This is a genomic window from Rhodococcus sp. NS-SX18, assembly GCF_057367935.1.
On the sequence record NZ_CM170633.1, the window covers coordinates 1,703,054 to 1,817,663 of the forward strand.

General features: G+C 69.6%; 98 protein-coding genes and 5 pseudogenes (2 of these 103 cut by a window edge). 59 read left to right on the top strand and 44 right to left on the bottom strand.

The genetic code is table 11. The features are described from left to right. A protein-coding gene (locus tag AC2IPW_RS08005; RefSeq protein ID WP_289380609.1) for a DEAD/DEAH box helicase crosses the window boundary here: on the top strand, positions 1-1,888 show its 3' portion. It extends 26 nt beyond the left edge of the window; 1,888 of the gene's 1,914 nt are visible here — the last part of the coding sequence; its start codon lies beyond the left edge, outside the window; it ends in the stop codon at positions 1,886-1,888. A gap of 46 nt (positions 1,889-1,934) precedes the next feature. On the opposite strand, the gene AC2IPW_RS08010 is transcribed toward AC2IPW_RS08005, so the two are convergent. The 3 genes from AC2IPW_RS08010 to AC2IPW_RS08020 form a co-directional block, all read right to left on the bottom strand. Then, a complete protein-coding gene (locus tag AC2IPW_RS08010) occupies positions 1,935-2,738 on the bottom strand; it encodes a DUF1206 domain-containing protein (protein WP_003936165.1) in 804 nt (267 codons plus the stop codon). Between the two features lie 109 nt (positions 2,739-2,847). Next, the gene (locus tag AC2IPW_RS08015; RefSeq protein ID WP_486376629.1) at positions 2,848-3,363 is read right to left on the bottom strand and encodes a mycothiol transferase; all 516 of its coding nucleotides are present in this window, start codon (positions 3,361-3,363) and stop codon (positions 2,848-2,850) included. Further along, positions 3,360-5,261: an ABC transporter ATP-binding protein gene (locus tag AC2IPW_RS08020; protein ID WP_289380612.1), complete on the bottom strand. Its 1,902-nt coding sequence runs from the start codon at positions 5,259-5,261 to the stop codon at positions 3,360-3,362. Before AC2IPW_RS08020 ends, AC2IPW_RS08015 begins: the two co-directional genes overlap by 4 nt. A gap of 200 nt (positions 5,262-5,461) precedes the next feature. On the opposite strand from AC2IPW_RS08020, the gene AC2IPW_RS08025 reads away from it, so the two are divergent. After that, complete coding sequence (locus AC2IPW_RS08025; RefSeq protein ID WP_486376630.1) at positions 5,462-5,923, top strand: PPOX class F420-dependent oxidoreductase; 462 nt, start codon at positions 5,462-5,464, stop codon at positions 5,921-5,923. Positions 5,924-5,930: 7 nt separating this feature from the next. Here AC2IPW_RS08025 and AC2IPW_RS08030 read toward each other — a convergent pair whose 3' ends face one another. Together AC2IPW_RS08030 and AC2IPW_RS08035 are read right to left on the bottom strand one after the other, a co-directional pair. Then, positions 5,931-6,539 (bottom strand): AMIN-like domain-containing (lipo)protein, encoded by a 609-nt coding sequence (locus AC2IPW_RS08030; RefSeq protein ID WP_003936169.1) that lies wholly within the window; start codon positions 6,537-6,539, stop codon positions 5,931-5,933. Between the two features lie 47 nt (positions 6,540-6,586). After that, positions 6,587-7,357, bottom strand: coding sequence for a deoxyribonuclease IV (locus tag AC2IPW_RS08035; protein ID WP_450119810.1), 771 nt, complete (start codon positions 7,355-7,357; stop codon positions 6,587-6,589). A gap of 127 nt (positions 7,358-7,484) precedes the next feature. Here AC2IPW_RS08035 and AC2IPW_RS08040 point away from each other — a divergent pair, with 127 nt between their 5' ends. From AC2IPW_RS08040 to AC2IPW_RS08060, 5 genes are all read left to right on the top strand, one after another. Next, positions 7,485-8,243 (top strand): ABC transporter ATP-binding protein, encoded by a 759-nt coding sequence (locus AC2IPW_RS08040; protein ID WP_003936171.1) that lies wholly within the window; start codon positions 7,485-7,487, stop codon positions 8,241-8,243. 12 nt (positions 8,244-8,255) lie between these two features. Continuing rightward, positions 8,256-10,778, top strand: coding sequence for an ABC transporter permease (locus AC2IPW_RS08045; protein ID WP_486376631.1), 2,523 nt, complete (start codon positions 8,256-8,258; stop codon positions 10,776-10,778). 182 nt (positions 10,779-10,960) lie between these two features. After that, complete coding sequence (locus AC2IPW_RS08050; RefSeq protein WP_486376632.1) at positions 10,961-12,544, top strand: alpha/beta hydrolase; 1,584 nt, start codon at positions 10,961-10,963, stop codon at positions 12,542-12,544. Then, positions 12,541-13,020: a hypothetical protein gene (locus AC2IPW_RS08055; protein ID WP_486376633.1), complete on the top strand. Its 480-nt coding sequence runs from the start codon at positions 12,541-12,543 to the stop codon at positions 13,018-13,020. Before AC2IPW_RS08050 ends, AC2IPW_RS08055 begins: the two co-directional genes overlap by 4 nt. A gap of 122 nt (positions 13,021-13,142) precedes the next feature. Beyond that, positions 13,143-14,129, top strand: a complete 987-nt coding sequence (locus tag AC2IPW_RS08060; protein WP_486376634.1) for a hypothetical protein — start codon at positions 13,143-13,145, stop codon at positions 14,127-14,129. Between the two features lie 24 nt (positions 14,130-14,153). Here the strand turns inward: AC2IPW_RS08060 and AC2IPW_RS08065 are convergent, their stop codons facing one another. Genes AC2IPW_RS08065 through AC2IPW_RS08075 form a run of 3 tightly spaced genes read right to left on the bottom strand, consistent with a single transcriptional unit; the run spans position 14,154 to position 17,289 of the window. Then, the gene (locus AC2IPW_RS08065; protein ID WP_416063127.1) at positions 14,154-15,131 is read right to left on the bottom strand and encodes a glycerate kinase; all 978 of its coding nucleotides are present in this window, start codon (positions 15,129-15,131) and stop codon (positions 14,154-14,156) included. Next, on the bottom strand, positions 15,113-16,066 hold the full coding sequence (locus tag AC2IPW_RS08070) for a beta/alpha barrel domain-containing protein (protein ID WP_371383845.1): 954 nt from the start codon (positions 16,064-16,066) through the stop codon (positions 15,113-15,115). The genes AC2IPW_RS08065 and AC2IPW_RS08070 overlap by 19 nt, the downstream gene beginning before the upstream one ends. Beyond that, entirely contained in the window at positions 16,063-17,289 is a 1,227-nt protein-coding gene (locus tag AC2IPW_RS08075) for a CaiB/BaiF CoA transferase family protein (RefSeq protein WP_003936178.1), read from the bottom strand. The genes AC2IPW_RS08070 and AC2IPW_RS08075 overlap by 4 nt, the downstream gene beginning before the upstream one ends. A 241-nt stretch (positions 17,290-17,530) precedes the next feature. On the opposite strand from AC2IPW_RS08075, the gene AC2IPW_RS08080 reads away from it, so the two are divergent. The 17 genes from AC2IPW_RS08080 (at position 17,531) to AC2IPW_RS08160 (ending at position 38,637) form a co-directional block, all read left to right on the top strand. Then, positions 17,531-17,722: a hypothetical protein gene (locus AC2IPW_RS08080; protein ID WP_003936179.1), complete on the top strand. Its 192-nt coding sequence runs from the start codon at positions 17,531-17,533 to the stop codon at positions 17,720-17,722. 161 nt (positions 17,723-17,883) lie between these two features. Further along, entirely contained in the window at positions 17,884-18,126 is a 243-nt protein-coding gene (locus tag AC2IPW_RS08085; protein WP_416063129.1) for a helix-turn-helix transcriptional regulator, read from the top strand. A 5-nt stretch (positions 18,127-18,131) separates the two neighbouring features. Next, positions 18,132-19,367: a type II toxin-antitoxin system HipA family toxin gene (locus tag AC2IPW_RS08090; RefSeq protein WP_371383847.1), complete on the top strand. Its 1,236-nt coding sequence runs from the start codon at positions 18,132-18,134 to the stop codon at positions 19,365-19,367. A 105-nt stretch (positions 19,368-19,472) separates the two neighbouring features. Beyond that, the gene (locus tag AC2IPW_RS08095; RefSeq protein WP_450121530.1) at positions 19,473-21,557 is read left to right on the top strand and encodes a hypothetical protein; all 2,085 of its coding nucleotides are present in this window, start codon (positions 19,473-19,475) and stop codon (positions 21,555-21,557) included. 4 nt (positions 21,558-21,561) lie between these two features. Further along, positions 21,562-23,217: an NERD domain-containing protein gene (locus AC2IPW_RS08100; protein WP_486376635.1), complete on the top strand. Its 1,656-nt coding sequence runs from the start codon at positions 21,562-21,564 to the stop codon at positions 23,215-23,217. Beyond that, the gene (locus tag AC2IPW_RS08105) at positions 23,214-23,837 is read left to right on the top strand and encodes a hypothetical protein (RefSeq protein WP_416063133.1); all 624 of its coding nucleotides are present in this window, start codon (positions 23,214-23,216) and stop codon (positions 23,835-23,837) included. Before AC2IPW_RS08100 ends, AC2IPW_RS08105 begins: the two co-directional genes overlap by 4 nt. Before the next feature lie 12 nt (positions 23,838-23,849). Further along, a complete protein-coding gene (locus AC2IPW_RS08110) occupies positions 23,850-24,845 on the top strand; it encodes a hypothetical protein (protein WP_416063134.1) in 996 nt (331 codons plus the stop codon). A 34-nt stretch (positions 24,846-24,879) separates the two neighbouring features. Further along, a complete protein-coding gene (locus AC2IPW_RS08115) occupies positions 24,880-25,803 on the top strand; it encodes a LysR substrate-binding domain-containing protein (protein ID WP_450121534.1) in 924 nt (307 codons plus the stop codon). A 321-nt stretch (positions 25,804-26,124) separates the two neighbouring features. Next, positions 26,125-27,312: an acyl-CoA dehydrogenase family protein gene (locus AC2IPW_RS08120; RefSeq protein ID WP_371383852.1), complete on the top strand. Its 1,188-nt coding sequence runs from the start codon at positions 26,125-26,127 to the stop codon at positions 27,310-27,312. Then, positions 27,309-28,562, top strand: a complete 1,254-nt coding sequence (locus AC2IPW_RS08125; protein WP_054374941.1) for a CaiB/BaiF CoA transferase family protein — start codon at positions 27,309-27,311, stop codon at positions 28,560-28,562. The genes AC2IPW_RS08120 and AC2IPW_RS08125 overlap by 4 nt, the downstream gene beginning before the upstream one ends. After that, positions 28,559-29,740: a mandelate racemase/muconate lactonizing enzyme family protein gene (locus AC2IPW_RS08130; RefSeq protein ID WP_003936189.1), complete on the top strand. Its 1,182-nt coding sequence runs from the start codon at positions 28,559-28,561 to the stop codon at positions 29,738-29,740. The genes AC2IPW_RS08125 and AC2IPW_RS08130 overlap by 4 nt, the downstream gene beginning before the upstream one ends. Before the next feature lie 71 nt (positions 29,741-29,811). Then, entirely contained in the window at positions 29,812-30,951 is a 1,140-nt protein-coding gene (locus AC2IPW_RS08135; protein ID WP_486376636.1) for a CaiB/BaiF CoA transferase family protein, read from the top strand. Positions 30,952-31,244: 293 nt separating this feature from the next. Next, positions 31,245-32,705: a benzaldehyde dehydrogenase gene (locus AC2IPW_RS08140; RefSeq protein ID WP_486376637.1), complete on the top strand. Its 1,461-nt coding sequence runs from the start codon at positions 31,245-31,247 to the stop codon at positions 32,703-32,705. A gap of 51 nt (positions 32,706-32,756) precedes the next feature. Beyond that, positions 32,757-34,082 (top strand): MFS transporter, encoded by a 1,326-nt coding sequence (locus tag AC2IPW_RS08145; protein WP_486376638.1) that lies wholly within the window; start codon positions 32,757-32,759, stop codon positions 34,080-34,082. Between the two features lie 224 nt (positions 34,083-34,306). Continuing rightward, positions 34,307-35,242 (top strand): LysR family transcriptional regulator, encoded by a 936-nt coding sequence (locus AC2IPW_RS08150; RefSeq protein ID WP_003936193.1) that lies wholly within the window; start codon positions 34,307-34,309, stop codon positions 35,240-35,242. 134 nt (positions 35,243-35,376) lie between these two features. After that, complete coding sequence (locus tag AC2IPW_RS08155) at positions 35,377-36,717, top strand: MFS transporter (protein WP_289380463.1); 1,341 nt, start codon at positions 35,377-35,379, stop codon at positions 36,715-36,717. Positions 36,718-36,720: 3 nt separating this feature from the next. Then, positions 36,721-38,637, top strand: coding sequence for an FAD-dependent monooxygenase (locus AC2IPW_RS08160; protein WP_486376639.1), 1,917 nt, complete (start codon positions 36,721-36,723; stop codon positions 38,635-38,637). A gap of 85 nt (positions 38,638-38,722) precedes the next feature. Here AC2IPW_RS08160 and AC2IPW_RS08165 read toward each other — a convergent pair whose 3' ends face one another. From AC2IPW_RS08165 to AC2IPW_RS08185, 5 genes are all read right to left on the bottom strand, one after another. Next, on the bottom strand, positions 38,723-39,742 hold the full coding sequence (locus AC2IPW_RS08165) for an alpha/beta hydrolase (RefSeq protein WP_486376640.1): 1,020 nt from the start codon (positions 39,740-39,742) through the stop codon (positions 38,723-38,725). Positions 39,743-40,179: 437 nt separating this feature from the next. Continuing rightward, complete coding sequence (locus AC2IPW_RS08170; protein WP_416063143.1) at positions 40,180-40,710, bottom strand: flavodoxin domain-containing protein; 531 nt, start codon at positions 40,708-40,710, stop codon at positions 40,180-40,182. Positions 40,711-40,767: 57 nt separating this feature from the next. Then, positions 40,768-41,616 (bottom strand): alpha/beta fold hydrolase, encoded by an 849-nt coding sequence (locus AC2IPW_RS08175; protein ID WP_416063144.1) that lies wholly within the window; start codon positions 41,614-41,616, stop codon positions 40,768-40,770. Then, the gene (locus AC2IPW_RS08180) at positions 41,613-42,134 is read right to left on the bottom strand and encodes a flavodoxin domain-containing protein (RefSeq protein ID WP_416063145.1); all 522 of its coding nucleotides are present in this window, start codon (positions 42,132-42,134) and stop codon (positions 41,613-41,615) included. The genes AC2IPW_RS08175 and AC2IPW_RS08180 overlap by 4 nt, the downstream gene beginning before the upstream one ends. Before the next feature lie 78 nt (positions 42,135-42,212). Beyond that, positions 42,213-42,866, bottom strand: a complete 654-nt coding sequence (locus AC2IPW_RS08185; RefSeq protein WP_416063146.1) for an NAD(P)H-binding protein — start codon at positions 42,864-42,866, stop codon at positions 42,213-42,215. Positions 42,867-43,026: 160 nt separating this feature from the next. Here AC2IPW_RS08185 and AC2IPW_RS08190 point away from each other — a divergent pair, with 160 nt between their 5' ends. Next, the gene (locus tag AC2IPW_RS08190; protein ID WP_416063147.1) at positions 43,027-43,734 is read left to right on the top strand and encodes a type 1 glutamine amidotransferase; all 708 of its coding nucleotides are present in this window, start codon (positions 43,027-43,029) and stop codon (positions 43,732-43,734) included. Between the two features lie 88 nt (positions 43,735-43,822). Further along, positions 43,823-44,470, top strand: coding sequence for a dihydrofolate reductase family protein (locus AC2IPW_RS08195; protein ID WP_486376641.1), 648 nt, complete (start codon positions 43,823-43,825; stop codon positions 44,468-44,470). Positions 44,471-44,480: 10 nt separating this feature from the next. Here the strand turns inward: AC2IPW_RS08195 and lhgO are convergent, their stop codons facing one another. The 3 genes from lhgO to AC2IPW_RS08210 form a co-directional block, all read right to left on the bottom strand. Further along, a complete protein-coding gene (lhgO, locus tag AC2IPW_RS08200; protein ID WP_416063149.1) occupies positions 44,481-45,686 on the bottom strand; it encodes an L-2-hydroxyglutarate oxidase in 1,206 nt (401 codons plus the stop codon). Between the two features lie 108 nt (positions 45,687-45,794). Continuing rightward, on the bottom strand, positions 45,795-46,991 hold the full coding sequence (locus tag AC2IPW_RS08205) for an FAD-dependent monooxygenase (protein WP_416063150.1): 1,197 nt from the start codon (positions 46,989-46,991) through the stop codon (positions 45,795-45,797). A gap of 37 nt (positions 46,992-47,028) precedes the next feature. Beyond that, positions 47,029-48,279 (bottom strand): MFS transporter, encoded by a 1,251-nt coding sequence (locus tag AC2IPW_RS08210; protein ID WP_289380482.1) that lies wholly within the window; start codon positions 48,277-48,279, stop codon positions 47,029-47,031. 48 nt (positions 48,280-48,327) lie between these two features. Between AC2IPW_RS08210 and AC2IPW_RS08215 the strand changes: the two genes are divergently transcribed. From AC2IPW_RS08215 to AC2IPW_RS08230, 4 genes are all read left to right on the top strand, one after another. Then, positions 48,328-49,170, top strand: a complete 843-nt coding sequence (locus AC2IPW_RS08215; protein ID WP_003936206.1) for an IclR family transcriptional regulator — start codon at positions 48,328-48,330, stop codon at positions 49,168-49,170. Positions 49,171-49,294: 124 nt separating this feature from the next. Then, positions 49,295-50,365 (top strand): cupin domain-containing protein, encoded by a 1,071-nt coding sequence (locus tag AC2IPW_RS08220; protein ID WP_010592345.1) that lies wholly within the window; start codon positions 49,295-49,297, stop codon positions 50,363-50,365. 6 nt (positions 50,366-50,371) lie between these two features. Then, positions 50,372-51,193, top strand: coding sequence for a fumarylacetoacetate hydrolase family protein (locus AC2IPW_RS08225; protein ID WP_486376642.1), 822 nt, complete (start codon positions 50,372-50,374; stop codon positions 51,191-51,193). A 10-nt stretch (positions 51,194-51,203) separates the two neighbouring features. After that, on the top strand, positions 51,204-51,920 hold the full coding sequence (locus AC2IPW_RS08230) for a maleylpyruvate isomerase family mycothiol-dependent enzyme (RefSeq protein ID WP_486376643.1): 717 nt from the start codon (positions 51,204-51,206) through the stop codon (positions 51,918-51,920). A 56-nt stretch (positions 51,921-51,976) separates the two neighbouring features. Here the strand turns inward: AC2IPW_RS08230 and AC2IPW_RS08235 are convergent, their stop codons facing one another. Further along, positions 51,977-52,729 (bottom strand): ABC transporter permease, encoded by a 753-nt coding sequence (locus tag AC2IPW_RS08235; protein WP_054375231.1) that lies wholly within the window; start codon positions 52,727-52,729, stop codon positions 51,977-51,979. Beyond that, complete coding sequence (locus AC2IPW_RS08240) at positions 52,726-53,655, bottom strand: ABC transporter ATP-binding protein (protein WP_450119934.1); 930 nt, start codon at positions 53,653-53,655, stop codon at positions 52,726-52,728. The genes AC2IPW_RS08235 and AC2IPW_RS08240 overlap by 4 nt, the downstream gene beginning before the upstream one ends. A gap of 132 nt (positions 53,656-53,787) precedes the next feature. Between AC2IPW_RS08240 and AC2IPW_RS08245 the strand changes: the two genes are divergently transcribed. Next, on the top strand, positions 53,788-54,165 hold the full coding sequence (locus AC2IPW_RS08245) for a hypothetical protein (protein ID WP_486376644.1): 378 nt from the start codon (positions 53,788-53,790) through the stop codon (positions 54,163-54,165). Between the two features lie 168 nt (positions 54,166-54,333). Beyond that, positions 54,334-55,110: an alpha/beta fold hydrolase gene (locus tag AC2IPW_RS08250; protein ID WP_486376645.1), complete on the top strand. Its 777-nt coding sequence runs from the start codon at positions 54,334-54,336 to the stop codon at positions 55,108-55,110. 85 nt (positions 55,111-55,195) lie between these two features. Here the strand turns inward: AC2IPW_RS08250 and AC2IPW_RS08255 are convergent, their stop codons facing one another. The 3 genes from AC2IPW_RS08255 to AC2IPW_RS08265 all read right to left on the bottom strand — a co-directional run bounded on the left by AC2IPW_RS08255 (position 55,196) and on the right by AC2IPW_RS08265 (position 64,315). Continuing rightward, positions 55,196-57,061, bottom strand: a complete 1,866-nt coding sequence (locus AC2IPW_RS08255; RefSeq protein ID WP_119699576.1) for a 3-oxoacyl-ACP synthase III family protein — start codon at positions 57,059-57,061, stop codon at positions 55,196-55,198. A gap of 50 nt (positions 57,062-57,111) precedes the next feature. Then, complete coding sequence (locus AC2IPW_RS08260; RefSeq protein ID WP_054375000.1) at positions 57,112-57,945, bottom strand: 3-oxoacyl-ACP reductase family protein; 834 nt, start codon at positions 57,943-57,945, stop codon at positions 57,112-57,114. 886 nt (positions 57,946-58,831) lie between these two features. Then, positions 58,832-64,315, bottom strand: a complete 5,484-nt coding sequence (locus tag AC2IPW_RS08265) for an ATP-binding protein (protein WP_003936218.1) — start codon at positions 64,313-64,315, stop codon at positions 58,832-58,834. An 802-nt stretch (positions 64,316-65,117) separates the two neighbouring features. Between AC2IPW_RS08265 and AC2IPW_RS08270 the strand changes: the two genes are divergently transcribed. The 6 genes from AC2IPW_RS08270 to AC2IPW_RS08295 all read left to right on the top strand — a co-directional run bounded on the left by AC2IPW_RS08270 (position 65,118) and on the right by AC2IPW_RS08295 (position 71,131). Beyond that, complete coding sequence (locus AC2IPW_RS08270) at positions 65,118-65,570, top strand: GyrI-like domain-containing protein (RefSeq protein ID WP_486376646.1); 453 nt, start codon at positions 65,118-65,120, stop codon at positions 65,568-65,570. A gap of 53 nt (positions 65,571-65,623) precedes the next feature. Next, entirely contained in the window at positions 65,624-67,471 is a 1,848-nt protein-coding gene (locus AC2IPW_RS08275; RefSeq protein ID WP_486376647.1) for an acyl-CoA thioester hydrolase/BAAT C-terminal domain-containing protein, read from the top strand. A gap of 70 nt (positions 67,472-67,541) precedes the next feature. Continuing rightward, positions 67,542-68,720 carry a hypothetical protein gene (locus AC2IPW_RS08280; RefSeq protein WP_486376648.1) on the top strand — a complete coding sequence of 393 codons (1,179 nt, stop codon included), beginning with the start codon at positions 67,542-67,544 and terminating at the stop codon, positions 68,718-68,720. Between the two features lie 156 nt (positions 68,721-68,876). Next, entirely contained in the window at positions 68,877-69,326 is a 450-nt protein-coding gene (locus AC2IPW_RS08285) for a hypothetical protein (protein ID WP_486376649.1), read from the top strand. Between the two features lie 120 nt (positions 69,327-69,446). Beyond that, a complete protein-coding gene (locus AC2IPW_RS08290; protein ID WP_486376650.1) occupies positions 69,447-70,499 on the top strand; it encodes a zinc-dependent alcohol dehydrogenase family protein in 1,053 nt (350 codons plus the stop codon). After that, positions 70,499-71,131 carry a hypothetical protein gene (locus AC2IPW_RS08295; protein ID WP_486376651.1) on the top strand — a complete coding sequence of 211 codons (633 nt, stop codon included), beginning with the start codon at positions 70,499-70,501 and terminating at the stop codon, positions 71,129-71,131. The genes AC2IPW_RS08290 and AC2IPW_RS08295 overlap by 1 nt, the downstream gene beginning before the upstream one ends. Positions 71,132-71,140: 9 nt before the next feature. On the opposite strand, the gene AC2IPW_RS08300 is transcribed toward AC2IPW_RS08295, so the two are convergent. After that, positions 71,141-72,280: a patatin-like phospholipase family protein gene (locus AC2IPW_RS08300; protein WP_486376983.1), complete on the bottom strand. Its 1,140-nt coding sequence runs from the start codon at positions 72,278-72,280 to the stop codon at positions 71,141-71,143. Positions 72,281-72,448: 168 nt separating this feature from the next. Here AC2IPW_RS08300 and AC2IPW_RS08305 point away from each other — a divergent pair, with 168 nt between their 5' ends. After that, a complete protein-coding gene (locus AC2IPW_RS08305) occupies positions 72,449-73,117 on the top strand; it encodes an HAD family hydrolase (protein WP_486376652.1) in 669 nt (222 codons plus the stop codon). Between the two features lie 26 nt (positions 73,118-73,143). Here AC2IPW_RS08305 and AC2IPW_RS08310 read toward each other — a convergent pair whose 3' ends face one another. Both AC2IPW_RS08310 and AC2IPW_RS08315 read right to left on the bottom strand, forming a co-directional pair. Then, positions 73,144-74,124, bottom strand: a complete 981-nt coding sequence (locus tag AC2IPW_RS08310) for a hypothetical protein (RefSeq protein WP_486376653.1) — start codon at positions 74,122-74,124, stop codon at positions 73,144-73,146. Positions 74,125-74,192: 68 nt separating this feature from the next. After that, complete coding sequence (locus AC2IPW_RS08315; protein ID WP_486376654.1) at positions 74,193-75,728, bottom strand: hypothetical protein; 1,536 nt, start codon at positions 75,726-75,728, stop codon at positions 74,193-74,195. Between the two features lie 114 nt (positions 75,729-75,842). Here AC2IPW_RS08315 and AC2IPW_RS08320 point away from each other — a divergent pair, with 114 nt between their 5' ends. Beyond that, positions 75,843-76,700: a ParA family protein gene (locus AC2IPW_RS08320; protein WP_003936231.1), complete on the top strand. Its 858-nt coding sequence runs from the start codon at positions 75,843-75,845 to the stop codon at positions 76,698-76,700. Beyond that, on the top strand, positions 76,697-77,182 hold the full coding sequence (locus AC2IPW_RS08325; protein ID WP_486376655.1) for a hypothetical protein: 486 nt from the start codon (positions 76,697-76,699) through the stop codon (positions 77,180-77,182). Before AC2IPW_RS08320 ends, AC2IPW_RS08325 begins: the two co-directional genes overlap by 4 nt. 27 nt (positions 77,183-77,209) lie before the next feature. On the opposite strand, the gene AC2IPW_RS08330 is transcribed toward AC2IPW_RS08325, so the two are convergent. After that, positions 77,210-77,368 carry a hypothetical protein gene (locus AC2IPW_RS08330; RefSeq protein ID WP_003936233.1) on the bottom strand — a complete coding sequence of 53 codons (159 nt, stop codon included), beginning with the start codon at positions 77,366-77,368 and terminating at the stop codon, positions 77,210-77,212. Positions 77,369-77,512: 144 nt separating this feature from the next. On the opposite strand from AC2IPW_RS08330, the gene AC2IPW_RS08335 reads away from it, so the two are divergent. Continuing rightward, positions 77,513-78,313: a DUF429 domain-containing protein gene (locus AC2IPW_RS08335; protein ID WP_486376656.1), complete on the top strand. Its 801-nt coding sequence runs from the start codon at positions 77,513-77,515 to the stop codon at positions 78,311-78,313. Between the two features lie 55 nt (positions 78,314-78,368). Next, on the top strand, positions 78,369-79,286 hold the full coding sequence (locus AC2IPW_RS08340; RefSeq protein ID WP_486376657.1) for a pseudouridine-5'-phosphate glycosidase: 918 nt from the start codon (positions 78,369-78,371) through the stop codon (positions 79,284-79,286). 72 nt (positions 79,287-79,358) lie between these two features. Here the strand turns inward: AC2IPW_RS08340 and AC2IPW_RS08345 are convergent, their stop codons facing one another. Next, positions 79,359-79,775 (bottom strand): CoA-binding protein, encoded by a 417-nt coding sequence (locus AC2IPW_RS08345; protein ID WP_486376658.1) that lies wholly within the window; start codon positions 79,773-79,775, stop codon positions 79,359-79,361. 201 nt (positions 79,776-79,976) lie between these two features. Between AC2IPW_RS08345 and AC2IPW_RS08350 the strand changes: the two genes are divergently transcribed. From AC2IPW_RS08350 to AC2IPW_RS08360, 3 genes are all read left to right on the top strand, one after another. Continuing rightward, positions 79,977-80,768 (top strand): hypothetical protein, encoded by a 792-nt coding sequence (locus AC2IPW_RS08350; RefSeq protein WP_486376659.1) that lies wholly within the window; start codon positions 79,977-79,979, stop codon positions 80,766-80,768. A 132-nt stretch (positions 80,769-80,900) separates the two neighbouring features. Then, positions 80,901-81,821 carry a phosphodiesterase gene (locus tag AC2IPW_RS08355; protein ID WP_416063172.1) on the top strand — a complete coding sequence of 307 codons (921 nt, stop codon included), beginning with the start codon at positions 80,901-80,903 and terminating at the stop codon, positions 81,819-81,821. Positions 81,822-81,873: 52 nt separating this feature from the next. Next, positions 81,874-82,815 carry a DUF1254 domain-containing protein gene (locus tag AC2IPW_RS08360; protein WP_486376660.1) on the top strand — a complete coding sequence of 314 codons (942 nt, stop codon included), beginning with the start codon at positions 81,874-81,876 and terminating at the stop codon, positions 82,813-82,815. A 75-nt stretch (positions 82,816-82,890) separates the two neighbouring features. Here AC2IPW_RS08360 and AC2IPW_RS08365 read toward each other — a convergent pair whose 3' ends face one another. From AC2IPW_RS08365 to AC2IPW_RS08390, 6 genes are all read right to left on the bottom strand, one after another. Then, on the bottom strand, positions 82,891-84,381 hold the full coding sequence (locus AC2IPW_RS08365) for a stealth family protein (protein ID WP_486376661.1): 1,491 nt from the start codon (positions 84,379-84,381) through the stop codon (positions 82,891-82,893). A gap of 383 nt (positions 84,382-84,764) precedes the next feature. Then, positions 84,765-84,965 carry a hypothetical protein gene (locus AC2IPW_RS08370; protein ID WP_486376662.1) on the bottom strand — a complete coding sequence of 67 codons (201 nt, stop codon included), beginning with the start codon at positions 84,963-84,965 and terminating at the stop codon, positions 84,765-84,767. A gap of 98 nt (positions 84,966-85,063) precedes the next feature. Then, a complete protein-coding gene (locus AC2IPW_RS08375; RefSeq protein WP_054372714.1) occupies positions 85,064-85,693 on the bottom strand; it encodes a DUF3558 domain-containing protein in 630 nt (209 codons plus the stop codon). After that, positions 85,690-86,022 (bottom strand): hypothetical protein, encoded by a 333-nt coding sequence (locus AC2IPW_RS08380; protein ID WP_486376663.1) that lies wholly within the window; start codon positions 86,020-86,022, stop codon positions 85,690-85,692. The genes AC2IPW_RS08375 and AC2IPW_RS08380 overlap by 4 nt, the downstream gene beginning before the upstream one ends. A 193-nt stretch (positions 86,023-86,215) precedes the next feature. Continuing rightward, the gene (locus tag AC2IPW_RS08385) at positions 86,216-87,007 is read right to left on the bottom strand and encodes an HpcH/HpaI aldolase/citrate lyase family protein (RefSeq protein ID WP_003936247.1); all 792 of its coding nucleotides are present in this window, start codon (positions 87,005-87,007) and stop codon (positions 86,216-86,218) included. Beyond that, positions 87,007-88,272, bottom strand: a complete 1,266-nt coding sequence (locus tag AC2IPW_RS08390; RefSeq protein WP_486376664.1) for a CaiB/BaiF CoA transferase family protein — start codon at positions 88,270-88,272, stop codon at positions 87,007-87,009. The genes AC2IPW_RS08385 and AC2IPW_RS08390 overlap by 1 nt, the downstream gene beginning before the upstream one ends. Positions 88,273-88,492: 220 nt before the next feature. Between AC2IPW_RS08390 and AC2IPW_RS08395 the strand changes: the two genes are divergently transcribed. Continuing rightward, a complete protein-coding gene (locus tag AC2IPW_RS08395) occupies positions 88,493-89,413 on the top strand; it encodes a LysR family transcriptional regulator (RefSeq protein ID WP_040781998.1) in 921 nt (306 codons plus the stop codon). 29 nt (positions 89,414-89,442) lie between these two features. On the opposite strand, the gene AC2IPW_RS08400 is transcribed toward AC2IPW_RS08395, so the two are convergent. The 3 genes from AC2IPW_RS08400 to AC2IPW_RS08410 all read right to left on the bottom strand — a co-directional run bounded on the left by AC2IPW_RS08400 (position 89,443) and on the right by AC2IPW_RS08410 (position 93,012). Continuing rightward, the gene (locus tag AC2IPW_RS08400; protein ID WP_486376665.1) at positions 89,443-90,288 is read right to left on the bottom strand and encodes an HpcH/HpaI aldolase/citrate lyase family protein; all 846 of its coding nucleotides are present in this window, start codon (positions 90,286-90,288) and stop codon (positions 89,443-89,445) included. An 8-nt stretch (positions 90,289-90,296) separates the two neighbouring features. Then, complete coding sequence (locus AC2IPW_RS08405; RefSeq protein ID WP_289379802.1) at positions 90,297-91,409, bottom strand: PrpF domain-containing protein; 1,113 nt, start codon at positions 91,407-91,409, stop codon at positions 90,297-90,299. Between the two features lie 208 nt (positions 91,410-91,617). Further along, positions 91,618-93,012, bottom strand: a complete 1,395-nt coding sequence (locus tag AC2IPW_RS08410; RefSeq protein WP_486376666.1) for an SLC13 family permease — start codon at positions 93,010-93,012, stop codon at positions 91,618-91,620. 1,159 nt (positions 93,013-94,171) lie between these two features. Here AC2IPW_RS08410 and AC2IPW_RS08415 point away from each other — a divergent pair. From AC2IPW_RS08415 to AC2IPW_RS08425, 3 genes are all read left to right on the top strand, one after another. Then, positions 94,172-95,047: a universal stress protein gene (locus AC2IPW_RS08415; RefSeq protein ID WP_486376667.1), complete on the top strand. Its 876-nt coding sequence runs from the start codon at positions 94,172-94,174 to the stop codon at positions 95,045-95,047. 239 nt (positions 95,048-95,286) lie between these two features. Next, entirely contained in the window at positions 95,287-95,586 is a 300-nt protein-coding gene (locus AC2IPW_RS08420) for a helix-turn-helix transcriptional regulator (RefSeq protein WP_003936254.1), read from the top strand. Between the two features lie 136 nt (positions 95,587-95,722). Further along, positions 95,723-96,334, top strand: a complete 612-nt coding sequence (locus AC2IPW_RS08425; protein WP_486376668.1) for a CBS domain-containing protein — start codon at positions 95,723-95,725, stop codon at positions 96,332-96,334. Positions 96,335-96,737: 403 nt separating this feature from the next. Here AC2IPW_RS08425 and AC2IPW_RS08430 read toward each other — a convergent pair whose 3' ends face one another. The 3 genes from AC2IPW_RS08430 to AC2IPW_RS08440 form a co-directional block, all read right to left on the bottom strand. Continuing rightward, complete coding sequence (locus tag AC2IPW_RS08430; protein WP_486376669.1) at positions 96,738-98,456, bottom strand: plasmid pRiA4b ORF-3 family protein; 1,719 nt, start codon at positions 98,454-98,456, stop codon at positions 96,738-96,740. 129 nt (positions 98,457-98,585) lie between these two features. Beyond that, entirely contained in the window at positions 98,586-99,416 is an 831-nt protein-coding gene (locus AC2IPW_RS08435; RefSeq protein WP_486376670.1) for a replication protein, read from the bottom strand. A gap of 194 nt (positions 99,417-99,610) precedes the next feature. Next, on the bottom strand, positions 99,611-100,522 hold the full coding sequence (locus AC2IPW_RS08440; protein ID WP_486376671.1) for an SDR family oxidoreductase: 912 nt from the start codon (positions 100,520-100,522) through the stop codon (positions 99,611-99,613). 274 nt (positions 100,523-100,796) lie between these two features. Here AC2IPW_RS08440 and AC2IPW_RS08445 point away from each other — a divergent pair. Next, positions 100,797-101,530, top strand: a pseudogene (locus AC2IPW_RS08445) (IS1634 family transposase); the annotation flags it as partial. Positions 101,531-102,152: 622 nt separating this feature from the next. On the opposite strand, the gene AC2IPW_RS08450 reads toward AC2IPW_RS08445, so the two are convergent. Then, positions 102,153-102,908 (bottom strand): GTPase domain-containing protein, encoded by a 756-nt coding sequence (locus AC2IPW_RS08450; RefSeq protein WP_486376672.1) that lies wholly within the window; start codon positions 102,906-102,908, stop codon positions 102,153-102,155. A gap of 383 nt (positions 102,909-103,291) precedes the next feature. Between AC2IPW_RS08450 and AC2IPW_RS08455 the strand changes: the two genes are divergently transcribed. From AC2IPW_RS08455 to AC2IPW_RS08465, 3 genes and pseudogenes are all read left to right on the top strand, one after another. After that, the gene (locus tag AC2IPW_RS08455) at positions 103,292-103,519 is read left to right on the top strand and encodes a phospholipase D-like domain-containing protein (protein WP_486376673.1); all 228 of its coding nucleotides are present in this window, start codon (positions 103,292-103,294) and stop codon (positions 103,517-103,519) included. Between the two features lie 773 nt (positions 103,520-104,292). Then, entirely contained in the window at positions 104,293-104,901 is a 609-nt protein-coding gene (locus tag AC2IPW_RS08460; RefSeq protein ID WP_486376674.1) for an IS30 family transposase, read from the top strand. A gap of 74 nt (positions 104,902-104,975) precedes the next feature. Beyond that, a pseudogene (locus tag AC2IPW_RS08465) lies at positions 104,976-105,116 on the top strand (IS3-like element ISRhosp5 family transposase); the annotation flags it as partial. 116 nt (positions 105,117-105,232) lie between these two features. On the opposite strand, the gene AC2IPW_RS08470 reads toward AC2IPW_RS08465, so the two are convergent. Further along, positions 105,233-105,460: a hypothetical protein gene (locus AC2IPW_RS08470; protein ID WP_486376675.1), complete on the bottom strand. Its 228-nt coding sequence runs from the start codon at positions 105,458-105,460 to the stop codon at positions 105,233-105,235. 166 nt (positions 105,461-105,626) lie between these two features. Here AC2IPW_RS08470 and AC2IPW_RS08475 point away from each other — a divergent pair, with 166 nt between their 5' ends. Further along, positions 105,627-106,454 (top strand): DNA adenine methylase, encoded by an 828-nt coding sequence (locus tag AC2IPW_RS08475; RefSeq protein WP_486376676.1) that lies wholly within the window; start codon positions 105,627-105,629, stop codon positions 106,452-106,454. Here AC2IPW_RS08475 and AC2IPW_RS08480 read toward each other — a convergent pair. Both AC2IPW_RS08480 and AC2IPW_RS08485 read right to left on the bottom strand, forming a co-directional pair. After that, positions 106,444-107,256: a hypothetical protein gene (locus AC2IPW_RS08480; protein WP_486376677.1), complete on the bottom strand. Its 813-nt coding sequence runs from the start codon at positions 107,254-107,256 to the stop codon at positions 106,444-106,446. The genes AC2IPW_RS08475 and AC2IPW_RS08480 overlap by 11 nt on opposite strands. A gap of 243 nt (positions 107,257-107,499) precedes the next feature. Beyond that, positions 107,500-108,871: pseudogene (locus AC2IPW_RS08485) on the bottom strand (ISL3 family transposase). A gap of 59 nt (positions 108,872-108,930) precedes the next feature. Between AC2IPW_RS08485 and AC2IPW_RS08490 the strand changes: the two are divergent. From AC2IPW_RS08490 to AC2IPW_RS08505, 4 genes and pseudogenes are all read left to right on the top strand, one after another. Further along, a pseudogene (locus AC2IPW_RS08490) lies at positions 108,931-109,773 on the top strand (IS3 family transposase); the annotation flags it as partial. A 146-nt stretch (positions 109,774-109,919) separates the two neighbouring features. Continuing rightward, positions 109,920-111,272, top strand: a complete 1,353-nt coding sequence (locus AC2IPW_RS08495) for a Mu transposase domain-containing protein (RefSeq protein WP_486376678.1) — start codon at positions 109,920-109,922, stop codon at positions 111,270-111,272. Continuing rightward, positions 111,269-112,093 (top strand): IS21-like element helper ATPase IstB, encoded by an 825-nt coding sequence (gene istB / locus AC2IPW_RS08500; protein ID WP_486376679.1) that lies wholly within the window; start codon positions 111,269-111,271, stop codon positions 112,091-112,093. Before AC2IPW_RS08495 ends, istB begins: the two co-directional genes overlap by 4 nt. A 60-nt stretch (positions 112,094-112,153) precedes the next feature. After that, positions 112,154-112,288: pseudogene (locus AC2IPW_RS08505) on the top strand (IS3-like element ISRhosp1 family transposase); the annotation flags it as partial. 76 nt (positions 112,289-112,364) lie between these two features. Here AC2IPW_RS08505 and AC2IPW_RS08510 read toward each other — a convergent pair. Then, positions 112,365-113,666 carry a hypothetical protein gene (locus AC2IPW_RS08510; protein WP_486376680.1) on the bottom strand — a complete coding sequence of 434 codons (1,302 nt, stop codon included), beginning with the start codon at positions 113,664-113,666 and terminating at the stop codon, positions 112,365-112,367. A gap of 80 nt (positions 113,667-113,746) precedes the next feature. After that, on the bottom strand, positions 113,747-114,610 hold the 3' portion of the coding sequence (locus tag AC2IPW_RS08515) for a helicase HerA domain-containing protein (RefSeq protein WP_486376681.1). Its footprint extends 1,155 nt past the window's final position; only the last 864 of its 2,019 coding nucleotides appear in the window; the start codon falls outside the window, past its right edge — the gene reads right to left on this strand; it ends in the stop codon at positions 113,747-113,749.

Below are 114,610 nucleotides of genomic sequence, written 5' to 3' on the forward strand. Positions count from 1 at the left end.
AGCCGACACCGCCACCCCCACGTTCGCCGATCTCGACATCGACGCCCGTGTGCTGCAGGCGCTTTCGGATGTGGGCTACGAGACCCCGTCGCCGATCCAGGCGGCCACCATCCCGCCGCTGCTGGAGGGACGCGACGTCGTCGGTCTCGCGCAGACCGGTACCGGCAAGACCGCCGCGTTCGCGGTGCCGATCCTGTCGCGGATCGACACCACGGTGAAGCGGCCCCAGGCGCTGATCCTGGCCCCCACCCGCGAGCTCGCCCTGCAGGTCGCGGAGGCTTTCGGCAAGTATTCGGCGCACATCCCGGGGCTGCACGTGCTGCCCATCTACGGCGGCCAGAGCTACGGCGTGCAGCTGTCCGGGCTGCGCCGGGGCGCGCAGGTCATCGTGGGCACGCCCGGACGTGTGATCGATCACCTCGCCAAGGGCACCCTCGACATCTCCGAACTCGAGTTCCTCGTGCTCGACGAGGCCGACGAGATGCTCACCATGGGCTTCCAGGAGGACGTCGAGCGGATCCTCGCCGACACCCCCGAGAGCAAGCAGGTCGCGCTGTTCTCGGCGACCATGCCGGGCGCGATCCGCCGGTTGTCCAAGCAGTATCTGCACGACCCGGTCGAGATCACGGTCAAGTCGAAGACGACGACCTCGGCGAACATCACCCAGCGCTGGGTGCTCGTGTCGCACCAGCGCAAGCTCGACGCCCTGACCCGGATTCTCGAGGTCGAGCAGTTCGAGGCGATGATCATCTTCGTCCGGACGAAGCAGGCCACGGAGGACCTCGCGGAGCGGCTGCGGGCCCGGGGCTTCTCGGCGTCTGCGATCAACGGCGACATCGTCCAGGCCCAGCGCGAACGCACCATCGGACAGCTCAAGAGCGGTGCGCTGGACATCCTCGTCGCGACGGACGTGGCGGCCCGCGGCCTGGACGTCGACCGCATCAGCCACGTCGTGAACTACGACATCCCGCACGACACCGAGTCCTACGTGCACCGCATCGGCCGCACCGGCCGGGCCGGGCGCAGCGGTGACGCGCTCCTGTTCGTCGCCCCCCGCGAACGGCACCTGCTCAAGGCGATCGAGCGGGCGACCCGGCAGCCGCTCACCGAGATCCAGCTGCCGTCGGTGGAGGACGTCAACGCCCAGCGCGTCGAGAAGTTCAACGACTCGATCACCGAGGCGCTGGCCTCCGACCACCTGGCGTTGTTCCGCCGATTCGTCGAGGACTACGAGCGCGAGCACGACGTGCCCCTCGCCGACATCGCTGCGGCGCTCGCGGTGCTCTCCCGCGACGGGGAGTCGTTCCTCATGGAGGCCGAACCCGAGCCCGTGGCACCGCCGCGGCGCGACCGCGAGCCGCGGGAGCGGCCGCCGCGCCGATTCGACGACGACGGTGCGTCCCGCGTCGGGCGCGACGGGCAGGAACTGGTCACCTACCGCATCGCCGTGGGCAAGCGCCACCGCGTGGTGCCCGGCGCGATCGTCGGCGCCATCGCCAACGAGGGCGGCCTGCGCCGCAGCGATTTCGGGCACATCAGCATCCGCCCGGATCACAGCCTCGTCGAGCTGCCGAAGGACCTGTCGCCGGAGACGCTCGAGGCGTTGCGGGGCACCCGCATCTCGGGTGTGCTGATCCAGCTGCAGCCCGACAGTGGGGCACCCTCGGGCCGCCCGTCGTCCTATCGACCGCGCGACGACCGGGGGGAGCGCCGCCACGGTGAGCGCCGGGAGTACGGCGGCAAGAAGGACTGGGGCGATCGGGGCGGCCGCGGCAAGGACTTCGGTGGGCGTGGCGACAAGCCGCACCGCGGCTTCCGGGAACGGTCCGGCGAGCGCGGGCAGTCCGGCGGACACGGCTCCGGCGGCGGGTATCGCGGGCGCGACTGAGCACGCCGGTGGCGATCGCGGGCGCGCCTGAGCGCGCCCGCGACACTCACATCTTCCCGTACCGCGCGAGGACGAAGCAGTACACGCCGTACGCGGCGATGCCGAGGCCGGCCGCGACGAGCAGGAACTGACCGAACGGGGCGGTGCCCAGCGTCTTGAGGGCACCGTCCAGTCCCGTCGCCTTGGACGGGTCGGCGGTGAACGTCGCGACGAGGACCAGCACGCCGGCGCCGGCGATCGCCAGGCCTTTCGCGACGTACCCGACGACACCGAGCGGCTCGGCGTAGCGGGGCAGTCGCCCACGGTGCAGGTCGTCGAGGAACTTCTTCGCCGCGCCCTTGTAGACGTGGTAGGCGCCGATGCCGATGATCACCAGACCGGCCGCGACGAGCAGGAACTTGCCGCCGCCGGACTGCATCAACCGGGCACTCAGTCCGGCGTTCTGCTCACTGCTCGACTTGCCGCTGCCCCGCGCGAACTGGAACGCGGTCAGAGCCAGCGCCAGGTAGGCCACGGCGACACCGAGGGTCTTGACCCGGTCCAGCGCCGAGGGCTGCTCGACCTCCGAGCGTTTGCCTACCGCGGCCTCCACCAGTCGCCACAGCGCCAGGGCGGTGAGCGTCACGGCCAGGACCCATAGGACGATCCTGCCGCCGGGCTGGGCGGCGAGTTCGCGGAGCGCGCCGGACTGGTCGGCACTGGCCGGATCACCGAACGCGACCTGGATCACCACATACGCGATCAGCAGGTGCACGACGCCGCTCGCCGCCTGCCCGACCCGCGCCACCTTCTCGAACATCGGGTGCTGCGCGGCGCCCGCAGGTCCCGTGCTGGTCTGTTGTCCGGTCACGCGACGGCCTCCAGGATCTCGCGGCGACGGCGCCGGGGGCGCCCGGGCAGTGGTGCCTACGGGCAGCCTATCGCGGCTGCGGGGTGCCGTCCGGGTTCGCCGATCACGGTTACCAGGCCCTGCCCGCCAGGACGTCGGCGGTGGCGCCGTCGACGGATTCGCGGATGATGTCGGCGTGGCCGGCGTGCCGGGCCCATTCCTCGATCTGGTGCAGGACCAGGAAGCGGACGCTGAGCGGCACGCCCTGGTCCAGCCATCGGGCGATGCTCTCGGGCAGGTCCACCACCCGGTCGAGATCCGGCTCCGCCCGCAGCACGTCGGCGAAGCGGGCCGCGACGGTGTCGAGCCGGGCGAGCTGGTCCGCGACGGTCTCGTCGTCGCGCACCGCCCACCCGGCCGTCCACGCCGCGACGGGGTCGGGGTCGCGGGACTCGGTTCCCGAGATCCGGTCGGCGGCCGCGACCTCGCCGTCGATCACATGGTTCAGCAGGGAGGCCAGGCTCATCGCCGAGGCGCTGGGCGTACTGCGGGCCTGGTCCTCGGTCAGGCCGGACAGCGCATTGCGGAACGCGGTGCGCTGAGTGTCGAGCAGCAGGAGCAGCAGGTCGGTCTCGTTCGTCGTCATGAGCCCAGTGTGGGCGCCATTGCGGACACCTTCGGTCCTGAATCGGCGAACTGGGTGCGGTACAGCTCGCCGTAGCGGCCGTCGGCGGCAAGCAGTTCGGTATGGGTGCCGCGCTCGACGATGCGGCCGTTCTCGACCACGAGGATGAGGTCCGCCGCGCGGACGGTGGACAACCGGTGCGCGATCACCACCGCGGTCCGGCCGGCCAGCGCCTCGGTGAGCGCCTCCTGCACGGCGGCCTCCGAGGTCGAGTCCAGGTGCGCGGTGGCCTCGTCGAGGATCACCACCCGCGGATGGGCGAGCAGCAGCCGCGCGATGGTCAGCCGCTGGCGCTCACCCCCGGAGAGCCGGTAGCCGCGCTCGCCGACGACGGTGTCCAGGCCGTCGGGAAGGGAGCGGATCAGCTCGGTGAGCCGGGCCCGGCGCAGTACATCCCACAACTCGTCCTCGGTCGCCTCCGGGCGGGCCAGGAGCAGGTTGGCCCGCACGGTGTCGTGGAACAGGTGCCCGTCCTGGGTCACCATGCCGACGGCGCCGCGGATCGAGGCGGTCGTCAGCCGGCGCACGTCGACGTCGCCGAGCAGTACGGAGCCGGCGTCGGTGTCGTAGAGCCGCGGCACCAGCTGCGCGATCGTGGACTTGCCGGCGCCGGAGGAGCCCACCAGAGCCACCATCTGCCCGGGCTCGGCCCGGAAGCTCACGTCGTGCAGGACCGGTGCGCCGCCACGGGTGTCGAGCGTGGCCACCTCCTCGAGCGACGCCAGCGAGACCTTGTCGGCGGAGGGGTACGCGAAGTCCACGTGCCGGAACTCGACGGCGACCGGACCGTCGGGGACGGGGCGGGCGTCGGGCGCCTCCTCGATCAGCGGCCGCAGGTCGAGCACCTCGAAGACCCGCTCGAAGCTCACCATCGCGCTCATCACGTCGACGCGGGCGCTCGCGAGTGCCGTCAGCGGCGAGTACAGCCGCGTGAGCAGCATCGCCATCGCCACGACGGCGCCCGGCTCGAGTTGCCCGCGCAGTGCGTAGAAGCCGCCGAGTCCGTAGACCAGGGCCAGAGCCAGGGCGGACACGAGGGTCAGGGCGGTGACGAACACCGACTGCAGCATCGCCGTCTTCACCCCGATGTCGCGCACCCGGCGGGCCCGGACGGCGAACTCCGACGACTCCTGCGACGGGCGCCCGAACAGCTTCACCAGCGTTGCGCCGGGCGCGGAGAACCGCTCCGTCATCTGGGTGCTCATCACCGAATTATGGTTGGCCGCTTCACGATTCAGGCGGGCCAGTCGCACGCCCATGTGCCGGGCGGGGACCACGAAGATCGGCAGCAGCAGCAGCGCGAGCAGGGTGATCTGCCACGAGATGCCGACCATCACCACCAGCGTGATCGCAAGGGTGACGAGGTTGCCGACCACCCCGGACAGGGTGTCGCTGAACGCCCGCTGGGCCCCGATCACGTCGCTGTTGAGCCGGCTGACCAGAGCGCCGGTGCGGGTGCGGGTGAAAAAGGCGACCGGCATGCGCTGCACGTGGTCGAACACGGTGGTGCGCAGGTCGAGGATCAGGTCCTCGCCGATGCTCGCGGACAGCCAGCGGTTCAGGATGCCCAGGCCGGCCTCGACGAGCGCGATCGCGGCGATCAGCACCGCCAGCCAGGTGATCACCGAGAGGTCGGCGCGGTCGACGATCGCATCGATCACGCGGCCGGCCAGCACCGGGGTGGCCACCCCGAGCGCGGCGATCACGACGCTCAGCAGCAGATACATGCCGATGTTGCGGCGGTGGGGACGGGCGAATTCGGCGATCCGGCGCAGACTCGCGCGCGAGAACGGGCGCCGGTCGCTCTGCGCGTGCATCGCGTTGTACATCGCGTTCCACGCGGTCACTTCCATGCTCATTCGGGAGCCTCCTGAAGTCGGTCGCCCGACCGTAGAACCTCGAGTGGACTCGAGGTCAAGGGTAGGTCGCGCAGCGTCACGCGGCCGTGTCGTCACCACCGGATCCGTCGGCGCGGTCGCGTCCCGCCCGGCGAATTCTGCCCGGCCACTCCGACAGGAATGTTCGTCGCCGTCACGGCCGTGCACGTAGGGTCGGGAACATGGCACCGAAGATCGCAACCGCAGACCGCGTGGACCGCGACCGGTTGCTCGAATTCGTCCGCCCCCGCCACCGCGGCACCCTGGTGACCGTGCGGTCCGACGGGCGGCTGCAGATGTCTCCGGTCACGTGCGGGCTCGACGACGCCGGCCGCATCGTCGTCGCGACCTACCCGGAACGCGCCAAGGTCGTGAACATCCGCCGCCACCCGGCCGTGTCGATCCTGATCCACTCCGACGACTGGAACGGCCCATACGTCCAGATCGACGGCACCGCCGAGGTGATCGACCTGCCGGATTCGGTCGAGCCCCTGGTCGAGTACTTCCGCGCGGTCGCCGGGGAACACTCCGACTGGGACGAGTACCGGGAGGCGATGCGCAGGCAGGGCAAGTCGCTGATCCGCATCACCGTCGACGACTGGGGTCCCGTGGCGACGGGCGGTTTCCCGCCCGGCCGGGTCTGAGCCGCGGTCAGCGAGCGACGTCGACGACCAGTCGCGTCGGGTTCGTCAGTGCGTACACGTCGAACGGTGTGTTCGGCTCCGCGACGCCGACGAACGACTGGGTCACGCCCTCGAAGACACCGGAGCCGGTGACCTCGACGACCGATCCGCCCGGCTGCGCGAGCACCGGGTCGGGCCCGGAGTAGGGCTCGACACCGCTGTCGAACGGGTACGCCGATCCGTCGATGAGCACCTGCAGGATCGCGCCGCCCGCGACGGTCACGTCGTTGCCGCTGCCGTCCTGCACCGCCCGGTCGACGTAGCCGACGCGCCACCCCGGGGTGCCGGTCCCACCCATCTCGTACACGACCCGGTCGAAGTTCTCGTGCCGGCCGGTGCGGATGTCGGTGACGGTCAGCTTCGCGTCCGCCGAGGCAGGTGACGTCTTGTCCGACGCGTCGGTGGGGGCGGGCTCGTCGCCCGGCGAGTCCGACGAACCCGACGACCCCGACGAGGACCCGGACGGGACGGACGAGGTGGCGGTGCTCGCCGACGCGGACGGAGCAGGACTGTCGGAGTCCGAGCAGCCCGCGAGGACCAAGGCGAGGGCGACGACGGCGATCCGGGCGTGCTTCATGGGCAAGATGTTACGGCTGTGACGGAGCGGTGTGCGGGAGGCGTGCGTCAACCGAGCAGTTCGCGCAGGTAGGCGATGTCGTCGGCTATTCCCTCCGCGGGGGTTTCGAGGACGACCGGCGCGTCCGCCGCCCGGCACACCGCCACCAGCAGGTCGGGGTCGATCGTGCCGGAGGTGATGCCGGCGTGGCGGTCCCGGCCGGAACCGAAGCCGTCGCGGGAATTGTTCAGGTGGACCAGGTCGATCCTGCCGGTCGCGGCCCGTACCCGTTCGACCACGTCGACGAGGTCCTCGCCGCCCGCCCACGCGTGGCAGGTGTCCAGGCAGAAACCCACGTCGTAGTCGCCGACGGCGTCCCACAACCGCGCGATCGCGGCCACGTGCCGCGCCATCGCGAAGTCGCCACCCGCGGTGTTCTCGATCAGGACGGGTACCGCGAACCCGCCCCTGTCCTCCTGCCGCTCGAACAGCTTGCGCCAGTTCTCCACGCCCGCCGCGACCTCCTCCCCGGACCGGACGTGACCGCCGTGCACGACCAGACCGAAGGCGCCGAGTCGGGCGGCCGCCTCCGCGTGCTCGGCCACGGCCTTGCGCGACGGCATCCGCAGCCGGTTGTTCGTGCTGGCGACGTTGATCACGTAGGGGGCGTGCACCACCACCGCGACGTCGGACGCACGGATCTGCTCCTGCCGGGGGTGCGCGCCCGGTCTCGTCCAACCCTGGGGATCGCCGAGGAACAGTTGCACCAGGTCTGCGCCGTATCGTTCGCCGCAGCCGATCGGATCGTCGTCCTGCCGGACGTGTGCTCCTATCCGCATGATCTCGACGGTAGCGCCCGGCGGTGCCTCGCCGGCGCCTCGCCGCGCGTCACCCTGAGATCCGGCCGCGAGGAATCCGGGACGTCCCCGATGGTGCCCCGTCGGAAAAGTCAGGAAGATGGTGGACATGCCAGCCCACACCGCCACCGCCGCGCGCGCTATCGACCTGATCAAGATCTACGGAACCGGTGAGACCGCTGTCCACGCCCTCGACGGCGTGAACGCGGAGTTCGCGGCGGGGGAGTTCACCGCCATCATGGGCCCCTCGGGTTCGGGGAAGTCGACACTCATGCACTGCCTCGCCGGCCTCGACACCGCCACGTCCGGTGCAGTGGTCCTCGGTGACACCGATCTGACCGACCTGTCCGACAAGCAGATGACCCAGTTGCGCCGCGACCGGATCGGCTTCGTCTTCCAGGCGTTCAACCTGGTGCCCACGCTCACCGCCCTCGAGAACATCACGCTGCCCGTCGACATCGCCGGACGCAAGGTCGACCGGGAATGGCTGGACACCGTCGTGACCCGTCTCGGGCTCGGCGACCGGCTCGATCACCGGCCGGGGGAGCTGTCCGGCGGTCAGCAGCAGCGGGTGGCCTGCGCTCGCGCACTCGCCGGCCGGCCCGACATCATCTTCGGTGACGAGCCCACCGGAAACCTCGACTCCCGCTCCTCGGGGGAGGTGATGTCGATCCTTCGGGCCGCGGTCGACGAGTTCGGGCAGACCGTCGTGATCGTCACCCACGACCCCCGGGCGGCCAGCTACGCGGACCGCGTGGTGTTCCTCGCGGACGGGCGCATCGTCGACGAGATGCGCGATCCGACCGCAGAGTCGGTCCTCGACCGGATGAAGCAGTTCGACGCCGTCGCCGTTCCCACGGCGAAGTAGGGCGAGCCGACTATGAGCGCGAATCCCGTCCGCAGGGTTGCCCTGCGCAACCTCGCCGCCCACAAGGTGCGGCTGCTGCTGACCGTTCTGTCCGTCGTGCTCGGCACGGCGTTCGTCACCGGCTCCTTCGTCTTCACCGACACGCTGCAGCGCACGTTCGACGGCCTCTTCGCCGACGCCGCCCAGGGCGTCGACGTCCGCGTCAGCAGCGAACAGCAGGGCTCGAGCGGCGTCCCCGACTCCGACGTCGCGGTCGTCTCCGCGGTCCCCGGTGTGCGGACCGTGGTGCCGGCGTTCGGGGGGCCGGTCATCGTCCTCGACTCCGAGGGGGCGGCCATCCAGACCGGCGGTGCCCCCAGCGAGGGGACCGCCTACCTGCCGCCCGACCAGCAGCTCGGTGATCCGACCGAGTTCGTTGCCGGGCAGCCGCCCACCGCCGACGGCCAGATCGCGCTCAACTTGAGCGCCGCCGAACGTGCCGGTCTATCCGTCGGTGACTCGACGAAGGTCCTCGCCGCGTCGGCCGGGATCCTTCCGGTCACGGTCAGCGGCATCTACGACGTCGAGACCGACACCGGCGGCTACGTCGGGGCGATGTTCACCGAGAACCAGGCCCGTGCCCTGTTCACCGACGGTACCCACGTGCAGTACATCGACGTCGCCGGGGACGGGGTCCCCGCCGACGAGCTGCGGGACCGGATCGCCGCCGCCGTGCCCGACCAGAAGGTCCAGACCGGCGCCGAGGTGAGCGAGGAGATCAAGTCCGAGATCGAGGAGGCGCTGAGCTTCCTGAACTACTTCCTGCTCGCGTTCGGCGCGATCGCGCTGCTGGTGGGCACCTTCATCATCTACAACACCTTCTCGATGATCGTCGCGCAGCGCCTGCGGGAGCTCGCGCTGCTCCGGGCGATCGGCGCGAGCCGCGGCCAGGTGGGCCGGTCGGTGACCCTCGAGGCGCTGGTCGTCGGGGTCGTGGGCAGTGCCCTCGGCATCGTCGGCGGCGTGGCCCTCGCTTACGGGCTGCGCGCCGCGCTCAACGCGTTCGACGTCGGCCTGCCCTCGGGGCCCCTGCAGCTCGCGCCGCGCACCGTGCTCGTGGCCCTGCTCATCGGCATCGTCGTCACCGTCGTCAGCGCCTACGCCCCGGCCCGTCGGGCGAGCAAGGTCCCGCCGGTCGCGGCCATGCGGGAGGAATCGACCGCGACCGTCGAGTCGCTGCGGCTGCGCACCGTCGTCGGGGCCGTCGCCGCCGTCGTCGGTGCCGCCGTCGTCGTCGTCGGCGCCCAGGGCACCGGCGGGGGCGCGGCCTCCACCGTCGGCATCGGGGCGTTCGCCCTGATCATCGCGGTCCTGCTCGCGGCGCCCGCGCTGTCGCGGCCCTTCGTCGCGGGGCTCGGCGCGGTCGTCGCCCGCCCGTTCGGAGCCGTGGGCCGGCTCGCGCGCACCAATGCGGTGCGCAATCCCCGCCGCACCGCCGCGACCGCGTTCGCCCTGACCCTGGGCCTGATGCTGGTGTCCGTGATCGGGGTGTTCGGCGCGTCCGCCAAGGCGAGCGTCAATTCACTCGTCGACACCGGCGTCAAGTCCGACTTCATGCTCACCGGACCGCAGATGATCGGCGTGCCCGTGGGGGCGGCTGCGGCGGCCGCCCGCGCCGAGGCCGTGGAGGAGACCGTCGCGATGCACGGTGTCCCGGCGCGCATCGGCGACGAGGACACGTTCGGCGTCGCGCTGTCCGGGCCCGTCGCCGACGTGCTCGAGGTCGACGTCGTCGAGGGACGCGAGGACGTCGCCGGTACCGACCTGCTCGTGTCGCAGACCACGGCCACGGAGAAGGGCTGGCGGGTCGGCGATGCGGTCACCCTCACCAGCCGCGACGGTGAGGACGTCGCCACGACGGTGAGCGGCATCTTCGCCGACAACCAGTTGCTCGGCTCGTGGGTCGTCTCCGAGGAGGTCTACCAGCAGTTCACCGCACCGGCATCCCGCGCGGACTTCGTGGTGTTCGTCAACACCGCGGCCGGCAGCGACCCGGAGACGATCCGCACGGCCCTCGAGGACGCCACCAAGCAGTTCGTCGTGGTCCAGGTGCTCGACCGGGAACAGTTCAAGGGTCAGCAGGCCGCCCAGATCGACACCCTGCTCGCCGTGCTCTACGGGCTCCTCGCGCTGGCGGTGGTCATCGCGGTCCTGGGCATCGTCAACACTCTCGCGCTGTCCGTCGTGGAACGCCGCCGGGAGATCGGCATGCTCCGCGCGGTGGGCATGCAGCGGGTCCAGGTCCGCCGCACCATCTACCTCGAGTCGATGCTCATCGCGGTGTTCGGGGCGGTCGTCGGCCTGGTGCTGGGTCTGGCGTTCGGCTGGGGCTTCGTCCGGACCCTGGCCGATCAGGGCCTCGATCAGATCGCCGTCCCGTGGGGGCAGGTGCTCGGCATGCTCGTCGGCTCCGCCGTGGTCGGGGTGCTCGCCGCCCTGTGGCCGGGCGTGCGCGCCGCACGCACCCCGCCGCTCGAGGCGATCTCGGACATCTGACGCGGCAGTCCGCGACATCCGCCCCCGGTGCCACGCGCCGGGGGCGGACCGCGTCCAGCCCCTCGTCCCGGGCACGAGTTGTCCACAACCGGCCCGTTTCTCCACAGTTCGGCACCCGCAGCGTCGCATCGTGCCGCGGCGGGTGCCCAGCCGGTTACGCTGCCGCGCCAGGGGGTGGGTCGATGGATCTTCGGCAGTTGCAGCGGTGGGACCCGGATGCGCTGGACGGTCTCGGCACGGTGCTGGACCGGCACGCGGAGGAACTCGAGCGGATCGGCGCGCAGATCATCGGGCGGTTCGGCGGTCGGTGGTCGGGCATCGCGCATGCCGCCGCCGAGCGGCGGATCGGTGACGTCGCCGAGCAGATCGCGCGACGGTCCGACGCGTATCGGGAGGTGAGCCGCTGCGCGACATGGTGCGCGCCGCGGCTGCGGGCGCTGCGCGCGGAACTCGACGACGCGACCCGCTGGGCCCGGGAGCGGGCGCTGACCGTGCGGGACGACGGAACCGTCACCGCCGGCCCGGCCCCGGGCGCCGACCTGCACCGCTCCGAAGCCCAGGCCCGCATTCGTGCGGTCCTCGACCGGGCCGAGGCGCTGGATCGGTGGGCCGCGGCCGATCTCGGTCGGACGGTGTACGACCCGGCTGCGCGTCCGCTCGGTTTCGGGGGTGTGCGCGCTGCGCCCGCACCCACGGCGGCGGTGCCGCCGGCCGGGATGGCTGCGGCGGAGGTGGCGGCATGGTGGGCCGGGCTCGACGACGGCGAGCGCACGTGGATCGTCACCTCGGCGCCCGAGCTGATCGGCAACCTCGACGGGGTGCCCGCCGCGGTGCGGGACCGGGCCAACCGCGCGCAGCTGGCGGCCGAACGGCGCCGGCTCGAGGCGGTCGCCGCCCGCCTGCAGGCCCAGCTCGACGCCGCTCCACTCGGCGGACTGGCGAGCAACGCCGACGCCGGGCTCGCCCAGACCCGCAACAAGATCGCCGCGCTCGACGCCCTCGAAGTGACGCTGGTCCGCCCGGCACGACAGCTGCTGAATCTCGATCTCTCGGGCCGCGAAGCGATGGCCGCCGTGGCGGTCGGGGATGTCGACACCGCCGACCACGTCACCGTCTTCACTCCGGGCGCCGGGTCCACGGTGCAGGGCAATCTCGCCGGATACGACAGCCGGATGGCGGCGCTGAAGGACGAGGCCGAGCGCCAGCTGCAGGCAGCGGGCCGGGGCGCCGAATCGGTCGCCGCCGTGACCTGGCTGAACTATCAGGTGCCGCAATGGGGCTGGGGCCTCGCCCGCACCGAGTCGAGTCCGGTCTCCGACCTCGCCGCGGTCCGTGCCGCCCCGCGGCTCGCCGGTTTTCTCGACGGCCTGCACGCCGAGCGGGATCCGCACGTGACCGCCGTCGGTCACTCCTACGGCGCGCTCGCCACCGGACTGGCGCTGCAGCAGGGCGGCGGCGTGGACGCCGCGGTGTTCCTCGGCGCCCCGGGAATCGGCACCGACGACGTCGCCGAACTCGGGGTACCGCCGGGCGCGGCCTACCTCGTCGAGGCCGATCGTGATCCGGTCGGGGACCTCGGCACGTTCGACGGCGATCCGAGTTTCCTCGACGGGGTGACCCAGCTGTCGAGCGACGCCGGGCCGGACGCGGCCGGCCGGCCGCGTCTCGGCTCGACCGGGCACAGCGAGTACCTGAACGACGGCACGATGAGCCTGTACAACGTCGCCGCGGTCGCCGGCGGGCTCACGGATCGAGTGGTGCGATGAAGCGGCTCGGCGTGCCGATGCTGACGCTGGCGGTCGCCGGGTGCGCGGGCGCACCGTTCCCCGTCGCCGTGCCCGAGCCGGTGGCAGCGGACCGCGCCGGTGCCGTCGAGTACTACACCCGGATCCGGCACGACGCGACCGCCGCCCTCTCCCGCGAGTTCCCGGAGATGCAGTTCCGGCAGTCGAGTCGGGGGACGACGGATTACTGCGAACTGCCCGACGGCTCGGCGGGCACCACGGTGTTCCTCCCCACCGAGCTCTCCGATCGGCCCGTGCCGGCCGGGCAACTGGAGCGGGCGGCACGGGTGTTCGAGGAATCGCTGGCGGGCAGCGGTTTCTACGGCTCCCGGTCCATACCGGTCGGCACCGGGCTCGAGATCCGGATGTTCGCGGCGGACGGTTCCGTCATCTCGTTCGGCAGTTATGTCGCCGCGACCGTGGGGCTGACGGTGGGCTGCTACCCCGAGCCGCCGTAGTCCGGGGTCCGCCGGCGCCGAGTGCACGAGTGCTCGACCGCGGCGTGTCTGTTCCCGCTCGCCGTGTCCTCGCCTCGCCGTGCGTTACGCTCGGGCCTCGTCCCGTCGGCGAAAGGGCAGTGATGCGTGCGGTGCTCGGCGTCGCGGTCGATGCCGGTGAGGTCTGTGCGGTGCTCGTGGATGCCGACGTCCCGGCCCTCGGCCCGTTCGACACGCAACGCTGGCCCGTGGGGGACCGCACCGAGGCGGAGGCGGTGGGCCACGCGTTCACGGCGATGACCGAGCGCGCCGCGCGGGCGGAGGTGCGCTTCACCCGGGCCGGACTGGTGGCGGCCGGGACTACCGTGCCGGACTCCGTGCTGGACTCCGGGGCGACCGAGGTGCGGATTGTGGGGACCGACGAGGCCCGGCTGGCCTTCCTCGCCGCGGCCCCGGAGCTCGACGGTGTGCGGACGGTGGTCCTGATCGGCCGCGACGATGCCACCGGCCGTGTGTCGGTCGCCGACATCCGCTCGGGTGCGGTGCTCGCGTCGGTTGCCGTGGCGGAGGACGACTTCGGTCAGATCGCGCCCGCCCTCCCGGGGGCCGCCGACGAGGCCGTGGCGCTCGCCGGTGTCGGTCCGGAGGCTCTGGTGTTCCCGGACCTGCGCCCCGGCGACGTCGCCGTCGCCCGTGCACTGGCGGCGGCGCTCGACGTGCCGTTCGTGACCCCGCACGGCGGGCCGTGGCACCGGGCCACCGGAGCCGCGCTCGTGGCCGCACGCACCGAACCGTTACCGGCGGCGCCGTCGCCGTCGTCGTCCCGGCGGGTCGCGCTGCTGGTGGCGGTCGTCGTCGCGCTGGCCGTCCTGCTCGGCGGCGGGCTGGCCGTCGCCATCGGTGGGGCCGGCCCGTCCGAGCCGCCGCGCCCGGCCGACGCCGCCCGGTCCGTGCCCGTCCCCTCGGCCGGCCCCACGCCGGACACCGGCGCGCCGGCCGCGGTTCCGTGCCCGGAGCGCGACACTCCGCAGGTCCGGCCCGCGGGCTGGTCGATGCGGGCGTCCGACCCCGATCCCGGCCCCCACCCCGACCCGACGCCGCCGTCCGTCACCGCACCGCCGTGCGAATGACGGTCCTTCCCGGCCGCGACCGGGTCAGCCGAGGCGTGCGAGCCGGGCGCCGGCCGCGCGCAGGGCGTCGCGATCGGTGGCGACCATGATCTCCGCGAACCGGTCCCGGTAGTCGCCGAGATCGTCGCCCACCGATCCCACCACCGCCACGACCGGCGCCGCGTGGACCCGGGCGAGGATCGCCGAGACGATCTTTCCCGAGCGGGACTGCCCGTCGAGGCGTCCTTCGCCGACGACGACGAGGTCGGCTCCGGCGAGTGCGGCGTCGAACCCGAGCGCGTCGAGCACGAAGTCGGCCCCCGAGCGCAGGTCCGCGCCGAACTGCGCCCACATGCCGCCGGCGAAGCCCCCGGCCGCGCCGGTCCCGTCGACTTCCCGGGGATCACGCGGCAATGTCACGGCCGCGTCCTCGAGGCGGCGGGTGAGCCGTTCCACGGTCGTCTCGTCCGCGCCCTTCTGCGGGCCGAACACCCGAGCGGCGTCGGTGTAGCGGGTGGTCACGTCCGTCAGCACCGTGACGGTGGCGGTGCCCAGGCCGCCGGCGTCCACGACGGCGGCGATCGCCCCGAGTCCGCCGTCGGTCGTGGCCGATCCTCCCGCCGCGACGACGACGTGCGTGGCGCCGCGCCGCACGGCCTCGGCCATCGCCAGGCCGGTGCCGTAGGTGTCCGCCGTCATCGGATCGCGGAAACCCTTGTGCGGGGTGGTGATTCCGCTGAAGGTGGCGAGCTCGACGACCGCGGTGCCGTCCTCGCCGAGCCCGAACGAACCCGAACACGGGGCGCGCCAGGGATTGACGGAGTCGATCTCGATCAGCTCGAGACCGAGCGGACCGGTGAGCACCTCGAGGGTGCCGTCGCCGCCGTCGGCGACCGGCATCCGGATCGTCTCGAGCCCAGCCGATTCCGCGCCGTCCGCCACGGCGTCGGCCACCTCGGCGGCGCGGTACGTGCCCTTGAAACTGTCCGGGGCGATCAGCACCCTCACCGCTGCACCACCCATTCGAACGCGGCGGCCTCGGATCGGGCGCCCTGCGCGGCGCGGGAGCGGTTCGGCTCGCCCAGCTCGGCGACGACGGACTCGCCCAACCGGACCAGGTCGGCGAACACCGGCGGCGTCAGCCACGCGGGCCGGGTGGCGAAGAGCAGGTCCTCGCTCGCGGTGTTGCCACTCGCGCCGGGCGCGAAGGGGCAGCCACCGAGTCCGCCGAGCGACCCGTCCACCACTGCGGCGCCCGCGCCGATCGCAGCGAGGCTGTTGGCGACGCCCAGCCCCCACGTGTCGTGGCCGTGGAAGACGATGCGGCGGGCGGGGGACTGCTCGCGTACCCGGGCGACCAGCGCCGCGACCTGCGCTGGCACGGCCTGGCCGAGGGTATCGGCGAGAACGATGTCGGCGGCGCCGTCGGCGCGCGGGTCGCACGCGATCTCGAGCACCCGGTCGGGGTCGACGGGCCCGTCGAACGGGCAGGTGAACGCGGTGGCGAGGCAGAGCTGGATGGTGCCGCCCGCGGTGCGGGCATGTTCCACCGCGGCGGGCATCGCGGCGAGGCTTGCGTCGGTGTCCCGGCCGATGTTGGCGCGGTTGTGGGCATCCGACACCGACAGGCAGTACTGGAAGTGCTGGGCGCCGGCGGCGGCCGCCTTCTCCACGTGCCGCGGCGTGGCCACCCAGATGTAGCAGCGGTCGAGCTCTTCGGGGGTGAGCATCCCGATCAGCTCGACCGTGCCGGCCATCGGTGGGACCAGGTCGGGCCGGGCCATCGAGCCGATCTCGAGTTGCGGCACGCCCGCGGCCAGCAGCGCACGGACGATCTGCGCCTTCCGCTCCGTGGGCAGCACCTTGCCGGTCAGTTGCAGCCCGTCGCGCAGGGTCACGTCGCGCAGCTGCGGTGCCGCGGCACCTACGACGTCACCGCTTGCCACACCACCGCTCACGACACGACCTCCAGTAGTTCGTCGATCTCGGCTTCGGTCCGGCCGAGCAGGCCCCCGAGCACCTCGCGGGTGTGTTCACCCAGATCCGGTCCGACGTTGCGGATGGGCAGTGACCGCCCGCCGAGCACGGGCACGATGCCGGGGAACCCGACCTGCTTCGGCTCGTCCTCGCCGACGTCGACGGCGAAGTGCTGGATCATGTTCCGGGCCCGGTACTGCTCGTCGTCGACGATGTCGGCCGCCGTGTAGATCGGCCCGCACGGCACGCCCGCGGCGTCGAGGATCTCGAGCACCTCCCCGCGCGGCCGTCGCCGGGTCCAGTCGGCGATCGCGGCGTCGAGTTCCTCCCGGCGGGCCCAGCGGCCGGCGTTGGTGGCGAGATCGGGATCGTCGGCGAGATCGGGTCGCTCGATGGTGCGCATGTAGCGCTGGAAGATGGCGTCCGCGTTCCCGGCGATGATCACGGAGGTGCCGTCCGAGCAGGGATAGGCGTTGGAGGGGGCGATGCCCTCCATGCGGCCGCCCACCCGTTCCCGCCGGACGCCGTAGGCGAGGTAGTCGGGAATCAGCGACTCCATCATCGAGAGCATCGACTCGTTCAGTGCGACGTCGACGACCCGGTTCGCCGGCGGCAGCGACCCGATCAGCTGGCGCTGCAGCAGCGCCGTGACCGAGCCGAAGGCCGCGTACAGCCCGGCGATGGAGTCGCCGATCGACACCCCGACCCGCACCGGCGGCCGGTCCGGATCTCCGACGAGTTCCCGGAACCCGCCCACGGCCTCGGCGACGGCCGCGAATCCGGGACGCTCCGCGAGGGGGCCGGTCTGGCCGAACGCGGAGATCCGGGTGACCACCAGGTCCGGCTTGATCTGCGCGAGCACCTCGGGCCCCATTCCCCACTTCTCCAGGGTGCCGGGCCGGAAGTTCTCGAGCAGCACGTCGCAGTGACGCACCAGATCCAGGATCACGGCCCGGCCCGCCTCGGTGCGCAGGTCCACCACGATGGACTTCTTGTTGCGGTTCACCGTGCGGTACAGCATCGACGTGTCCCCGGCGTACAGGCGCCAGTTGCGCAGTTCGTCGCCGGTGCGGGGCCGTTCGACCTTGATGACCTCCGCGCCGAAGTCGGCGAGCAGCCGGCCCGCGGTGGGTGCGGCGATGTAGTTGCCGAGTTCGAGGACGCGGATGCCTTCGAGAGGGCGCAGGATCTCCTCCGAGTTCATGGGCAACAGTGTGCCCTGTGCTGCGCCGCAGCGGTGTGCCCTGTGCTGCGCCGCAGCGGTGTGCCCTGTGCTGCGCCGCAGCGGTGTGCCCTGTGCTGCGCCGCAGCGGTGTGCCCTGTGCTGCGCCGCAGCGCGGGCGAGGCGTTCCCGGTGGTGGACACGCCGCGACCTTCCCGTGCTCGTGTGACGTGGCGCACTATCCTTCCTCTCGGGCAGGGGGTCTCGGGAAGGTGCTTGGGTCATGGTGGTCGCGAAAGTCGTTCTGTGGTGTGCGCTGCTGGTGGGTCTGGTCGGTGCCGGGATCGCCGTCAATGCGCTGCATGTGCACGGCGCCGTCGGGTCGCTGATCGTGGCGTCCGTCGCGGGTCTGGTGCTGCTGCGGCTGCGGCCTGCCGCTCAGCTCGAGGTCGAACCGGATCACGCCACGCCCTGACTCTTGGGCTTGCGAGGGCAGGCCGAAGCCGTGAATGCGTCGCGAAAGGCGAACCTCTGCGTCCTTGAGCTTGTCATCACAGGCATAACCCTGGACAACCGGGCGCAGTGCGGGCACACTCGGATCAATGCCTGCCGTCGCAAGCACAGAGAGGAGCCGCTGTGGCCACGCCCCGCCGTCGCGCCCGCACGGAACGCGGCGGTCTCGGCGACCACTTCGTGGACCGTCGGCACCGGCTCGGCCTCACCCAGTCCGAGCTCGCCGACCTCGCGGGGGTATCGCGCTCGAGCGTGCAGTCGCTCGAGTCCGGCCGCGCCACCGTGCAACTCGACCTCGTCGTGGCGATCGCCGACGCACTGGGCTGCGACCTGGAGCTCACCCCGCGCGGCGACCGGACCGGGTGAGCCCGGTGGTCGAACGCCTCGTCGCCGTCGACAGCGCCGACGTGTACAAGGGCGACCGTCTGGCCGGCCACCTCACCCGGGACGGTCACGACGTCGTGTTCCGATACGAGCCGGACTACCTCGACGATCCGGCCGCGCCCGCGCTCGCGTGGACGGTGCCCAAGACGGGGGAGGAGCTCCGCGCCGGCGGCGGCAGCGTCCCGCCGTTCTTCGCGGGTCTGCTGCCGGAGGGCATCCGGCTCCGCGGCGCCGTCGCCGCCACCAAGACCTCCGAGGACGACCACCTCACCATCCTCATGGCCGTGGGCGCGGACACCATCGGCGACGTGCGGGTGTTCCCCGCCGGCGCCCGGCCTCCGACGTCGACGCTTCTGCTCGACCCGGAGGCCGTCCGAAGCGAGGACCTGCACGAGCTGTTCGACCGGATCTCCGGCCACGAGTCCGTCGCTCTCGATCCCACCTCTCTGCCAGGGGTGCAGGCGAAGGTGTCGGCCCGGATGTACTCCGCTCCCGTCGCGACGGTGCAGGGTCCCGCCATCCTCAAACTCGCCCCGCCGCGCGGCTACCCGCGGCTGGTCGAGAACGAGCACTTCTTCATGGGTCTCGCGTCCGCCTGCGGTCTGGCCGTCGCCGGACACCAGCTCGTCTACGACCGCCGGGGCAATGCGGGACTGCTCGTCGCACGCTTCGACCGGTGGGTCGGCCCCGGCCACACCCTCCACCGCACCGCCCAGGAGGACGCCTGCCAGGTCCTCGGCGTCTACCCGGCCGCCAAGTACCGGCTGAAGACCGAACGGGTCGTCGAGGCGCTGGCCGGGGCGTGCGAGCGCGGCGGTGGATCGGCCCGCGTAGCCACCCTCGAGCTGCTGCGCCTGGTGGCCTACTCCTATGCCGTCGGCAACGGCGACCTGCACGGGAAGAACTTCTCGATCCGCCTCACCGAAGCCGGGCTGTGGGCCGTCACCCCGGCCTACGACCTGCTGTGCACCCAGCCCTACCTCGGGTGGCGCGACCCGATGGCCCTCGACCTGTACGGCAAGGCGAACAAGCTCACCCGCCGCCACCTCGTCGAGTCCGGTGGCCGGCTGGGGGTACCCGAGCGTGCCGTCACCCGGATGCTCGACGGGATCCGGCGGGGGATCGCCGGGGGCCTGGACCGTCTCGCCGAGATCGGGTTCGGTGAGCGGGACACGGCGCGCCTGCGGGACCTGCTGGTCCGGCGCGCCGACGAACTCGGCTGATCCGGTCGTCGTACGACGGCCGGAGCCCCGGCCGGTAGAGTCCCCGGCGGGCGTCCCGCACGAGACCGCGGTCGCCAGTCGCGCATCGAAGAGGAGCACCGGGTCGTGTCGCTGTGGTCGACTGCACTGTCTCCCGGGATGCTCAGCGAGTACGTCTGGGTCGACCTGATGCCGTGGCTCGACCGGTACGGCTCGGCCCGCAACGCGCAACTGGCCGCCCTCGCGCCCGACGAGCGCTGGTGGGAACGCCGGTCCCCGGCGGAGACCGCCGCCTCGGCCGACGTCGTGGCGATCTGCGGGGAACTGGCCCGAATCTACGTCACCGAGCATCCCGACCTGGTGTTCTCCGCGGGCATCGCCGACACCGTCGACGTCCCCGTCGCCGCACTCGGTCTCGGCACCCGGGCCGCCGCGACCGTCGCGCGGCTGCCTCGCGCGGCGACCACCGCCGGTCTGCTCGGCTACACGCCCGCCGCCCTGTTCTCCGTGCGCGGCGCGGGCCCGGAGACCGTGCACCAGATCGTGCAGGCCGTCCTCGTCCTCGCCATCCTGCGGGATCCGGCGTCGCTGCGGGTGGCCACCGACGCCCCCACCCTTCCGCCCGCGCTGTCCCTGCTGCTCGACGACCTCGTCGCACTCGCGCGGTGGCGCGGGCTGCGCGCCGACCCGGACCGGCCGCTGGTGCGGGTCGAACTCGAGGACGGCGCTCCCGAGGAGATCCAGCAGGTCGCCGCGCGCATCGCCGCCCTGACCGCACGGGACCTGCCCCTGCCCGCGCCGCCGCGTGCCCTCGACGAGCTCGCCGCGTACGTGGCCGGGCTGGCCGCACCCGAGCGCGACGCGATCCGCCGCCGGGTGCTCGGCGACGAACCGCCGGACCCGGACGCTCCGTCGACCTTCGCGTTCGGCACCGCCGTCGGCGATCTGCTCGCGGCGCTGCGCGTCGACGTCCGTCCCGTCGCCGCCCTCGAGCGGATCCTGGCGTCGCGACCGGAGCTGGCTCAGCCCGTCCCGGGGCTCGAGGTGCCGCTGTGGCGGGCTCTCGCGCGCCTCGACGATCGCTTCGAGGTGGTCGACGGGTGGGTCGCGGTCCCGGGTCTCGCCGAAGCCGAGCGCCGGACCCATGCACTGCTCGCCGAGTTCGAATCCCCGAACGGGGTCGTCGAACCCGCAGCCGTCGCCGTCGTGTGGAACCTGCCCGCCGCGGAATTCGCCGCGTGGCTGCGCCGGTGCGGAGTCCCGATGTTCGAGGGCCGCGCCCTGACGCGGCGGTCCGCGTTCGCCGATCACGCCGCCGCCGTGCTCGAGGTGATCGGGGATCCGCTCACGGCCGCGGAACTCGTCGACCGCATGGGCACCCCCGCCGGTCCCGCCGCCGTGATCGACGCGATGGGCGCCGACGAGCGATTCTCGCTCGCCGAGGACGACCGGTGGGCGCTCACCGAATGGGAGACCGACGAGGAGAACGCGGTGCGCGGCCGCATCGCCCGGATCGTCGACGCCGACGGCGGAGCCGCGGACCTCGGCCGCGTCGTCGACCGGCTGGTCGAACGCTTCGGGGTGTCGCCGACCAGCGCCCGGATCTTCGCCGGCAGTGGTGACTTCGAGATCGTCGACGGCCGGGTGCGCCGACGCCGGCGCACCCACGTGAGCATCAAGCCCCCGCACCGCACCCGTCGTCTCTACCGTCTCGGGGACGTGTGGCGGCTGCGGGTCACCGCCACGCGGGACCACTTGCGCGGCGCCGATTTCCCGGTGCCGTCCGCGGTCGCGGGCGTCGTCGGCTGCGTCCCGGGACGCGAGGTCGCCCTGTCGTCCCGGCTGGGCACCCAGGTCGTGCGCTGGACGGGTGCGTCCCCGCATCTCGGCAGCGTGCGACGGTTCCTCGAGGATCTCGGAGTCGACGAGGGCAACGAGATGTTCCTCGAGTTCCACCCCGGCGGACGGTTCGACGTGCTGCCGCTGCGCACCGTCGCCGACAACGCCGAGCCGCTGCGCAAGGCACTGGCCCTCATCGGCCATTCGGCCCCGGAGATCGTGCCGGAGGACGGCGTCGCGCCGGCCTTCGCGGCCGCCGTCGGTCTGGGCGACGAGACCCGCCCGCGCCGGGTGCTCAGTGCCTACCGGGCCCGGCACGAGGCCGAAGTGACCGCATTGCTCGAGCAGGCGTGGGTGCGCGTGCCAAGCTGAGCGCATGCCGATCCGCAGACCCGAGCGTCCGCTGCTGGCGAACGACGCCGAACGCCTCGTCTGGGAGGCCCTCGTCCGGCAGCTCGGCGACGGGGACCTCGTCGCCGCGGGCCTGCGCGTCACCGATCACCTCAAGGACCACGAGATCGACTTCGTCGTCGCGCTCGAGGGCCACGGCGTCGTGTGCCTCGAGGTCAAGGGCGGTCAGGTGTGGCACGACGGCTTCCAGTGGGTGCAGGCCCGGCAGGGCAAGGACCGCGAGATCGATCCGGTCCGGCAGGTGCTGCAGTCCTGCTACGCGCTGCGCCGCTACGTCGAGGCCGATCCTCGCTGGACGCAGGGCCGGCTGCGCTGGGACCACTTCGTCGTCCTGCCCCACACCGAGGTCCGCGCCGACTTCGCCCTGCCCGAGTGCCCTCGCTGGAAGGTGATCGACCGCAACGACCTCGGCAGCATCGCCGAACGGCTGCGCGCGGTGCTCGACAAACAGGAACTCGACCGGCCGGCCCTCACCGCCGACGGCGTCGACCGGTTCGCCGAGGTGCTCGCGGGCCGTGGCCTGCCGCAGCGCGACGTGGTCTCGCGCGCCGTCGCCAACGAGGATGCCGCGGACCGGCTCACCGAGCAGCAGGCCGTCATCCTCGACGCGACGCGCCTGCTCCGCCGTGTCGAGGTGCGCGGCGGCGCCGGCACCGGGAAGACGTTCCTCGCGCTCGAGCAGGCCCGGCGCCTCGCCGAGCAGCAGCAGCGGGTCGCGCTGATCTGCTATTCGCACGGCCTCGCGTCGTACCTGCAGCGGATCACCGCGACGTGGAACCGGAAGAAGCGGCCCGCCTACGTCGGCGAGTTCCACGCCCTCGGCCGGCTGTGGGGTGCGGCCGAAGGCCCCGACGAGGCGCTGCGCACCGCCGACACCGTGCGCTTCTGGGAACACGACCTGCCCGCTCAGATGACGGAACTGGCCCGGTCCCTGCCGGAGGGGCAGCGTTTCGACGCGGTCGTCGTCGACGAGGCGCAGGACTTCGCCGACGCCTGGTGGGATCCGATCACGGCCGCCCTGCGCGACGAGGAGACCAGCGGCATCTACGTGTTCACCGACGAGGCGCAGCGGGTGTTCGACCGGGAGGGCCGGCCCCCGGTGCCGCTGGTCCCGCTGGTGCTCGACCACAACCTGCGCAACACCCGGCAGATCGCGGGGACCTTCGGTCCGCTCGTCGGCCAGCGCATGCGGCTGCTCGGCGGGGAGGGACCCGATGTGCAGTTCGTCGCGTGCCGCGGCGACGAGGCGCTCGCCGTGGCCGACGACCGGATCGACGCCCTGCTCGACGAGGGCTGGCGGCCCGGCGACGTCGCGCTGCTCGCCACCGGCAGCCGGCACCCGGAGCAGGTGGCGCGGCAGGCCGAGGGCAACGCGGCGTACTGGGACAGTTTCTGGGACACCGAACAGGTCTTCTACGGACATGTCCTCGGCTTCAAGGGTCTCGAGCGCCGCGCGGTGGTGCTCGCGGTGAACGAGACGCAGCCGCAGGAGCGTTCGCGAGAGCGGCTGTACGTCGGGTTGTCCCGGGCCCGCGACCAGCTGGTGGTGTGCGGGGACCCGGACTTCGTCCGGCAGGTCGGCGGACCGGAACTGGCGGTCCGGCTGGGGCTGGGCCGATGAGCCTGCTGCGGGACTGGACGGTGTCGGCGACGGTGGGGGAGTTCGCCGGCTTCCTCGTTCCCGCCGTCGTCGGCGCGGTGCTGTTCGACAGCGCCGCCGCGTTGCCGGCGTTGATGGCCGCCGGCGTCGTCGAGGGCTCGGTGCTGGGATGGTCGCAGGCGCGGGTGCTGCGGCACCGGCTGCCGGCGATGTCGGTGCGGCGCTGGGTGCTGGGCACGGGCGTCGCCGCGGCGTGCGCCTACTTCCTGGGGATGTCGCCCTCGGCGTTCTACGAGACGTGGTCCGCGTGGCCGGAGGCGCTCCCGGTCGCGCTCGGAGTCGTCTTCGGCGTGGCGCTGCTGGCGTCGATCGGGTTCGCCCAGTGGCTCGAGCTGCGTCGGCACGTCCCCCGCGCGGGCCGCTGGATCGCGTGGACCGCCGCCGCGTGGCTGGCCGGCCTCACCGTGTTCCTCCTGGTGTGTACCCCGCTGTGGCAACCCGGTCAGCCGTGGTGGCTCGTCGCGGCGATCGGGGCGCTCGGCGGCCTGCTGATGGCGCTCGTCACCGCCCTCGTCACCGGCTACGGTATCCGTCAGCTGCTCACCGCGAAGGATCCTGCTGCGTCCGTCGCGCGCACGTAGCACCATGGAGCCATGACCGACGACGTGCACCCCGAGGAACCGGGTCCCGCCGACGACGCCGTCGCCCGCGCCCTGCGGGAGGCGATCGTCTCGGTGGAGGCCGCCGTCGCGCGCGTGCACGAGCTCTCCGCGGAGATCTTCGAGCTGGTCGGTGCGCCCGAGGGTGGCGACGCCGTCGACCACCACAATGCGCTGACCCGGGTGGCGGGGATCCTCGACGGCACCGGCCGGCTGCGCGGCGCCGACTGGGAATCGGTGCGCCGGCTCGGCGACGTCCTCGCCGATCGAGGCGAGCGGCTCCGCGCCCACGCCGGGCGGGTGCTCGACGGGCTCGCCGTCGACGCACCCGCGCAGGACCGGGTGGCCTGCCTGCAGCAGGCCGTGGAGACCGACCGGCTCGGGGAGACGGTGCAGCTGCTCGTCCTCGTCGAGGACTCGCTGAACCTGTGGCAGCGGCTGCGGCTCGAGCAGGTACGTGCCACCGAACCGGACCGGCTCGAGGACGCACGCGCGGCAATCGGCGCGTCGCTCGCCGGGCGGGTGGAGCGGGACGTTGCGCTGCTGCTGCGCGCCCGCGCGCGGCTGGCGAGCTACGCGGTGCACACGCCGTTCGAACTGGTGCGGTGGCTGTCGTCCGCCCGGGTGAAGCGGGACATCGCCCGGCTCCGCGCGGACCTGGACGATGTCGCCGCGGCGTTCGGCAGCGCCGCGCAGCGCGCTCTCGAGGCCGAGGACCCGGCGGTGGCCGAGAACCTGGCGGAGCTGGGCAATCCGGTCCGGGCCGTGGGCGGGGCCCTCGGCGAGAGTGCCCGCACCCTGGGTGACAGTGCCCGCACTCTGGGCGAGAGTGCCCGCACCTTGAGCGACAGTGCCCGCACCCTCGGCGGCCGGGCGGTCGGGGCGGGCACCACCGGGGTGGGCAAGCTGGGGCGGGGGTTGCACCGGGTTGCTGAGCCCCGCCGGCGGCCCGACGGCGACGTGCCGCTGACGGCCGCCCCCGACGCCTGAAATCCCTGGTGCCGGCCGCCCATATGATCGATCGATGAGCAGCGACCGGGCGCCGGCCTTCACCATGCGGCAACTGGTCGCCTTCGTTGCGGTCGCCGAGACCGGCACGATCAGCGCGGCCGCCGACCGGCTGCTGGTCTCGCAGTCGGCCGTGTCGCTGGCGGTCACCGAACTCGAGAAGGCCCTCTCGACACAGCTGTGCGTGCGCCGCCGCGCCCACGGCGTCCAGCTCACGCCGGCCGGGGAGTCGCTGCTGGCCCGGGCGCGGGCACTGCTGCAGCAGGCGAGCGAGATCGAGGACGAGATGCTCGGTGCGGGCGGCGAGCTCGCCGGCCGTCTCGCCGTCGGGTGCTACACGACGGTCGGGCCGACGATCCTGCCGCCGCTGCTGTCCGAGTTCACCGACCTGCATCCCCGGGTGTCGCTCGAGTTCCGGGAGGCGATGGCCGACGAGCTGGCCGAGCGGCTCGAAGGCGGAGCGCTGGACGCGGTGATCACCTACGACCTGGGGCTGCCGCCGACGTGGCGCACCGCCACGCTGATGACGAGACGACCGGCCCTGGTCGTCCCGGCGGGCCACCGGCTGGCGACGACGCCCGGCCCGGTGGAACTGGCCGCAGTGCGGGACGAACCGATGGTGCTGCTCGACGCGGCCCCGGCGTCGACCCACGCGCTGCAGGTGTGCGCGCGGGCCGGGTTCACGCCCCGGATCGAGTACCGGTCGGCGAACTACGAGACCGTGCGGGCGTACGTCGGACGGGGCCTGGGCTGGACGATCATGCTGCACCAGCCGCAGCTCAACCGCACCTACGGCGGACTGAAGATCGTGTTGTTGCCGATCGACGTCCCCGAACTCGATCCCGTGCGGCTGGTCATCGCCTGGCGCCCCGACGTGGTGCTCAGCCGGGTCGTGCGTGAGTTCATCACGTTCGCGACCGCTCGCGTGGGCCGGCTGTAACGGCACTTTCGGCCGCACGCGAGCGGGAGGATGTCGCGGCCACCGGGCGGTCTCTGCGCCATCCGTCGAGTGACGCCCACGGCAACCTCCCGCTGGACCCGAAAAGCTGCCGCTCGGACGGGGCAACGATCGGCAGGTAGGGGCAGGCCATCACCGCTTCCTGAGTTTTCCTCATATCGATCAGCAGATTCCTGTTCTTTTCTGGGGTTGTGACTGCGGACATACTGGGTTCCGACGCGCTGATCGGCAGCGCGCGGCCCGGGTCTTCTGTCCGGCGCCGACGACAAGCGCTGATTCACAACCACTTCGAGGAGATCGATCATGTCTGCCACGGACGCCCTGCACCCACCGGTCCTCTTCGCGCCGGAATACGAGGAATTCGCCCAGTGGGTCCGCGAGTTCGCGGCACCGCACGCCGAGAGCTACCTCGAACGCGCCCACCGCGAGGAGTTCCCGTGGGATCTCGCCGAGAAGATGGCCGCGCAGGGCCTGCTCGGGCTCGGCGTCTCCGAGGAGAACGGCGGCCAGGGCCGCATCGGCGAGGTGCTCACCAAGACCCACCTCGGCATCGCCCACGAGGAACTGGCCTACTCGAACTTCTACCTCACCCAGCTCGCCTACACGAACAACCTCACCGGCCCGCTGCTCGAACGCTTCCTGGCGCCCGAGGTCGCGAAGGACTGGGTGCGCGGCATCGTCGAGGGCCGGCACGTCGTCGCCCTCGGCCTGACCGAGCCGGGCAGTGGCTCGGACGCGATGGCCATGCGTGCCAAGGCAGAGAAGGTCGACGGCGGCTGGAAGCTCAACGGCGAGAAGACCTCCATCACCTTCGCCCCGCACGCCAAGGCGATGATCACGTTCGTCAAGGCCCGGGGCGCCACCCCGGAGGAATCCGGCGTCACCGCCTTCCTCGTGCCCCTCGACGCCGAGGGCGTGAGCATGCAGAAGTTCCCGGACGCCGGCTGGAAGCCGCTCGGCCGGGCCGGGGTGTTCCTCGACGACGTGTTCGTCCCGGACGAGTACGTCATCGGTGGTGTCGGCAACGGATTCCGGCTCGTCATGAGCGAATTCGACTACACCCGTTCGGTCATCGGCCTGATGTCGACCGGCGTCGCCCGCAAGGCCCTCGACATCACCATCGACTACGTCAAGTCCCGCAAGGCCTTCGGCAAGCCGGTGTCCTCGTTCCAGGGCGTGTCCTTCCCGATCGCCGAGAACGCCACCAAGCTCGAGGCGGCCCGCTGGCTCACCTACCGCGCCCTCTCGCTCGCCGACGCCGGCAAGCCGTTCACCAAGGAGGCCGCGATGACCAAGCTCTACGCCACCGAGGTTTCGCTGCAGACCATCCGGGACTGCATCGTCGCCCACGGGCACAGCGGCTTCGCCGAGGAGCTGCCGCTGCAGGCCATGCTGCGCGACGTCTCCGGTCTCGAGATCGGCGAGGGCACCCCACAGATCCAGAAGGTCGTCATCGGCCGCGCGCTGCTCGGGCGGGAGGCCACCGCATGAACACCGCTGCCCGCCGCGCCCTCGACGGGGTGCGGGTCGTCGACCTGACCCAGGCCCTCGCCGGCCCGTTCTGCACGTCGCTGCTCGCCGACCAGGGTGCCGACGTGATCAAGGTGGAGCCGCCGCGTGGCGACTTCCTCCGCTACGCCGGCCCGTTCGCCTCCGACGACGAACCCCGCGACTACGGCGGGGTGTTCCAGTCCGCCAACCGCAACAAGCGGTCGCTCGTGCTGGACCTGAAGAAGCCCGAGGCGCGCGAGGTGCTGCTGCGCCTGATCGACGACGCCGACATCGTCGTCGAGAACTTCAGCGCCGGGGTCATGGACCGCTTCGGTCTCGACTACGACACCCTCGCGGCCCGCAATCCGCGCCTGGTCTACGCCTCCATCCGCGGCTTCGGCGACAAGACCGGCGGGCACAGCCCCTACCGGGACTGGCCGGCGTTCGACATCGTCGCGCAGGCCATGGGCGGTCTCATGTCCATCACCGGCACCGACGCCGCGCACCCCGTCCGAGTGGGATCCGGGGTGGGAGACACCGTTCCGGGACTGTTCGCCGCGTTCGGGATCCTCGCCGCGCTGCGGGACGCCGAACGCACCGGGCAGGGCCAGTACGTCGACGTCGCCATGGCCGACGCCGTGCTCGCGATCTCCGAGGTCGTGGTCAACACCTACGGCCACACCGGTCAGGTGCCCGGCCCGCTCGGCAACCAGCTGCAGGGCTTCGCGCCGTTCGACACGGTGCAGGCGAAGGACGGGGTCCTCGCGCTCGGCGCCCCGCACAATCCGCAGTGGGCCAAGCTCGCCGCCGTCATGGGTCAGCCGGAACTCGTCGACGACCCCCGGTTCGCCACCGACCACGACCGGTGGCTCAACCGCGAGGCCGTCTACGAGGTGGTCAACGCCTGGACCCGCACCCACACCGTCGCCGAGCTCGTCGAGGTGCTCGGCGGGAAGGTGCCGCTCGGCCCGATCCTCGACGCCGCGGACATCTTCGCGGACCCCCACTTCCGGGCCCGCGACATGCTGCCGACCGTCACGCACCCGCACAACGGCCGCGCGGTCACCGTCCCCGGCATTCCCGCCAAGCTCTCCAACACCCCCGGCACGGTCGAGCGCCGCGCCCCGCTCGTCGGCGAGCACACCGTCGAGATCCTCCGCGAGGCCGGTCTCGACACCGCAGAACTCACGGCTCTGGCCGACGCCGGCGCCACCGTCATCCCTTCGTCCGCTCAGGAGCACGTCGCATGATCATCACCAAGGTCGAACTGATCCCGGTCTCCACCCCGCTCGTCAAGCCGTTCATCATGCCGGGAACCCGGATCACCCACATCCATTCCGTCCTGCTGAAGCTGCACACCGACGAGGGGATCGTCGGCTACGGCGACAGCGGCGACACCTCCACCTGGTACCGGGGCGAGACCCAGGAATCGATGACGGCGATGATCGCGAACCACATCGCCCCGGCGTTCCTGATCGGCCAGGATCCGCTCGCCATCGAGAAGATCGTCGGGCAGATGGACACTTTCGTCCGCGACAACAACCAGGCCAAGGCGCTCGTCGACTTCGCGCTGCACGACCTCAAGGGCAAGGCGCTGGGCGTGCCGGTGTACCAGCTGCTCGGCGGCAAGAACGCCGACGCCTCCGTGCAGGGCTGGGTCGCGTCCGCCGGACCGGTCGACCAGGTGGTCGCCGAGGCCGTCCAGGCCCACGAGAACGGCTTCTGCCTGATCAAGCTCAAGTCCGACGGCAACTCCGACCACGACGTGGACAATGTCCGCGAGGTCCGGGCCGCACTCGGCGACTCGGCGCGGATCGTGGTCGACGCCAACGGATTCTGGAACTACGACCAGGCCCTGAAGACGATGCGCCGGCTCGACCGGTACGGCATGGAGTGCATCGAGCAGCCCGTCCCGCACTGGGACATCGAGGGCATGGCGCGCCTGCGCACCCGCATCGACACGCCGATCTTCGCCGACGAGTCCGCGCAGGAGCTGCACAACATCCGGGAGATCATCGAACGTCGCGCCGCCGACGGGTTGTTCATCAAGATGCAGAAGGCCGGTGGCCTCCTCAAGGCGCAGCGCTGGCTGACGATGGCCCGCCTCGCCGACATGGCCGTCATGAGCGGGTGCATGATCGGCTCCGGCCTCGAGGCCAGCCCGTCGGCGCACCTGATGATCGCGAACAACTGGGCGTCGCAGTTCACCCACGAGAACCTCGGCCCGCTGATCATCAACAACCAGTGGGAGAACGCCGAGCAGAAGATCACGCAGGACATCGCCCTGAACGTCCCGGTCTTCGCCGACGGCAAGCTCTACCCGAACGAGGGGCCCGGCTTCGGCATCGAGCTGAACGAGGAGTTCATCGCCACCCACATCACCGAGGGCAAGCAGACCGTCACCGTCGGCGAACTCGTCGGCGTCTAGACGGCAACGGACCCCGGCCGGCGGCCGTCTCGTGCCGCCGGCCGCGCCACCACCCGTAGGAGAAGATCACGATGACCGAATCCCGACAGGGCCCCCTGGCCGGACTGAAGGTCGTGGAACTGGCGGGACTCGGTCCGGCGCCGTTCGCCGCGATGTTCCTCGCCGACCAGGGCGCCGACGTCGTGCGCGTCGAGCGCACCGGAGCCGGGTTCACCATGCCCATCGACCCGCGGCTGGACACCCTCCAACGCGGCAAACGGATGATCGCCGCCGACCTGAAGGACCCCGACGGGCTCGCCACCGTGCTCGCGCTGGTCGAGAAGGCCGACGTGCTCATCGAGGGCTACCGGCCCGGCGTCACCGAACGCCTGGGTCTGGGCCCCGAGGACTGCTGGGCGCGCAACCCGGAACTGGTCTACGGCCGGATGACCGGCTGGGGGCAGGACGGGCCGCTCGCACAGCGTGCCGGGCACGACCCCACCTATCAGGCCCTGGTCGGATCGCTGCACGCGATCGGCCGGGCCGGGGGACCGCCGCAGCTCCCGCTCAGTCTGGTCGGTGACTTCGGAGGCGGCGCAATGTATCTCGTGTCCGGTATTCTCGCCGCCCTGTGGGAGGCGCAGCGCTCCGGGCGCGGTCAGGTCGTCGATGCCGCGATCGTCGACGGCGTCGCGCACCTGATGGCCAACCCGTACTCGATGCTCGCCGGGGGCGCGTGGAACGACGAGCGCGGCACCAACCTCATCGACTCCGGGGCACCGTTCGTCGACGTGTACGAGACCTCCGACGGCGGGCACGTCGCGGTCGCGGCTCTCGAACCACCGTTCTACGCGCAGCTTCTCGCGGGACTCGGCCTCGATGCGGACGACGCGCTGCCGGGGCAGTGGGACCGTCGGCGCTGGCCGGAGCTGCGCGCGCGGATCGCCGGCGTGTTCGCCACCCGCCCCCGTGACGAGTGGTCGGCGATCTTCCGGGACACCGATGCGTGCGTCGCGCCGATCCTCTCGATGAGCGAGGCGCCCGCGGACGCCCACCTCACCGCCCGGGGCACCTTCCTGTACCGGGACGGTCACCCCGAACCCGCGCCCGCGCCCCGCTTCTCGCGTACGCCGGCGGGCCGGCCCACGGCCCCGCCCGTGCCCGGACAGGACGATCCGGACGAGATCCTGCGCACGTGGGGCGTTCTCGGCGCAGCCGTGCCGCACCCCTGACCTGCTGCGCTGTCCGCGGGCGGCGACCGCTTCGGTGCCGCCCGCGCTCCCGCACGCCGCCATTGTTGAGCAGACCTGTGGAATATCACCGGCTAATTCTGCTTTTCACGCGAATGTGACGTGACCCATACTTCAGGGGCCGAACGGAGGGCTCACTCCATGGATCGAGCGCCCAGCCCGCACCGCGCGGCCCGCACTGTCCGGCCGTCTCGGCCGTCCCTTCACCCGATCGCGCTCGCCGCGACCCGCTTCGCCCGCCGGCCGGTCCGGCACCCGTACACAAGGAGTTCGTGATGGCACTTCTCGACGAATCCATCTGGCAGGGAAAGATCTTCACCGGGGACTGGACCCCCGGCGGGGCCGGTGAGATCAAGGTCGTCGAACCGGCGACCGGCGCGACGCTCGGCAGCGTCGGCCTCGCCGACGAGGGCGACCTCGGGCGCGCCGTCGACCGTGCCGTCGCGGCCCAGCGCGACTGGGCGGCCCGCCCGCACACCGAGCGTGCCGCGGTCATGCGCCGCGCCGGCGACCTGTGGCAGCAGCACGCCGACGAGATCGAGCGCTGGATCATGCGCGAGTCCGGGTCCCTGCGTCCCAAGGCGCAGCTCGAGACGCACGTCGCGGCGCAGGAGTGCTACGAGGGTGCCGCCCTGCCCTCCCATGCGCTCGGCGAGATCCTGCCCAGCGAGGCGCCGCGCCTGAGCATGTCGAAGCGGGTCCCGGTCGGGGTCGTCGGGGTCATCGCGCCGTTCAACTTCCCGTTGATCCTCGCGATCCGTTCCGTCGCACCGGCGCTGGCCCTCGGCAACGCCGTGATCCTCAAGCCCGACCCGCGTACCGCGGTCTGCGGCGGCGTGGCCCTCGCCCGCATCTTCGAGCAGGCGGGTCTGCCGGCCGGGGTGCTGTCCGTGCTGCCCGCCGGCGCGGACGTCGGCGCCGCCCTCGTCGACGACCCGCGGGTGCCGGTGATCTCCTTCACCGGCTCCACCCCGGCCGGCCGGGCCGTCGGCGCCGCCGCCTCCCGCAACCTCAAGAAGGTCCACCTCGAACTCGGCGGCAACTCCGCGATCGTCGTCCTCGACGACGCCGACCTCGCCGCCACCGTCTCGGCCGGTGCCGCCGGATCCTTCCTGCACCAGGGCCAGGTGTGCATGACCACCGGCCGGCACATCGTGCACGAGTCCGTCTACGACGAGTACGTCGCCCAGCTCGCCGCCAAGGCCGAGGCGCTGGCCGTCGGAGACCCCGTCACCGAGCAGGTCGCGCTCGGCCCGATCATCGACCGGGGCCAGCTCGAGAAGATCCACGCCCTGGTCACCGCGTCGGTCGACGCCGGCGCCCGGCTCGTCGCCGGTGGCACCTACGAGGGCCTGTTCTACCGGCCCACCGTCCTCGCCGATGTCCCCGCCGGCGCGCCCGCCTACGCCCAGGAGGTGTTCGGACCCGTCGCTCCCGTCGTGAAGTTCTCGACCCTCGACGAGGCGGTGGCGCTGGCCACCGACACCGAGTACGGGCTCTCGCTCGGCATCTTCACCCGCGACGTCGGCAAGGGCCTCGCGCTCGCGGACCGGATCCCCACCGGCATCGCCCACATCAACGACCAGACCGTCGGCGACGAAGCCAACATCCCCTTCGGCGGTCTCGGCGCCTCCGGCAACGGGGCCCGCTTCGGCGGTGCCGCCAACAGCATCGAGGCGTTCACCGAGTCGCGCTGGATCACCGTCAGCCGCGACGTGCCCGCCTACCCCTTCTGAGCGGCCCCGCCGACCGGATCTAGCATCGTCCTCGCAAAGTAAGGACCCACCATGACCCTCGCAGACCCAGAACGCACGGCCGTCGCCGCACCGGCGGAGCGGAACAAGGACATCCGTCGCGTCGTCTTCTCGAGCTACCTCGGGAGCACCGTCGAGTTCTACGACTTCATCCTCTACGCGACCGCCTCTGCGCTCGTGTTCGGCCCGGTGTTCTTCGCGAACCTCAGCCCCGGCCTCGCGCTGATCGCCTCGTACGCGACGTTCGCCATCGGGTACCTGTCCCGTCCGCTCGGCGGCATCGTCTTCGGTCACTTCGGCGACCGCGTCGGCCGCAAGAAGATGCTGATGCTGTCGATGACGATCATGGGCGTCGCCTCCTTCCTCATCGGCCTCGTCCCGGCGATCCCCACCTGGGGCGCGGTGATGCTGATCCTGCTGCGCGCTGTGCAGGGCATCGCGATCGGCGGCGAATGGGGCGGGGCGGCCCTGATGTCGCTCGAACACGTCAAGGGCCGCAACCGCGGTTTCGCGGCGGCGTTCACCAACGCCGGCGGACCCACCGGCGCCGTGCTCGGCACCGTCGCCCTCTCGCTCGCCGCCCAGCTGCCGGAGGACGACTTCCTCTCGTGGGGCTGGCGCGTCCCGTTCCTGTTCTCCGCGGTCCTGCTCGCCGTCGGCCTGTTCGTCCGGGCCCGCATCGCCGAGAGCCCGGTCTTCGAGGAGGCACTGCGCGCCGCCGAGGAGAAGAAGTACCGGACCAAGGAACCCATTCCGCTGCTGACGATCGTGCGGGCCCCCCGCACCCTGATCCTCGCGGGACTGGTGTGCACCGCGCCGTTCGTGATCCAGGCGCTGTTCTCGACGTTCGTGATCAGCTACGCCGCCGAGAACGGTGTGTCGCGCTCGGCCGGCCTCAACGCCTTCGCGATCTGCCAGTTCGTCGCGATCTTCGGCATCCTCGGCGCCGCCCGGCTGTCGGACATCTACGGGCGCAAGCCCGTCATGATGACCGGCTTCGTCGGCATGGTCGTCCTGGCGTGGCCGCTGTTCCAGCTCGCCTCGTCCGGCAACTTCCTGCTGGTCGTGCTGGCCTTCGTGATCGCCTGCTCGGTCCTGCAGTCGCTGACGTTCGGTCCCATGCCGGCGTTCCTCGCCGAGCAGTTCGGCACCCGCGCCCGCTACACCGGTGCGTCGCTCGGCTACCAGATCGGCAGCCTGCTCGGCGCCGGCTTCACCCCGGTCATCGTCGCCTCGCTGTACGCCGGTTCCGGCTCCATCGGCAGCGTGATCGTCTATCTGGTCGCCGGGTGCGCCCTCAGCGCCGTGGTCCTGGCGCTGTTCGTCAAGGAGAGCAAGGACGTCGACCTGACCGCCTGATCCGCGTCACCGGTGGGGCCGGGCACCGCACAGGTGCCCGGCCCCACCGCGCTCGGTCGATGCCGGGCGGGACGTGGCGCTGCTGCGCGCCCACCTGAGCGCCGCAACGGGCGCGAGCGGGAGGTTGTCGCGACCACCGGGCTGTCGATGTGCCGTTCGTCGAGTGGCACCGGCGACAACCTCCCGCTGGGGACGAGAAGCTCCCGCTCGATACCGTGGCCTGCATGACCCGGCCCGACGCGGTTCCCACCTTCACCATGCGCCAGCTGGCGGCGTTCGTCGCCGTCGCCGAGACGGGAACGATCAGCGGCGCCGCCGAGCGGCTGCACCTGTCGCAGTCCGCGCTGTCCGCGGCGCTCACCGACCTCGAGAAATCCCTCCAGACGCAACTGGCCGTGCGACGACGGGCGCGGGGCGTGCAGCTCACGGCGATGGGGGAGGCGGTGCTCGCCCGCGCCCGCGTGCTCCTGCACCAGGCGAGCGAACTGCAAGCCGACGCGGTGGGCGCGGGCGGCAGCGTGGCCGGACCCGTTGCCATCGGGTGTTATCCCGCCCTCGGGCCGACCGTGCTGCCCGGGCTGCTCGCCGGATTCACCCAGCGCTTCCCGCGGGCGCGGGTCGAGTTCCGGGAGGACACCCAGAACCGGCTGCGCACCCAGCTCGACAACGGCGAGCTCGACCTCGCGATCGTCTACGACCTCGAGCTGTCCGTGGAATGGCGCAAGGCGACCCTGATGACGCGTGAGCCGATGGTGCTGCTCGGCCCGGACCACCGTCTCGCCGGCGGGGACGGTCCGGTGCGGCTGGCCGATCTGCGCGACGACCCGATGGTGCTGCTCGACGCGCCGCCCAGCAGCAACCACGCGATGGAGGTGTGCCGGGGCGCCGGGTTCGCGCCGCGCGTCGCCTACCGCACCTCCAACTACGAGACGGCGCGAGCCTTCGTCGGCCGTGGTCTCGGGTGGACGCTGTTGCTGCAGCGGCCCCCGCTCGACGTGACGTACGAGAATCTCCCGCTCGTCGTCCGGCCGCTCGTCGACCCGGTTCCGGATTCGGTCGACGTGGTCGTCGCGTGGCATCAGGATTCGATGCTCAGCCGGGTGACACGAGCATTCATTCACTTCGCCTCCACCGGTGGGACACCGAGTGCACGGCCCTGACGTGCGGTTATCCCGAGTACCACGGATTTTCCGGGGAAACAGCGCGAATAGTTGAGCTTTTCAACGGCTTGTGATGGGGGTCATGCTTGCCGGGTCCGCCGTGACGCGGGCCGCATCGTGAAAGGCAAGCACCCATGACGATCACCGCACCGGCGCCCTCGCCGGAGGTACTGCAGCGCAAGGCCCGCAAGGCCGCGCTCGGCAGCTTCGTCGGCACCGCGATCGAGTGGTACGACTTCTTCATCTACGGCACCGCCGCGGCCCTCGTGCTCGGGCCGCAGTTCTTCCCCGGAACCTCCGAACTGGCCGGCACCCTCGCCGCCTTCGCAACCCTCGCCGTCGGCTTCGTGGCCCGGCCCATCGGCGGCATCGTCATGGGTCACTTCGGTGATCGCGTCGGCCGCAAGTCGATGCTCGTCACCTCGCTGCTGCTGATGGGCTTCGCGACCGTCGCCATCGGCCTGCTGCCCAACTACGCCGCGATCGGCGTCGCCGCCCCGGTCCTGCTGGTGGCCCTGCGCTTCGTCCAGGGCCTCGGCGTCGGCGGCGAATGGGGCGGCGCGGTCCTCGTCGCCACCGAGAACGCCCCGGTCGGCAAGCGTGGCCTCTACGGCGCCGCGCCCCAGATCGGCGTCCCCGCGGGCGTCCTCCTCGCCAATCTCGTCTTCCTGCCGCTGACGGCCGTCCTCGACGATGCCGCCTTCGCGGCCTGGGGCTGGCGCGTGCCGTTCCTGCTCAGCGCCGTCCTCGTCGTCGTCGCCATGTGGATCCGGCTCGGGCTCGAGGAGAGCGCCGACTTCGAGGCGAGCCGCGATGCGGCCGGTGAGGTCAAGCTCCCGCTCGCCGAGGTCCTCGTCAAGCACTGGAAGACCGTGCTGCTCGCCGGCGGCACCTTCGTCGCCACCAACGGCATCGCCTACGCCTACATGGTCTACGTCCTCAAGTACGGCGAGGCGGAGCTGGGCTTCGGCAAGTCCACGATGCTGTTCCTGCTCATCGCCTCGTGCCCGTTCTGGATGGCCGGCATGGCGATCAGCGCCTACAAGTCCGACATCATCGGCCGGCGCCGCGTCTACATCATCAGCTCGAGCGCCCTCGTGATCGTCGCAGCCCTGTTCTTCCCGCTGATGGACACCGCGATGCTGCCGGTGATGCTCGTCGCGATGATCGCCCTCGGCTTCGTCCTCGGGGCCTGCGCCGGACCCCAGTCCGCCCTGTTCGCCGAGCTGTTCCCCGCCCACATCCGCTACAGCGGCGCGTCGCTCGGCTACCAGATCGGGGCGATCCTCGGCGGCGGCCTCGCCCCCATCGTGGCGACCTCCCTCTTCGCGGCCTTCGGCACCTCGCTCGCCGTCACCGCGTACTTCGTGCTGATCGCGCTCGTCAGCCTGGTCAGCATCCTTCTTCTCCGTCACCCCCACGACCCGGCGGTCGCGGTGGCGCAATCCCGTCGGTCCGAGCAGGAAGTGGCCTGAGACATGTCGACCTACTACCAGCCCCGCAAGTACCCCGCCTCCGACTTCGCGTCGATGCAGCCCGACGCCGAGGCGCTGCCCGTGGTCGTCGTCGGCGCCGGACCCGTCGGCATGGCCGTCGCCCTCGGCCTGGCCCAGCGCGGCATCCCCGTGACGATCCTCGAGGCGGCAGACCAGGTCTCCTTCGGCAGCCGCGCCATCTGCATCTCCCGGCACAGCCTCGAGGCCGCCGCACGCCTCGGCTTCGGTGCCGAACTCGAGAAGATCGTCCTGCCCTGGGTCGGCGGCCGCAGCTTCTACCGCGACCAGCAGGTGCTGCACTTCCGGATGCCGCAACGCGAGTTCGACGTGCGACCGCCGATGATCAACGTCTCGCAGTCCGAGTACGAGCAGATCGTCGTCGACACCATCGAGCAGAACCCGCTGATCACCCTGCACTGGCAGGCGAGCATCGCCGGCATCCTGCGGGACGACGATCAGGTGACCCTCGAGGTCGACACCGCCTTCGGCAAGCGCCACCTGCGGGCCGCGTGGGTCGTCGCCGCCGACGGCGGCCGCAGCCGCATGCGGGAACTCGCCGGTCTGCGACTCGAGGGCACCAACTACGAGGGCCGCTACGTCATCGCCGACATCCACTGGGAGTCGGAGCTGCCCGCCGAGCGCATGGTCTGGTTCGATCCGCCGAGCAACCCCGGCTCGACGATCATCATGCACAAGCAGCCGAAGAACATCTGGCGCATCGACTACCAGCTCGATCCGTCCGAGGACGCGGAGATCGAGACCCGGGAGGACGCCATCCGGGCCCGCATCACCAAGCACCTGGACTGGCTGCAGAACGACCTGCCCTGGACGCTCGAGTGGCACGGGTTCTACAGCGCCCGCGCCCTTGCGCTGCGCGAGTTCACCCACGACCGCATCCTCTTCGCCGGCGACGCCGCACACCTCGTGCCGATCTTCGGCGTGCGCGGCCTGAACTCCGGCATGGAGGACGCCGAGACGCTGGCCTGGCAGCTCGCCGCCGTCGTCCACGGCAACGCCGATCGCGCGCTGCTGCAGGCGTACTCGATCGAGCGGCACGACGCCTGGGAGCAGAACGTCGCGAACGCCGGCAAGTCCACCCTCATCATGTCCCCGGGAACCCACGGCTACCGCACCACCCGCGACGCCGTGCTCGCCCTCGCCGTGAACCGCCCCGAATTCGGGGAACTGATCAACCCGCGCCAGTCCAGCGCCACCCACGCCCGGCTGTCGCCGCTGACCTGGCCCGTCGCGGAGGGCCTGACCGGGGTCCTGCCCGGTGACCCCGTCGAGGACCGCCGCGTGCGGGTCGCCGCCGCCGGCGGCAGCACCGAGTCGTCGCTCAACGCGGTGCGCGGCAACGGGTTCGCGGTCGTGGGCTTCGGTCTCGACGCCGCCGGCAGCGCCGCGCTCTCCGCGGCCGCGGCCGACCTCGCCGCCGCACTGGCGCCGGAGAGTGTGCGGGCCGTCGTCGTCGGCGCCGACAGTTCCGGTGCCGACGAGGTCACGGTGCTCGACGCGCCCGACCTGGCCGAAGCGCTCGGTGCGACCGGGGGTGAGGCGTTCGTGATCCGGCCCGACGGGCTGCTGCTGTGCCGGGTGCCGGTCGGCGACCTGTCCGGCGTGGCCGCTGCGCTCCGCGCCGGCACGGCCCCCGAGGGGCCGGCGGTCCCCGCGCGGCCTGCGCAGATCCTCACCGAGGACGAGCAGCGTCGTGAGAACGTCTGGCTCGGTCTGTCCGACGCGCTCGACCAGGTCGATCCGTCCGACCGGGAAGGCTTCCTGGTGCGGCTCGCGCTGCAGCTCGGGTCGCAGGCCGGTCACCGCGAGTTCGAAGAAGCCATCGCAGCGGCGACCGACACGTCGCCGGTGTCCACCCGGGAACTGGCGCCACAGGCCTGATTCCGTCCGGCGACGGCGCCGGCGTCCGGCGATCCCGGGCGTCGGCGCCGTCGTGTCTCCCCGGCACCCACTACGCCGCCGCGTCTCAGGCACCCACCGAGGCACCGAGCATGGGCCACGCGCGGTGCAGGTCCTCCTGCCAGTAGCCCCAGGAATGGGTACCCACGGGCCGGAAGTCGACGGTGGCCGGGATCCCGAGCTCGGCGAGGCGGCGGGCCAGCTGGTGCGTGCACTCGTTGGTGGCGGCCTCGATGATGCCGCCGACGACGACCTGTTCGGCGAGGTTCGCCGGATCGCCGCCGACGTTCGGATGATCGAGCCGGTCGTACGGACCGGGCAGCCCGGTGCCGTTGGACAGGTAGATCTGCGTTCCGCGCAGCTTCTCGGCGTTGACGTACGGATCGTTCGCCACCCAGGCGGGATCGCCCTCGGGCCCCCACATGTTGTCGGTGTCGCCTCCACCGCGCACCTCGACGACGAGCTCGACGTAGGTCCGGCCGGGACGGGTGCTGGTCTGGGCACAACCGCTGAAGGCACCGACCCCGCGGTACAACCCCGGCGCGGACTGCGCGAGGCTCAGGACCGAAGTGCCCGACATCGACAGGCCCGCAATGGCATTGGCTCCGGTGGTGCCGAGAGCCGCGTCGACGATCGGCGGCAGTTCCCGGGTCAGGAAGGTCGTCCACTTGTTCCGGCCGAGGACAGGATCGTCCTGCTTCCAGTCGGTGTAGTAGCTGAACGCGCCGTCGAGCGGCAGCACGACGTTGACGTCCTTGTCGGCGAAGAAGTCGGCCACGTCCGTGCGGTCGAGCCAGGTGAGGGTGCCGCCGTCGCCGCCGCCTGCACCGGCGAGCAGATACAGCACCGGGCGTGGGGCACCGGTGTCCCGCGGCGTCAGCACGGCCACCGGGATCACGCGCTGCATCGACGCCGAGTACACGAACAGGGTGCGCTGCCGGGCGCCGTGCTCCTCGACCCGCTGGATGTACGAGCCACCGGGACCGGGCTGGGCGACCGCCGGTGCGCCGACGAGGAGGGCGGCCCCGATCAGGGCGGCCGAGAGCGCCGCGGTCGTTCGCGAGCGGGACGATCGCGCACGGCGCATGAGAGTCACCTTCGAGGGTCGGCAGGTCCCGGATCTTCGATGCTACGGCGAGAGATGCTGCGACGGGAAAGGGTCCGCACGGGGCATGTGCGGACCCTCGATTCTCCGACGATCAGCTACCGAGACTGTCGAGCAGTCGCGCCAGGATTTCCCCGAGGTCGAGGGAGCCGAGCAATTCCAGAATTTGCGCTGACATGCGAGCCCTTTCGTTCGATGTGCGGGTGTCCTTCCATGTGTAACACGGGGCCCGGGAGTGTCGCAGGTGTACGAGGATACCGATCAACCTGTTTTGCTGACGGTCGGGTATCGTCGCTGTTCAGGGCCGTCTGAAGGAGAAATATAATTCTCTCGCAGCGTCGCGGACGAGGTGCCGGAGAATTGCCGAAATGTTCTGTTCGCGTGAAATACGAGGTCGATCGGAAATGTGATTTTCGGCCCTACAGTCCGTCGATGTTCCGGATGATCCGCGCGGCGAAGGCATCGATGTCGGCCCAGTCCCGGTGATCGCCGTACCGGCCGCCGGCCAGGCGAAACACCACCCGGCCCACGATCCCCGGCCACTGCTCCGGCTCGATCGCGCCGGCGAACGCCCGGTATTCGCGCACGTTCGCCGTCGCCCGCAGCGTGGCCGCCACCTTCGGTTCCTTCATTTTCGGTCGCACCCAGCGGGCGAGGCGCGCGGAGATCATGGCGCTCGTCGTGCCGACGGTCTGCACCGAGAACAACCACGCGGGTTTGCCCGCGAGGTGCGCGCGATGCAGATCCGCGAAACGGGCGGCGGGTGCGAGCCACTGCCCGTTGTGTACCGAGCTGCCGAGCACGACGGCGGCATGGGCCGACGGATCGACCGGCCCGGCGAGATCGCACAGGTCCGCCTCGTGCCCGGCCTCGGTGAGCCGCTGCGCGATCCGTTCTGCCACGCCGCGCGTCGCCCCGTACGCCGTCGTGTACGCGACCAGTACCTTCACGTGCGCTCCCTCCGCCGGCCTGTCCCGATGATCATCCGGCCGCGCCGGACCTGCCGATTATCCGGCCGCGACGGAAGGCGGCTGCCACGTCTCGGGGAAGCCCGGCGCGTCGGGCGTGTCGAGAAAGCTCGACGCGTCCCGCACCCACCGGTCGCCGGACATCACGCCCAGGTGGCCCACCCCGGGCCGGACGACGGCTCGTCCCCGCGGCACGGCGGCCGCCACCTCCCGGAACAGGTCGGCGCCGTAGAACCCGTCCCGGTCACCGCCGAGCACCAGCACCGGGCATGTCACCTCGCCGAGCCGGGCGGTCACGTCGAAGCGGTCCTCGGCGTCGACGACGACGAGGAAATCGTCGTATCCGTGCCGGGCGCCCGACGGTTCGAGCAGCCATCCCAGTACCCACAGCAGCCGGCGCGACCACGGTCGCGCGCCCGTCGTCGCCGCGAGCGCCGCCATCGCCCGTCGCGGGTGCCCCGCCCGCACGGCCGCCGCGACCCGTCGCTGGACGTCGCGGCCGGGGCCGAGGTGGGCCGCCGAGACCACGAGCACCAGCCGGCGCACCAGCTGCGGATGGTCGAGAGCCAGCTGGAGCGCGACGCTGCCGCCGGTCGAGACGCCGAGCACATCGACCGGACCGGGAAAGCGGCCGGGCATCGCCACCGCGTAGTCGTGGGCGAGATCGGCCATGGCGGTCCCCGGCGGCAGGCCCGGCCGGCGGTTCACCCACCACACCCGCCGCGTCGTCGTCCAGGGCGCGATCTGCGCGAGCTGGGTGCGGCGGTCGAAGCCGCGGGGCTGCCGGTGGTGAGTGGACAAGCCGGGCATGAACAGCAGCGGCGGTCCCGTCCCGGCGCACAGGTAGGGCATGCCCGAGTCCCAGGTGCCCTCCTGCGCTGCGATCACGCCAGCGCCCGGACGATGCTCCGCGCCCAGTCCTCGATCTCCGGCCAGTCCCGGAAATCTCCTTCGGGCAGCAGTTTCCGGCCGGCGGGAAGCTTGCGCATTACCCGCGCCCCGACTCCGAGCGTCTTCGGGTCGAGCGCGCCGAAGAACACGTGATGCTCGCGGGGCGCGATCGCATCCGTCAGCTCCGGCAGTTCCCGCGGGGCCGCGCTCTCCCGCACGTTCTGTCCCTGCTCGTCGACCTCCTCGGTGCCGAGCGGTCCGCTGGTGAACAGCCAGACCGGCCGGGCGACGAGCCCGTCGCGATGCTCCCGGACGAACGCGCTCGCCGCTTTCTCCCAGTGCCCCAGGTACGCGGAGCTGCCGACGACGCAGGCGTCGTAGTCGTCCACCGATGTCGCCGCCGGCAGTTCCACCGTGTCCGCCGTGTGCCCCTCCGCCCGGATCACCTCGGCGATCCGCTCCGCGATCCCGGCGGTGGCGCCGTGGCGGCTGGCGTACGCAACGAGAACCTTCATGGCGGTGCCCCTGTCGTCGAGCGATACTGCCGACCGTTTCCACGATCGGCCTCGCCCGCGGTGCCCGTCAAGAGGATCTCAGCCGAGGGCGTCGAGGACGTCCTCGATCGGGGTGTCTCCATTGTCGAACTCGATCGTGCGTCGCACCGTCGCGGGCCGGTGGAGCACCGCGGCCGCGACCGCCGCCACGTCCGCCCGCGAGACCTGTCCCTTGCCGGCGTCCGGGCCGGTCGCGATCCGGCCGGTCGGCGGATCGAGGGTCAGCGCGCTCGGGCCCAGGATCGTCCAGTCCAGGTCCGTGCCGCGCAGGTGCGCGTCCGCGGCTGCCTTCGCCTCGGCGTACGCGTAGAAGCCGTTGTCCTCGGGGACGCCGTGATCCGGGCCGGCCCCGAAGTACGACACCATCACGTAGCGGCGCACCCCCGCACGCTCGGCCGCGGTCATCGAGTCGATCGCCGCGTCGCGGTCCACGGCGTACGTGCGCTGCGGGTTGCCACCGCCCGCGCCCGCCGACCACACCACCGCGTCGTGCCCCTCGAGCAGCGGCACCAGGTCGTCGACGCCGAGGTGCTCGACGTCGGCCACGACCGGCGTCGCACCGGCAGCGCGCACGTCGTCCGCGTGATCCGGGTTGCGGATCACCGCGGTCACCTCGTCGCCGGCGTCGGCGAGCAGCCGCTCGAGGTGCAGTGCCACCTTCCCGTGCCCGCCGATGATCACGATCCGTGCCATGTCGACTCCTTCCGTCGTCGGCCCGCCCGTCGGACCGCGTCCTTCCCATCGCACCACGGCAACGGTCGTCGGTGGGGGAGCACGGACCGGCGACGTCCGCTCACCGAACGTTCACGCTCCGGGCACCCGCGCGGCAACGTACAACGGGCATGCTGGGGCGATGAACCCTGTCGTCCTGGAACTCCGCCACGTCGAATGCGAGGGCCCGGCCGCGTACCTGCCGGTGCTCGAGCAGTACGCGCAGGTCCACACCGTGCGGCTCTGGCGCGACCCGGTGCCCGCGGCGCTCGACTACGCCGCCGTCGTGGTCATGGGCGGCCCGATGGGCGTCGCCGACGTCGCGACGGTGCCGTGGCTCGGCGAGGAGATCGCCTACCTGCGGGCGGCCGTGGCCGCCGGCATTCCGGTGTGGGGCGTGTGTCTCGGCGCCCAGTTGCTCGCCGCGGCCCTCGGCGCCGACGTCCGCACCGGTCCCGTCCCGGAGGTCGGTGTGTGCGAGGTCGAACTCGCGCACGCCTCGGCGGCCGATCCGGTGTGGGGCGAGCTGCCGGCCACGTTCCCGGTCCTGCAGTGGCACGCCGACACCTTCGACCTGCCGGCGGGCGCGACCCTGCTCGCGTCGTCCCGGGCCTACCCTAACCAGGTGTTCCGGCACGGGAGCAGCTACGGCGTGCAGTTCCATCTCGAGGCCGACGCCGACCAGCTGGCCGACTGGCTCGCGATCGACGAGTACCGCGCATCGCTCGAGGCGGCTCTCGGGGCCGGGTCGGCCGACGTCGTCGCGGCCGAGCTGCGGTCGGTGCAGCCCGAGACGCTCGCGCACGCCACCGCAGTGATGAAACGGTGGCTCGAGACGTACGTCGTGTGAGCGGCCGGATCTCTCGTGCGCCGATGAATTCGCTCGCCTCGCGGAGTCCGAACCTGTGCAATGCTGTCGACAATGCAGGAGGTGCCCGGTGCATCAGCTGGTGAGGGTTCAGAACTTCGCCGTCTCAGGGGACGGTTTCGGAGCCGGGGAAGGCCAGAGCCTCGAGCGGCCGTTCGGGCACGCGGACCCCGGCTCGATGTTCGCGTGGGCCGGCGCGACCGCGAGCTGGCCCAACCGTACCGACCCGGGCGGGAGCCGGGGCCTCGACGACTACTTCACGCGGGACTTCGCCCACAACATCGGTGCCGAGATCATGGGCCGGAACAAGTTCGGTCCGCAGCGGGGGCCGTGGCAGGACCACGACTGGCGCGGCTGGTGGGGCGGCGAACCGCCCTTCCACACCCCGGTGTTCGTGCTGACCCACCATCCGCGACCGTCGTTCACGCTGTCCGACACAACGTTCCACTTCGTCGACGGCGACCCGGCCACGGTCCTCGCGCGGGCACGGGAGGCGGCGCAGGGCAAGGACGTCCGGCTCGGCGGCGGGGCCACCACCATCCGGGAATTCCTCGACGCCGACCTCGTCGACACCATGCACGTGGCGGTGGTGCCGGCGGTGCAGCTCGGAGCCGGAGTGCGACTGTGGGAGTCGCCCGACGAGCTGCTCGATCGGTTCCACCTCGAGGTCGCGCCCAGCCCGAGCGGAGTGATCCACCACCTGTTCTGGCGACGGTGACACCGGGACGTCAGGTCTGCAGGCCCGCCCGTTCGAGCGCCGCCTCCACCAGGTACTCGGCGATCGCCATCGACGACGTCGCGCCGGGGGAGGGCGCATTGCGCAGGTGCACCACGCGCCCGTGCCCGGTGATGACGAAGTCGTCGACGAGCGAGCCGTCGGCTTCCATCGCCTGCGCGCGAATCCCTCGCGGGCCCGGCAACACATCGGCGACGGTCAGTCCGGGCACGTACTTCGCGGCCTCGGCGACGAACCGCCGGATGCTCACCGCCGTGCGCAACTCGCGCATCGCGGCCGGGACGTTGCGCGCGGCGAACCTGCGGAAGCCGGGAAAGAACACGGCGTCACGCAGGTCACGCAGCGACCTCGACCGGCGGTCGTACGCTTCCCGGCCCGGGGCGAGGAAGGCGTTGGGACCCACCATGATCTGCCCGTCGATCCGTTTGGTCAGGTGGACCCCGAGGAACGGGTACCGCGGATCGGGCACCGGATAGATCAACCCGCGCACCCGTCCGGCCACCTCGGGCCGCAGCAGATGGTAGTCGCCGAGGAACGGGACGATCGCGGGCGTCGCGCGATCACCCGCACCGTGGGCGAGCCGGTCCGACTGCAGGCCCGCGCACGTGATCACCAGGTCGAAGCTGTCCGTGCCGGTGTCGGTGCCGACCAGCACCTCGTCGCCGCGGGGGCGGATCGCCGTGACGGGCGTCGCGAGCCGGACGGTGCCACCCGCCGCGTCGACGTCGGCGGCGAGCGCGGTGGTCACCGCGGCGTAGTCGACGATCGCGGTGTGCGGGGAGTGCAGGGCGGCGATGCCGCGCGCGTGCGGCTCGATGCCGGTGATCTCGTCCGGCCCGATGCGGCGGATCCCGGGCACGCCGTTGGCGACGGCGCGTTCGTGGATGGCGTCGAGCCGGCCGAGTTCACTCTCGTCGAGTGCGACGACGATCTTGCCGCACTCGTCGTACGGCAGGCCGCGGGCGGCGGTGAATTCGGCGAGCAGGTGCACCCCGCGCCGGCACAGGCGCGCCTTGAGGCTGCCGGGTGGGTAGTACAGCCCGGCGTGCACGACGCCGCTGTTGTGGCCGGTCTGGTGCGCGGCGAGCCGGGGCTCCTTCTCGAACAGCGTGACGTCGGCGCCGTGTATCGCCAGCTCGCGCGCGGTGGCGGCCCCGATGATCCCCCCGCCCACGACGGCAGCCCGCAGTGACCCCATGTGCGCCAGCCTACGAGCCCGTGGCCGAATGTCACACCGGTTCGATTCAATCGAACCGGTGTGACATTCGGCCCGCTCGTTCGGCCGACCGGGCCGGCGACGGTGGGGTCAGCGGTTGCGGTCGGAGCTGTAGCCCCACAGCCAGTCGGTGTACTTGTAGCTCGAGGTGTCGCGGGTGCGGAACAGCTCGTTGCGGGCCTCGCGGCCGGCGCCGTCGAGGTGCCACAGGTCGCCCCACATGCGGCCGGTGGTGAGGATGCGGTTGCAGCGCGGTGCGCGCTCGGCGTTGACGTCGCGCAGGATCTTCGGCCAGTTGGCGTTGTCGCCCCGGTAGTCCTCGGCGGCGTAGTCGGCCAGGCACTTGGCGTCCTCGAGGGCCATCACGGCACCGGAGGCGAGGTACTGCAGCGGGGGATGGGCGGCATCGCCGAGCAGGATCATGCGGCCGTCGACCCAGTTGTCGATCGGGTCGCGGTCGAACATCGGCCACCACCGGTCGGTCCACAGGTACTTCAGCGCGGTCTGCACGCTCTCGTGGCAGTGGTCGTAGGCGTGCGCGAGTTCTTCGGGGCTGCCCCACTTCTCCTCGCCGCGCAGGAAGGCGGGCGACTGGAAGACGGCCACCTGGTTGAGCATCTCGCCCTGGCGCAGCGGGTACTGGATGAAGTGGCAGCGCGGGCCGATGTAGCCGACGACGTCCTCGATCTCCTCCTCGAGCGGGACCTCGTTCATCGGGAACGTGCCGCGGAAGGCGACGTATCCGGAGCCGACCGGCTTGTCGTCGGACAGCTTCGGGCGCAGCCGCGAGTGCAGGCCGTCCATGCCGAGAGCGATGTCGCCGACGTGCTCCTCACCGTTTTCGAGGATGACGCGGACCTTGTCGCCTTCGGTGACGACGTCGTGCACAGGGGCGTCGGTGCGCAGGTCGGCGCCGGCCCGGCGGGCGGCCTCGACGAGGACCGAGTGCAGATCGGAGCGGTGCACGACGAAGTACACGCCGCCGTAGTGCTGCTGGTAGTCGTGGCCGAGGTCGACCTTGGTGAGGATCTCGGCGGTGACGGCGTCGCGGAAGACGAGGTTCTTCGGCAGGACCCCCTTGGAGATGACCTCGTCGTAGACCCCGAGCGCCTGGAGGATGCGCGAGCCGTGCGGGCCGATCTGCAGTCCGGCGCCCACCTCGCCGAACTCCGACGCGCGTTCGAACAGCGTGACCTCGGCACCCCGGAGGGCGAGGGCGAGGGCGTTGGCGACGCCGCCGATTCCGCCGCCGGCGATGAGAACCCGTGCGTCCTTCAGATCGGACATGACACTCCTTGTGGTCGGTATCGAGATGAGGGGTGGATCAGTGGGCGAGGACCGGCCCGCGCGGCGCGTCGTCGCTGACGGGGAATCGCTTCCACACGACGGTCAGCAGCAGCGAAGCGATCAGTGCGCTCACACCGAAGAGGATGAAGTTGGAGTTCGCGCCCAGCCCGGCGGCGAGCAGCAAGCCGCCGATCTGCGGGGCCGCGACGGCGCCGATCCGGCCGACGCCCAGTGCCCAGCCGAGCGCGGTGCCGCGCAGGTGGTCGGGGTAGTAGGAGGCCACTGCCGCGATGATCAGGCACTGGGTTCCGTGGGTGCCGACGCCGGCGAGCACGAAGATCGCGTACACGATCGCGGTGGGTGGGGAGAGCAGCAGGGCGAGCAGCGCGACACCGGCGACGAACGCGGCGACGATGCTCGTGGGCACGGTGCCGAACCGGACGCCACCCCATGCGGTGATGAACGAACCGGCCACCGCGCCGAGGTTCAGCGCGAGTGCAAAGGTCAGAGCGCTGCCGAGGTCTGTGCCCTCGTTCAGCATCAGCTTCGGCAGCCAGGTGCCCAGTCCGTACCAGGCGAGCAGCGTCACCACGGTGACGAGGGCGAACATGATGCTGATGGTCCGGAACCGGGCACCGAGCAGTTCGCGGAAACCGCCTCCGACGGGGGCGTCCGTCTTGGAATGCGTGTTGGGCAGGTACTTCAGCGCCAACGGAACCAGGACGAACAGGGGCACGAGGGCGAACAGGAACATCGGGCGCCAGCCCCAGTTGGGAATGACCGGGATGCCGAGCAGGGCCGCGACGGACCCGCCGATCGGCACGCCCGACATCATCATCGTCGCGACGGCGGCACGCCACCGCGGCGGGACGAGTTCGGCGGCCAGCGCGTTCGACGTGGGGACCAGGCCGCCGAGGCCCAGTCCGGCGATCAGCCGCATCGCCCCGAACATGATCGGGCCGGTCGCGACGGCACAGAGCGTGGTGAACACCGACAGCACCACGACGCAGCCGATGACGGCCTGCTTGCGGCCGATCGCGTCGGACAGGCGCCCGGCGAGCACCGCCCCGATCATCATGCCGAGGAAGGCGAGGCTGCCGAGGGTGCCGGCGGTCGCGGCGCTGATGCCCCACTCGTCCTGGAGGCTCGAGATGACGTTGCCGTAGACGATGAGGTCGTACCCGTCGAAGACGACGAACAGCCAGCAGACGATCACGGCGAGCGCTGTCCCGCGATGCAGGACGATCGTGCGGTCGCCGGAGGCGACGGCGTCGGGGGAACTGTGCATGCCTCTACCGTGATGCGCCCCACTACGCCGGTGCAATAAAGTTCTGTTGTGCAGAAAAAACCGGCGGCGTCGAAGAAGGCGTCCAAGACGATCACCCGGCCGTCGTATGCGCTCGAGTCGGTGGACAACGCGCTGCGGTTGCTGCAGATGCTCCGCGACGTCGGCGCGCTGCGGCTCAAGGACGCCGCGGAGGAACTCGGGACGGCGCCGTCGACGGCCCACCGCCTGCTGTCGATGCTGGTGTACCGCGGGTTCGCCGTGCAGGACGAGAAGCGCCGCTACCATCCCGGTCCCGCGATGGGGGTGGGGCCCGCGCAACAGGGCTGGACACGGGAGCTCACCGACATCAGCAGGCCGCACATGGAGGCCCTGGCGATCCTGACCGGCGAGACGATCAACCTTGTCGTCCGGGTGGGGTCGCAGGCCCGCTTCCTCTACTCCGCGGAGTCCGAGTCGATGCTGCGGGTCGGTGACCGGCAGGGGCAGGTGCTCCCCGCGGAGCTCACTGCGGGAGGGCGAATCCTGTTGGCGGAGTTGCCGAGACAGACGCTCGAACAGCTCTACCTGCGGCCGCCGGAGGAGCCGCACGTCGATCCACGCCCGACCGTGGGTTACGGGGTGGACCGCCGGCTCGCCCCCGGCGAATTCGAGGTGTTCCTCACCGAACTCGAGGCGGCCCGCAAGGTGGGGTTCGCCGTCAACGTCGAGCAGACGGAGGAGGGGGTCGCCGCCTTCGGTGTCGCCGTCCGCAACGGGCAGGGACGGGCGATCGCGGCGCTCACGGCGGCCGTGCCGGTCACGCGGTACCGCCAGCACCTCAACGGTCCCCTCGTCTCCCGGATGCGGGCGGCGATCCGGGGGATCGAGGTCGAGGTCGCGCACATCGAGTGACGCACGGTGCCCCGACAGCAGGCCGGGCAAATATTCCGTATAGAAGAATTGCATGGGCTGCGCGGGACCGGGGGACCTACGTTGAGATCAACGCCGCATGTGTCCCGCTTCACGAGGAGAGGTCATGACCGCAACCGAGAACACCGATCCCGAGCTCCAGCAGCTCTACACGGACTTCGAGGCCGAGCACCTCAACCCGCTGTGGACCCAGCTCGGCGACCTGATGCCGATGGTGCCGACGTCGAAGGCCGTGCCGTTCGTCTGGAAGTGGTCGACCCTGTACCCGCTTGCCCAGCGGGCCGGTGACCTCGTCCCCGTGGGCCGCGGCGGCGAGCGGCGTGCCATCGCCCTGGCCAACCCCGGTCTCGGCGGCGTCCCCTACGTCACCCCCACGCTGTGGGCGGCGATCCAGTACCTCGGGCCCAAGGAGACCGCGCCCGAGCACCGGCACTCGCAGAACGCCTTCCGGTTCGTCGTCGAGGGTGAGGGCGTGTGGACCGTCGTCAACGGCGATCCGGTGGCCATGTGCCGCGGCGACTTCCTGCTCACCCCCGGCTGGAACTTCCACGGTCACCACAACGAGACCGACCACCCGATGGCGTGGATCGACGGCCTCGACATCCCGTTCGTCAACTACACCGACACCGGGTTCTTCGAGTTCGGATCCGACGGGGTGACCGACGAGTCCACCCCCGACGTCTCCCGTTCCGAGCGGCTGTGGGTGCACCCGGGCCTGCGCCCGCTGGTCGGTCTCGACGCCAAGGCCAGCTCGCCGATCGCGTGCTACCGCTGGAAGTACACCGACGCCGCGCTGAACGAGCAGCTCGCCCTCGAGGACGAGGGCTACGCCGCCACCCCCGAACCGGGCCATGCCGCGATCCGGTACACCAACCCGACCACCGGCGGCGACGTCATGCCCACCATCCGCGCCGAGTTCCACCGGCTGCGGGCCGGCGCCCACACCCGCACCCGGCGCGACGTCGGCTCGACCGTGTTCCAGGTCTTCGAGGGCGAAGGTCGGTTCCACCTCGGCGGCACCGACCACGACGTCACCAAGGGCGACATGATCGTCGTGCCGTCCTGGGTGGAGTGGTCGCTCGAGACCGACGGCGGCGTCGACCTGTTCGCCTTCTCCGACGCCCCCATCGTCGAACGCCTGCACTTCAACCGCACCTACATCTCCGAAGGAGCCTGACCCGACATGCGACTCGCCACCATCCGCCTCGACGGCACCACCGCCGCCGTGCGCGTCGATTCCGACACCACCGCCACCGTGATCGACGGCTACGCCGACCTGTCCGCGCTGCTGGCCGACCCGAACTGGAAGACCGTCGCCGAGCAGGCCGCCGGCCGCACTGTCGACCTGGCGAACGCCGACTACGCGCCGGTCGTGCCCAACCCCGGCAAGATCGTCTGCGTCGGCCTGAACTACGCGACCCACATCAAGGAGATGGGCCGCGACCTGCCCGAGTACCCGACGCTGTTCTCGAAGTTCAAGGAGGCCCTCACCGGCCCCTACGACGACGTGATCGTCCCCGAGTACGCCGCCGGTCAGCTCGACTGGGAGGCCGAGCTCGCCGTCGTCGTCGGCAAGCAGGCCTACCAGGTGTCCGAGGCCGACGCCGAGCAGTACATCGCCGGCTACTCGGTGATCAACGACTACACGATGCGTGACTACCAGTACCGCACGCTGCAGTGGGACCAGGGCAAGACCTTCGAGAAGACCAGCGGCTTCGGTCCGTTCCTGAGCACCGACTACACCCTCGGCAGCCGCATCGAGACCCGGCTCGAAGGGGAGGTCATGCAGTCGGCCACCACCGACGACCTGGTGTTCACCCCGGCCAAGCTGGTGGACTACATCTCCCACATCGTCACCCTGCAGCCCGGCGACGTCATCATCACCGGCACCACCGGCGGGGTCGGGCACGCCCGCAAGCCCGCGCGCTACATCGGCAACGGGGAGACCGTCGAGGTCAGCATCGAGGGCCTCGGTACGGTGCGCAACAAGACCGTCGTCAAGTAGGAGCACGCCTGTGGGGTTCAACGATCTCGACCTGTCCGAGCGGCTGCTGATCGCCCGGCGCGGCACCGCGTACTTCTCCCAGCGGCTCGCCGAACTCACCGACGACGAGCTGGACGCCCCGACCGCGCTCGAGGGATGGACCCGCAAGCACCTCGTCGCGCACGTCGGCTACAACGCCGCGGCCCTGTGCCGGCTCATGGACTGGGCGGCCACGGGCGTCGAGACGCCTATGTACGCCTCCACCGAGCAGCGCGCACAGGAGATCGCGGAAGGCGCCACCCTGAACGCCGCGGCGCTGCGGAACCTGTTCGCCCACACCGTGGCCCGGCTCGACGAGAAGTGGCGGCACCTGCCGGAGTCGGCATGGCAGGCGCAGGTCCGCACCGCGCAGGGCCGGATGGTGCCGGCCGAGGAGACCGCGTGGATGCGCACCCGCGAGGTGTGGATCCACGCGGTGGACCTGGGCAACGGTGCGCGCTTCGGCGACTTCCCGCCCGTCGTCCTCGACTCGCTGCTCGACGACATCGTGGGCATGTGGCGCAAGAAGGACCTCGGCGCCGGTCTCGTGCTCGAGGTGCAGGGCCGCGCCCCGATCGCGGTCCGGGACGAGGCCGGCACGACCGCGAAGGTGAGCGGCCCGCTCGCCGCCGTCGTGCGCTGGGCCGCCGGACGTGGCGCCGTCGGCCTCACCGCCGGCGCAGACGAGAAACCACCGCGCTGGCTCTGACCACCGCATACGGCAACGGGGGCCTGCGACCGGAGACGGTCGCAGGCCCCCGACGCTCAGCGCGTGTCCTCGGCGTGCAACCGCCACGCGATCGCAGCGACGCTGACGACCAGCAACCCGGCCATGACGGCAGCCGCACCGAGATCCCAGCCTCGATCCAGCCAGGGTCCGCGCAGCAGTCGCGCGGCGTAGGTGAGGGGGATGCCGTCGCCGAGCCGGCCCATCGTGGTGGGCAGGATCTCGCGCGGCGGGCCGGCGCCGCCGAGCATCATGAAGGTGAAGAACAGCAGCACCCCGAGGCCCTGGGCGGCGCGTGCGGTGGGCATGAGGATTCCGAGCAGCGCGCCGAGTGCGGCGAAAGCCGCGGTGACGAGTGTGTAGGCGGCGGCGAATCCGAGTGGGTTTCGCGGGAACGGGGCGTCGTAGCCGAGTATGGATGCGGCCGTCAGGAGGATCACCCCGGCCGTGGCGATGGCGGCGGTCACCGCCATGTGCGCGGCGACCAGTGTCGCGGGCGCGATCGCCGAGGCCCGGAAGCGTCGTAGTACGCCCTGCTCCCGGTAACCCGCAAGGTGTACCGACAACGACAGCACCCCCGCCGTCGCCGCCACCAGCGCCACGTAGGAGGGCGTGTAGAAGTCGATGGCGCGCAGCCCCTCCCAGACTGTCGGATCGGCCCGCTGGCTGCTGAAGGCACCGTTGAGCACGTACAGGATCACCACCGGCAGCACGAGGACGAACAGCACCGTCAGCGGTTCCCGGGCGAAGAGCTTGATCTCCACCCAGGCCATCGCGGCGAACGTCTTCATCCGCCGCTCCCGGAACCCGCACCGTGGTCGGCTGTCAACGCGAGGTAGGCATCCTCGAGTGTGGGCAGCTCGGGCCGCAGGTCGTCGGGTTCGATGCCCTGCGCGACGAGCGCATGGGCGACGCGGGCGAGCAGCGGCCCCGTGCCGCTGACCCGGACCGTGCCGTCGGGTCCACGGTCCACGGCCGCGACGCCGGACACGGTGCCGACGAAGTCGAGATCGGTGTCCGGGGGGGCGGTGAAGTGCACTTGCTTGACGGGCTGGTACGCGGCGACGAGGTCGGCCGGCGTGCCGCCGGCGATCACGCGGCCGTCGACGAGCACGGCCAGACGGTCACAGAGCCGTTCGGCCTCGTCCATGAAGTGAGTCACCAGGATCACGGTCGAGCCGCGGTCCCGGACGGCGGCGACGAGATCCCACGCTATCCGACGCGCGGCCGGGTCCAGACCGGTGGTCATCTCGTCGAGGATCACCAGCTTCGGATCGGCGATCAGTGCCAGGGCGACGAACAGACGCTGTTTCTGGCCGCCGGACAGCTCGCCGAATGCGGCCTTACGCCGCTCCGCCAGGCCCCACTCCTCGAGCAGGTGCTGCCACGGCGGCCCGCCTGGGTTGATCGTGGAGAACAACTGCAGCGCCTCGCCTACGCGCAAGCGGTCCGGTAACGCCGAATCCTGGAGCTGGCTGCCGACGATGCGCCGCACGCGCATCGGTTCGGTGACGGCGTCGTACCCGAAGACCTCGACACTGCCGGCGGTCGGACGCCGCAACCCCTGCACACATTCCACGGTGGTGGTCTTGCCCGAGCCGTTGGGGCCGAGCAGTCCGAAGATCTCGCCCTGCTCGACTCGGAAGGACACGTCGGCCACGGCGACCGTGCGCCCGTACTGCTTGCGTAGTCCCCGCACCTCGACTGCCGCCCCCATGAGTTCACCGTAGGCCCGCCGTCCGGATTCCGTCCACGGTGATCATGTTGCGACCTGAAGGCAGTGACCCGGGGGCCTCGGCCTCTACCTTCCCTGTGCCCCGCCGAGGAGACTGACCCGCAAGAAGGCGCGGTGTGCGAGGAGGTGCTGGTCGTGCGCTGGGATCTGGGGATCGAGGGTGTGGGACTGCTCGCTGCCATGTCGCTGGGGTTCGGACTGATCGCGCACCTGATCGTGGGCAGAGGTGTGACGAGATGGCTGTGGCTCGTCTCGGCGATCGCGTATTTCGTTGCGGGAATTGCGGTCAGCGAAGTCTGGTTCGGTTGGGCGACAGAGGAGGACCTGCAGCCGAACATCGACGGGCTGTCCGTCGACGAGGTCCACCTGGTGACTTTCGCGGGTCTTCTTGCAGCCCTGATCGCGCGGTATGTGGTGCGGAGGAAGAGACACGGCGGGGATCGATCGGGGATCCGCATCCGACATTCCGGGAGAGCCGGCAAAGACCTGTAAGGCCGGCTGCTACCTGATCGAGAAGATCACGGCGATCGGGGTCCGCTCGACCTCGGCGCGGGGCATGATCTGCTCGGCCGCGAATGCGGGACGTGGAGCTGACGACCGGCTACCGCCCTGCACGCACCGGAAACGGGTGCGGCACGTCGGCGCTGGAAGGATGTCGGCATGAGCGAAACACACACCGTCGCATTCGGCGACGTGGAGATCGAGGTGCTCGTCGACGGAACCGGTCCGGCTGTGGTGCTCTTGCCGTCGCTCGGCCGCGACTCCTACGAGTTCGATCCGATCGCAGCCGATCTCGCCGCCGCGGGCTTCCGCGCGATCCGCCCCCAGCCGCGCGGCGTGGGCACGAGCCGCGGTCCGCTCGACGACCTCGACCTGCACGACCTCGCCCGCGACGTCGCCGAGGTGATCGAGCGGCTCGCTGCGGGCCCGGCCGTCCTCGCGGGGCACGCCTTCGGCCACTACGTCGCGCGGGTCCTCGCGACGGACCGGCCGGACCTGGTGCGCGGGGTCGCGATCCTCGCCGCGGGTGCCCGCCGGTTCCCGGAGTCGCTCACCGAGCGCGTCGCCAAGTGCTCCGACCTGACCCTGCCGGATTCCGAGCGGCTCGAGCACCTGCGGGCGGTGTTCTTCGCGGACGGGCACGACCCGTCGGTCTGGCTCGACGGCTGGTGGCCCGAGGCGATCGTCGCGCAGCGCCGCGCGATGGCCGCCACCGACAAGGAATCCTGGTGGCCGTTCGCCCCGTCTCCGCTGCTGGACCTGCAGGCCGGCGACGACGTGTTCCGTCCGGCACCGACGCGGGCCGAGCTCACGGAGGAGTTCGGCGCCGACCGGGTCACCGTCGTGCTGATTCCCGGTGCAGGACATGCCCTGATCCCCGAGGTTCCGCACGAGGTCGCGGACGCGCTCGTCGGTTGGGCCGGCACGTTGCCGTGACAGAGCACAGCCGCTCGGCCCCCAGTCGTCCGCCACTGCAATTGCAGCAGCGGACGACTGGGGGCCGAGCGGGTAGCCGGGTCGGCTACTGTGCGATCGCCACGACCGACGGGTCGATCCGCATCACCGAGTAGCCGGCGACGGCCCCGGCGCCGAAGCCGGGTGCGAAGATCCGCACGGGCTCCGTGATGACGCCGTCGCGCACCGCGTCGTGGATCGCGAGCGGGATGCTCGCCGACGACGCGTTGCCGACCTTCTCGATGTTGAAGTACAGCCGGTCCGCCGCGAGTCCGGCCTTGGCCGCCAGGTCGATGATCATCGTCTTGTTCGCCTGATGCGGGACGACCAGGTCGATGTCGTCGAGCAGCGACTCGCCCTTGTCGAGGCCGGGCAGGGCGCGGACCTCGTCGAGCATCTGCGCCAGGTAGCGGCCCGCGAGGCTCTTGACCTCCGGCCCGTACACCGTGATCGCGTTGTCGAAGTCCGGGTTGGGCCAGATGATCGAGTTGACCTCGCTGGTGGGTCCGCTCGCGTAGGTCTGCAGGTACTCGATGTCGGGCTCGGCGCCCTCGGGGGCGACGCCGACGACGAGCGCGGCCGCACCGTCACCGAAGATCATCCGGGACGGACGGACACTGCCGATCTTGTCGGAGAACTTCTCCACACAGACCACGAGGACGGGACGGCGGATCTGCTGCAGGATCCGGGTCGCCTCGGCCAGCCCGTACGGCAGTCCCGCGCACGCCGCGACCAGGTCGAACGACGCGTGGGTCTGGGCGATGCCCAGTTCGCCCGACAGGTACGTCGCGAGCGAGGGGATGAGCCGGTCGCTGGTGCAGGTGCACACCAGCACCGCCCCGATGTCGGCCGGGCCGACCTGTGCCTTCTCGACGGCCGCGCGGGCCGCCTGCAGGGCGAGCTCGGAGAACGAGCCCGACGTGTAGCGACGTTGCTCGATCCCGGTCTTGGCGGTCACCTCGTCGGCGGTCATGGCCGACCAGTTGTACGCCGAGTTCCGGATCAGGTCCTCGTTGGTGCACACCACGTCCCCGTGCGCGACGGCGAGCGCTTCGATGCGCGGCTGCACCGCGAAGTCGCGGCGCACGTCGATCGTCGGGTACGGCGTGGCCGGCGGGACGGGTTCGACGGCGGCGCGCTGGGGCGCCGGGGCGGTCCGGCCCGAGGTGACCCGCGAGATGAACCGCTGCACGTGCCGGTCCCGGGGGTGGAACACCACGACGTAGTCGTCGTCGCGGAGCTGGCCGACCTCGACGAGTTCGACCTGCTTGCGGTCCCAGGGCTGCTGGTTGTGCAGCACCATGGACCAGCGCCGCAGCGCCTCGAGCGCGGGGACGTCCTCGTGGCAGTCGAGGATCTCGTCGTAGCTGTAGACCCGGAAGTTCGGGTCGTAGCTGCCGAGCCGCAGCGTCATGTTCTTCGGGTCGGCGGTGAGCTGGGCGACGGTCGGCTTGACCGTCGGCAGGGCGCCGGCGACGTGCTTGCGGGCGGCGAAGACGTCGAAGACGGTCTCGAAGATGCAGTCCTCGGCGGCGTCGTCCCAGCCGGCGGGCAGCTGCCGGAAGGCGGCTTCCACCTCGGCGACCTTGCTCTCCTGATCGGGCCACGGCGTGAGGACCGGCATGTACAGGTCGTCGCGGGTGCGCGGCACGTCGGCCCAGCGGGTGGGCCGCTTGTCGAACATGGTGAGCGCGAAACGGTTGGCCCAGTACGCATTCAGTGCGACATCGCGCAGGAGTTCGACCTTGTTGCGGTAGTCGCCCCGCGTGTGGCGGGCGAGGATCTCCGAGGCCGTCGGCGCCTTGGTGTCGAAGTCGCGGCGGATCACGGAGTCGAGCTGCTCGACGTCGGTGACGGTCGAGAAGTCGATGTCGGGAAAGAAGTTGGAAGGGAAGACGATCCGCCCGTGGCGGTTCGTTTCGAAGGGCTGCATGTGCCGGGCCGTTCAGTCGAGGGTGAGTTCGTGGAGCCGGGAAGGCAGGATCACATGTCCAGTCCGCCGTTGACGCCCCACACCTGGCCCGTGATGTAGGACGAGGCGTCGGCAGCGAGGAAGTGCACGACGCGGGCGATCTCCTCGGGGTCGGCGAGGCGGTTGACCGGGATGGTGCTCTTGATGCGGTCGAGGACCTTGTCCGGGATGGTCTCGACCATCTCGGTCGCGACGAAGCCCGGGGTGACGGCGTTGACGGTGACCCCGATGCTGTCCGGGGTGAGCTTGCCGGAGCGGGCCAGCGCGAACGCGGCCTCCTTGGCGAGGGTCTTGGTCAGGCCGAACATGCCGGCCTTGGACGCCGCGTAGTTGGCCTGGCCGATGTTGCCGGTCTCGCCGATGACCGAGGAGATGTTGACGATGCGTCCCGTGCCGCGCTCGAGCATGTGCCGCAGCGCCGCCTGGGCCAGGAAGAAGGTGCCGGAGAGGTTGGTGGCGATGACGTTGTTCCAGTCGTCGTCCTCCATCTTCAGCACCGTGCGGTCGATGGTGATGCCGGCGTTGTTGATCAGGATGTCCAGACGGCCGTGGCGCTCGATGACCTCGTCGATGGTGCGACGGCAGTCGTCGGCGTTCGCGACGTCGCCCTTGTGCACGCTGTACTCGACGCCGTCCTGGCCGTGGGCCTGCATGCCCGCGAGGAACTGGTCGGCCTGGGCGGTGTTGCGGCCGTATCCGGCAGCCACCGTGGCGCCCTGGGCGGCGAGGCTGCGGCTGATGGCCGCGCCGATGCCGCGCGTTCCACCGGTCACGAATGCGACGCGGCCGCGCAGCTTGGTGCCGGCGGCGGTGGTACGGGACGACGGTTCGATGGTGCTGGTCATGTCGGTTCTCCCTCGAATGCGGCGAGCTCGACGGATGCCGTCGAGTACAGATGTGTCGAGCCGGTGATACCGGTGTCCCGAGCGTCGGTGCCCGGATTCCGGTCGGCGTGGCTGCTACCGCGAGTTGCTGATGTGAGCGTCCCTGCACGCTCCGCGATATTCGCCCCTGCCAACCGAATTCACGTAGATGCTCCGCTCGTTCTCCCCTGTCGACATCAATGATGCAGCATTACGCGGCTTGTGTCATGTCCTACGACAAAGATGTTGTGCCGTGCAACGACTTACGCTAATTACATTGAATAGTGTTGTCTTCCAAACTATTACACGCACATTGTGACGTTTGCCCGCGTACCGGCTGACTGCATGTCCGTTCCGGGACCTTTGCCACAAAATGCAACGGCCGGAGGGTGGTTCGAAATGGCGCGCGATACTACCCGGAGGTCAGGACAGAGGCGTACATACAGCCGGTTTGTCGACGATTCGCTGGGATCGATTCCAAATGAGCTGCATGACAACGATATTCGACACGTCGTGGGTGGAGACCGCGTCGGTGGTGGCGGCATCCGCGCGGTAGCACCGAGTGCCAACAAGGTGCATGTAGCGGCCCGGCCCGGGCTCGTGTGCGGTGAAAACCGGTACCCGCGCCCCCGTGTTCCCAAACCTGTGAGCTTGCTCACTGCTCCGGTTTTTTCCGGGCTGGACCACCCCGATCCGGGGGGCACGGGCGAGCGGATCGACTGGACCGGATATCCCCAGGGCGTCGCACAGCCGCCCCGGGCGGAGAAGGTACCGGGACGGCCGGCACGAGGCGCTGACGGGCCCCTCAGGGCACGAGAAAGGGCCCCGCACCGAAGAATCGGTGCGAGGCCCTTTCGGGGTCGTACTGCTACTGCGCGAGCACCTTCGCCATGCCGCGCTCGACCGCGGCGACGATCTCCGGCCGCAGGCCCGCCGCAGGGATGATCGAATGCACGGAGCCGACCTGCTGGGCGCGCTGGATGTTGTGGATGGCCTCGAACTCCGCAGCCACCTCACCGAGCTTCTCCGACCGCACCGCGGTGCGCTGCGTCGCCAGCTCGACCCGCAGGCGGGCCTTCTCGCCGTCCTCGGCCGCAGCGAGCTGCGCCTCGAGTTCGGTGATCCGCGGATCCGCCGCGGTGCGCGCATTGACGTCGCGGGTGAACACCACCGCCGCGGCGGGGGCGCCACCGAGCACGGAGGCGAACGAGCCCTCCACCGCGAGCACCTCCATGTTCTCGTTCAACGCACCGGAGAACACCACGAAGGCACCACCGTGGTAGCGGGAGACCACCACGAAGACGATCGGACCGTCGAAATTGACGATCGCCCGGCCGATCTCGGCGCCGTTCTCGAGCTGCAGGTTGCGCAGCGACTCGGGGGAGCCGTCGAACCCGGACAGGTTCGCCAGCACCACCACGGGCCGGTTGCCGCTCGCCGCGTTGATCGCCCGCGCGGTCTTCTTCGACGACTTCGGGAACAGCGTGCCCGAGGTCCACTGGTCCGGTCCGTCGGTGGGGAACCAGCCCTTGCGAGAGATCGCGCGGGACTCGATGCCGATCACCGTCACCGCGTTGCCACCGAGGTGCGCGTCGAATACCACCGACGTGTCGGCGTCGGCCATGTCCGCCCACCGCTCGAGCACCGGGTGGTCCTGGTCGACCACCGCGCGCATCACCGTGCGGATGTCGAACGGCTTCTTGCGGTCCGGGTTGGTCTCCGCGGAGAAGATGTCGCCCACCGTCGTGAAGTCGCTCGACGGATGCACGTGCGGGTACACCCGCACATCGCGGTCGACCGGGTCGACGGTCTCGGCCTTGCGGGGGAACCGCTCGCCCGGGGCGAGGTAGGCGTGCTCGTAGTGCCCGAAGAGCACCTCGACCGCCGCCGACAGGTTCGGTGCCCAGTACTGCGCCTGACCGTTGGGGCCCATGACGCGGTCGTAGCCGCCGATACCGAAGTTGTCCTCGGCCGAGACACCACCGGAGTAGTCGAGGGACTGCTTGCCGGTCAGCACCATCGCGCTGTCCGGGGTCATCACCAGGATGCCCTTGGTGTGCATGAGCATCGTCGCCTCGGCGTTCCAGTACGGCTGGGCGCCGACGTTGATGCCCGTGACCACGACGTTGATCTCGCCGCCGCCCTGCGTGAAGGTGATGATGCGGCGCAGGGCCCGCGACACCCAGTCCATGTTCTCGGTGCCGGACTCCATCGAGATCGTGGCGCCGGAGGACAGCGCGAACCACTCGACGGGCGCGCCGAGCTGCTCGGCCAGGTCGATCGCGGCGACGACCCGCGCGCACTCGGCCTCCGCGACGGTGCCGAGCGCCTTCGTCGGATCACCGAACAGCGCCACCCGGGTCATGCCCTCCGGGTACCGCGGCGTCGGGGTGGTGACCAGCCCGACGACGAGCCCGGCCTTGTTCCGGCCGTACGGGCGCTGCACCGGCACCACGGCACCGGACTCGTCGAGGTCGTACTCGACGAAGCTGCCGTTCCTGCCGGTGAGCAGCGGGATCAGCTCGTACGGGTACACGGTGCCGCGGGCGCGCGAGCGCTGCACCTTCTGGGTGTACTCGTCGAGCGGCTGCAGCGGCTCCTTCGGCGGATCGGTCACGCGCACCACCACGCCGGCGCCGGAGCGGTACGAGAACCGCAGGGCCACCTCGCGGGGCTCGGCGTCGGCGGTCTCCCGCCACCAGCCGATGACGGTGATCTCCTCGAGGCCGGCGCCGACGGTGAGCGGGGCCGCCCCACGGCTGACCCGCTTGAGGTCGTCGATGCTCAGGTCCACCTCGGGCCACACGAACAGCACCACGCGGTTCGCGTCGAGGCGGCGCTTGCCGCGCCCGGCCTGCGACCGGCGGATGGCGTCGAGGCAGCTCGACAGGGCCCGCTCGAACGCGGGCAGCCCCACGATCGTGCCGGTCTCGTCGCGCTGCGGGGTCAGGTCCCGCACCTCGGCGAGCGCGATGAGCCGCTCGTCGGACGGGTTCTCGTTCGCCGCAATGTGATACAGGTACGAGTCCGGGTTCGCCGGCAGGCGGGTGCCGACGAAGTTCTTCAGCCGCCACAGGTCCAGACGCTGACCGGTGAGCGGGTGCATGTCGCGGATGTTGGTTTCCTCCGCGTACCCGGTCTCGAACGGGCGGAACGTGAAGACGTGCTCCTCGGCGCGGTCGGTGTGGCACACCGTCACCGTGACCCGGCGGGCGGAGGCGGTGATCGCACGCTCGGACAGCACCGTGTGCAGCGCCGCGGCCTGCGCGTCGGCGTCGGCGGGCGCGTCGTCCCACGCGAGATACAGGTCGATCACCAGGTTCTCGGTGCCGGGCAGGGTGCGCGCCGACTCCTCGACGACGTCCAGCGCCGCCCCGAGTTCGGCGTGCCGGGCCTCGGTGGAGATCAGGTACAGGCGGGTGCCGCGCAGATCGAAGTTGCCGGTGACGAACTGCCGGCCCCCGCGCACGTCGGACTGCACCTGCTCGAGCGTGCGGATCTTGTAGGCGCGACGGGTGATGACCTCGAGCAGCGGCCCCGGCACGGTCTCCGGCCGGGCGATCTGCTGCGCGAGCAGGTCGATGAGCGGCTCGGGCGTGGCCACGAGGGCCTCGACCCGCTGCGCGTAGTCGGCGGCGCCGGGGTTGTCGGCGAGGTGGGCGAGGCTGCCGCGCACCCCGTCGTACACCTGCTCGCGGACCTTGCGGATCACCGGCTCCTCGAAGAGGCGGTAACGCAGGTTGCGGGCCGCGTCGCCGATCACGGGGAAGCGCACCTGGGTGGCGACGATGAGCCGGTCGAGGACCTCGTTGAGTTCCTGCGAGATGCCGGCCGGTCCTTCGGTCTCCGCGAGCCAGCGCTCGAGCAGCGCCGAGACCACCGGAACCTGCGTCTCGATGCGCTGCTGCGCGAGGAACAGCCGGTAGACGGCCTCCTCGAGCTCGGGGGTGCGCTCCAGCTCGGTGACGTCGTAGTGCCGCAGCGCCTGTGCCAGCCGGGCCCGGAAGCTCTCGGGCAGGCCGCCGACCTCGACGTCGAGGGACTGCAGGTAGCCGTGGAAGTGCTCGCGGGGGCTGTGCACTCGCTCGTCGCCGGTCTCCTCGTCCTGCGTCGGACGGTTGCGCGAGAGCTCGCACACGTCGGCGAACGTGGTGAGCAGGGCCAGCTCGGCGCGCACCAGGTCGCAGTTCTCGGCGGTCTCGCCACGCAGCCGGTCGTACTCGGCGAGCAGCGTCGCGGTGCGCTTGCCCGAGACGTCGTAGCCGGTGACGAGCGCTTCGAGGGCGTCGAGCCGGGCCAGTGCGTCGGCCGCGGCGTCGCCGGTGACGACGGCGGCGGGCGCGGGGAACTGCACGCGCTCGACGGTCTCGGTGACGGTCTCCTCGGCGATCTGATCCACCCGCAGCAGCGGCGTGCCCGCGTCGACCTGCGAGTTGACCACAGCGAGGACCTCGCGGACACGGCCGGCGAACGGCGCACGCACCGCGGTCTCCATCTTCATGGACTCGAGCACCACCAGCGTCTGGCCGGCCTCGACCTCGTCGCCGGGCGCGACCGGCACGGCGACGACGACGGCGGGCGCGGGGGTGCGCACGACGCCGGCCTCGTCCTGGCTGATCTGGTGGCTGATGCCGTCGACCTCGACGAGGTAGCCGGTGGCGCCGGCGATCGAGACGACGTGGTGGCGGCGGCCGGCCAGGACGAGCCGGGACTCGAACTGCCCGAGCCGGTCGACGTCCACCTCGAGTTCGCCGTTGCCGGCGTCGACGCGGTAGCGGTGCGGGCCGACCTGCCCGACGAGCAGCTCGTACGCCTGGCCCTGGTAGCTCAGCTCGACCTTGCGGCCGACGGAGTGCCCGGCGCGGGGGCGGCCGCCGCGGGCGGAGGTGAGGAACGCGGCGCGCTCGTGGGTCTCCTCGGCGTCGTAGACGTCGACGGCCGTGGCGATCAGCGCGATGTCGGCGACGCGCGACGGACCGGTGGCGGTGCCGGCGCCGGTGCGGTCGAGCCAGCCGGTGTCGGCCGAGGCGGAGATCACCTCGTCGCGGTCGAGCAGGTCGAGCAGGAACGACTTGGTGGTGGTGCCGCCCTCGAGGACGACGGTGGTCTCGCGCAGCGCGGTGCGCAGGCGAGCCAGGGCCTCGTCGCGGTCGCGGCCCCACGCGATGATCTTGGCGACCATCGAGTCGTAGTCCGGCGGGATGACGTCGCCCTGGGCGATGCCGGTGTCGACGCGCAGGCCGGAGCCGAGCGGGAACTTGAGCAGCTGCACGGAGCCGGGGGCGGGGGCGAAGCCGTTGTCGGCGTCCTCGGCGTTGAGCCGCGCCTCGACGGCGTGGCCGAACTCGGGCGGGCAGTCGCCGGGCAGCTTCTCGCCGGACGCCACGAGGATCTGCAGCTTGACCAGGTCGATGCCGGTGGTGGCCTCGGTGATGGGGTGCTCGACCTGCAGGCGGGTGTTGACCTCGAGGAAGGTGAAGATCTTCAGGTCGGGCTGGTAGAGGTACTCGACGGTGCCGGCGCCGCAGTACCCGGCGGCGCGCACGAGGTCGGCGGAGACCGAGCGCAGGTGGTCGGCCTGCTCCTTGGTCAGCAGCGGCGAGGCCGACTCCTCGATGACCTTCTGGTTCTTGCGCTGGATGGAGCAGTCGCGCACACCCGGTGCCCACACGTTGCCGTGCGCGTCGGCGATGACCTGGACCTCGACGTGGCGGGCGTCGGTGACGAGACGCTCGATGAACACCACGGGGTCGCCGAACGAGCGCTCGGCCTCACCCTGGGTGCGCTCGAGGGCGAGCTCGAGCTCGTCCTCGGAGTACACCTTGCGGATGCCGCGGCCGCCGCCGCCGGAGCGGGCCTTGATGATCAGCGGGTAGCCGATGGCCTGCGCGTGCCGGCGGGCGTCGGCGCGGGTCTCGACCGGTCCACCCGACCACGGGGCGACCGGCACGCCGACCTTCTCGGCGAGCAGCTTGGCCTCGACCTTGTCGCCGAGCAGGCGCATGGCCTCGGCCGACGGGCCGATGAAGGTGATGTTCAGGCGGGCGCAGACCTCGGCGAAGGCGGGATCCTCGGCGACGAAGCCCCAGCCGACCCACACGGCGTCGGCCTTGGCCTCGACGAGGGCGCGCTCGAGTTCGGCGTGGTCGAGGTAGGGGGTGGCGGCCGTGGTGGACGGCCGCAGGGTGACGTCCTCGTCGGCCTGGCGGACGAACATCGCCCGCCGCTCGGCCTCCGTGTGCAGGGCGATCGTCTTGATGTCGTAGTCGTGCTCGGAGTTGAGCTCCCGGACTGCTCTGATGAGGCGTACCGCCGCCTCACCTCGGTTGACCACCGCGATCCGTTTGAACATACTCGTTGCCACCGTTCTCCAGGTTTGTGCGCGCTCGTGCGACGCTCGTCGAAGCTTCTCGCCAGTGAGTGAAGAAAGTTAACCGATGCCGAGGCCCGCGTCACGGGTTGATAACGCGAGCAAGAACATGTATCGGTCGGCTCCTCGTGTCGGCGTATGCGTGCGGACGTGTGCACCGACTGTCCCGGCGGGTGCCTGGGAGTCGGCGGACAGGCGGTCGGCCTCGTCCCGCGGACCGTCGTCGTCGACGGCCGAGTGCCCCCCGGTGGGGACGATCCTTCCGCTAACAGCATGAAGGAAACATGAGGGTTTGTCACGTTTTGTGGCCTCGCAGGCCGAGTTCGGTGGTTCCCGCGGCGTTGTTCATCGGAAGATGTTGGCGGACAGCAAATTACGGGTCGGTATTCGGACGTGACGCCGCTCCGGTCCCGTCGCACTCGCGAATACCGCCCGGTAACACCGGGCAGTAACATTAGGGCAGTTGATCTTTCGGGCGGCGGGCCGCCGGGTCTGCGAGCGCTCCCGCCTATGTGAATTGCCCAGTATCGGACCGGCATCCACGCCGCGAACGGGAGGAAACGGGCATCCGCCGGCGGCCGGTGGTCCCGTCGCACCGTCGCGGGGGGATGCGAACGGGCCGTGTTCCGCTGTGACGATTGTCACGGTCGCCGCTCGCGGGTTCGGCCGAATGTCACACCGGTTCGATCACATCGACCGGATGTCACATTCGGCCCACCGAAAGTTCACGAACCGGTGCCGTGGGTCGCCTATCGTGGCCACAGGCTTCGACAGGGGAGGACGCATGCCCGAGATCGTGCACGCACCGGCCAAGCACCTGGCCGCCGTGGAATTCCACACCGACGTGGCCCACATCGGTGAACACATCGGCGCGGCGTACGGCGCCGTCGAGCAGTACCTCACCGGCGCGGGTACGCCGCCGTCCGGCCCGGCCTTCGCGTACTACCGCAACTTCACCAAGGACGGCTTCGACGGAGCCGCCGGCTTCGAGGTCGCCACCCCGATCGAGGGCGACGGGCACGTGGTCCCGGTCGACCTGCCCGCCGGCGACGTCGCGACCGAGACCCACCTCGGCCCCTACGACACGCTCGAGCACACCTACGAGGCCCTCGCCGCCTGGGCCGCCCGGGAGGGTCACGACCTCGACCTGAGTACCGCGTGGGAGGAGTACTGGAGCCCGCCGGGCACTCCCGCCGAGGAAGTGCGCACGGTGATCTACGTACCCGTGAAGTCCTGAGGCGTATCGCGGAAGCGACCCCACGCGTCCCGGCGGCGGGAGACAATCCGCGAATGTCCCTCGTCGTCGGATTCGCGCCGTGGATCCTGTACTGGATCCTCGTCGGCAACACCGGGTTCGTGACCGCCGTGGCTGCCGCCCTCGCCCTCGCCGCCGCCGGTCCGCTCGTGCAGCGCCTGCGCGGAAAGCCGTGGCGCTCCCTCGACGTCGGCACCGTCGTCGTCTTCGCGCTGCTGCTCGTCGCCACCCTCACCCTCGACGACGCCGTCCTCGAACGCTGGCTGCAACCGATCGGCAATCTCGGACTGCTGCTCGTCGTCCTCGTCGGCATCCTCGCCGGACGGCCCTTCGTGCGCGAATATGCTGTCGAGACAGTCGATCCCGCGACCGCGGCCTCCGGCGGATTCAGATACATCACCACCGCGATGACGTGGATGTGGGCCGCCGCCTTCGCCGTGATGACCGTATCCTCGCTGATCCCACCGATCGTCGACGGAGACGCCACCGTCCGCGACGAGACCGACGCGCTGTCCGTCGTCGGGTACTGGGTGGTCCCGTTCGTCGTCCTGGGCGCGGCGGGGCTGGTCTCGGCCCTGTTCCCCAAGTGGTTCGACACGAACTCCGCGCTCGCCGCCTCCGCCAACCCGCACCCCGAACCCGAATCCCCGGCCGCACCACCGCCGGACCTCGACTCGGCCCGCGTCCACCTCGTCGCACCGCGGCAGTCCCGGCACGACGAACCGTTCCGTCTCACCGTCGCCGGATCGCGGCCCGACGCGACGATCACCGTCACCGCAGAGGGCACCGACATGTTCGGCGCCCGCTGGCGGTCCAGCCGAACCTACGACGGAAGTGTCGACGTGGTCGACGAACCGTTGTGGGACATGCGGTTCGACGAACCCGACCGCGTACCCGACCTGTTCGTCCCGCCACCCGGCCGGTGGCCGGTCACACTCACCGTCACCGAAGGACCCCACACCGCGCGCCGCACGGTGATCCGCGCCGACGCCGCGCCGGGAGTGACCGTCGAGGACGTCGACATCGACGGCCGCCCCGGTCTGCTCGCCCGTCCGGACGGCCCGACACCGCCCCGCGGATGGTCGGCGGTGCTGTGCGTCGGCGGCTCCGAGGGCGGCGTCGACTCCCAGCGCGCCACCATCGCCGTCCTCGCCTCGCACGGCCACCTCGCCCTCGCCTACTCGTGGCTCGACGAGAACTCCGAGGTGGCCGAGGTACCGCTCGAACGCTTCACCGGCGCGCTGCGCCACCTCGCCGGCCTGCCCGAGATCGGCAGCGTCGCCGCCATCGGCATCTCCCGGGGAGCCGAGGGGCTCCTCGCCGCCGTCGCCGCCGACAGGACGCCACTGCGGGCGCTGGTGCTGATCAGTCCCAGCTCCGTCGCGTGGCAGGGACTCGGGCCGGACGGCGAGATCCCGGACACCCCGGCGTGGACCCTCGGCGGCGAGGCCCGGCCCTGGGCGCCGCTGCCCAGCTCCGCGCTGATGCCGCAGATGATCCGCAACGCCTGGCGCGCCGGCCGCGACGTCGCCCGGCACCGGCCGTCGCTGCTGCGCCTGGCCGACGCCTACCGCGCGGGACTGCGCGACGCACCCGACCCCGCCCACCTGCGGGCCGAGAAGGTCGACGCCCCGATCCTGTGCATCACCGGCACCGACGACCAGCTGTGGCCGTCCACCGACATGGCGGGCGCACTGCTCGCCCGCCGCGGCGACGGCCGCGACCGGCACCTGTCCGTCGAGGACGCCGGCCACCTCATCCGTCTCGGCATGTTCCCCGGCGACGCCCAGTGGACCGGCGGCATCGCCTTCGGCGGCACCCCGGCCGGGCAGGGCCGGGCCCAGCGCGCCGCGGTCGACGCCGTCACCGAATTCCTCGCCTGACCGGCGCCCCCGCCGCGCCACCCGGATTTCTGGAACAGTGGAAAGGTCCGGACACCACGAGGAGGCCCCGATGTCCGACGCCCCACAGTTCCCGGTCGGGTTCGAACCGGCCGAGCAGCGCCGCGAGCGCATGGCCGCGCAGGTGCGCCGCTGGTGCGAGCAGCACCGGCTCGACGGCCGGCACGCCCCGCTGTCGGACGCGGCCGCCCTCTGCCTGGCCGCCGGCCGCCTCGACGACGAGACCCGCGACATCCTGGCCCGGCGCCGCCGGATCGGCCGCGGCCTGCCCACCCTCGGCGGGTTCGGCGCGCTGCGGCACCTCACGGACGAGCACGCGCGCCTCACCGCGCGGGCCGCCGACCTGCGCCCCGGGGCCGCCCGGCTGGTGTTCGAATACCGGGCGGGCGAGCTCGCCAAGCGGCTGCGCAACGCCCACTACACGCTCACCGTCTCCGGCCGGCACTACGCGCAGGGCGTGCGGGCCGTGCGGCGGGAACGACGCGACGGGGTGCACCTCGACCCGCACCAGCGCGACGCCCTGTTCGCGGCGCTGCAGCACACACCCGCGCCCGTCCCCGAGAAGATGGCCGATCAGGTGCGTGGCGCCGTGCTCGGCGTGGCCGTGGACCGCGTGACGCGCTGGTCCGACGGCACCGCCGCGGCCGCCGCGGGACGCCGCGCCGCCGACGCCCTCGGCCGGCAGGTGCCCGGCGACGACGACCACTTCGTCGACCGGTACGACACGCTGCTCTTCCTCGCCGGCACCCTCTACGACCGCATCGAAGGTTCCGTCGCGTGGCGGTCCGAGCATCTCGCGGTGCAACGGTCCCAGCTCGATCTCGCCGACGAGCTGACCCAGATCGCCGTCGACGCCGTCACACTGCGCGGTCTGCTCGCCGAACTCGCCGACGCCCGCCGCGCGGCGCCGTCCGCACGCGCGGCCGTCGACGCGCGCATCGCCGCCCTCGAACCGGTGTGGGACCAGCTACTCGACCGGGTGGCGGCCCTGGCGCGCATCGGCGAGCTGCTCACCGTCGCCGAGATGCAGCTACGCACCGCCGAGGTCGAGGCCCGCACCGCCAGCCTCGACGAGCGGATCGACTCCCTCATCGGCCGCTCGGGTGCGCGGGAGCTCTCGGCCGACAACACCCACTTCGTCGGCGACCAGTTCGGGATCGCCGCGGAGCTGATGGGTTCGCTGCGGTCGGAGCTGCACGGCGACATCGCGGAGCTCACCGCGCGGGAGTAGACCGCCGGATTGTCAGCGGTCACAGCCCTTCCCGTCGACCGTTCCGACGTGGCCCGACGGCCCTGCTCCTTGCGCGCCCGGTGCTGTAGCTTTCACGCGTTCTCGGGCGAAATCGATTGGGGGTGACCGGTGCTGCGCAGGGCGTGGAGGTCGACGGTGCCGGCGTACGCGGCGGGGATCGCCCTGGTGGCGACGATGTTCGTCGTCGCCGGATGCGGTGGGGCCGCCGACACGGTCCGGGTGCAGGACGACCCGATCCTCGAAGCGGAGTTCGACACGGTCCTGCTGAGCGGCGAACCCCGCACCCTGGCCGCCGTCGCCGTCGGCGCCGGGCTGCCGCCGGGGTCGTGGGACCGCATGTACCGCTTCTCGATGCCCCTGTTGATGAGCTCGATCAACCGGGACCTCGGCCTGACCGGCACCGTGTGGGAGAACCTCCCGCAGACCACGGGGCAGGGTCTGTTCGTCTTCATGTCCGACGGCGCCGTCGTGCGCGCCGCTGTCGACCGCGCACCCGTCGTCGAGGTCGACGGCTACGGCACCCCCGACGCCCTGGTCGAACCGGACCCGGGCGCCGACCGGCTCACGATCGTCCCCGGCCACTGAGCCACGCGGCGACGATGTGACATCCCGTCACCCGACAGAGGTCCAACGGCCCGTTCCGAACCCGCCCGAACGATGGGACGCTGAAACCGGCACCCACCGATCGGCGAAAGGGCCGAACCAATGAAGGCACTGGTGTTCCACGGTCCGGGCAAACGCTCCTGGGAGGACGTCCCCGACCCCCGAATCACGGACCCCACCGACGCGATCGTCCGCGTCGACGCGGTCACCATCTGCGGCACCGACCTGCACATCCTCGGCGGCGACGTCCCCGAGGTCACCGACGGGCGCATCCTCGGCCACGAGGCCGTCGGCACCGTCGTCGAGGTCGGGCCGAGCGTGCAGAACCTCGCACCCGGCGACCGGGTCCTCGTCTCGTGCATCACCTCGTGCGGCCGCTGCCGCTTCTGCCGCGAGGGCCGCTACGGCCAGTGCCTCGGCGGCGGCGGCTGGATCCTCGGCCATCTCGTCGACGGCACCCAGGCCGAACTCGTGCGAGTGCCGTTCGCCGACAACTCGACCCACCGTGTGCCCGAGGGGGTGAGCGACGAGCAGATGCTCATGCTCGCCGACATCCTGCCCACCTCCTACGAGGTCGGCGTGCTCAACGGATGCGTGCGTCCCGCCGACGTCGTCGTCATCGTCGGTGCCGGCCCGATCGGCCTCGCCGCGATCCTCGCCACCCGGCTGCTGAGCCCGAGCCACGTCGTCGCGGTCGACCTCGCCGACAGCCGGCTCGAGGCGGCCCGCGAACTCGGCGCCGACCTGGCTCTCAACCCCGGCCGCGACGACGTCGCCGCCGTCGTCCGCGACCTCACGGACGGTCTCGGCGCCGACGTCACCATGGAGGCCGTCGGCTTCCCGGCGACGTTCGAGCAGGCCGTCGAGCTGGTGCGGCCGGGCGGCCACGTCGCCAACATCGGCGTCCACGGAGCGCCGGCCACGCTGCACCTCGAGAGCATCTGGATCAAGGACCTCACCATCACCACCGGGCTCGTCGACACGCATTCGACCCCGACGCTGATCGGTCTGGTCCGCAGCGGCAAGCTCGACACCTCGCCGATGATCACCCACCGGTTCACCCTCGACGAGTTCGAGGAGGCCTACGACGTGTTCGGCCGGGCCGCCGAGACCGGTGCGCTCAAGGTGCTGCTGACGGCGAAGCCGGGAGACTGATGGGGCGGCTGCGCTCGCTGTCCGATTCGGTGGGTGGTGCTCTGCTCATCGCGTTCCACCTGCTCACCACCCGGCCCTTGCGGCGGTGGCGCACCACCTGGGGCGCCACCGCCGAGGAGCTGGCCGCGCAGTACCCGGGCGACGACCTGGTCCCCGCACCGGACTGGGGCTTCACCCGCGCCGTCACGGTCGACGCGCCGCCGGAGCGGGTGTGGCCGTGGATCGTGCAGATCGGCCAGGGCCGCGGCGGCTTCTACAGCTACGAGGGCCTCGAGAACCTCATCGGCTGCCGCATCACGAACGCGACCGAGATCGTCCCGGACCTGCAGCATCTCGCCGTCGGCGACCCGATCCGTCAGCACCCGAAGGCTCCGCCGCTCACCGTCGCGTTGCTCGAACCGGACCGCGCACTCGTCCTGCACGGCGCGACGGAAGAGACCGGCGACGCGTTCCTGTGGTCGTTCCACCTGCATCCGGGTCCGGACGGCGGCACCCGCCTGGTCGAACACGGCCGGGGACGCCACGGTCCGTCGCGCGGGAGCCGGCTCGCGTTCGGCCCGACGCTGATGGAACCGATCACATTCGTCATGGGGCGGAAGATGCTGCGCACCATCGCATACCTGGCCTGGTGAGCCCTGCAGTTATTCGTGCGGTGCCGCGAGGCCGAGTTCGGCTGCGGCGGAAGTGAAGTCCGGGTCGAAGAGCAGAAAGCTCAGCAGGTCGCCGTGGTCCTCGCGGGTTCCTCCCACGAGTCGGCCCAGCACCGACAGCCAGGGATGGCGCAGACCGCTCACCCCCGCCCCTTTCTCGCGGTAGATGTCGTAGGCGAGCCGGCCGAGGTCGTAGGCCTGCTTGAGCGACGGACCCGCGAACCGCACCCCGATCTCCCGATCCGAGGTCACCTCCGCGCTGTCCACGCCGGCTGCACGGATGCGCATCAGCCGGTCGTTGCGGACCTCGAGCTGGTGCAGGTCCTCGATCATGCGGTCCGAGAGGACGGCGCGCAGGACCAGTGCGGCGGCACCGAACACGTCGGGCGGCTCGTCGTCGCCGGACGCGAGTTCGGCGGCAGGCCGTTCGATCCAGTGCCGCGGCTGGGTCGCGACGACTCCGAGGGTGTCCGCGCCGAGGGCGAGAGCCGGCTTCAACGGGGTGTTGAGCTGCAGACCGCCGTCGACGTACCAGCCCGCCCACGCCGCCGGTTCGGTGACCCGGACGGGCCGGAACAGCACCGGCACCGCCGCCGACGCCAGCACGTGCTCGACGGACAGTTCCGTCTCGACGTAGCTGATGTTGCGATGTTCGTCGTAGTCGGGCAGCGGCACCGACGGGTGCTTCTCGACGAAGACCACGGTGCCGCGGGTGGCGACCGAGGTCGCCGTCACCGCGACCGCCCCGACGGCCCCGCTGCGGATGTTGGCGTGCAGGTCCTCCCAGCAGATGAGAGATGCCAGCATGTCGTGCATGCGTTCGGTGTCGAGAAGGCTCGGCAGCGTGACGTCCAGGCCGGCGGCCTGAGCGAGGTAACGCAGGCCGGTGCCGACCAACGTGCCGACGGGTCCGAAGACGTCGTCCAGTCCCACCGTCGACCACAGGCTCACGATCTTGTGGGTGGCGGACTTGCACCCGTCCCCGGCGAAGGCGGCCAGTCCGACGACGTTCAGCGCGCCGGCGCTGGTTCCCACCAGAATCGGAGGACGCTCCGACCGCGGCAGGTGGGGCAGCAGCGACGCGATCGCCCCGGCCTCGTACGCCCCCCGGGCGCCCGCGCCGGACACCACCAGCCCTACGGTTTCGCTCACGGTCGTCCCCCTCACGACGAGCACGTGCAGATATCGGAGAACGATACGCGCCGGTACTGCGCCCGAGGCGTGATCCGTCGGGGCCGGCTGTCGATCGCCTGCGTGTCGGTGTCCTGCCGCCGGGCGGGGGTGGCCGAGACTGGGCCTGTGTCCGACAACGGTGGTGTGGAAGCGGTGGTGTTCGACCTGGACGGGGTGCTGATCGACTCCGAGCCACTGTGGGAACAGGTGCGCCGGCAGGTCGTGGCCGAGTACGGAGGTCGCTGGACCGACGAGGCGCAGAGCCGCTTGATGGGCATGAGCACCCCGGAGTGGGCGCGGTATCTCAGCGACGGTCTCGGTGTCGATCTTCCGCCCGACGACGTGGCGGCACTGGTCATCGAGCGTATGGGCGCCGGCTACGCCGAGCGGCTGCCGCTGATTCCCGGTGCGGTCGAGGCGGTGCGCACGATGGCGGCGCGGTGGCCGCTCGGCCTGGCCAGCTCGTCCCCGCAGGCTCTGATCGAGGCCGTGCTCGACGCCGCGGCACTGGGGGATGCGTTCGCGGTGGCGCTGTCCACCGAAGGTGTGGCGCGGGGAAAGCCGGCCCCCGACGTCTACCTCACCGTCGCCGAGCGACTCGGGACGAACCCGGCTCGGTGTGCGGCGGTGGAGGATTCCAGCAACGGGCTGCGGTCGGCGGCGGCGGCCGGCATGCGGGTGATCGCGATACCCCATCCCCGGTACCCACCCGACCCGGATGCGCTCGCCCTCGCCGGGCTGGTGCTGCCCGGCCTGGACGGTCTCACCCCGGCCGCGGTAGCAGCGATGAGGTGAGGGACTGAGGCCGGAGCCGGTGTCCTCTACGCCGGCGGGCTCGGCGCAACGCCGACCGGCTGGCCCGAAACACGTTCGGGGAGAACGGAAGCAGGATTCGGGACCGCGCAGGGTGCGAATAGTGCGGCCCGGAACAGGTTGTCGGCGACGCACTCTCCGTCGACACCGGCGGGGACGGAACCGGCGACGAGACCACGGACCTCCCGGTACAGCGCGGTGGTGTGTTCGACGGCGAGCTGCACCGCGAGCTGGTGATACGTCGTGCCGGGATACCCGGGGACCGGCTCACGCCCGCGCAGCGTGCCCGGATCGTCCTTGTTCAGGGTCAGGTGACACTCCTCGAACGGGGCAGGCGGGGCGGGCGGGCCCTCGCTCGGCGGCACGGACGACCCGGCCGGGGGAGAGGGCGGTCCGCTCGGGCAGCCGTCGAGACCGTTCGCCGCGGTCAGCTCGAAGAACCCGGTGTGCAGGCCGGCCGGAAGAGCGGCAGGATCGCACGTCGGGAAGAGCGGAGCGAGCCCCGGCGCCCGGTTCGCCGCGACGGCCAGCTCGACCCAGTTCGAGTGGGAGTAGAAGTCGGCGAGTGCGTGCGTCAGGCCGCCGAAGGCGCTGCGGGCTCCGAATCCGTTCGCGGTGGTGCGGAACTCCGGCGGGCCGGCCGGTTGCGCGCCGGCGATCACGGCGGGCACGAAGAAGTTCCACGCGTCCCGGGCACGGTCGCAGACGTCCGCCGGCCGTGCGGCGTTGTCGAAGTGCCGGAAGGCGTCGCCCTGGAACAGGTCGCTGCCTTCGTTGCCGGTGCCGGTGAGGAGACTCCCGGTGATCTCGGCGAGCGCCGGCTCGTCGACGCCCCCGTCGGCGGTGGCCGGGGGCAGCGCTGCGCGCAGGATGCTCCCGTGGATGTCGGGCGCGAAGGCCGGGGCGTTCGGCGGCATCGACACGGACAGGAGTGCGGCGGCGGCAACCGTCACGATCGCCGACAGACCGGGGCGGGGAAGCAGTGTCATGGGTACTCCGTGGTGGTGGTCTCCTCCGAATATCCCCCCCGGCGGCGATCGTCGCCGGGAATTCGGGATCATCGCAGAGCCTGCCCGGCCGGCACCCCGAACGGCCGCACGAGCACGGCACCCCAGTCCCGCCACGGCGGACAGGGTGGGGGAGGCCGGCCGTTCAGGAAGCGGATGGTCGCGTCCTCGAAGGCCGCCGACTTGGGCAGGTACGGGTGGGCGACGCGGGCGGGACACTCGTTGCGCTCGACGTCGAGCTCCCGACCGTCCGGCATCAGCGGCAGATCGGTGGCCGAGGGCAGGCTCGAGGCCCGCACCTCCCCGGGAAGCGGCCTAGCGAGGACGGATTCCGCGGCTCCCGCCGTGCCGAGCAGTTCCCGCGCGGCCGGAGTTTCCGGATCGAAGTGGAACCGGACGAGGTCGGTGGCCGGTGCGGCGAGGCGCAGCAGGTCGGCGAAGACGCGGCCGGGCTGGTTCACGCCGGGCGGCGGGTAGCCGGTCGGGGTGCTCGGAAACGGGCCGACGAGCAGCAAGGCGTCGACCTCGACCCGCCCGGTGGCGACGGCCTCCCACACCACCCACACCGCGTGCGAATGCGCGGCCACCACCAGCGGACGGGGCAGCCCGGACGCCTGCTCGACGAACAGATCGACCTGTTCCTGGAACGGCCGCTGGGTGTCGCTCGGCCCGTAGGGGGCGCCCGTGCGGATCGGGCACGTCGCGTCGCGCTGCGGCTGCCCGTCGCCCGGCCCGGCGTAGGAGAAGTAGTACACCTGCTCGCAGGTGTAGCCGAGGCGGTGAATGTCCGTCGCGTGGATCGCGCCCCGGCCCGACGCCGAATTGATCCCCGACAGGATCAGCAGTGAACCCGGCTGCGGCGGGCCGGGTTCCGGCTCCTCATACCCGCGGGTCGCGACGAACACGATCGATGCGGCGACCAGCGCCGCGACGAACGCACTCAGGGCCGTCCCGGGCCGGCGCAGCGCCGGGCGGTGCATCGCCCGGATCGCCAGGCCGGTCGCGACGGCCGAGACCGGGACGAGCGGCACCGTCAGGGCAGGGATCCCTTCGGCCACCGCGCCCAGCGCCAGGACCACCGCGCAGTACGGCACCAGCACCTCGACGCGCAGCCCCCGCCGCCAGGTCAGTGCGAGCGCCGCCCGCAGCCGTACGGTGCCCTGCCACGGAACCGGACCGAGCGTCAGCACCAGCACCCCGACCAGTGCGACGGCCGGCCAGAACAGCCGGGAGTACAGGACGGCGTAGGCGGTGGCGTCGGCGAACGCCGCCAGCAGCACCGGGCCGAACGCGACCGTGTAGAACAGGGCCGCGAACCGCAGGCGGCGGGCATCGAGACCGCCCAGCAGCCACGCCATGAGCGCGACCCGCGCTGCGGCCACCGCGGCGAGCAACACCAGGAACATCGGCCACGACGGCGCCCGCGACAGCAGGAGCCGCAGGTCGGCGAACTGGTCCAGCGGGGGGAGCGCCACCAGGTGAATCAGCCCCGGCCACGTCGGGACCGCGTTCGTCGCCGCGAGCAGCACGACGAGCGCCGCCGCGGCCGCGAGTGGCCACCAGCGCCTCCACTGTCCCTCGCGCACGCGGCCTCCCGTCGCCGACTGCCTCGAATCTAGGGGGTGCGCGGGTGCCCGGCGCCGGATTCGTCCGGGTCCCGGTGTACTTTGCTGAGCGAACGAGTAGCGAGGGGGTGTGGTGTGGCGCGGGTGATCGCGACGATCAATCTGAAGGGCGGCGTCGGCAAGACCACGACGACGGCGGCCCTGGCGGAATTCATGTCCGCCGAGTTCGGGCAGCGGGTGCTGCTGATCGACCTGGACCCGCAGACCAACCTCACGACGATGATGATCGGGGAAGAGCGCTGGCAGGAGCTGAACCAGCTCGATCGCACCCTCGCCACGCTGTTCCGCGGCGCCGTCGACCCCGACGCCCCCGTCTTCGACATCGAGAAGGCCCTCCAGCGGAACGTCTCACCCGTGCGCGCCGTGAAGAACGTCGACCTGCTCGCCTCGTCGCTGGATCTGATGGACATCCAGGAGGGACTGAGCCACCAGCAGTACGCCGACCCGAAGTCCACCCGGCCCCTCGAGGTGCTGCTGCACGCGATCACCCCGATCGCCGACCGGTACGACTACATCCTCGTCGACTGCCCGCCCAACCTCGGCATGCTCACCCAGAACGGCCTGCGGCTCGCGAACGGCTACCTCGTCCCCACCATCCCGGACATCCTGTCGACCTACGGCATTCCCCAGCTGCAGACCAGGGTCCGGGCATTCGCCGACCGGACGGGGCACCCCATCCGTGAGATCGGGCTCGTCATCACCAAGTACCGCAGTGCGTCGAACCTGCACCGCAGCATCATCGAACAGTTGCAGCGCGACGAGCGGATCGCGAACGTCGTGCCGGCGTGGATCCCCGAGGCCAACCAGATCGCGCAGTCCGCGGAGTTCGTCCCGTACGGCACCCTCAAACGCAAGTACGGCAACTCCGGGCAGTTCGACGCCCTGCGCATGCTGACCGAGGACGTCCTGATGAACGCGCAGGTGCTGCTGTGACCGGCCCCGTCGACCGCGACGCGGCGCGCCTGCGCCTGCAGATCGGGGAGGCGAGCGCCGCGCTGCTGCGACTACAGGGCGCGAGCCCCGCCGCCGCGACCGCCCTCGTGCGTCTGGTGCAGGTGATCGCCGACGAGGCCGCCCGCACCCCGCGGTTCGCGCATGCTCTCGCCTCGGCGCTCGCCGCGACGGGAGAGACGCCGACGCCCGCGGCCCCGGCACCGCGGAAGGCCCCCGCCGCGCGGCGCGGCAAACGCGCCCCGGGGCCCTTCGATCCGTTCGCCGCGTTCCGCGACGGCGGCGAGACCGGCCTGCGCGAGAAGCTCGCGCCCCTCGACGTCGAGCAGCTCAAGGACATCGTCACCGAGCACGCGATGGACTACGACCGCCTCGCCATGCGCTGGCGCACGCCGAAGAAGTTGCAGGACAGGATCGTCGAACGGGTCAAGGCGCTCACGACCAAGGGCGACGCCTTCCGCTGACGCAACCGGGCAGGGGAGCGGTCCCGGTCAGGGCGTCCGGGTCCGTCGGTCGACTTCCTTCTCGACGGCGAGGGCCAGGTCGTGCACGACCCGGGAGTGCCATTGCTTGTGCGCCGCGAGGTCCGCGGCGAGCGCATGGCAGTCCGGGCATTCCTGGGCGGCGCTGTTCTGCTGGGTGTGCTCCATGGTGTTGCACCTCCTGGAAGAGATATCCGCCTCCACCGTGGCACGGATGCGGGACGTAGTCCACGGCTGTCTGCCTGCCGGACGATGTGCCGGGGCCTGCACTCCTTGTGGCGTGCTTGCACCCGTTGTGGCGGGACGGAGGGGATGCAAGGTGCGCAGTACGGGTGCAAGCTCCGGGGACAGGCAGCGGATACCGTGACGTTCGTGAAGACGGTAGGGGTCGACCTCGCGGCCGAACCGGCGAAGACGGCGGTCGCCACCCTCGCGTGGGAGCACGGATCCGCGACGGTGCAGGAGTTGCGGCTCGGCGCGACCGACCCGGAGATCGTGGCCGCGATCGCCGCGGCGGAACGCAGCGGGATCGACGCGCCCTTCGGCTGGCCGGACGCGTTCGTCGAGTTCGTCGGTGCGCACCACCGCCTCGAGTACTCGCGCGAACGCGCCCTGAGCAGCCGGCCCGGACGGCTGCCGCTGGTGCGACGATCGACCGACCGCGTGGTGCATGCCCGGACCGGGATCGTCCCGCTGAGCGTGTCCGCGGATCTCATCGCCCACGTGGCGCTCCGGTGCGCCGGCCTGCTCGCGGAACTCGACGCCGGGGGAGTGGATGTCGACCGCGTCGACGGCGCGGTTGTCGAGGCGTATCCCGCTGCCGCGCTGCAGGTCTGGGGGCTTCCGCACAAGGGGTACAAGAGTGCGAAGAACCGCGAGGTGCGGGCCGCCTCGATGGTCGCGCTGGAAGAGGCCCTGCCGGGACTGACGCTCGGCGGCTTCCGGGACCTGTGCGTCGACTCCGACGACGCGTTCGATGCGGTCGTCGCCGGCCTCGTCGCCCGGGCGGCAGCCCTCGGCAGAACCGCCCGGCCCGATGCGACGCAGCACGCCGTCGCGGTGAGGGAGGGCTGGATTCACCTGCCGGTGTGCGGAATCGGCGAACTGCTCTGAGGTGACCGGACCCGCGGCGGCGCGCCGGTACGCTGCAGGCAACGGGAGGAGCCGCATGGACCCGGTGATCCGGATATCCGACGAGGTGCGCGACGCTGTCGCGGCCCGCCGGCCGGTGGTGGCCCTGGAATCGACGATCTTCACCCATGGTCTGCCGCGCCCGCGCAACCTCGAAGTGGCGCTCGAGGCGGAGACGCGGTTGCGGAAGGCGGACGCCGTCCCCGCCACCATCGGTGTGTTCCGCGGTGTAGCCACGGTCGGACTGTCCACCGACGAGATCACCGAACTCGCCACGGCACAGACCGTGACGAAACTGAGCGTCCGCGACCTGCCGATCGCCGTCGCGCGACGACTGTCCGGCGGCACCACCGTCGCCGCGACGGCGCTGCTCGCGCACCGCGCCGGTGTCGAGATCTTCGCGACGGGCGGGCTGGGCGGCGTGCACCGCGGCGCACAGAGCACCTTCGACGAATCCGCCGACCTCGTCGCCCTGTCCACCGTGCCGATCCTCGTCGTCAGCGCCGGCGTCAAGTCCATCCTCGACATCCCGGCCACCCTCGAACGGCTCGAAACCCTCGGCATCCCCGTCGTCGGCTACCGCACCCGAACCTTCCCCGGCTTCTACATCCGCGACAGCGGCTGCCCCCTCGAGTATTCCGTGGACTCGCCGGCGGAGGTCGCCGACCTGATCCGCGCCCGGGACGCGTTGGGGTTGAAAGCCGGTATCCTGCTTGCCAATCCAGTCTCGGAGGGCGCCCAGCTCGACCCCGGTCTGCACGCGCGGGTGCTGCACGAGGCGGAGGAGCGTGCCGCGGCGGCCGGAGTCGCCGGCAAGGACACCACGCCGTTCCTGCTCGACCACTTCCACCGCGCCACCGGCGGCCGCAGCCTCGACGTCAACGTCGAGGTGTACCGCGGCAACGTCACGCTCGGCGGTGCCGTCGCGACGGCGCTCGCCGGCAGTTCGCCCTGACGCCCGCCGCAGCGGTGCGTCTTTTGGGCGGCCAGGGCAGCCCAAAGGATGCACCGCACCTTCGGGCGGCGGTCATCCGCGCCGCTTGTTCCACTCGATCGCCGGGCACGTGTCCATCACCATCGCCACCCCGGCCTCGGTGGTGCGCGCGAACGCGGCCTCGTCGATCACCCCGAGCTGGAACCACACGCCCTTCGCACCGACTGCGACGGCCTGGTCGGCGAACTCGCCCGCCGACTCCGACCGGCGGAACACATCGACCACCTCGACCGGGAACGGCACGTCCGCGAGTGTCGCGTAGCCCTGCTCGCCGAGCACCGTCGGCGCCTTCGGATGAATGGGGATGATCCGTTTACCGCGCTCCTGGAGCAGCCGCGCGATCCGGTACGCGGTGCGGTCCGGGTTGCCGGAGAGCCCGACCACCGCCCAGGTGTCGCAGTCGTCGAGCATCAGGTTCACGGCCTTCGGGTCCTGCCACGAGGTGCTCATGTCGGCAAAATTACTCTTCGCCGGTGCGGCGCGAGGGTCGCCGCGGCACCCGGCCCGACCCACCGGAGGCCGACGCGTTCCGAGGCCGCCGAACCGGTACACGTACTGTGGGTGCAGAAACTCGAGTCGTGCCGCGTGGACCCGTCGCAACACAGCTCACCGACGCGCGCGGGGCGCAAGCACAGAAATGGACGCAGTCGAGTGCACGACACTGCCGGTCGAGGGATCCAAGCCTTCATCTCCGAGGTCATCCAGCGCGGGGGCCGCGCCGAGCGGCTCGAGCACCTGCCGCGCAACCCGGTCCAGGTGTGGGGCGTCGACGGGGACAGCTGCATCGTGCGCGTCCGCACCAAGATCGACGGGGACTGGCAGGCCCGACGGCAGGACGCCCTGCCCGACACCGACGACACCGGCTCGCAGTTCTGGGTGTTCGTCGACCTGGGCAGCGACCCGGCCGAGTACTTCGTGCTGCCCTCCGACGAGGTCGCGGCGGGCATCGCCGCCGAGGTCGACCTGTGGATGGCCGACGGCCCCGGCCGGACGCTCACCGGCAGCCATGCCGTCCCCCTCAGCAGCGTCGCCCACGGCAAGGACCGCTGGGACCTGCTCGGCCTGACACCCGCCAAGGACACCACCCGCTACACCGACGACGACGCGGCGGAGGCCGAGCAGGAGCGGCGTGCCCGCAACCGCGCCCGTAAGACGAACGCCGGTAAGGCGCGCGAGGTGGCCGAGCCCGAGGTCGTCGAGGATCTGCGGCTGCCGGTCGTCGCCGACCGGGACGGCTACCGCGTCAAGGGACGGTTCGACCCCGTCACCCGCGCCCTCGAGATCACCGCCGGCCCGATGGAAGGCCGACGGTTTCCCGACCCGACGACCGCCGCGATCGCCATCGCCAGCTACCTCAGCGGCGACACCGAGACCTGCGACGGCGACACCTTCTGGCGCCTCGACCAGCCCGAATCGACGCCGCTGGGGCTGCACCTCGGCTGACGGCACCCGACGTTCGCGTCCCGTTCGCCGACGCGTCGACTCCGGGGTGTCCGAGGGCAACCTCGACCCGTTCGACTATCGTCATACTCGACGTGTGCCCCTGAGCACGTCGACGAACGGAAGCGAGACATCATGGGCAGCCCTCGTGGGGCCGAGCGAATAGCCGAATACCCGAGGCCGTCGCACACCCTGCTGCACATCACCGACACCCATCTCGTCGGCGGCGACGAGCTGCTCTACGGCACGGTCGACGCCGACGCCCGGGTGCAGCAGATCCTCGCCGACATCCGCGCCTCCGGGGTGCAGCCCGACGCGCTCGTGTTCACCGGCGATCTCGCCGACCGCGGCCAGCCCGACGCCTATTCGAAGCTGCGCGGCCTCGTCGAGCCCGTCGCGGAGGCGCTCGGCGCGCAGATCGTGTGGGCCATGGGCAACCACGACGACCGCGCCGCCTTCCGGGAGCTGTTGCTCGACCAGGCGCCGTCCACAGGGCCCGTCGACCGCGTCTACCGCATCAACGGCCTGCGCATCATCACCCTCGACACCTCGGTGCCCGGCTTCCACCACGGCGAGGTCTCGCCGGAACAGCTGAGGTGGCTGGCACGAGAACTCGAGACGTCGGCGCCCTTCGGGACCATCCTCGCCATGCACCACCCGCCGGTGCCCAGCGTGTTCGACCAGGCCGTGCTCGTCGAACTGCGCGACCAGGCCGGCCTCGCCGAGGTGCTGCGCGACACCGACGTGCGCACCATCCTCGCCGGGCACCTGCACTACACCACGACGGCGACCTTCGCGGGCATCCCCGTGTCGGTGGCCTCGTCGACCTGCTACACCCAGGACCTCAACGTTCCGGCCGGGTGCCAGCGCGGTCACGACGGCGCCCAGGGCTTCAACCTCGTGCACGTCTACCCGGACACCATCGTGCACTCGGTGGTCCCGACCGGCAGCTACGCCACCGCCGGCCGGCCACACACCGCGGAGGACACCGCGCAGCGGCTCGCCGAGGCCGGGATCCGCATTCCGGAGAACCCCGACGTCACCGTCCGCGTCTAGGAGACGGACGAATCGGACAGCGCGCGGGGTGTGCGTCGTCTAGGCTCCGCGCATGACATCGATCCCGGTGAATGTCGACAACTTCGTTCGAGCAGAGACCGACCGGATGTTCCTCGATCTCCAGCGGGACGCCGGGGGCGTCAACATGCTGAGTCACAACCGGGAGCCCGCCGCCGTCGAGCACCAGACGGTGATCCGGATGAACCGCGACACCCTCTACAGCTTTGCGGTCGTCGACGTCTCCCAGGGCGCGACGCTCACCATCCCCGAGAGCGGTCGACGGTACGTGTCGGCGATGGTCGTCGACCAGGACCACCACGTCGACCGGATCCTCCACGAACCGGGAGAGCACCGGCTCGCCGCCGACGAGTTCCCGACCCCGTACGTCGGGATCGCGGTGCGGATCCTCGTCGATCCCTCCGACCCGGACGACGTGCAGGCCGTGGCCGCGCTCCAGGACCGATTCCGTCTCGACGCCGGCTCGTCGACGCCGTTCACGGCGCCCGACTACGACCGGGCGAGCCTCGACGCGACGCGGGACGCGCTCCTGGCGCTGGCACGAGGGCTGACCGGCTTCGACCGGATGTTCGGTGCCCGGGGTGAAGTCGACCCGGTCCGGCACCTGATCGGCACCGCCGCCGGCTGGGGTGGCCTGCCGACCACGGAGGCCGCCTACATCGGCGTCGATCCGGGACTGCCGGTCGGCGAGTACGAGCTGACCGTCCGCGATGTGCCCGTCGACGGATTCTGGTCCGTCTCCGTCTACAACGCGCAGGGCTTCTTCGAACCGAACGAACAGAATGCATACAGCGTCAACAACATCACGGGTGTGCCCGACGCGGACGGCTCGATCACCGTCCGGTTCGGCGATGCGTCCCGGGCCAACTGCCTGCCCATCACCGAGGGCTGGAACTACCTCGTCCGCCTGTACCGCCCGCGCCCGGAAGTCCTCGACGGACGCTGGACATTTCCCACCCTCTCGAACGGGCGGTGAGCGGATTCGCGTTCCACCCGGCCGGGCCGCCCTGCGAGAAGCGGGACGGCCCGGTCGGGTGCTACGCCGTGCGGGTCAGGACCGTCCCGGGTAGTCCGTCTCCCACGGTGCCGGGATCGGGTAGTACCGCTCCAGGAATTGGGTGACCTTGGCTGTGCGCAGCTCGAGGTCTACCTCGGGCACGCTGCCGTCGTTGAGGCAGAAGAAGTCCATCTTCCGCCCGGCCAGCAGCGTGTCCAGCTCGCGCAGCCCCGCCTTCATCGTCGTGTCGACGTACCGCATGCGGGCCGTGGTCTGCTGCACCGCGCGACCGGTCATCAGCGCGTAGTAGTGGTAGAAGGAGTTGGTCACCGAGATGTTCTCGGCGGCCCGGAACGTGCTCGCCGCCGTCGCGGCGAACTCGTCCGCGAACTCCCGCTCCATCTCCGCCATGACGCTCTTGCGCAGCGGGACCGGCGTGTGTTCGAGGTGCCGGGTGATCGTCACCCCGAACCGCTCCTCGAGCAGCCGGCGATTGACGCGGGCCGAGTTCTCGAAACCACTGCGCCCCTTGTGGTTCCGGCCCAACCCGATGCGGGTGTCCGCCTCGATGAACTTCGTGACCCCACCGGCGGAGAAGAACATCTGCGGGTCCACCGAGCGGCCGAAGAACATGTCGTCGTTCGAGTACAGGAAGTGCTCGGACAGACCCGGGATGTGGTGCAGTTGGCACTCGACGGCCTGCGAATTGTGCGTGGGCAGCACCGAGGGGTCGGCGAAGAACTCCTCGCTGCGCACGAACGTGACCTGCCCGTCGTCGGCCAGCCAGTCCGGCCGGTCCGAGTCGGTCGCGACGAAGATCCGCCGGATCCACGGTGCATACATATGTACGGAGCGCAGCGCGTACTTGAGTTCGTTGATCTGCCGGTAGCGGGCGGGGGAGTCGTCGCCCTCGCCGACCACGTAGTTCGCCATGCGCTTGGCGCGCTCGGCCTGCCACTTCTTGCACGAGCCGTCGACCCACGAGAACACCAGGTCGATCTCGAACGGGATGTCCGACGGGTGCGTCGCGAACATCCCCTCGATGGCCGGCCACGTCTGCCCGTAGCGCTCCACGATGCCGCGCGTGACCTCCTCGCGCAGCACACTGCGGCGGGTCAGCGCGTTCTCTGTGGGCAGGACGATCTCGTCGTCGGCGTGCGACCACAGCTCGATCTGCACCCCGTTCGACGCCCCGTACCGCAGCCCGCTGGTGAGCTCGACGCGCGGCCGGAACAGCCGGAAGATCCGGGCCTTGGAACTGTGCGAGAGCCGGCCGTCCGCGACGAGCACGGGACGGTGCCGCTTCGCGCCGACGGTCTTGGAGTAGAACGGTTCCTCCGCGCAGGCCGCAACCAGGGCGGCGCGTAGCTGTTTGCGGTCGGCCCAGTTCACCGCCAGCACCGGGCGCGCGCCGTCGCCGCGGACCAGCAGAAAGTCGATGCCGGCGTCGTCGAGGACCCGGCGCACGAACTGCAGATCCTCGAGCATCGCCTGGTGCGGCGTGGTCGTCGAGATGGGGATCGCGTAGCGGTCCCGGAACCACACGATGTGGGGGTGACCGTGCAGCTGGGGCCGCTCGGACGCGAGCGGGGGAGCATCTCCGACGCTGTGGGGCAGGGAGACGAGATGAACGGTGTGGGGGGCCGGCGTGTGCGTCGGATGCTCCTTTCCTGTGAAGGGATTTCCCGGGCGAGAACCCGGGAACGAGAAGTTTGATTCTAGTGGCCGATGCGACTGAAGGTGCAACTGAAGACTCCGGGGGAGAACCTGTAGCCGGGGAGGCGGCGCTTTGTCGGCTTTGTGTCGATTCGATGCTGCGGACGTGATCGTTGCGTGACGACCCGCGGACCCAATGTCACAGCGGATCGATTGGATCGCATGACTGTGACATTCGGTCGCCGTCTGGCCGCCGTTCGGTCGAGCGTTGGTCAGGGTTGTGCCTCGGACATCCGTGTAAGCCGTTCGACGACATACGGCCACGGAATCCGCTTCTGCTCGAGCAGCGCCAGCACCGCGGCCGCGTTGTCCGACCGCGGCAGCGCCCACGCCGGGTGCTCCTCTCGCCGGCGCGTCAGGCGGTGCAGGTCGGCGGTGGAGACGACGCTCCCTCCGGGATCGGGTTCGATCATGCTGACAAATGGCGCCGTCAGCGTCGCGGGCGTGGTCCCGTCCAACCTGTGCGGATTCGAACTCGGCTTCCGAGCTTGAATCCAGACAGGATGCTGGGTCAGCGGGTGCGCGACTCGAAGTCGTCGAGGACGGCGACGATGCGCTCGGCGGTGTCCTGGATGCCGATGCACCACTGCGATTCGGGCAGGTACTCGACTTCGGAACCGAACACCACCTGGCCGAAAAGCATCACTCCATAGGATGTTTCGACGCTCATATGGCAGCTCTCGGGATAGGACGTGTTGGTCTTGAGTAGTGCGCGCCGGCCGGCAATCTCGGTGGGGACAACGTTGTCGCCGTTGTCTGCGATCTTTTGCAGTTCTGTCGCCAAGTCGAAGTTGGCCGACCTCACGGTCAGCCCGTAGTCCGCCACCCCGGGACGCTTCACCGCGCCGTCGTAGGAGCAGCCGAGCATCGTGTAGTGGGTCGCCGCGAAGTCCGCGCTGTTTTCGGATTTCGGGTCGTAGCCGGCGGAAATGAGTACATCGTCGGGAATGTCGAGGCACGGGTCGAAGGCGACCAACGGGCGGTCGGACTCGTCCACCAGTCGCGGCATGCGAGTCGTGGTGGTAGGTGTGCTTGGTGTCTCGCTCGCGGTGTCCGTGGTGGCGGTAGGGTCGGCGCAGCCGGTCAGCGAAGCGAGGGCCAGAAGTGCACCTGCCGCGGCGGCGCTGCGGAATGCGGTCACCGCCCACCCTGACCCGACGCGTTGAGGACGGCGCTCCAGTCGTGTTCCGTAGCCAAGAATCCCTCGTCGCCGGACGCGAACGTCTCTCGCATATTCTCGAGTACCGCTGCGAATTGTTGGAGGCGTTCGAAAAGCGATTCGGGTGTCCCGCGGGCTTTGCGTACGAAGCCGGTGCGGAGGTCTTCGGCCGACTTGAAGCCCCCGAAGCTCGGTGCGTCGGCCAAGTCGCTTGCGTGCCGTGCCGCTTCGCGGAGCGTCTCGAGCATGGTGTCGCAGATGGTGACGATCTCCTCGATCGTCCCCGGATCCAAACGAAGTCCCTCGGCCATGAATCCCCCCGGTATCAGTTGGCCCGGGAACTGTAACGCATTCGTTTGCAGGTCACGCGGGATTCTCTTTCGAGAATGGGGGTTGAGACGCCTGCGCCCCGACCGAACTCGCGTGCGATTCGGTCGGGACGATCATGGCAGGCGGCACACGTTCGTGCACTACATGGTGTAGACGGTGCGGAGCATGACGGCATCACGTTCGCGCGGCGTCCAAGATCTTTTGTGCCCGCTCTGCGACGGGGAGATCCACGAATTCACCTCCGGGTAGCCGGACCGCGGCTCCGCCGGCCTTCTCGAATGCGTCGACCACTTCGCGGGCCCAGTCGATGTCGTCCTGTCCCGAAGTGAAGGTGGCATGGATGGCCGTCAGCTGAGCGGGGTGAATTGCGGACTTGCCGAACAGGCCGAGGCTGCGACTGTGGGCGGCCTGCCGGATGAGTCCGTCATTGTCATTGAGGTGGGGGTAGACGCTGTCGATCGGTGGGGCGATGCCGGCGGCGCGCGCGGCGACGACGAGGTGGGATCGCACGTACTGCATCGGTATGTCCCCGTCTCCCGTGCCGAGGTCTTTCTGCAGGTCGATACCACCGAGTGCGAGATGCGTTACCGCGGGGTGATCGGCGATATCGAAGGCATTGGCGACCCCTTTCGCGGTTTCGATGGCGCAGATCAGGGGCTTTCCCGGGGCCCGGGCTGCGACCCAGTGAACGTCGTCGAGTGTTTCGACCTTGGGGATGCGGATGCCGTGTGCCGATGCAGCGACGGCATGCAGATCAGCGGCGGCGAGTCCGCTTCCGGGGGCGTTGATTCGCACCCATGCGGTCCTGGTGGTGACGACGGATGCGACGTTTGCCCTGGCGGTCCGCTTCTCGGAGGGCGGCACCGCGTCCTCGAGATCGAGGATGACGGCGTCGGCGCCGGCGTGGAACACCTTTCCGAGCAGATTCAGGTTGTGGCCAGGCGCGAAGAGGTAGCTGCGGTTCATCAAAGGACGCCCTTCTCGGTGAGTTCGGTCATTCGTTCCTGGTCGATGCCGAGGGTGTCCCGGTAGAACTCCTGGTTGTCCTGCCCGAGACGGCGGCCGGGGAACTTGATCGCACCCGGAGTCCCGAGCATGCGAAGCATGACGTTCTGCATCTTGATCGGGCCGAGGTCTTCGTCGTCGACGGTCGTGATGCAGTCACGGGCGAGGACCTGCGGATCACTCATGAGTTGCGCGACGTCGTAGATGGGTGCGAGCGCGGCGCCGGCCCGTTCGAACTCGGCCGTGACCTCGTGCAGGGGTCTGTCTGCGATCCACTTCGCAACCGCGTCGTCGAGCAGTTCGCCGTTGCGGCTGCGTTCGCCGGCAGAGTCGAACCAGGATTGCTCGACGATGTCAGGTCGGCCCACCAGGCGCATGACCCGCGCGGCGACAGAGGTGGCGCTCGCGGAGACGGCAACCCACCGACCGTCCTTGGTGAGGTAGGTGTTGCGTGGGGCGTTATTGGGGGAGCGGTTGCCGTTGCGGCCGGCGATGGTGCCGAGTTGGTCGTAGGCGGTGGGCCCGGGGCCGAGAATTCCCAGAAGTGGTTCGAGTAGTGACATGTCGATGACCTGTCCGCGGCCGGCCGAGCCGTTGCGGTGGAGGAGCGCGGTCACCACGCCGAATGCGCCGGCAAGTCCGGCAACGCCGTCGGCGAGTCCGAAGGGCGGCAGCGTCGGTGGGCCGTCCTCCGTCCCGGTTTGGTGGGCAAAGCCACTCATCGCCTCGGCCAGGGTGCCGAATGCGCGGCGCTCGGCGTAGGGTCCGGATTGGCCGAACCCGGTGACGCGGAGCAGGACCAGTCCCGGATTGACGGCATGGAGTCGGTCCGGACCCAACCCCCACTTCTCGAGTACGCCGGGGCGAAAGTTCTCCACCAGCACGTCGGCATCGATCACGAGGTCGCGGAGTATCTGCTGGCCTTCGTCGGTGCTGAGATCGAGAGTGATGCACTTCTTGTTACGGGCGATGACCTTCCACCACAGTCCGTGGCCGTCCTTCCGGGCTCCGTGTGAGCGGGCGGGATCGCCCGAAGGGTGCTCGATCTTGATTACGTCCGCGCCGAAATCACCGAGGAGCATGGCGGTGATCGGTGCGGCGTAGACGGTACTGATGTCGAGGACGCGGAGGCCGTGCAACGGGCCACGTGTCGGAGGAGGGCTGTCGGCTGTGCTCGTGCCGGGGTGGTCGTGGGTCGAGTAACTGTCGCTCGGGTGTGCAGTCATAAGCTGTCCTCGGATGGTGGGGAAGGTCGATACAGGTGCGGCGCTCGACAGCGGCCGGGGTGCACGAGCGCGGACCGACGGGTGATGCCGGCAGGGTCATGGCGCGACCGAAGAGTCCGTGGCGCCGGGGCCGCCACCTCGAGATTGCCATCCCCCCGGTTCAACTACAATCACGGGCATATCGACAGCAGTTAACTTTGTCTAAAGTCAGGGGTGGCGCGTGCTGGATACGGCCAGGATGTTCACACTGCGCACGGTCGCCGCGCACGGATCGATCACCGCGGCGGCGTCCGCGCTCGGGTATACCACTTCGGCTGTGTCCCAACAGATCGCGAAGCTGGAGAAGGAGGCGGGGCAGCCGCTTCTGGAACGGCACGCGCGAGGCATCGTGCTGACCGAGGCTGGGCGGTCGGTCCTCCGGCACACCGAACGTATCCTGGTCGAGCTGGAGGCTGCCGAGGCCGAACTCGCGGAGATCAAGGGGCTACGGGCCGGTGTGCTGGCGATCGGCACCTTTCCCACGGCCGGGTCGTCACTGCTGCCGCTGGTGGTCAAGGAGTTCAAGACGCGGCACCCGGGCGTCGATCTGAAGGTGGTCAGCGGCCGGTTCGCGCAACTGGTCGACGCCCTGCGCCGGCGGGAGACCGAATTGTCGTTGCTGTGGGACTACGAATGGAACCGAGTCGATGACCCCACGTTGACCTACCACCACCTGATGAACGATCCGACCGTGTTGCTGGTGTCGGAACGGCACCGTCTGGCCGACCGCGACTCGATCCGGATCACCGAACTGCGCGACGAGTCGTGGGTGGTACGCGCCGATGATCACCCGGTTGCCCAGACACTCGAAAAGCTCTGTAATCAAGGTGGTTTCATGCCTCGGACAAGTGTGTTCGCGCACGACTACGGTGAGGTACAGGCGATGGTGGCCGTCGAGCTCGGTGTGGCCATCGCGCCGCGCCTGGCCGTGCTCAACCTCCGGCCCGACGTCCGGTCGATTCCCCTCGCGACCCGCCCGCCGCAGCGGCGCATCCTGGTCGCGCATCTGACCGAGCGGCGGCTGAGCCCGGCCGCGCAGGAAGGAATCGTGGTGTGCACTGCCGCCGCCCGCCTACTGCAGGAGGGATTCGAGGCCGGATAGGGGCCCGACCCTCCCCGGAAGGACGCCTGTCAGTTCCGGCAGATGCCGAACGCGTCGGCGAGGCGGGTGATCTGCTCGGCCCGCCCGAGGCGGGGTAGGTCGCTGCCGTCGCGGATGATGCGGCCGCGGGCCTCGAAATCGGCCAGGAACTGCCGCGCCCAGGTGACATCCGACGGTGTAGGGCTGATGGCCTCGTTGATCACCTGCAGCTGATCGGTGTCCAGGCACAGTTTTCCGGTAAGGCCGAGGGAGACGGTCACTGCGGACTGTTCGCGCAACACGGTGTGGCGGTTGCTGACGGTGGGGCCGTCGATCGGTCCGGGCAGCCGGCCGACCCGGCTGGCGACCACCAGTCGGGAGCGAGGGTACGCCATGGCGAGGTCGTCGGCGCTCGTGCCGGTGTCCCGGCGATAGTCACCGCTGCCGAAGGCGAGCCGGAACACGCCGCGGGCGCGGGCGATAGCACCGGCCTGCTCGATGCCGAGGGCGGATTCGACCAGGGCAAGGACTGGGGTGCCTCCGCCGAGTCGGTCGAACGTTTCGGTGATATGTTCTGCCGTTTCGGTTTTCGCGAGTATTACGCCCGCCAGTCCGGGAAGGCCGGCGAGTCGATCGACGTCGTCGCTCCAGTACTTCGAGGACCGGTCGTTGATCCGGACCCAGGCCGAGGAGTGTTCGAGCCAGACGGCAACGTCCTCGCGTGCCGAGGACTTCCGTTGCGGATCGACCGCGTCCTCGATGTCGAGGACGATCTGATCGGCGCATGAACGTTCGGCCTGGTCGAACAAGTCGATCCGGCTGCCGTTGACCAGCAACCAGGAGCGGGCGATCCGCGCGTCGATTGTCCGGGGTGCGATCGTGGCGTTCTCGGGCATTCGGACCTTCACCGTGCCAACCCGACCAGTGCGGGCGCCGGGCCGGTGACGAAGAGTTCCGCCACTGCGATGCGTCGGGCCGCCCGGTGCAAGGTGACCGCTTCGAGGATACCGTCGGGCGAGGTGGTGAGGTCGACGTCGAGGACCCCGGCGGGCGTCCCTATCCGTAGCGATCCGGGCCACCGGACCCGTGTGTTGTGGGTGACGACGCCACCGGTCACGGTGGACGCCGCGGCGACGGCGACGGCGGACGTCAGTCCGATTGCGGGGTGCGGGGCAAGCATCGACAGCATCCGGACGGAGATGTCGTAGTCGTCTTCGTCGATGTCGACGCCCGTGCTGGTGCGGTAGTCCACCGGGGGGCCGACGACGCCAACCTTGGGGATCGCGTGTGTGACCGGGTCTCCCGGTTTGCTCAGTCCCATCCGCAACGATGATTCCCGTCGCAGCCGGAGAAGCAGCGGCAGGTGTTCGGCGATGGTCCGATTGTCTTCTGCGCCGGTCAGTCCGAGGTCGGCGGCGTCGAACAACGCCGCCGGAGCGCCAGCGGCGACCATCGTGGCGCGGTACGTGTGGTTCTCGATCGAAATCTGTTCGGCGGCTGAGCCGGTGGGCAGCAGGGTGGCTGTATCGGCAGCGAGACCGGCGAAGGTGAGGCCAACCGGGACGCCCAGCGCGCTGGTGCCTGGCACGGCCGCGTCACCCTCGGTGGGGATCATTCCGCCCGGGGTCGCGATCTCGGCAGTGAGGATTGCGCCGGTGTTCTGGTTGCGCATTCGCACGGTCGTCACCGCGGAGTCGACCGGAACGAAGCCGGATTGCAGCGCATACAGCCCGATCGCGGTGGCGCAGTTTCCGCAGTTGCTGCCCCATTCGACCCGCCGGTCACCGATCGCGACCTGGGCGAACAAGTAGTCGACGTCGATGCCGGACTCGCTGGAGCGGCGCACGATTGCCGCCTTCGACGTGGTCGAGCTGCCGCCCCCGACACCATCGAGCTGGCGCGGATCGCCGGAGCCGAACGCGGAGGTCAAGATGGCATCCAGCCCACCTGCCTGGGGGATGAGGGGATCGACGTCCACGGCGTTGAACAGCCAGCACTTGCTGGTGCCTCCCCGCATCCAGGTTCCACGGAGTGTGAACACGGTCGGCCCACCTTTCGGGTTGGAAGAGTGTGTGAGGCACCGCTGGAGGCTCCGATCGGATAGGGAGCGTAGGTGCCAGCGGTGTCCCACCACCCACCCTGACCGAGATCAGGGTGGAGAACAATGGCGGATTTCTCGATGAGGGTTAACTCGAGCTAAACCCTCGGGGGGTGGCGTCGACGCGTCAGGCCAGGGCCGGGACGGCCACCAGCAGCAGCCAGCACAGCATCGGCGCGATCGCAACCACGATGCCCGCGTTCAGCAGCAGCTGGCGGTAGAACCGGGGGCGTTCGATGTTCTGGGCGTTGGCGAGGACGAGCGCGCCGTTGGTCGAGAAGGGAGATACGTCGACCACGGTGGCCGAGATGGCGAGGGCCGCCACGACGCCGACGACCGGGAGGGCTCCGGTCTGCAGCAGCGGAAGCGCGAGCGGGATGACAGCGGTGAGCAGTGCGGTCGACGAGGCGAACGCCGAGGTGACGCCGATGACGTAGCAGAGCACGACGGCGACCAGCAGTGGGGCCCCGATGGTGATCGCCATCTCCGCGAGATGGTCGAGCGTGCCGATCTCCTCCATGAGGGAGACATAGGTGACCATGCCCGCCACGAGCAGCACCGTGGACCAGCTGATACCGGCGATGGCCTCACTCTGCTTGGACAGGTCGGTGAAGGCGAGGATCGCACCGGCGGCGATGGCGACGAAGCTGATCGGCATGTGCAGCACCAGCACCAGCACCAGCACCGCGGCGATCAGGACGAGGGTGAGCTTCTGGACGGCGGTGACTGGCTGTCGGGCAGGTTCGGTGACGATCTCGGTGCGTGGGGTCCGGACGAGGACCTGGGTGCCGGTTCCCCCGGACGAGCTGCCGAACGGGGCTGCGCCAGGTCCTGCGACGGGAGTGCGGCGAGGGCTCTCACCGCCGTCGAAGTCGAAGTCGTCACTCGAGCCGGTAGCGGTGAATTCGAGGTTCCGCATCCGGGCGAGAACGGCATAGCCGATCACGGTCAGGACCGAGAGCAGCAGGTTGATGCCGTAGCTGGCGAAGAACAGGGTCCACGGGGCGATCGTCAACCCACTCGATTCGACGATGTCTCGGACGAGGACGCCCGAGACCGAGATCGGCGAGAATGCTCCGGCATGTGCGCCGTTGATGGTCATGATGCCCATCACCAGCGGGCTCATCCGGGTACGAGCTGCGAACGACATCGCCGCCGGCGTGATCAAGGCGACCGCCGCCGGGCTGAACGTGCCCAAGGCCGTGAGTACCGAGGCGCAGAAGAAGAACACCCAGGGAACGATCGTCACTCGACCGCGGACGCTGCGTATGCAGGTGTGGACGAGGAGATCGATGGTCCCGTTCTTCTTCGCCATGCCGAAGAAGTAGGTGACGCCGATGATCGTCAGCACGATCGAACTGGGGAACTCGGCGAGGATCTCCTTGTCGTCGTAGCCGAGGAGGAACGCCCCCACGACGAACGCGCCGATGAACCCCAGTATGCCGATGTTGATGGGGAAGAAGGTGGCGATGACGAACATTGCCACCAATGCGATCAGTGGCAGTATCTCGATGGAAGTCATGAGCGTTCTTTCGGTTCACCGCGAGGCGGATCGAACGGCGCCCGATCGGCAGTTGCGAACGGGCGTGGATACGGGCGGGTCAAGCGAGGCGGAACGTGTCTTGCTGTCGCAGTCCACGTCGCTCGAGGCGTTCCCGCAGGGTGCCGGAAGAGTGACTATTTGCATGTCACATCCTTCGCTTGACCATTACCTACATCACATTAGAAGCGGCCCGTATTCATGACAATGTCGAATCGCTACGGTGGGCTTTAGCTGAACTGAAGGCTCACCCGGAAGGGTGAGGCGCAACCCGTTCGATGTGGTGACCCTGTTCCTGCTTCTCGACATCGCTGAGGCCGGATCCGTGGAGCCTGCGCTGGCCGTGACGGCGTGTGAACGACGAAATCGCTTCCCGTGGTAGAAGAATCGATATTCTCGACGTCACGATGGCCCACGTATGTAGAGGCGCTTTCAGTGCAATCATCGGACACCTTCACGGGTGGCTCCGCGGTGTTCTGTCGACGGCGGGTTGACAGCTGGCTCACGAGCCGTGGCCGAGACCCGGGCTGATGAACTCGACGCAGTGCTGGCGACCGACTGCCCGAACCGACGTGCGTGGTGATCGAAGAGACCGGGCCCAGCAGGAGTGCGTAGCCCGACCCGAGGGATGTGTGTCGCCGAACCGCAGCTCGACCGACCCCTACCGAGTCTGAACCCTGATGCCCGTGGGTCTTTGCCGACGTGCCACGCAAGCAATCTGCACTGACGCCTGACATGAACTCGTATTGCGGAAATAGAGTTCGTGATATACGGTTCTTGTTAGCAGGTGGTAGGCACCATCGGAGCGGAGATGGCGGTGCGGGTCGAGAGCGCGATACGCCGCTTGCACGGTTGGAAACTGGTGCAGACAGTGCCCCGCATCGGCGACTGTGGCCGGCCGATCGACCGGCCACCTCGTGATGTCACTTCGGAGACGCCACACAAAGAACTTGACGCCCTGACGACGGGCGCGGTGCCGGCTGTGCCCGCGCTCGTCGTCGCCGTCACGACCACCGACCTCGATGCGATGAGCCGACCCGAGTTGCTGGCCGGCCCCGCTGGATGCGCCACGCGGCGAGGCTGGACCACCCGACGTCCAGCGAAGTTCGGCAAAGCCGCAACACGTTGAAAGAGGTGCACTGTGCAGATAAGTGCAATCGTGGGATACGACGGCTCACCGGCCGCCAACGCCGCGATCGAAGCTGGCGCGTCGCTGTTTCCGAACGCACGCGGATGGGTCACGTACCTGTGGGGCCCGCCGTTTGCCAGCGCCAAGGTACGCCGACGCCTGCGTGCCCGCGCTCGTGACGTCGACGAACTGGTCGAGATGGTGGAGCACGAGGGCAAGCAGGAGGCTCACCGCCTCGTGGCTGTGGGCGTGACGCTGGCCCGCACCGCCGGATGGGAAGCCGAACCGCTGTTGAGACGAACATTCGGCAACGAGGGCTTGCGCATCGCGCAGGTTGCCGACGAGCTGCAGACCGACCTGGTGCTCCTCGGGTCTCGTGGACTGGGCGGCACCCAGGCGGTGCTGGGCAGCGTGTCCGACATGGTGGTGCACTATGCCTCTCGGCCCGTCCTCGTCGTCCCGTATCCGATGCTGGCCGCCGAGCACGCCGCCCTGGCCGCGGGGCCGGTAGTCGTGGGCTGGGACGGCTCTGCAGGTGCCGAGACGGCGTTCGAGGCGGCCGGCCGCCTCTTCCCGGAGCGGGACGTGTTGCTCGTTTCCGTCGACGAAGGTGGCGACACCGTGCCCCCGGCTGTCTCGGCGTCCGCCGGCCGAGAAGTCCTGCAGTTGAAGGTCGACCGCGGCCGGGGTTTCCACGCTCGCACCGTCTACGACGCACTGATCGGTTCTGCGCGCCAGCACAATGCGGCTGTCGTGGTTGTCGGGTCGCGGGGACGATCTGCGGCAAGGGAGATACTGCTCGGCAGCGTGGCGATGGGCACCTTGCACCACTCCCATCGACCTGTCCTGGTGGTGCCGAGCGAATGGGGCGCTCCGCCGGAATCCTGATTGAACCGCGATGGACCCGGCGCACGTGGTCTTCACGCCGAATCCACCGAAGAATCCTTCGGCGACCGACCATCGTCGGGAGCCACGCGACTGGCGGACGGCCGCCACGCTGCAGAATCGGCGATCGCGCCGCGTCGACAGGTTCCCAACCTCGACGCGACGGTAGCGTCGCCGTCACTACCCCGAGCCTTCCGTCCCGAACGTCAATACGTGAATTGCATCGGACCTATGGTGAAGGCATGACTTCGAGCGCATCCGACGGCCCCTCGCGTCGGCACTGGACCTTTCTGACCAATCACACGCACGTGCTGCTGTGCCTGACCGAGGGCACGGAGTCGACGGTGCGCGAACTCGCCCGCCGGGTCGACATCACCGAACGGGCGGTGCAGATGATCCTCGCCGATCTGGTCGAGGAGGGCTATGTAACCAAGACCCGCGTCGGCCGCCGCAACACCTATACCGTGAATCCGGAAGGCCGACTCCGTCATCCGCTCGAGTCCCACCACACCGTCGGAGACCTTCTGGCGGCGCTGCGCTGACCGCGCCTCCGGACTTCCCGGGCAGGTCTGCGCCGCAATCCGCGGACCAGACTCTATACATGATTTGTATTTCGTGCTTTACTTTTCCTATATAGTTTCGTCGATCCGGGTCCTGCACCCGGGAACGAGGTGACCCATGCGAGTACGCGATGTGATGCACCGGCCGGTCGCCACCGTCCACCAGGGAGTGCCCGTGACCGAGGCTGCCGTCCCGTTGGCCGAGCAGGGGTACGCCGCCCTGCCGGTCCTCGACGACCGGGACCGCCTCGTCGGGATCCTCACGAGCGGTGATGTGCTGCGCGGCACGATGTCCGAGGACACACGGACGGTGGCCGAGGTGATGACTGCCCCCGTTGTGGCGGTCGCGGCGTACCAGGACCTGGCCGACGCCAGTCGGTTGCTGCTGAGTCGGGGACTGCGCAGCATCCCGGTCGTCGAGGACGACGGGCACGTGGTGGGCATCGTCTCTCGCGGGGACCTGCTGCGGCTGTTGCTCAAGCCCGACGAGGCCATCGGCGTCAGCGTCCAGCGCCGCCTCGACGACTACACCGGCACCCGACGCTGGCGTGCCGAGGTGGCGGGCGGCCGCGTCACCATCCAGGGCTTGTTCGCCGACGAATCCGAACGCCGCATCGCGATCGCCCTGGCCCGCACCGTGCCGGGCACCCGCAGCGCCACCACCGCTGCACCCCGACAGACCGACGACGATCCCTGCGAGGCGGCGAGCTGGAGTTTCGACGATGCCTGAATCGCAAGGGGTTTCCCGCTTGGCGCCGCGTTGATCGTCGGTGTCGCAGCGTACTGGTCCCTCGACCTGCTCGGGGAATCCGTCGGTGAATCGCACCGGCCTCGAGGGTGACGGATCTCGGTCGTGACGGCCGGGGCGGGGCCGGGCGGGTGAGTTCCGCCCAGCGCCGGATCGGCGGACAACGGCGGGCTCGACGACCCTGCCTCGTCGCTCCGAGTATCGCATCGAACGCCAAGGCGAGATTGCGGGATGCACTGCAATCTCTGCCGGTATCCGGCGCAAAGAGATCAGCCCTCCGCGCAACTCGACGCCATCACTGGGGGCAGATTCGCACGGATCGGATGCGAACCCGGATGCAATTCCGTTGGTCAGGTTCCACAGTCGCGACAGCCGCGCCCTGCAGTTATCCGAACAGGGAGCGCAACTGCTCGTTGACCTCGTCCGCGTCGAACCACTCCGAGTCGATACGCTCACCCGCGCGCAAACCCAGCCACTGCCGCGCCTCGTCGTGCCGGTCGTGGTTCGGGTCGTCGGCTGCCGACAGCATGTCCGACCAGCCCCACGTGCCGCCGGAGTCCTCGGCCGGTGCTAGGCCGTGCCCGTTGACGCAGGCAGCGCGCGGCGCCTCGGCGTCGAAGTCGGAGACGGACTCGACGACGATGTCGTGCGTCCACCCGTCGCCGTAGTCGTACAGGTAGGTCAGGGTGGCGCCCACCTTCGGCAGCACCGTCCCGATGGTCACCGTGCCCTCGTCGACGACCTCGTCCTGACCGTTCGCGAGCTCATCTTCGACCTGATCGTCGGGCACGTACACGCGACCACGGGTGAACGGCTCGCCCTTCGTGAACTGGTGCAGGTGGTAGTCCTCCCAGGCGAAGCAGCTCTGGATGACGAAGTGCAGATGCAGCAGACTCAGGGAGTTGCCGACCACCACCCGTCGCCACACCGCAGGCTCGCTGTCGCGCAACGAGATTCGCAGGGTGCACCGCGCGGGTGGGTGGATGGCGACGGGTGTCGCGTCGCCGAGAAGGATGCGCACGGCGGCCCGCACGGCAGGACGGAGCGGTGTCGGCACGCGGTAGCCGTCCGCGTCGTCGAGGAGGCCGTCGGCGACGAGGTCGTCGAGGCGGTCGACGAGCATGCTGCCGAGAAAGCTCGGTTCGACCGGCATGCCGGGGAACAGCACGGACAGCGCGTGCAGGCGTTCCTCGGGGGCGGACGGCAGCGGGTGCTCACCGAGACCGGCGGACAGGACGGCGGCGGTCGCCGCGTCGAGGGCAGAATGGAACGCCTCGAGTCGTCCCTCACCGCGCCTGCCCAGGGCCACGATGAGGGAATGCGTCACCGCGTCCCGGCAAAGGGTGAGGTACTCGTCCGGATTCCGGTCCGGATCCCGCCACACTGGTGAGGCAGGACCGGGCTTGACGACGGTCTTGCCGATCGAGATCAAGTCCACCATGGCCGCAACGACCCAGGTCTGTTCCAGCACGGGAAGATCCCACATCGACTGGACCTTGCGCGGTGCCAGATCCTCGCGCTTGCCGCCGACAGCGTCGAAGGCCTCCATGACCAGGGCGCGCTTCAGCGCTCCGGTCGCGGTCACGGGCCGGCGCTCACCGATCCAGCCGAGCAGGGCGTCGAGCCGCGCCACGACCGGCAGGGCCGTCAACGCGGCACGCTCGGTCCCGGGCTCGATCGACGGCTCGTCGACCGGTGGGAAGGACGCGAGCTTCGACTCGATGTACGACGTGAGCGTGGACAGGCCGTATCCGAGGTCGTCGTCGGTGCCGGTCCACCGGTTCGTTGCCTCGAGGAACCGCAGGAAGGCGGTGACATCCCCGGCGATGTGCGCCCGCGTCTCGTCGTCGTCCTCGACGAGGTCGCTGGTCAGCACACGTTCGAGCAGGTGGTCCACGTCGCGGCTGCGCCAGTGTGTGGCCGAGAACCCCGGATCCGCATGGGACAGTGCGTCGATCGAATTCGCGACGCTCACCACGAGCGGCTCCAGCCGATTCGGCGGGCAGACGGCGTTCTCCACCAGCCACCCGGCGAACGCCGGCGCCACTGCGCGGTACTGCTCGCTCGGTGTGCCCGCCGGGCGGCGACGCTCGGCCAACGACACGACGTTGTCGGGTGGCGGCTGAGACGAGGATCCGCGACTCGACCCTGAGCGCTTGCGGGACATGGGCCTCCGACCTCGGTCGTCACGGAACAATTTCCGCAGATGCTACCGCTCGCCGCCGACGGATGCTCACGCGGCGAGCGGGTGGTCGGGTGCGTCGACGCGACGGCACGGGCACCGCACGGCGCGGCCGTGCGGGTCGTCGGGCAGCCAGCCGTACTCGTCGCACCGGCCGCATCGGGGCGGCAGGGGAGCGCGGGGCAGGGGCAACGACTGCCACAGCGGGATCCACGCGTGCGCGAAGCGCGTCGGATTGCCCGGGCGGTGCGCCGCTCGTGCCGCCGCGACCAGGGGTGGGATTCCGTGGGAGTCGATCAGCGCGGCAATCTGGGAGCGCGCCGCGGCGGGCAGATAGTCGAACGTCGCGGTCAGGCCGGCGGCGCGGCATGCGGTCGCGAGCGCGGTGATCTGCTTCTTCTCCGGAATGCTGCTCACCCCTCGTTGCCGCGCGGGTGGGGCCGTCGGCTCGGCGGCCGGTGAGGGGTTTGTTTCAGTCTCTTGGTCCTCAGTACTTTGTTCAGCGCCGGGCTCTCCGGTGTCCGGCTCGCCGTGGTTCGGATTTCCAGGCCCCGGCTCGGGCCGGACCGGTACTTCGTAGACGGTCTGGACGGTGATCCATTGGCCATGCTCGTTCTGGCGACGCTCGGTGACGAGGTGGCCGTGCGCAGCCAGTTCCCGCATCGCGGACCGGATGGCGTCGCGGCCTTCGGACGGTGATTCCGCGGCGATCGCGTCGGAGCGGATGCGCCAGTCGGCCGGCTTGGAGAGCAGCCAGATCAAGACCGCCCGGGCGCGGAAGGAGAGGTCCTTGTTGCCGATCGTCTCGTTGCGGACGACGGTGTAGTTGCTCGTCGGGCGCGGCGCGCGGCGCACGCCTCCGACGAGGGTATTCTGACCCATGTTCGACTCCTTGATAGTCGGACATCCGGCCCGTCGGGAGTTGCCGCTCCTGACGGGCCTTCTTCAATTGTGACCCTCGCGGGCGCGGGGGATGACACATGGTGGCACCGTGGTGCGGGCGCGTCAATCAAATCTGCATCCTGGCATGGAATACGTTGTGGGCGAGGGGCAGTCGTAGTCCCGGCGTGTCGCGCTCACCGATATCCGGTCGCATCCGCGGGCAGACCCCGATCTTGAACCTCCACCATGTACCGCCAGCAGTCGGGCTGAGACCCGTCGACGTCGGTGAAGCCGTACTCGCGCGCCAACCCGCCCGATGAAAAGGAGCCGCCGTTGCGGCGATGCACGTCCGGATCCGCAGCCAGCGCCGCAACGGCCCGCCCGACGAACCGCGGCGACTCGGAGATCGCGACGAAATGTGGCACGGCGGCATCGCGCCAGTTCCCCTCCGTGACCCCGAAGTGCTCGAGCATCATCTCCGACCGCATCCAGCCGGGCGTCAGAGCGACGGCCGTGCACCCGTGCGGCGCCAGCTCCTTCGCCTGCGAGAACGCAAGACGAAGCATCGAGGACTTGACCAGGTCGTAGAACACCGAAAGCCGAAAGTTCGTCGCGTTGTACTCGGCTGTGCCGTCGGTCATCTCGACGACGAGCCCGCCCGGGTTTCGGATCAGCAGCGGCAGCGCGAAGTGGCTGGTGATCAGGTGGGTGTCGACCGAGAGATGCAACATCCGCAGCCCGCCGGCGAGGTCGTGCTCCCACAGCGGAGTCTCCCACTCGATCAGTTTCTCGCCGCCCCAGATGTCGTTGACGAGGACGTCGAGGTGGCCGTGCTCGTCGTCGATGCGCTGCACGAGCCGTCGCACCTGCTCGGGATCGAGGTGGTCGACGGCGACGGGGATGCCGACCCCGCCTGCGGCCGTCACCAGCTCTGCGGTCTCCTCGATGGTCTCCGGCCGGTCGTACTCCGAGCGGCGCTCCCGGGTGGTGCGCCCGGTGCAGTAGACCGTCGCGCCAGCCTCACCGAGAGCGATTGCGGTCCCGCGGCCTGCGCCCCGGGTGGCGCCGGCGACCAGGGCGATCTTGCCTTCGAGGGAAATCGACATGTTTCAGCACCATACTGCCGCGCCAATCTTCAGATGCGGATACAAGCCGACAAATCAGACCCGCGAATCTAGCATTGGGACTGTCGCAGTGGATCCCCGGAACTCTCAGATAGCCTCGTCGCCATCCGACGACGAGAGGGCGGGTAGACCGTGGTGATGAGTGAGTTCGACGACGCTCGGCTACGAAGGGAAGCGATACAATTCCTCACCGTGCGATCACACGACGGCGTCGACTCGATCAACCGCGAAGAATTGCTCGACTTCAGACTTGACGGCCAGATGTTCCAAAGCACCGGGCGACCTCGCCTCGCATTTTCGCTGGTATGGCGACCTGTTCACCGATGTCCAGATCATCGACACCATCATTCCACGTCACGGGCGCAGCACCGTCAACAACGTGCGCACCAGAGCCGAACCGGTGTGGGACCCAGCGACACATCCAAGTGGGTGGCGAGCGGTCTGGCAGTACTCGCGTAAGCGAGCGGTGCGCGATGCGCAGACCCTGCAACCTGCAGGAAGCGCGTGCCCGCCCCGTCGTCGACGGCAGCAAGCCTGCGAAAGCGATCCGGTTCGTCACCGTCACCACGAAGGGCCGGCGCCTCGATACTGCAAGTATCGACCGCGCACGCTCACTTGTGGGCCTTAAAGGCTACGTCTCGAACCTCCCTGCGTTCTTGATGGATTCGCGGAGCCTCTTCGCGAAGTATCACGATCTGTGGCGTGTGGAGCAATCGTTTCAGATGTCGAAAACGAACCTGCGAGCTCGGCCGATGTTCCATCGCACCCGCGATGCGATCGAGGCACACCTGACCATCGTGTTCGCTGCACTGGCTGTCGCCCGCGAAGTTCAGGACCGCACCGGGCTGGCGATCGGCAATGTCGTCAAGCAACTGCGGCCCTTGCGGACCTCCATCATCGTCCTCAGCGGAGCCACCGAATCGTTTCCCGCCGCAGATCCCGCCCGCCCAGCGAAAAATTCTCAAGGATGTCGGCTTCGAGGGGTACTAAAAATCCTAACTTGGGCTAGACGGATTCGGCCGCGCCCGACACGGCACCCGGAAGCGAAGGATCGGCTCGAGTGCACGCCCCGCATTCGTGGGCTAGGAGCTTACCGCGAAGGTGATAAGTGCTGAAATTGCCAGGGCGAGATTCGCGACTGAGTATGCAGCCGCGCCGTACCTGCCTGGAATTAAAGGAAGGTTCGAAATGGAACTAAACTCTCCTAGTTTTGTTCGAAGTTCCATCTGGTAACGGGAATATCGTGGCTCAATGTCTGCATTGCCGATTGACCTCTGATACAAATCTTGTAGATAGTCGCTAAATTCACGAAAGTAAGTTTCGCCTCGTTTGCGCCACGTATCAAACCGAGCAAGTACGTAAAGGGAAACTAAGGTGAGCATGCATGGGGCCGCCAGCAGCGCTGCGCGAAAGTGTAACGATATTTCGTACCGAAAACCGCCTACGATGACCATGACGGCTGTCGATGCCGCAATATTTAGGAGGGTAAGCAAAACTATCTTGTTGCTTAAAGATCCTAGCTGCGCGGTTATGTAGTCCAATCGTTCTTCGGGGGTCGTGAAGTCCTGGAAGTTCTGCGGCTCTTTTGGCGATTCGTCCGATTTCATTTGTTCTACCGAGTCGCTGCCCGGAGCAGTTCTTTGAGGAGATTCTGCTGCAATCTGAACCTTGTATCGTCACTGAAATCACCTGATGTAGGTGCAATTCCGTAAAAGGGATGGCGAACGGAAGAGTATGCGAACACCGAGCGATTGCGAATTCCGCTTTGGGTGAGCATTTGGCCGTATTCTCCCTCGTCGTAGTGGCGCAGGACTGGGTCTCTCTCTGTCCACCAGAGATCGGCTTTTGATACTACGGTGAAGAAGTACTCCGGCTTTCCGCCCATCAGAGGTGCCCAGCGTCTGGCGGCCTCGATCTCGATTTGGCGATGTCTGTCGAGCCAGGATATAGCTGGTTGGCGCCCTTCGACTGCCTGATCTGCACCGTGTGAATACTCATGAAAACCCCAGCATGTTAGATCTATTACTCCAAGCTTTGGGGTTCCAAGCGCGCTCAAGATTGCGTCATTACGACGGGATTCGTGACCGATCTGACCCGGGGTATCGATAAATACAAAGATTTCTTTGTCGATCTTGATTTTTTCGTGATTAGCTTCGGATGTACGATTTAGCCTGTCGATTGTCTCAGGAACTAGGCTGCGGAGAGATTCCAGAAAATTTGTTTTCCCCACGCCGGTCGAACCAAGAACGAGGACAGGTCTCTTTTCGGAAAAAGCATCTTTGAGCTTGGCAAACCAACCCTGTTGCTGTGCAATTTGCACGATCTTTAACGCCGCTGCGGCCGTGCCTAAGCTCGTTGGTTCCGGCATTCTCGTCCGTCCTCCCGCTCTCTTCGGATGGAGCCTTCCCGAATGAATAGCCTACGTTCGGAATCGAGTCTCCGTTCGAAGATCGTAACTGGTGCGTCCCCCGATAGTCGCTCGTCGTGGTGCCGCATCGGCGACGGTGTGCCTCCCGTGCTGCAACTCCGTCCCAGGCTCACAGTGACGTGCTGCTTGTCAGCTACGCCATGCACGACGAGCCGACACTCACCGCAGCCCTCGGGCCTGCCGTGGATCGAGGCGTTTTCGTGTAGCTCTTGCATGAGCGGAGCATCGACAATCCACACTTCCGCGGCGCAACGGTCCCGTTTCCGGGACTCCCGGTACGTCGCCTGTGCTGGCCGCTTGGTCAACGACCAACCGGCGCGTCCATGCACGCCAAAGTCCTCGTCATCGACCGCGAAACCACCTTGATCAAATGCGCCAACATCACCGGAACCGCGATGCTCCGCAACATCGAATGCGGTGTCCTCATCCACGACCCGAAGATCACCGGCCAGATCATCGATGCGATCACCGGTCTCACCGAATCGAACAAGCTCCAACGCTATTCGGGGCAGACGCGTGAACCATCATGCCAGCTGCTGCTTCGCCCGTGAGCCTGCGCTCGCCAAGCTGCGGTTCGTGCGGCGGCTGCGGCCGATGTGCCAGGCGAACGCCGAGATCGTCCAGCCTTGGTTGTGCAGTGCGTGGGTCTCCACGTCTTCCTCCCATGTCAACATGAGAGAGCGGGTCTCCTTCGGGTGCTGGTGCGTGGTTAGAGACCACCAGCATCGTAAGCGACCCGCCCTCATCGGCGGAGCCACGCGGGTGAGCACTCTTCGGTGAGTAGGACTGAGCAGGATCAATTAGCGCCATCACACCGATGCATTGCGGGCCGCAGCCTCCGCCCGAGGGGGCCGCCGGCCGGGCCGGTGCGATCTTCCACGGCGACAACGGCGCGCTATACGTCTCGACGGCGTTCGCGGACACATGCTCGCGGGTTGGGAGTGATCCGGTCCCGGAGAGCGGTCGGAACGTCGGCGGACAGCGCCTGTCGACGCCGAGGCGCTGAACGGAACGTTGAAATGGGAGACACTGCAGGGCCGGAAGTGCTGGTGTCAACGGCACCTGAAAACTGACCCCTTTCCGGCAAGGCGGTTTCCAGTTGTTGTCGCAACACTCCGTTAGGTTCTGGAGGTTGTGTTGACATCGTCACGTCGTGTGAAGAAGAGGCCGGGGCGGCGTCCGCAGTCGGCCAAACGGCAACGGTTCATGGAACTGCGGGCGCGGGGGTGGAGCATTGTCGCCGCGGCCCGCGAGGTCGGGGTCTTCCCGGTCGACCGGGAAGAACTGGCATTGCGGGTACACGGTCTACCGCAACGGCACGGCCGTGGGCACCGTTCCGGCGTTGGATCGGCTGGCCGTCCGCGAGATCAGCTCTCGGTTCCTTTCGCAGGAGGGGCGGATCGAGATCGCCGATCTCCGCCAGAGCGGCCTGACCCTACGTACCATCGCCGCCCGGCTGAACCGATCTCCGTCGACGATCTCACGCGAGGTGCGCCGCAATACCGTCGACGGGCGCACTTACCGCCTCTTCGACGCTCACCGCCTGGCCACGGCTCGCCGCGCCCGCCCCCATCGGCGCCGACTGGACACCCATGACCAGCTCGGATCGCTGGTTGCCGAACTGCTGAGCCGGCGGTGGAGCCCGCAACAGATCAGCCGGCACCTTCGGCGACGCTTTCCGGACGATCCGACCATGCAGTTGTGCCACGAAAGCATCTACCAGGCCGTCTACCAGCCAGGATCGCGCTTCCTCCGGCCCTCGCCACTGGCGCCGCACCGTCGTTCACCGCTCCGCACCGGCCGTGATCACCGCCGCGCACACCAGCGCCCGCAGCAGCGCCGACCACGATTCGCGCACCCCATGCTCACCATCCACGACCGCACGTTCCCACCGGAGGACCGTTCGGAAGCCGGGCACTGGGAATCTCAATGAATCAGTCCGTGTTGCAACGTTGACCAGAACCTGCCGTGCCATACCGTTTTCAGTTTTCACGTGCCGTCGACAGCTGGAACGGCGCCGGCGAAGCTCGCGCCGTTGTCTTCCGCTGGGTCACGCGCTACAGCCCCAGAAGGAGGCACTCCACGCTCGGTCAGAACTGTCCGGTCGAGTACGAGCAGCGATCGGTTACGCCGACCGCCACCGCATAGGAACAGGCGTGTCCACGAGTCGGGGGTCCCTCATCGGAGGGGCGTTGACAGTTGCGGAACCAGACTGCTGGCTTATCATTCGCCTGGCAAACCGTACTGGGGTCCCCGCCCCTCCCTTACCGTGTTCCAGCGAGAATCTGATTCACCCGAGCCCGTGTGAGGCCGGTGATCGATACCAGGTCGGCGATGCGGACGCCGCTGCGATGAAGCTCTTGAATCGCATGATTGCGCGCGGTGAGCACTTCGGTTCTGTTTGCCTCGATCTCGGCCAGGAGTTCCAGCAGGGCATTAAGGCGCTGACGTGGATCCTGAACCGAAATTGCGAGGCGAGTTCGGGAATCCATGGTGGCGAATTGTACTGCAGAATGTACAGCGCGTTTGACACGGCTATGTATAGCGCGCTATACATAGACCCATGATTCGTCATGTTCTCCTCCCTCGCTGCTCGACCCCACCCTGCCTGGCAGTGGCCGTATGATGCGGCACGTCGCGCCGGATACCTTTGGTGGCATGACTACCGACGCTCCGCTCTCGCTTTTCGCTGCAGACGAGGTGGTGGAAACGCCCAAGCGGCGGTCCGCTGCTCTGCGATATCCGGGAAGCAAGTGGTCGCTGGCCACCGAGATCGTCAGCCACTTCGGTGAGCACTACCACTATGTGGAGCCCTACTTCGGATCTGGTGCGGTGTTCTTCACCAAGGACCCCAGCGGCCATGAACTCATCAACGATGCGCACAGCCTGGTCGTGAACTTCTTCCGCGTCCTGCGCGACCGGACTGACGACCTTCTGTTTGCGCTCGAGACCACGCCGTGGAGTCGCGAGGAGTACGACGACAGCCACATCGTGACCGGGGACGAGCTTGAGGATGCCCGCCGCTTCGTCACGCGAATCTGGCAGGCGCACGCATCGGATCTCGCCAAGAAGACGGGCTGGAAGAATCGGGGCTCGCGGCAGCGAGCAGGGGGCATGTCGCTCCGCTGGCAGCGTGTGCCGAGCGAGTTGGCGGAGCTTGCGATGCGGCTCAAGGATGCAGAAATCGAGCACCGTCCAGCCATCGAGGTCATCCGCCGGTTCGCAACCAATGACACGCTCATCTACGCCGATCCGCCGTACCTGATGGAGACTCGGACCCAGAAGATGTACGCCTCGGAGATGAGCATCGCAGAGCACATCGAGATGCTCGACGCCCTAGTCGCACATCCCGGACCGGTCGTCATCTCCGGCTATAACAACCATCTATACGACGAGAAACTGGCGGGCTGGAAGAAAGTCCTGATCAAGCCCCCAAAGGTAGAGAAGGCAGCAGAGCGCATGGAAGTGCTTTGGGTCAAGAGGTGATGATCCCAGGGGCGTCAGGTCCGGGCCAAGCCCCCGGCCAGTAGTCCTCAACCTTGTCCTTCAGGTCGCGAACAGGCGGTTCGGAAAGTTCGAACTCACCCGTTCGCCACTCCTCCCAGCCGATAGGTGGGTAGAACTTGAGTTGGCCCCCCGAGTTGGCATACCACTGCCACAAGCGATGCGGCCTGCGGTTGACATCGATGTACCCCGCGACAGACGAAGGCTTGCCCGCGTCGGCCTCTCGGCCCTCGACAACCCATTCGATGTCGGTGGCCGCAATCCGGGTCAGAACGTGGATGTCAAACGCTGCCATCTCGAACTTGCCCCACCGCGAATCGTGCGTCAGCAGCAGGTACTTGCTGGCGTCGATGTCGTAGATCCCGCGCACCTTCTCGTGCCATGAACCGACGGTCGCCACCAGAATAGGACCTGCCGCTTCAGGATTCGTCTGCCAGTGGATCGCCTCGGTCAAGAGGGCATCGGTTAGGTACTTGGCAGAGTTCGAAAGCTCCATGAACCAGCAGCAATTCTTAACCGGTTGGGTGCTCGCCATCTTGCATGAGACGCCCCACTGCTTGCGGCCGGCTCCGCCCGGAACGGCAACATCAAAGACGCCTTTGTCCTCGTTTGTGGCGCCTCCGAGTACGTATGCGGTGACCCGCTCGAAGGACAGGAAATCGGGCATGTAGCCCGCCTTGACTCGTTGCCCTGAGCCGTCGCGAAACGTGCTTAAGAGCAGGCGCATCTGCTCGGTCTCATCGTCGGTGAACGGCCGGTCGCGCACTGCCTGGAGGTGATTCACTCGCGCAACAGTAGCGAATGCCTCTTCGACACATTGAGGTCCCCCGGACAGCGGACACCGAGATAGCGGGATTGAGGATTCCGGGCTCTTCCGGAGATGGAGTGCAGGAGAGGGCGTTAAGATCCGAGGTTGACGCTGGTGTCGTTGCCGTGAGAAGGGCCCCAGGCAGTCGAAGATGAAGGTTCCTACGCCACGCATCGCGACCACGCCCGGAGCCGCCACGACATTGATGGCTCTTCGCAGTTAGCAGTGGCATTGATGCCGGCTGGGTGTGCTCCGCCGGGAGCGGCGGGTGCAGGCCCACCGTACCCGGCGCCGTTGATTGTCGGGGTTGCGGAATCCGAACGCGATCGGCCCGACGTGCTTGACGATCCGGCTGTAGCCCTCGCTGCGTGCGTTCGACAGGCCCGTCTCGATGGCCCGGACGATGGGGTCCTGCCAGGTCTCGACGGTGCGGGCCAGCGCGGTGACCTCGGCACTGAGCAGGCGGCACAGAACTTGTAGAACCGGTACAGGGTGGCCCGGATCTTGTGGTGGAGCCCACCTCGGGCGGTGCAGGCGAGCAGGTCGCGCAGCAGCTCCTTGGCGATCCAGGCGGCGGCGATCTCCTCGCTCGGGTTGGCGGCGAGCAGCTTGGTGAACAGCTCGGTGCGCTGCTGGTCGGTGAGGGTCTCGGCGCCGCGCAGCAGCCGGCGCCGGTTGATCCATTCGACATCGCTCTTGCGGCCGCGCCGGCCACGGTGGGTCTGGGTGACGCGGCGGCGCACCGCGTCGACGACCTCGTTAGCCTTCTTGACCAGGTGGAACCGGTCGACGACCAGGTCGGCGTGCGGCAGTGCCTCGCGCACCGCCTTGGCATAGACCGACGAGAGGTCGATCGTCACGTGGGTGATCTGCCGGCGCCACTGTTCGTCGCGTGCGTGCAGCCAGCCGAGCACCGACGCCGCGCTGCGCCCGTTGACCTGCGCGAGCAGGCCCTGATCACCGGCGATGTCGACCAGGCCGGTGTCCCAGCGGTCCACCCACCGCCGGGCGCCGGTGACCGGGTCGGTCTCCCACTTCGCCTTGCCACGGCGGGTCTCGTCGATGCCGAGCACCCGCACCGGGGCCGGCTCGTCGTCGAGGACGGTGTCGGCGACGACGGCGACCCGATCGTGGACGGTGTGCCAGGCGCACCGGTACTCGGCGGCGACGGCGACCACCGAACGGTCGTCGTCGAGGACACCGGCGGCCATCGTCGTCTTCGCCCGCGGGGTGACCCGGGCACGGGCCGGGATGCCGGGCACCGACTCGGTGAACACCTTCCGATCGCAGACACTATTGGCGCACAACCATTTCCGCTTGCTCCATTCGAGCCGGGGACGGTCGGGGCCGACCTGCACATCGCGGGGACGGGTGGTGACCCAGCCCTTCGACCGCGTCGACTTCTGCCCGCACTGCGGGCACACCCCGACCCATCGGGGGTCGGTGCCGAGCCGGACGATCCGACTGCCGTCGTCGACGCGCCGCACCGATTCGACGACGACGCCGTCGAGATCGAGCAGCAGTGAACCACTACTGTGGAGCATGCCCGCGTTCCTTGCTGGTCTGGTTGCCTGAAGAACACCCAGCTCACAAGGGCGCGGGCCCTTTTTCAATCACCGACACGGCACGGGGTCGGACAACATCACGCCCCTACCATCTGCGAAGCCAGGAATGGCAACTCGAACGCGAGATCCTGCGCCGGGCAGCCGCCTATTTCACGAAAGAGGTGAAGTGAAGACCCGCCGCTGGGACTTCATCTCCGTTGACCGCGCCGAGTTCGGCGTGCAGCGGCTGTGCCGGGTGCTGGGCACCTCCCGCTCCGGGTACTACCGGCACGTGGTCACCGAGCCGGTTCGAGTCGAGTGCCGGGCCGAGGAGGCGGCGATGGTGGCCGAGATCCGCGCCATCCACGCCGAGCACCGGGGTGCCTACGGCGCCCCGCGGGTGCATGCCGAACTGCGCGCACGGGGACGGCCGGTCAATCGCAAGCGGGTGGCCCGGCTGATGCGCTCCCACGGCATCGTCGGCCGGCACCTGCGCCGCATCCGGCGCACCACGATTGCGGACTCGGCGGCACCGCCCGTCCCGGACCTGCTACTGCGCGACTTCACCGCCCCGGCGGTGAACACCAAGTGGTGTGGGGACATCACCTACATCCCGGTGGGGTCCTCACGGATGTATCTGGCGACGGTGCTCGACATCTGCTCACGACGGGTGGTGGGGTGGTCCATCGCCGACCTCACGGGCGCCAAGCTGGTCATCGACGCGCTTGAGATGGCGGTCAGCGCACGCGGAGGTGAGGTTGGTGGAGTGATATTCCACGGCGATCGCGGATCGCAATACGCTGCAGCGGATTTCGCCGATGTGTGCCGTGATCACGGGATCCGGCCGAGTCGAGGACGGATCGGGTCGAGTTACGACAACGCCCTCGCCGAGTCGTTCTTCCAGGGACTGAAGAGAGAGTGGTTGCACGGCCGTAGCTGGCCCTCGAAGGTCAGGCATGATGGCGCTCAGTGATCCTGCTCAGTCCTGCTCACCGAAAGTGCTCACCCGTGTGGCTCCGCCGATGAGGGCGGGTCTCCTTCGATGCTGGTGGTCTCTGACCACGCACCAGCACCCCGAAGGAGACCCGCTTTCTCATGTTGACATGGGAGGAAGACGTGGAGATCCACGCACTGCATACACGAGGCTGGACGATCTCAGCGATCGCCCGGCACACCGGCCGCAATCGCCGCACCATCCGCAACTACCTGAACGGCGCCACCACCCCCGGCGTCCGCAAACCCGCTGGTGAAGACCCGTTCGAGCCGTTCGTCGCCTACGTCGAGGCCCGGCTGCGCGAGGACCCGCACCTGTGGGCGCGGACCTTGTGCGACGAACTCGAGGACCTCGGCTACACCGCCTCGTATCAGACCCTGACCCGCCAGATTCGGCAACGACAGCTGCGTCCGGTGTGTCAGGCCTGCGCCTGCGTCACCGACCGTGCGAACGCGATGATCGTGCATCCACCCGGTGCGGAAACGCAGTGGGACTGGCTCGAGCTGCCGGACCCACCCGCCTCCTGGGGCTGGGGCAAGACGGCGTATCTGCTGGTCGGCTCGCTGGCGCATTCCGGGCGCTGGAGGGCGGTGCTCGCCCCGGCGACGACCCAACCGCATCTGATCGACGGTCTCGACCGCATCGTCCGCGAACTCGGCGGACTGACCCGCAGCTGGCGGTTCGATCGAATGTCCACGGTGTGTCACCCCGACAGCGGGAAGGTCACCGCCTCGTTCGCCGGCGCCGCCAAACACTACGGCGTCTCGGTCGCGATCTGCCCGCCCCGGGCCGGGAACCGCAAAGGCGTCGTCGAGAAGGCGAATCTGACTGCTGCGCAGAGGTGGTGGCGAACACTGCCGGACGAGGTCACCGTCGAGCAGGCGCAGGTGAGTCTGGACGAGTTCTGCCGCCTGCGCACCGACATCCGATCCCGGACCACCCCGGAAGGGAAATCGACGGTGGTGGCGATCGCCGCCACCGAACCCCTCACCCCGCCGCCGGCCCCCTATCCGGTGGTGCTGCGCGAGCCGCGGACGGTCTCTCGGCAGGCGTTGGTGGCCTACCGCGGCAACCGCTACTCGGTGCCCCCGGAGTTGGTGTCGGCGCAGGTCACCGTCGCCCGCCGGCTCGGTGACGAGGCGATCGACATCGTCACCACCTCGCAGATCACCGTCGCCCGGCACCGCCTCGCCCCGGACGGGGCCGGCGCTCTCGTGCGCGATCACGGCCACGTCCATGCCCTCGAACAGGTGGCGATGGCCGCCGTCGCGGTCGGGGGTCGCCCGCATCGCCGCAAGGAACGCATCCCACCCGGACCGGACGCATTAGCTGCAGCGGAAGCATTGCGCGCCAACACCACGCACTCTCCCGCACCATCGGACACTTCGACCTCGACGGTCATCGATCTGGCCGCCTACGAGCGTGCTGCCCGCGGAAGGAACACGCTGGCATGAGCACCCCCGACACCACCACGCCCACCCACACCGCGAGTCTCTATCAGCGGCTGCGTGGTCACCTGGCGACGCTGAAGCTGCACGACGCCGCCGAGGCGCTGCCGGCGGTGCTCGACCGGGCGCAGAAGGACGGACTGTCGATGACCGCAGCCCTCGAACAGTTGCTGTCGATCGAGGTCGACGCCACCGAAGCCCGCCGCCTCGCCGGGCGGTTGCGGTTCGCGTGCCTGCCGACCCCGGCCACCCTCGCGGATTTCGACTTCGACGCCGCACCCGGACTCGATCGGGCGTTGATCGCCGAGCTGGGCACCTGCCGGTTCCTCGAAACCGCGACGAACGTCCTGCTCATCGGGCCGCCCGGGGTCGGAAAGACGCATCTGTCGGTGGGTGTGGCCCGGGCTGCCGCGCACGCCGGCTACCGCACCTACTTCACCACCGCTGCCGACCTCGCCGCCCGCTGCCACCGGGCCGCGATCGAAGGCCGGTGGGCGACGACGATGCGGTTCTACGCCGGGCCGACCCTGCTGGTGATCGACGAACTCGGCTACCTTCCGCTACCTGGGGAGGCCGCATCCGCCCTGTTCCAGGTTGTCGCGCAACGTTATCTGAAGACCTCGATCGTCATCACCACCAACCGAGGTGTCAGTGAGTGGGGTGAGGTTCTCGGTGACACCACCGTCGCCGCCGCGATGCTCGACCGGCTTCTGCACCGCTCCGTCGTGCTGAACCTCGACGGGGATTCCTACCGACTACGTGACCACCACGCCCGCACCGACAAGCTCCGCAAGGCCGTCACCGGAACCCGACAACCGCTACAGTGAACCCCGCCCGCGAGTGGGCACTTTCGTTGAGCACAAGCGAGCACCTTCGCTGAGCCTCATCAGGCACGGACGGAGCCGTTCGAGTGGCTCGCGTACTACAACCGGCGTCTCCGTCACTCCGCCCTCGGATACCTCGCACCGGCGGAGTTCGAGCGACGGTTTCGCTCAACGACTACGCTGTCACTAGCCGCATGAAAACCGGTGTCCACGTTTAAGCGGCAGCTCAGGCGTCGTTATGGTCGGTATTGCGTACGTCTTGCAGCACCGGCGCCTACTTCTCTGAACTGGGAGACGTAAGGCCCAGCCTCTCTCGGGCGACGAGACGGAGCACGTCGGTTCCTACTCCAATTGGGAACGCAGCGCGACCGTGCGCGGCGGCGACTGGGATGATCCCGTCCTGGTACATCGACGAGCCAGTTCGGTCGATCACATCGAGTATTGCTGGCAGCGTTGGATACCCGTGCGGTCCCTCTTGCCCGCCACGCGAATCGTAGGCTGAGCCTTTCGCAGGGGGCACCGTGATGACGACGACGCGACCGTCGCGGCTACGGTAGATGAACTTCCGACCCCAATACGTCTCTTTGCCGTACGAGACTGGGTCGTTCGTACCGACCAACCGTTCGAGAATAGGTCTGCCGCACACGACAAGCTCGCCCGGCTGCACGAGCTGATGGCGCGCAAGGGCTCGGCCATAGTCGACAAAGACTCCTGATTTCTCGATACCACAGATGAACGGACCGTTTCCTGGGGTCGTGCTCGACATTGCTTGGAAGTATCGTTCGGCCTGCGCGCGCAGCTTTGCTGGCTCGCCGTACATAGCAAGGGGGCCGTCCTGGATGAACAGAGTCTTTGGCAACAGATCGGCCCGCGAGCGTTCCCACAAGAGCGTTGTGAGACCGACGAGCACGAGAAGCTCAAGGACAGAACGGAGACGGCCCAACGCCTCCTCGTTTGACTTGTCTTCCTGGACGCCCTCGTAGATTCGGAGCGTGTCGGTTGGGTAGAGGACGGCGGTGCAGTTCGGGCAAGCGATACCGTCAAACTCGACGTCAACCCCCTTCGCACTACAGTTTGGGCAATTCACCGGTACCGAGGTTGCTGGAAAGCCTGGGGTGCCGTGCAAGCGAAAGAGAAGTTCAAGCAAGCTATGCTTGAAACCGTCGACCTCGACGAACTTCTCGCGGAAGATCCGATCTAGTAACTCGCGCCACGATGTTCTTATGTCCACTCCTACACGTGAGTACGCACCCGCAACAGGGAGATCAAGCGTTACGAGAGCGGTCGAGACTGCGCGTTCCATCTCTATTGGGTCGACGAAACGGGAGTCCGACTGCTCCGCCATAACGCCGAGGTCGACAAGCGCGGCCGCCGCCTGCGCAAACCCGTACAGCACCGATGGCATTCCGTCTCGTACCTGTTGGGTCAGGTGGGACCCGTCAATCGCGATCGCCGACCTGAGCGTGGCGACGATTTCTGAGCGTGGGATTTCCAGTTCGGATACTACTGTGTCGCGCACCCAACTCGCGTCTGCAAGGGCATCTGCTGGCACGAAGAATTCGGCGCGGTCTGCCATTGCCTGTACCGCGGCTGCGCTGTGGCTTAGACGCCCTGCTCGCTCGAAGCTGTCGCCTGTAGCGGTCACATACGGCACAGTTAGAGCTCCTCCGCTACGGCCTTGGCCTCGTCGATAAGTGCTTTGGCATACCGCTCGATCTGGACGGGGATGATGAATGGAGACGATAATGTCTTGAGCCGCACGAACCCGCGATCCTCTGAAGCGAGAATCGCATCCGCGTATGAACCGAAATCGTAAAACTTGCTGAGTTCGTTGAGCTCCTGTCGGTTATTGAGGTGCGCGACAACCCAGTTAGCCGTGTTCGCCTTCACCTGATGAGCAACCCCAGTGACTTCCTGAGTCGCATACAGCATGCCGATTTTTAGCTTCGCTGCTTCCTTCGCCAGGCGAACCCACACGTCCGCGTCGTTCTTGTACCTGTCGGAGGCGAACAAGTTGTGCGCTTCCTCAAGCATCACCTGGATATGGCCGGGCTCGTCGCCGCTTGTGAATACGTCGGTATGACGCTCGAGAAGGTGCTCAGTAATCGTCTCCGACAAGGTCTGGACAACCTTCTCGCTCCCAATGTGGAGATCAACAATTACGATTCGTCCCTCGGTGAGTTCTTGATATATGCCCTCGGCGACGTCATCCGTCACATTCGGATCGTGGAATACCCGCATTGGAATGAGGTTGAGATAACCGCGCACCTTTCCAGACCCCGAAGAGGAAGTCCCGGTTGCCATCGCTTCGGTGCTGGTCCACGGTGTCTCGCGGCCGAAGTCCGTCGCGTTGCGATCGCCTGTTTCGCGGAGCTCCGCAATTGCCAGAACGACCTTAACGACGTGCTTTCCCGGGATGTTGACATATCCGCTTTGGGCCGACGGAAATGAATCGACGTTGATCTTGCTTGCTACTTGGTCCGCGAATTCACGCTTCATACTCACGTTGACGGCGAACGC

What these genes read in the sequence shown, in the direction of transcription:
- AC2IPW_RS08270 (WP_486376646.1), top strand. Translation starts at nt 65,118, where the DNA reads ATGCCCGAGATCGTGCACGCACCGGCCAAGCACCTGGCCGCCGTGGAA.
- AC2IPW_RS08340 (WP_486376657.1), top strand. Translation starts at nt 78,369, where the DNA reads ATGGACCCGGTGATCCGGATATCCGACGAGGTGCGCGACGCTGTCGCG.
- AC2IPW_RS08080 (WP_003936179.1), top strand. Translation starts at nt 17,531, where the DNA reads ATGGTGGTCGCGAAAGTCGTTCTGTGGTGTGCGCTGCTGGTGGGTCTG.
- AC2IPW_RS08055 (WP_486376633.1), top strand. Translation starts at nt 12,541, where the DNA reads ATGAAGCGGCTCGGCGTGCCGATGCTGACGCTGGCGGTCGCCGGGTGC.
- AC2IPW_RS08040 (WP_003936171.1), top strand. Translation starts at nt 7,485, where the DNA reads ATGCCAGCCCACACCGCCACCGCCGCGCGCGCTATCGACCTGATCAAG.
- AC2IPW_RS08075 (WP_003936178.1), bottom strand. Translation starts at nt 17,289, where the DNA reads ATGAACTCGGAGGAGATCCTGCGCCCTCTCGAAGGCATCCGCGTCCTC.
- AC2IPW_RS08150 (WP_003936193.1), top strand. Translation starts at nt 34,307, where the DNA reads ATGACCCGGCCCGACGCGGTTCCCACCTTCACCATGCGCCAGCTGGCG.
- AC2IPW_RS08425 (WP_486376668.1), top strand. Translation starts at nt 95,723, where the DNA reads ATGCGAGTACGCGATGTGATGCACCGGCCGGTCGCCACCGTCCACCAG.
- AC2IPW_RS08435 (WP_486376670.1), bottom strand. Translation starts at nt 99,416, where the DNA reads ATGGGTCAGAATACCCTCGTCGGAGGCGTGCGCCGCGCGCCGCGCCCG.
- AC2IPW_RS08190 (WP_416063147.1), top strand. Translation starts at nt 43,027, where the DNA reads ATGAACCCTGTCGTCCTGGAACTCCGCCACGTCGAATGCGAGGGCCCG.
- AC2IPW_RS08065 (WP_416063127.1), bottom strand. Translation starts at nt 15,131, where the DNA reads ATGGGTGGTGCAGCGGTGAGGGTGCTGATCGCCCCGGACAGTTTCAAG.
- AC2IPW_RS08210 (WP_289380482.1), bottom strand. Translation starts at nt 48,279, where the DNA reads ATGCACAGTTCCCCCGACGCCGTCGCCTCCGGCGACCGCACGATCGTC.
- AC2IPW_RS08240 (WP_450119934.1), bottom strand. Translation starts at nt 53,655, where the DNA reads ATGGGGGCGGCAGTCGAGGTGCGGGGACTACGCAAGCAGTACGGGCGC.
- AC2IPW_RS08180 (WP_416063145.1), bottom strand. Translation starts at nt 42,134, where the DNA reads ATGAAGGTTCTCGTTGCGTACGCCAGCCGCCACGGCGCCACCGCCGGG.
- AC2IPW_RS08455 (WP_486376673.1), top strand. Translation starts at nt 103,292, where the DNA reads ATGCACGCCAAAGTCCTCGTCATCGACCGCGAAACCACCTTGATCAAA.
- istB (WP_486376679.1), top strand. Translation starts at nt 111,269, where the DNA reads ATGAGCACCCCCGACACCACCACGCCCACCCACACCGCGAGTCTCTAT.
- AC2IPW_RS08125 (WP_054374941.1), top strand. Translation starts at nt 27,309, where the DNA reads ATGAACACCGCTGCCCGCCGCGCCCTCGACGGGGTGCGGGTCGTCGAC.
- AC2IPW_RS08260 (WP_054375000.1), bottom strand. Translation starts at nt 57,945, where the DNA reads ATGACCAGCACCATCGAACCGTCGTCCCGTACCACCGCCGCCGGCACC.
- AC2IPW_RS08420 (WP_003936254.1), top strand. Translation starts at nt 95,287, where the DNA reads ATGACTTCGAGCGCATCCGACGGCCCCTCGCGTCGGCACTGGACCTTT.
- AC2IPW_RS08370 (WP_486376662.1), bottom strand. Translation starts at nt 84,965, where the DNA reads ATGATCGAACCCGATCCCGGAGGGAGCGTCGTCTCCACCGCCGACCTG.
- AC2IPW_RS08380 (WP_486376663.1), bottom strand. Translation starts at nt 86,022, where the DNA reads ATGGCCGAGGGACTTCGTTTGGATCCGGGGACGATCGAGGAGATCGTC.
- AC2IPW_RS08015 (WP_486376629.1), bottom strand. Translation starts at nt 3,363, where the DNA reads ATGACGACGAACGAGACCGACCTGCTGCTCCTGCTGCTCGACACTCAG.
- AC2IPW_RS08310 (WP_486376653.1), bottom strand. Translation starts at nt 74,124, where the DNA reads ATGACACTGCTTCCCCGCCCCGGTCTGTCGGCGATCGTGACGGTTGCC.
- AC2IPW_RS08030 (WP_003936169.1), bottom strand. Translation starts at nt 6,539, where the DNA reads ATGAAGCACGCCCGGATCGCCGTCGTCGCCCTCGCCTTGGTCCTCGCG.
- AC2IPW_RS08050 (WP_486376632.1), top strand. Translation starts at nt 10,961, where the DNA reads ATGGATCTTCGGCAGTTGCAGCGGTGGGACCCGGATGCGCTGGACGGT.
- AC2IPW_RS08280 (WP_486376648.1), top strand. Translation starts at nt 67,542, where the DNA reads ATGTCCGACGCCCCACAGTTCCCGGTCGGGTTCGAACCGGCCGAGCAG.
- AC2IPW_RS08140 (WP_486376637.1), top strand. Translation starts at nt 31,245, where the DNA reads ATGGCACTTCTCGACGAATCCATCTGGCAGGGAAAGATCTTCACCGGG.
- AC2IPW_RS08220 (WP_010592345.1), top strand. Translation starts at nt 49,295, where the DNA reads ATGACCGCAACCGAGAACACCGATCCCGAGCTCCAGCAGCTCTACACG.
- AC2IPW_RS08045 (WP_486376631.1), top strand. Translation starts at nt 8,256, where the DNA reads ATGAGCGCGAATCCCGTCCGCAGGGTTGCCCTGCGCAACCTCGCCGCC.
- AC2IPW_RS08120 (WP_371383852.1), top strand. Translation starts at nt 26,125, where the DNA reads ATGTCTGCCACGGACGCCCTGCACCCACCGGTCCTCTTCGCGCCGGAA.
- AC2IPW_RS08330 (WP_003936233.1), bottom strand. Translation starts at nt 77,368, where the DNA reads ATGGAGCACACCCAGCAGAACAGCGCCGCCCAGGAATGCCCGGACTGC.
- AC2IPW_RS08155 (WP_289380463.1), top strand. Translation starts at nt 35,377, where the DNA reads ATGACGATCACCGCACCGGCGCCCTCGCCGGAGGTACTGCAGCGCAAG.
- AC2IPW_RS08440 (WP_486376671.1), bottom strand. Translation starts at nt 100,522, where the DNA reads ATGTCGATTTCCCTCGAAGGCAAGATCGCCCTGGTCGCCGGCGCCACC.
- AC2IPW_RS08060 (WP_486376634.1), top strand. Translation starts at nt 13,143, where the DNA reads ATGCGTGCGGTGCTCGGCGTCGCGGTCGATGCCGGTGAGGTCTGTGCG.
- AC2IPW_RS08450 (WP_486376672.1), bottom strand. Translation starts at nt 102,908, where the DNA reads ATGCCGGAACCAACGAGCTTAGGCACGGCCGCAGCGGCGTTAAAGATC.
- AC2IPW_RS08105 (WP_416063133.1), top strand. Translation starts at nt 23,214, where the DNA reads ATGAGCCTGCTGCGGGACTGGACGGTGTCGGCGACGGTGGGGGAGTTC.
- AC2IPW_RS08135 (WP_486376636.1), top strand. Translation starts at nt 29,812, where the DNA reads ATGACCGAATCCCGACAGGGCCCCCTGGCCGGACTGAAGGTCGTGGAA.
- AC2IPW_RS08250 (WP_486376645.1), top strand. Translation starts at nt 54,334, where the DNA reads ATGAGCGAAACACACACCGTCGCATTCGGCGACGTGGAGATCGAGGTG.
- AC2IPW_RS08110 (WP_416063134.1), top strand. Translation starts at nt 23,850, where the DNA reads ATGACCGACGACGTGCACCCCGAGGAACCGGGTCCCGCCGACGACGCC.
- AC2IPW_RS08495 (WP_486376678.1), top strand. Translation starts at nt 109,920, where the DNA reads ATGTTGACATGGGAGGAAGACGTGGAGATCCACGCACTGCATACACGA.
- AC2IPW_RS08035 (WP_450119810.1), bottom strand. Translation starts at nt 7,357, where the DNA reads ATGCGGATAGGAGCACACGTCCGGCAGGACGACGATCCGATCGGCTGC.
- AC2IPW_RS08360 (WP_486376660.1), top strand. Translation starts at nt 81,874, where the DNA reads ATGACATCGATCCCGGTGAATGTCGACAACTTCGTTCGAGCAGAGACC.
- AC2IPW_RS08390 (WP_486376664.1), bottom strand. Translation starts at nt 88,272, where the DNA reads ATGACTGCACACCCGAGCGACAGTTACTCGACCCACGACCACCCCGGC.
- AC2IPW_RS08265 (WP_003936218.1), bottom strand. Translation starts at nt 64,315, where the DNA reads ATGTTCAAACGGATCGCGGTGGTCAACCGAGGTGAGGCGGCGGTACGC.
- AC2IPW_RS08100 (WP_486376635.1), top strand. Translation starts at nt 21,562, where the DNA reads ATGCCGATCCGCAGACCCGAGCGTCCGCTGCTGGCGAACGACGCCGAA.
- AC2IPW_RS08185 (WP_416063146.1), bottom strand. Translation starts at nt 42,866, where the DNA reads ATGGCACGGATCGTGATCATCGGCGGGCACGGGAAGGTGGCACTGCAC.
- AC2IPW_RS08235 (WP_054375231.1), bottom strand. Translation starts at nt 52,729, where the DNA reads ATGAAGACGTTCGCCGCGATGGCCTGGGTGGAGATCAAGCTCTTCGCC.
- AC2IPW_RS08410 (WP_486376666.1), bottom strand. Translation starts at nt 93,012, where the DNA reads ATGACTTCCATCGAGATACTGCCACTGATCGCATTGGTGGCAATGTTC.
- AC2IPW_RS08145 (WP_486376638.1), top strand. Translation starts at nt 32,757, where the DNA reads ATGACCCTCGCAGACCCAGAACGCACGGCCGTCGCCGCACCGGCGGAG.
- AC2IPW_RS08385 (WP_003936247.1), bottom strand. Translation starts at nt 87,007, where the DNA reads ATGAACCGCAGCTACCTCTTCGCGCCTGGCCACAACCTGAATCTGCTC.
- AC2IPW_RS08020 (WP_289380612.1), bottom strand. Translation starts at nt 5,261, where the DNA reads ATGAGCATGGAAGTGACCGCGTGGAACGCGATGTACAACGCGATGCAC.
- lhgO (WP_416063149.1), bottom strand. Translation starts at nt 45,686, where the DNA reads ATGGGGTCACTGCGGGCTGCCGTCGTGGGCGGGGGGATCATCGGGGCC.
- AC2IPW_RS08115 (WP_450121534.1), top strand. Translation starts at nt 24,880, where the DNA reads ATGAGCAGCGACCGGGCGCCGGCCTTCACCATGCGGCAACTGGTCGCC.
- AC2IPW_RS08355 (WP_416063172.1), top strand. Translation starts at nt 80,901, where the DNA reads ATGGGCAGCCCTCGTGGGGCCGAGCGAATAGCCGAATACCCGAGGCCG.
- AC2IPW_RS08400 (WP_486376665.1), bottom strand. Translation starts at nt 90,288, where the DNA reads ATGCCCGAGAACGCCACGATCGCACCCCGGACAATCGACGCGCGGATC.
- AC2IPW_RS08290 (WP_486376650.1), top strand. Translation starts at nt 69,447, where the DNA reads ATGAAGGCACTGGTGTTCCACGGTCCGGGCAAACGCTCCTGGGAGGAC.
- AC2IPW_RS08275 (WP_486376647.1), top strand. Translation starts at nt 65,624, where the DNA reads ATGTCCCTCGTCGTCGGATTCGCGCCGTGGATCCTGTACTGGATCCTC.
- AC2IPW_RS08130 (WP_003936189.1), top strand. Translation starts at nt 28,559, where the DNA reads ATGATCATCACCAAGGTCGAACTGATCCCGGTCTCCACCCCGCTCGTC.
- AC2IPW_RS08510 (WP_486376680.1), bottom strand. Translation starts at nt 113,666, where the DNA reads ATGGCAGACCGCGCCGAATTCTTCGTGCCAGCAGATGCCCTTGCAGAC.
- AC2IPW_RS08470 (WP_486376675.1), bottom strand. Translation starts at nt 105,460, where the DNA reads ATGGATTCCCGAACTCGCCTCGCAATTTCGGTTCAGGATCCACGTCAG.
- AC2IPW_RS08335 (WP_486376656.1), top strand. Translation starts at nt 77,513, where the DNA reads ATGCAAGGTGCGCAGTACGGGTGCAAGCTCCGGGGACAGGCAGCGGAT.
- AC2IPW_RS08345 (WP_486376658.1), bottom strand. Translation starts at nt 79,775, where the DNA reads ATGAGCACCTCGTGGCAGGACCCGAAGGCCGTGAACCTGATGCTCGAC.
- AC2IPW_RS08405 (WP_289379802.1), bottom strand. Translation starts at nt 91,409, where the DNA reads ATGCGGGGAGGCACCAGCAAGTGCTGGCTGTTCAACGCCGTGGACGTC.
- AC2IPW_RS08225 (WP_486376642.1), top strand. Translation starts at nt 50,372, where the DNA reads ATGCGACTCGCCACCATCCGCCTCGACGGCACCACCGCCGCCGTGCGC.
- AC2IPW_RS08160 (WP_486376639.1), top strand. Translation starts at nt 36,721, where the DNA reads ATGTCGACCTACTACCAGCCCCGCAAGTACCCCGCCTCCGACTTCGCG.
- AC2IPW_RS08025 (WP_486376630.1), top strand. Translation starts at nt 5,462, where the DNA reads ATGGCACCGAAGATCGCAACCGCAGACCGCGTGGACCGCGACCGGTTG.
- AC2IPW_RS08255 (WP_119699576.1), bottom strand. Translation starts at nt 57,061, where the DNA reads ATGCAGCCCTTCGAAACGAACCGCCACGGGCGGATCGTCTTCCCTTCC.
- AC2IPW_RS08165 (WP_486376640.1), bottom strand. Translation starts at nt 39,742, where the DNA reads ATGCGCCGTGCGCGATCGTCCCGCTCGCGAACGACCGCGGCGCTCTCG.
- AC2IPW_RS08205 (WP_416063150.1), bottom strand. Translation starts at nt 46,991, where the DNA reads ATGTCCGATCTGAAGGACGCACGGGTTCTCATCGCCGGCGGCGGAATC.
- AC2IPW_RS08295 (WP_486376651.1), top strand. Translation starts at nt 70,499, where the DNA reads ATGGGGCGGCTGCGCTCGCTGTCCGATTCGGTGGGTGGTGCTCTGCTC.
- AC2IPW_RS08475 (WP_486376676.1), top strand. Translation starts at nt 105,627, where the DNA reads ATGACTACCGACGCTCCGCTCTCGCTTTTCGCTGCAGACGAGGTGGTG.